Consider the following 115,343-nt stretch of genomic DNA (forward strand, 5'->3'; position numbering starts at 1 on the left):
AGTCAAATAATGGTCAAAGAAGTTAAAGATAAAGCTGAAATTGACGATCTAGCAAAAAATAAAAGCAACAATGGCAGCTGGTATATGTTAAACAAAGATGGAGAAACTAAATATTTCTACATAACTGATAATGGAGAAGTTGAAATACACGATAAAGATCCTAATCAGGAAGCATCAGACAAGTATGGCAGTTTAGAAAAAGGGAATGTGAACATAAAAGTTGGTGGGCAAAAAGAATATCAAAGCCTATTAGTCAACTTAAAAACCAAAACAGGTGAACATTTACCGATTGATCTCAATGAATCTGAAATAAAAGCTGTCATACCAGTAGGCGAGTATGAAATTGATAGTGTAAGCATCGTAGATAAAAACGGTTACATGAAAGACACTAAATATGATGTTGATAAGCAATATTTCACAGTAGAAAAAAACAAGGACTATAATCTAGACTTAAAAATAAATGAAGTTATTGATGTAAGTGATAAGTCAATAGATGATTTAGTGGGAGAAGAAAAAGAAGATAAGGAGATGACAGCTGATAAGAATAATACAAGCGATAACGAAGAATCAACAAATATCGTAGAAGATAAAAAAATCGATAAATCTAATAACTCAATTTTAAAATATATTACAACAGGAGTCGCTGCTTTAATATTAGCTTTTATTAGCTTTTTAATCCTAAGAAAAAAAGAAATTAAAGGTGACTATGATGATTAAAGAGTATTTAGAAAGATTTTTATATCACATCGAACAACCTTGCGATATTCCTATCTTAAATAAGAGGATAAAATTTAAAAATCTTTATTTAATTATTCTGCTAATATTTATGTTTGTCTTTATAGGTTTTAGTATAAAACGTAGTTTAGATACAAGCAGGCAGGAGAAAATTGAAAAAGAATTTGCCATTGCAGAGGAATTGAGCAAAGAAGAAGAACGTAAAGATAACGAAATTGAAGAAGTTGAAGAAACTAACCTCGATGATTATGAAAATAGGGATAAGATTGAGGAAGATAACACAAATACAGTAGATCTAAGTCTTCTCACAGAGGAAGAGAGGAAGAAAAGATCAGAAGATATTGAAGATGTTGATTTAATTAAAAATAAAAACAACGAAATTAAAGATGAAGAAATAAAAAGTAATCAAAATCAGTATCAGGAAGAATTGAAAAAAAGATACGCTGAACAATCCAGGACAATTGAAGCTAACAACAATTATGATAGCAATAGAATAATACCAAATGGATATGTTTATTCAAATAATAATGATGCTGAATACAAAGAAAACATTGAATTTAAAAATAGGCTTGATACTCTTGAGAAAGAAGTCAACAGTCTAGGTGTTAATTCTGATATAGGTACAATTCAAACAAAACAAAAAGAGCTTGAAAATCTAACAGAAGAAATAAAAAAACAAAAAGAAATAATTGAAAAGCTAGGACAAGCGATAGAAGGTTCTAGATCTAACGAGCAAAACTATAAAATGCTTGTGCTAAACAACAAAAAAATAATGCTTTTAAATGATAAAGAAAGCTACCTAGTTACAAAAACTGATGACGATATGGATTTAATGACATATATAAAGTTATTATCAGATTTTCTAGATGATAAAGTTAAAGAACAGACTAAGTTTTCAATCGAAAAGATTGATGAATCTGACTTTAACAACATTATTAATAAACTTGAAAAGGCAGGTGTTGAGCTATGGTAAATGATAACTCTAAAATATCTGCCAAAGAACTTGAAAGTTTAGAAGCTAAGGAAGAAAAAGCATTAAAGAATTTAGATAAAAAGCGTGAAGATCTAACCAAAAAAGAAACTGCTCTTGAAAAAGCCAAAGAGAGTTTAAAAAAAGCTGAAATAGACTACAAAATAGCTTGTGCTAACAAAATGTTAGGACTAATGAGTGTTTTTACAGACGAGGAAAGACTTGATATAGTCGAGTCTGCAAAGATGCAAATAAGCAGCAATGAAGGAGTTGATACTAATGATCAAGTTAAAGAAACTCCTTAAAGTAAGTTTAGTATTTACAGTATCGGCTCTATTATTAACAGGCTGCAAAACTAGCAAGCAAAAAGAAATAAGAGAATTATCTAACTATGTAGACCTATCTTATGAGGGAGCTAATGGAAGTGCAAGCACTTTAGTTAGCTTTAATAAGGATAAGGCGTACAAAAGCATTAATTCTATTCTCAAGTTAAAGAATGATGACGAAGCTGAAATATCTAAATTAAATAAATTGCTTGATGGATTTAAAATCGATGTATTAAACGATAACAAAAAACTTAAAAATGGAGATGTTCTTAAAATATCAATGGAAGCTGATGATAACCTTCTAAAATACTTTAGGCTTGATTTAAATAAAAAACAAAGCGTAACAGTTGCTGGTTTAAAAGAGCCTGTAGAATATGATGTATTTGAGGGTATCGATGTTGATTATAAAGGATATAGTCCAAATCTTAAAGTTGAAATAAAGAAAAAAGACAGCCAGAATAAGTTTGCTGATAGTATAAATTATAATGTATTAAACCCACCACCATATTACAAGGGTCAAACATTAAAAGTAAAAGCTAGATATGACAAAGAGCTAGCAAGAAAAGCTGGTTATGTTATAAAAGATACAGTTAAAAACATCGATGTACCAAAAGAGTTAGGATATTATGTTGAAAATCTATCGGAAATAAGCAGCTCTTTTATATACGACAAATACTATGAAGGATATGACTTAATCAATAAAGAAAGAGAAAATATTAAAAACTTCATAGTGAATAATCTTGGTAAAAATTCAAAATTAAAAGATGAGCTTTCTGATCCTAAGATTTATATAGATTCTGATATTAAAATCAATCCCGAAGACGCTTTCTTTTCTGTATCAAAAGGCAACCTAAAAACTAAGGAACTAGAAAAAGTAGGAAATAAATTAACCTTTATTTACAGAGTAGAGGTAACAAATAAAAATTATAATTTCCCAATATTTTATGTAACTTATGAGGTTGAATCAATCACTAAGGAAAAAGATGGCACTTTTACAAAGGTAACGGGGAAGTTATCTTCTTATGATAAGTATTATGACAACATACTTATAGGTCTTGCAAACTCAATTGATCGCTCATATCAAACATACAGGATTGAGAGTCTGGAAGATGTACTAAAAATAGAAGAAGGCAACAATATAGAAAATAGGGGAAACACGAATGATGACTGAACACTTAAGGGAAAAAGGAGAAGCTTATGATAAAAAAATTAGAGCTAGGCTAAGAATTAAAGTAAAAGAAAGCGGTGTACCAATCCAAAGCATAGCTGAAAGTATTGGAAAATCACCACCATCTGTTTATAGATACCTTTCTTTGAAAAATAAATCCCGACTACCTATAGAAATTATAGTGAAAATATTAGCTGCAATTGAAGTTAATGAAGCTGAATTTTTTAAGGAGGTAGATGAGATGGATTAATTTTTTTGCAAAAAATATTTCATAATATGATAAAATTAGGGCTAAATATAAAAATATAGTTATAAAACGATAATAATAAAACAATAATACAAAATACAAGGAGTAAAAATGAAAAAAAATAACACAGTAAAAAAGGTGCTTATATCAGCACTAGTAGTAGGAGCGGTTCTAGGAACAGGGAAAACATCAGAAGCTTCAACCTGGAGAGCAAACTCAATAGCAAGTATTCAACAAGCACTAGGTCAAGATAAAGCAAAATATGGAGAAAATGTTTATGATATTAGATGGGGCGATTATTTATATGGAATAAGCCAAGCAACAGGAGTAAATATTGATACTCTTGCAAGCATAAACAAAATAGCAAATAAAAACTTAATATATACTGGAAATAAGTTATATTATGGTGCTGACACCCTTGTAACAAAAGACAACAAAGGAAATGTTACAGCTTATAGGCAAGGCGAAAATGGCAGCGTTCAAGCAGTAAATCCAAATCAATTAACAAATAGAGAACAAAGGGATATTGCTAAAAACCACCCATCACTTCAAGGTCAATCAGGTATTAAAAACCTAGCTGATGCAAACAAAGGACTAATTGCTGAAAATAACCAAAAACTTAAAGAGCTAGAAGGTAAAGTTGCTGAATACAAAAAGCAAAAAGAAGCAACTCAAAAAACTGGTGAAGGCTTAAAAGAAAGCCTACAAAAATATAGAAATGACCTTGATAAAATCAAAGATCCTGTAAAAAGAGCAGAAATTGAGAACAAGATCAAAGAACTTGAAGCCTTAATCAATGCTGAAACTCAAAAAGGCACAGACCTTGATAAGAAAGTTCAAGATCAAAACAAAGAAATCGAAAGACTAACTAAAGAAAACGAAGAATTAAGAAAAGAAATCAAAGAAAATAAAGATAAAAAAACTTCTAAGAATACAGGCGAAACTACAGATAAATCGACAGAATACACTTTTGATCATTCTTTCTGGTCAAGGTATCTAGGCGGAAATTCATCAAATAAAACAAGCAACAATGATTCAAAAATTAAAGAACTTGAAGATGCTGCAAAAGATAAGCAAGCAGAACAAGACAAATTAAAAAAAGAAATTGAAGATTTAGAGAAGAAAATAAAGAATAACTCTGATAGAATCGCAGAACTAGAAAAGCACAAAAATGGATCTGGTAAAGAGTCAGATAAGGAAATAGCTGAAAATAAAAATAAGCTTGAAGGACTCAAACAAGAACAAGAAAAAAATAAAGCTAGCCTTGATGAAATAAATAAAAATCTAGAAAATTCAAAGAATCAACTAAAAGAAATTGATGAAAAAATAAAAGCTTTAGAAGAAAATAAGGCTGATAAAGCTGAATTAGACAACCTTAAGGCTGAAAAAGAACAATTAACAAACAAAATTGCAGAACTAGAAAAATCGCTAGCAGCAGCTGATCAAAGCAATAAAGATGAAACTGATAAAATCAAGAAAGAACTTGATGAAGCTAGAGGTAATCTTGGTAAAGTCGATGAAAAGATTAAAGGACTTGAAGACGACTCTAATAGAAAAGCAGAAATTGAAGCTTTAAAAGCACAAAAAGATGAACTAGCTAAAAAGATTACTGAATTAGAGGAATCAAAATCAAACCTTGAAAACAAAGACAAAGAAATTGAAAACAAGATCAAAGAGCTTGAAAATCTAATTAATTCTGAAACTCAAAAAGGCACAGACCTCGATAAGAAGCTTGAAGATCAAAACAAAGAAATTGAAAGACTAACTAAAGAAAACGAAGAATTAAGAAAAGAAATAGATAAGATCAACGAAGAACTCGGAAAGCTCAAAAAACAAGCTGATGATGCTAAAGATGAAGCCTTAAAGAAAGCCAAAGAAGAAGCAATCAAAGAACTTGCAGCAGCAGGTATCACTGATGAAGAATCCAAAGGCAAAATCAATGCTGCAACCACAGTAGAAGAAGTAGAAAGAATTAAAAACGAACTACTAGATGCTAAGAAGCAAGCAGACAAAGATGAAGCCTTAAAGAAAGCCAAAGAAGAAGCAATCAAAGAACTTGCAGCAGCAGGTATCACTGATGAAGAATCCAAAGGCAAAATCAATGCTGCAACCACAGTAGAAGAAGTAGAAAGAATTAAAAACGAACTACTAGATGCTAAGAAGCAAGCAGACAAAGATGAAGCCTTAAAGAAAGCCAAAGAAGAAGCAATCAAAGAACTTGCAGCAGCAGGTATCACTGATGAAGAATCCAAAGGCAAAATCAATGCTGCAACCACAGTAGAAGAAGTAGAAAGAATTAAAAACGAACTACTAGATGCTAAGAAGCAAGCAGACAAAGATGAAGCCTTAAAGAAAGCCAAAGAAGAAGCAATCAAAGAACTTGCAGCAGCAGGTATCACTGATGAAGAATCCAAAGGCAAAATCAATGCTGCAACCACAGTAGAAGAAGTAGAAAGAATTAAAAACGAACTACTAGATGCTAAGAAGCAAGCAGACAAAGATGAAGCCTTAAAGAAAGCCAAAGAAGAAGCAATCAAAGAACTTGCAGCAGCAGGTATCACTGATGAAGAATCCAAAGGCAAAATCAATGCTGCAACCACAGTAGAAGAAGTAGAAAGAATTAAAAACGAACTACTAGATGCTAAGAAGCAAATAGTCTATAAATGGTCTAAATATGATATAAATAAAGTCTATGAATACGGAGTCGTATTCAAACCAACTCATGATACTAGGGGTAGATTTCCAGATAAACTTTATAAGTCATACTCTGTTGATGAGACTTGGAAAGTTAGAATTAATGTTTCAGACGAAGTTAAAACAAGAGATATGGCAGTAGGAGAAGTTGGATATGATAAGCTTCATAGTGAATATCAAGATCTCCTTTATAAATGTGTTAAAGATGATGCTGGATTTATATACACTGATATAGGAGAAGTTAAAATAGTTGGTTCTTCTCAAAGTAAAGGTGCGTACAATTCTTCAGTTGAATCAACTGACGAATTTGCATATCCAAAAAGTGGAATTTTAGATGGTTATTGGTACGAATATATTGGATCAAGTAAATAAATAAAATTAGTGAGCAATTAAATGAAACTAATAATCGCAGAAAAACCTTCAGTCGCAAAGTCTATAGCAGGCGTATTAGGCTGTAATTCACTACAAAAAGGATATATAGAAGGTCAATCTTGCATAGTGACATGGACAGGGGGTCATCTAGTAACTCTAGATGACCCTAATTCATATAATCAGTCATATAAGCAATGGAATAAAAGCGACCTACCAATCCTACCAAGACCTTTTAAAACAAAGGTAATATCATCTAAATATTATCAATACAAAGTGGTTAAGAACTTAATCAACGACAATAGGGTAGATGAGATAGTTTGTGCTACAGATGCAGGTAGAGAAGGAGAGCTTATATTCAGGCTAGTGTATGACAAAATAGGAACTAAAAAACCATTTACTAGAATGTGGATTCAGTCAATGGAAGATCCCGCTCTCCTAGATGAGTTTAATAAAGCAAAAGACGGTCACAGCTATGACGATTTAAGCGAAAGCGCTAAAGCAAGACAAGAAGCTGATTGGTTAGTAGGCATAAATCTAACCAGGCTAGTATCTATCGAAAATAACAAGAAGTTTACTATTGGAAGGGTACAAACTCCTACACTAAACCTAATAAATGCAAGATGTGAAGAAAAAGAAAATTTTAAACCTGAAAAATATAACACAATTCAAGCGGATATAAACCAAGATGGCAAGGTTATAACATTTGAAACTGAAAGAATAGAAACACAAGAATCAAGTTATAAAATGTCCTCGATGTCAAGCGAGCTTGAAATTGAAGAAGTTATTTGTGAAGAAAAAACCACTAAAGCTCCTAAATTGTATGATTTAACTAATTTACAAAGAGCTGCTAATAAGAAATATGGTTTAAGTGCTAAGCAAACACTCGATATAGCACAAAGCCTTTATGAAGCTAAATATATATCATATCCGAGAACAGATAGCGAATATATAACATATGATATGGTTGAATCAGTTAGAAAGCTTATAGGTAGTCACGCTGATAGCGATATGTTTGACAATGTAGAAAAAATAGCTAACGACAAAAAAGTTAGTGACCATACAGCTTTATTGCCAACAATATATTCGATAGATAAAAAAGACGAGATCAACAAGCTCGACAAGGATCACATAAATATATACACACTTATTTATATGCAGCTTTTAAAATCGGTTTCTAAAAACTACAGGTATATGCAAACAAAAGTAACAGCCATTAGCGGTGATATTAAACTATATACTGTTGGGAAAGTGGAAATAGATCAAGGATTTAAAAAGCTAGAAAGCGAAGACGATGCTGCAAAATCAGAAAAAGATTTAAGTGGGTTAGAAGAAGGTATGTCATATCCAATAACAGAAACCAGGCTGATGGATAAAACCACAAAGCCACCAGCCTACTATAATGATGATAGTTTACTAAAAGCTATGAAAACAGCAGGATCAGGCTTATATGAAAAAGGATTAGAAATTGAAAGAACAGGTCTAGGAACAACAGCGACTAGAGCCGATATAATCGAAGGACTAATAAAGAACGGTTATATAGCAAGATCTAAAAAATATATTGTTATAACCGAACTAGGCAAACAGTTATTAAGCGTAGCTCCTGATAAACTAAAAGAAATTGAACTTACTGTCAATTGGGAAAATGAATTAGCAAAAATTGCCGAAGGCGAAAAAGATAAAAATAGTTTTATCCAGGAAATAGAAAATTATTTGAAGGATATTGTTAAATCCTATGAAGGTGATGAAAGCCTAAAAGTAAAAGAAAGCATAATCGGAACTTGCCCTTATTGTCAAGGTAATGTTTATATCAATGATAGATCCATAAATTGTGAAAACTCAAAATATGGGAAGAATAAAGGGACTTGCAGGCTAAGCACACTTAGGACTATATCAGGTCATAAGCTTAATGAAGATGAAGCCAAGTCACTCATAGAAGATGGAAGAACACCACTAATATCTGACTTCATATCTAAAAAAGGAAATAACTTTCCAGCCTATGTAGTTCTTAGCAATAGTGGTGCATACCCTACAACCCTTGAATTTCCAGACAAAAAATCATAAGGCGGTGATTAGATGACTGATAGAGTAGCAAGCCAAACAAGTGCTATGACTCAAAAATTAGCAGAGGTTCTATTTAGAGCATTTCAAGATGAAAGCTTGAAAATGATTAGGGCATCAAAACAAAAAACAGCTGACTTAATTAAAGAATCAAAACTTAAAAAATTTGGTGAGTATGATTTGGAAAAATTAAATAGATTATCAGGATCATATGGTTTAGGTAATATAAACCTAGATAAGTCATATTATGGAGTGTTTGAAGAATTTGCAATAAAAAACAAGATGCCATTTTCAAAATCAGTTGATGAAAAGGGCAACTATAACATATATTTTTCAAACAAAAACAAGAAAGAAATGACTTATTTCCCAAAGTTTGTTTTAAACAAGAATGAGCTAAATAAGAACGATATCATCAACCATGCAAAAATGGGAAAATCAAAGCAAATACTTGTAATAAACAATCTTACAGAGGACGAGATGAAAATCATCGATCTTCTAAAAGAAAGCAATGATCTTAAATATGCTAAAGTTGAAAATAGACTAGTTATTTCAAAAGATGATTATGAAAAATTCTTAAATGAATATAGGGAAGTCAAGGCAATAATTAAAGGAAAAGATGGAAAAGATCTTGTGGAATCACTTAATAATAAAAAGCTATTAAATGAAGTGATTAAATGCAAGGATAAAAAAGACATTGAGCAAAATAGGCACTACATAATTGTAGATGCTGCAAACCCTAATAAAACGATTGACCTGTATAAAGAAAAACAAAAATATTTAACAAATAAAGATAATCTTACAGAAGACGAGATAAGTAAAATATTAAAGCAGAGCTGGTATATGACAACACCTGTTATCATGACTGATATGGAATACACAAACTTGTTGAGAATGAAACCAGGCGAACAAATCCACGAGCTAAACTCTAAAGCGAAATATATTTTCATAGAAGAAATACGAAACGAGCTGAGCCATGAAGAAATATCAGAAATTGATATAAATGTAAACATAAAAGAGGAGCAACTTAACAATTCAAAAACTTTTTCAGCAAAAGACTTTGATATTATCTTAAACTCTAAAGATGATAATAAGGATAAAAATAATGAAATAACCAAGGAAAGAAGCAGATGATTAAAAGAAAAGATTATGATGGAGTTCCTGTATATAGGGAAACATCTGGCGATAGAAAAAGGACTATTAAATACTTTTTTATACCCACTTTAATCATTTATCTTTTCTTTCTGCTTCACTTATCTTACGTTGTAAATTATGTAAATACACCTAAAGGGTTAAATGCCATTAATGAAGCATTTGAAAATATAAGGATTTCTCCATTTAATATTTACTTTGATCCTGGGATTGTATTTAAAGGATTAATAGTATATATCCTAGGTTTTGCCTTTGCAGCTATGTACTTTCTATCAAAGCCATATAAATATAGGGCAAAAATAGGAGATGAACAAGGATCGGCTAAGTGGAATGACAATATCAAAAAATACAATAAGCAGTATTCTTTTCCTAAAGGTGAAACCTATTCAGAAATAACATATAAACTAGACGACAAAGAAGAAGTTGCTAAAAATTGGAAAATTAAACCAATCGAGGAAAAATACGAGGATAGTAAAAATAAAAATCTACAGCAAGAAGGCTATGTTATAAGTCCTAACATGATATTATCAAAAAATGTTTATTTATCAATGAGGGGCAAAGAAACATTCAGAAACAATAACATTATAGTAATAGGTGGTTCTGGTACTGGAAAATCAAGATATTTTGCTAAACCCAACCTACTAAACGCTAATGCCAGTTATATCGTAACTGATCCATCAGGAGAGTTGTTACAATCGCATGGAAAGTATTTACAAAATATGGGATATGACATAAAGGTTTTTAACCTTGTAGACATGGATTTATCACACACATATAACCCATTTTCATACATTCGTGATGAGAATGGAGTTTATCAAATGATAAACACCTTTATTTTAAATACAACCCCAAGCGGGCAATCTTCATCAGACCCATTTTGGGAAAATGCTGAAAAAATGTTGCTTACAGCAATATGCTTTTTGCTATATGAGTCATATGTAGACGATGAAGGAAATAAAATAGATGGCACTTTTGCAGAAGTGACCAGGCTTATTGGATATGCAATACCTGAAAAGGAAGGGAAAGAAACAAAGCTTGATTTAATATTCAAAGAAGTAGAAAAAGCTAATCCTGAATCTATAGCACTTTTTAACTATAGGAACTTTAAACAAGCTGCTGGAGATACTGCGAAATCTATTGTAATATCGGCACAAGCAAGACTTTTCCCTTTTTCACTACCTAAGATTAAAAATCTAACATCATCAAATGACATTAATTTACAAACAATAGGAGAAAGAAAAACAGCCTTGTTTGCAATTTTACCATCAGCTGACACAACATTTAACTGGATTGTATCACTTATGTACTCACAGCTCTTTGAAACCTTATATTATCAAGCAGAGCATAGGAAAAGCAAATCTTTAGCTATACCAGTTAGGTTTATACTAGATGAGTTTGCTAACATAGGTAAAATTCCTGATTATACCAACAAACTAGCAACAATGAGAAAATATGATATTTCATGTTCTGTAATTTTACAAAATCAGAATCAGCTAGAGAAAATGTATGAAAAAGATTATAAATCTTTGATTGGAAACTGTGATACAACAGTTTTTCTAGGATCTGGAGAAAAAGATACAATGGAATATTTCTCAAAGGTACTAGGATCAACAACAATATACAAAAAATCTACTGGAGAATCGTTAGGAAGAAATAAGTCATATTCTAGAAATGAAGATGTTATAAAAAGAGAATTGATGACACCTGATGAAATTGGAGTAATGGATAATGAATTGTCGATTATTACCATAAGAGGAGAACGACCATTTAAAGATGAGAAGTTCCCATACGAAAAGCACCCAATGTATAAGTATTGTGGTGACGGTGGTGGAGAGGAGCTTTTCTTAAACCCAGAAGTTATAAAAGATATGGCTAAAGCCTATGAAGTAAAGAAAAAATCATCATCTAACAATGAAGAAGAAATAAAGAAAATAGATGAACAATTGTCTGACTATAAAACAATTAAAGATTGGTCAAATGAAGACATTAATATTGTTGACTATATACTGTTTTCATAAATTTAAAGGAGTAAAAATGAAAAATAAATTAATACAATTACAAGATAAAATCGAAAATAACAAAATATCACTAAAAATAAAAAGAAGAATAGTGGCTTTTCTAAGTCCGATGCTTGTTATCTTATCCCCTTATATTGCTTACGCTGATATATCAGGTGTAAATATGGACGTTGATGAAAATACAGCCTTTGCTGGAATGATAAACGTTGTTATAAAGATAGCTAAGTACGTTGGAATTGCACTACTAATTGTTGGTGTAATAACCTTCCTAGAAGCACAATCAAGTGAAAATCCTGAAAGAAAAACCACATCTATTAAATTGTTTGCTACAGGTGTTGGATTAGTAGGAATAGAATTTCTTCTAAAAGCTACAGGATTGGTTCATTAAGAAAGGCTAAAAAATGACAGCAAGTTTTTTATATAAACTTTGGCGACTTTGTTTTTTAGACGTTACAGATATTGCAAGAACCCTTCTAGGGATAAATCCTCTAGAAGGGGGATTTGAGCTTAAATATGGAGCTGCATCTAATGGTGAAGTTGTAGGGACTGATATAGCAAGTCTTTATAACAATTATTTTGTACCTATGGCTTTGTCCTTTTTGATAACTGTAGTGGTTATAATTCTACTGCAAAAGCTTGCATTTGAAGGAATAACAAAAGAAGCAGGTATAAAGGTAATGATAGGCTTTTTAATAAGCTTTATGGTGATTACTAATGGATTAAAGATAGGTAGAAATGTTATAAAATTAGGAAACGCAGCAGCACTTAAAATATATGATAGCTCTGCAATCTTAACAGGTGAAGCAGTTAACTCTGATAAAACTGATGAAGCAACTGGAACAGAAGGTGATCAAAGTCTTAATAACTTGAACAACTTCTTAAAAACCATAGATCCTGAACTAGAAATTGCAAAAGATGGTGAAGGCTATAAATATAAATCTAACGGTGGCGGTTTCGGCGGATACCTATTTTCAATGGCTTATAAATTAGTACCTAGTATGTTTGCTGGTTTATTAATACTATTTTTTGTATTGGGGAACTTTGTCTGTATTGGAGTCATGGGATCAGTTTTAATAACAAGAATGCTGGAGCTAGTACTTAAGGTGTTAGGAATACCAATAGCTGCCTTAGAGTTTGCACTAAATGGCTATAATTCATCTTCTATGAGATATTTAAAATCTTTAATAGCGGTATCAATACAAGGTGTTTTTATAGTATTGATCCTATGGTTAAAAGCAAGAATGTCTTTAATACTTATAAAAATCATAGGAGAAACAACACGAGGTGCTTATGGTGGAATGATTTTCATCGTTCTAACATTAGCAGTAACAGCAGCCTTTACAGGCATGCTTATTAAGTCGCAACAATATGCTAGAGAAGTGGTAGGTGTTTAGATGAAAGATATAAAAATACCTAAAGAAGTAAGTGCATATGAAGCTAAGCTGATTGGTTCATTAACAGCCAGACAAGCTGCTTCATTATCTGTTGGTACTGTAGTTATGTTTTTAACTTATGTCTTCCTAAGGGATTATTTTTACGCTCCAATAATTATAATAGTATGCAGCATAATATTAACCCCTTTTATAGGTTTTGCTTGGTTAAAACCATATGGAGTAAAACTTGAAAAAATTGCAAAACTAATTGTTACATCTAGGCTAAGAACTAGTAAAAGAGGATATAAGATCAGCAACTCTACACTAAGAACAATTAAAAATATGTTTGTTGCTAATTCTAAAAAACAAAAATCAAAAAAGACAAAAGTAGATAAATACGATGAAAATAAAGCGAATATTTTAACTAAAAAGGTTGAAAACAACCTTAATAAGTTGAAGAAGGAACAAGAAAAACAATTTAGCAAAGAATATAAAGGTGTAAGAAAGTAGGTTAAATGAGCAAAAAAAGTATATTTCTGACTTCCAAGTCAAGTAGAAAAAATCTTAAACCCTTTATCCTAATAGATAATGGAATATCAGTAGATAAAAAGGTGATTAAGTTTTTTGATATAAATGAAATAAAGAATGATAAACTAATCGACTTAATTAAAAGTTCTGAAAAAGCAAGTCTTACATTTTCTACTAATAAAATAGATGGAAAATATTTTAATCAGAATATATTTAGAATTGAAGGCGATTGTGACCTGGATTTATTGCCATATGAAGATGCTGATATAATGGCATTCATATCAAGCATTTATAATAATGAAGACAGGTTAAACCAATTATATGATAATAAGATGACAAATGTATATGATGAGATCGATGTAATTGCTCCTGATAAAATGATTGAAAATGATTCGTATATTGAAATTGACGATCATTATATAAGAGCATATACAATTATCAATCCAATTATTAATTTAGATGATATTAAGCAATTTATGGACTCTAATATTAAAAAAACATATACAATATTTTTTGAAAAAGTAAAAACTGATGATTTAAAAGCTAATCTTAAAAAGTATTATAGCATGGAAATTAATAAGCTAGAAAAATACGGTGCTAGAAGCGAGATTTTAAATCAGATAGAACAAATTGAAAATAAGCGTGATAAATTTCTCAAAGAGCTTGATAAAAATAAGGGAGCTATATATACAAAAAGTGCTATATTAACCATAAAATCTGATAGTATTACAGGTCTTGAAAAAGATGAAGATATAGTCAGAAAATATTTGCTAAATGAGGGGTCTATTATAAGACCCCTTTATACTAACAATTTATTAGCACTCAACTCTCAAGCTTTAGGAGTGAGCTATATAAACAACAAGGCAGTATTTTCTTTTGACAATGATATTGATTTTAATCTAAGAAAATTCTTGTCGATGAGCGAGTTTAAAAAAAGCTTTTACAAAACAAATAATAGACTTAGCACTCAAGATACCCTGTTTTTAGATGATTTCATTAAAGATGGAATCCTACATTTAGGAAATGGTAAATACTCAAAATCTTTTAGGATAAAATCTATAAATTTTGAAACTCTAGATGAAGAAGATCAAGAAAAAATAATTTTAAGATACCAGGAATTTTTAAATTCATTTACTAAAGAAGTAGAAGTATATGTAACTATAAATAACAAAAAAATATATATCGATGAATTTACTAAGGAGATTTTACTAAAAGATAAAAACGATAATAAGGATTATATGAGAAAAGAATATAATGATATGCTTTTAGACAAAATAAGTAAAGGTATCAACTCAATCCAGAGAGAAAGATATGTAACACTTAGTTTAGAAGCCGACTCATATAAAGAAGCTATTGAAAAATTCAATATCTATACTGACTTAATGAAAAGATCGATTAAAACTATAGGATCAGGAGATAAAAACAATTCTGACCTAGAAGTGTTGAGTGAAGAAGATAGAATAGAAGTTTTATTTAACTTACTAAATCCTGAAAAAGGCAAATATCTAAAATACTATAATATTGAAAAAATGAGAAAAGAAGGACTTACTATATCAGATATTATTGCTCCTGATTTTATGAATATAACTTCTAATTATATTAAAATAAATGATTATTATGTATCATTTTATTTTATATCAGAGCTGCCTAACTTGCTAAATCCAAGCTTTTTTGCTGGGATTAATGAGGAATTTAATGAGCAAATACTAACTACAGTAATATATAATCCTTACGAGCAAAAAGAAGCTGTAAAGTTAATATCATCACAATATCTTAACTACAATGCAGAACTAGAGTCATTAAACAAAAGATCAAAATTAAACAATTCATTGTTTATAATCCCACCAAAGCTTGAAGTAGCGTTAGAAGAAACAAAGGCTCTATTAGATGATGTAACCGAAAGGGATCAGAAGCTTTTTAAAACTAATGTTGTAGTAGGTGTATATGGTAAAACTAAAGTTGAAATGGATAAAAACGCAAGTCTTTTGAAAGATTATTGTGACAGAAAAATGGTAAGTCTAACAATAGCAAAGAATATGCAAGAATATGCCTTAAATTCTTGCTTGCCGATAGGACAAGATATGCTGCCTATGAAAAGATCGCTTACAAGCGAAGCTGGAGCTGTTTATATGCCATTTAAAACCCAAAACATATTAGATCCATCAGGAATGTACTATGGTGTAAATCCTGCTAATAAAGATTTAATTCTTGTTAATAGGAAGAAATTTAAAAATGGCAATGGCTTTATTTTAGGGAAACCGGGTGGCGGTAAATCATTTGCTGCAAAAAATGAAATTTTAAATACAATTTTAACAACTGATGACGATGTAATAATTGTCGACCCTGAAAACGAGTATAGGGATTTATGTTTATCACTAGATGGAGAATATATACCTATCGAGCAATCATCACCATACCATATGAATCTGTTTGATATAGAAGAAAACGATAAAGAAGACGGTGGACTTGAAGGCTCTATTAAGGAAAAAGTTAGCTTTATAACAGGCTGTGTTGGTCTGATGATGGAAAGAGTGTTAACTATAGAGGAAAGTGCAATACTTGATGATTGCATTACTCAAATATATAAATCCTGGTTTAAATATGTGAGTGAACAAGAACGTAATAAACAAGAAGTCAATTATGAATACTTCCCAACACTTACAACCTTAAGGGATAAACTAGGATCACTTCAAGGTAGGGAGAAAAATGAAGCATATTCACTAATAACTGCTCTTAGAATGTACACAACAGGTTCATTAAATATGTTTGATCAGCAATCAAACATAAACCCTAGAAATAGGCTGGCTGTATTTTCAATAAGAGGACTAAACAATGAAGGTGTACTAAAAAAGCTTGCTATGAATATCATTATGGATCAACTATGGCAAAGACTGCTTAGAAATGGTAAAAATGGTAGACCTACCTGGATATACATTGATGAAATATATTTATTATTTGATAACGTAAACTCTATGAATTTCTTAAGGAACTTATGGAAAAGAGCTAGGAAGTATAATGGTTTCCCTACAGGAATTACTCAAAACGTCGACGACTTGCTTGCTATTCATGATGCCAGGACTATGCTATCCAACGCTGATTTTGTTATGATGTTAACACAATCATCTATAGATAAGTCAGGATTAGCAACTCTATACAATTTAGGAGAAACATTACAAACATATATTACCGACTCTGAACCAGGACACGGATTAATCCATACCGAGTTTGGAACTATACCATTTGAAAATAAATTTCCTAAAAATACACATATGTACGAGGTAATGACAACTAACCCAGCTGAAAAAGCTGAGATCCAAAGGAGAAAACAAAATGAAATTGAGAGAGCTAATAAAATCAAAGAAGCAAGCAAATGAAGCGTTAAGAAAAGAAGTATTACAAGAATCTGATAAGTGGAAAAAAATAAGGGAGCAAAAAGAAGATGTTGAATAATGATAAATCTACCATAATTGGCAGCGATTTAAGAGCTTTAATACCTTTTTTAGCTTGTAATTCGGATTATTCATTTGCTGTTATTAATTCAATTTATCATGAATATAAATATGATAGAGGACACAAAACTAGTCCTCTATACATATTTACTGAAAAAGAATTTAAAAATTATATAGCAACAAAAAATGGAAAACCAAGCAATGAGAAGCCTTATCTGACACCTATTTATGATATAAGCAGCAACCAAATTGTTTGGTTTAATTTATATACAGATAAAAACTTTGATGCTTATAAACCCAACAATCCAAGTCAAATGAGAGAAGAAATTGATCTGATTTTTAACTCTCTAATTGAGTTTTTTAATAGGCAGATGATAGTTATAAAATTCGATGATCATGAGATATACAAAGAATCATATAAGCATTACGACCTGGAAGACAGAGAGTTGGTATTTTATGATTATAAAAATCTAGTGGAAAAAATATACGTTTTGCTTGAAGTTTTTTTAAGAAATGTTTTTATGACAGACAACAAAATATTAATTAATTTAGTATTTTATGAAGTATTAAATAGAAAAGTCAGTTTAAGCATCATTGATAACAACTATTCTGATATATCGGTTAATAAATTACAAAACATATATGAATATAGCAGAATCATTCTAGAATTTATAAATATGTTGCTTACTGATCCAGGATATATAGATCTTGCTAATTCAGATGAAAATTCAATAAATGATCAACGAGTAAACATAAACAATATCATATTTTCAGATATGGAAACACTTGAAGTATTTGATGAAATTCAGGATAATAAAATGAATCTATTATTAAATAACCTAGATGAGATTAATATATTACAGTCGTATAAGTATTGGAACTTAGGGGATAAAAATAAGTATATAACAAGTTTAAATGATATTGATAGCATGAAAGACCTATCAAATAAATTAAATTCCTATTCGGAAGAAAAAGTAAAAGCAATTTTACTAAACAATCAATATAATTTGCAGATAATAAGGAGTAATAAGAAAAATGTCTAACAAGCCTAACTACCTAAATGAAACAGTAGAAGTAGGTAGCGATATAAACCCAAATATGTACAAAAATCAAAATGAAATTACAAAAAAAGATGTAATAATCGCAGCTTCTGGATTGACGGATAGTGGTGAATTAAAATCAACTGTAGAGCTATATTGGGACTTAGATGAGCAAGGGATTAAGTCTGACTATAAGGAGCTTGAAGTGACGGAAGCGATGCTAAAAATAACAAACATAAGCGGCTTTGTCCAGGTTGCCTTTGTATTCGATAAAGAGGATTTTCAATTAAATATTTTACATGAATTTTTAAGTGAATATTTTTCTCCAAATGCAAGTATAAATAGAATGCTAGAGGTTAGGATAATACCTAAAAGCATGGAAGGCGAAGTTATGATGATTGCTGACAATCCTATTATGATGTCGGTATCTAGCTTTAAGTTGAATGATCTAGATACAATTCAAATACTTTTTGAGGAGTCAAATGTTGAAGTTGGATATCTAGGAAGCAAAGATATTAAGTGGAAAGTTGAAACATTGCCAATCAATTTTGAAAAATCAATTATTTAAGGAGAGGGTATGAATTTAGTAATATTAAAAGGTAAGTTAATCCAAGATCCTGAAATACACGAACTTAGTAATTGTGATTTGTGTGTATTAAAAATTGGAGTCATAAAAGATATAAGTAAAGAAAAAATTCAAGAATTGATCGATAACGGAGAATATATTTATGATATATACACGATATTAGTATTTAATAAATATGGTAAAGTAATAAAAGAAGCTTTAAAAAAAGGATCAAATGTTCTCGTAGAAGGCAGACTGTCAAAAAATAAAGTAGAAAAAGATGGGAACACCTACTATAATACAAGTATAGTGGGTAAAAGAATAACATTTTTAGATAAAAATAGCAGCTCAACCGATGTCGCAGAAAACAAAGAAGAATTCTTTGAAGATGATTTTCAAGAAGTAGACCCAGGTGAATTTGGAGTTATCTATAATGAAACTATGCCATATTAAGGGTATAAATACCTTCTTTAAAAAATAAAAAGCCTTAAAACGCAAAATATGACGTTTGGAGAGGAAATATATGACACATTATGACGAAATAAAACAATTAAATGACTTTGTAAAAGAAAATATAGATAAATTACCAAAAGAAACTTATCAAAGCATAGTTGACGACTTTGATTTAAGGTTTACTCATGAGTCGACTAAGATCGAGGGCAACACTTTAAGTATAGCCGAGGTTAAAACTTTGCTTGTCGATAAGGTATCGATAGGGGGCAAAGATCTTAGAGAGCTATACGAGGTTACCAACAATGAAAAAGCTTTTAGGCTTATAAAAAGTCGACTAGAAGAAGGTGCAGCACTCGATGAGGAGCTGATAAAAGATATTCACCAGGTAGTTATGGAAAATATCCTTGAAGGCGGCTTGTATAGAAACTACAACGTCCGAATCACAGGAGCTGGCTTCACACCGCCAGATTGGACGGAAGTAAGGAATGCTATGAAGTGGTTTATGGCAGATTTTGAATCTAAAAAATCTGATCTAAATGCTATCGAGCTTGCTTCATACGTCCACGCTGAGTTTGTCAGAATCCACCCTTTTCAAGACGGAAATGGCAGAACTGCAAGATTGTTGCTAAACTTTATGCTTATGAAAGCAGGCTACCAGCCTGTAATCATAGAAGCTAAAGATCGACCAATTTACTATGAGAGCCTAAATGATTATGCAGCTGCAGGAAACTTAGAAAACTTTTATAGTTTTATCCTGAATAAAGAAAAATTTATCCTGGAAGATTTAAAATCAGAAATTTATAAAGTGAAAAATAGAGGGAAAAGCCGATAAAATAGAGGTATAAACACCTTAGGATAAAAATAAAATGCCTTAAAATGCAAAATACGAAGACTATAATTAGCTTGAAATCAATATTTGCTAAGTATTTTACCCGCATAGGCGGGGGTGATCCTAGACTAGAGGAAGGTGTAGCACTCGACGAGGAATTTTACCCGCATAGGCGGGGGTGATCCTAGACTAGAGGAAGGTGTAGCACTCGACGAGGAATTTTACCCGCATAGGCGGGGGTGATCCTGGTCACAGTCCCGTTGCCATAATTACAGTGGAATTTTACCCGCATAGGCGGGGGTGATCCCTATCTACTCCTACCCCTCGACTGAGGTTTTCTATTTTACCCGCATAGGCGGGGTTGATCCTGTTTTTATAAGTGCAACTTTTGTTTTTATAAGGTTTTACCCGCATGAGCGGGGTTGTAGATAATATTGGATTTTTTGTTGTCATTGTTTTGATTTACTTATAAGGAATAATAAAGGAGAAAAAATTGGCTAGTAATGAAAGTTTAAACTCTGCTGCAAGAGATAAAAATGATGAGTTTTACACTCAGCTAACTGATGTAGAAAACGAATTAAGATATTATCGAAAACACTTTAAAGGAAAAACTGTTTTTTGTAATTGTGACGATCCATTTGAGTCAAATTTTTTTAAATATTTTGTTCTTAATTTTAATCGCCTAGGACTTAAAAAACTTATAGCTACTTGCTATGCAACTTCTCCTATAGCAAATCAGCAACTAAGCCTATTTGAAGTTGTAGGGGGTGATGAGTCAAGCGAGGGAAGACCTTATAAAGCTGTTGTCACTAAAATTTACGATGCAACAGGTGATGGTGGTATCGATATGCTCGATGTTGCCGAACTTTTTAAAATGGGCGAAAACGAGCTGACAGAGCTTAAAGGTGACGGAGATTTTAGATCTGAGGAGTGCCTGGAACTTTTAAAAGAAGCTGATATTGTGGTTACAAATCCACCTTTTTCTTTATTTAGAGAGTATGTAGAAGTTTTAATGGACTACAAGAAAGAATTTCTAATTATTGGCAATCAAAATGCAATTACTTATAAAGAAATTTTCCCATTGTTAAAAGAAAACAAGATGTGGTTAGGCAATAAAGCTGGTGATATGTCTTTTACTGTTCCAGATTATTATGAGCCAAGGGAAACCAGGTATTGGGAAGACGAAAATGGGCAAAAATGGAGATCTTTAGGTAATATTTGTTGGTTTACCAATCTTGATATTAAGAAACGCCATGAAGACTTGATTCTTATTAGAAAATATAATCCTAAAGATTATCCAAAGTATGATAATTATAATGCTATAGAGGTATCTAAGGTTAAAGATATTCCATATGATTACGAGGGGATTATGGGAGTACCAATCACATTTATGGATAAATATAATCCCGATCAGTTTGAAATATTAGGGAGTAGACGTTGGTCTAAGTCTGAAGAATTATTAGATTCTCACATTTCTAAGAATAGGGAGATAGCCATTAACGATAAAAAAACATTGATAAATTCCAAAGAAACATATGATAGAATTTTCATTCGTAACAAGCACCCAGAACCAAGAAACGAGGATTGAAGTGACTGAAAGTAATAATAGTCAATTGGCAAATGCTAAAAAAGTCAAAAACGATGAATTTTACACAAGGCTTACGGATATTGAACAAGAATTAAGATATTACAGAAAACATTTTAAAGGAAAAACGGTTTTTTGTAATTGTGATGATCCGTTTGAAAGCAACTTTTTCAAATATTTTGTTCTTAATTTTAATCGACTAGGACTTAAAAAATTAATAGCTACTTGCTATGCGACTTCTCCTATAGCACACCAACAGTTGTCTTTATTTGATGTTTTAGGTGGTGATGAGTCTAACATAGGAAAGCCTTACAAGGCTGTCGTCACTAAAATTTACGATGCAACAGGTGATGGTGGTATCGATATGCTCGATGTCGCTGAACTTTTCAAAATGGGTGAAAATGAGCTGACAGAACTTAAAGGTGATGGAGATTTTAGATCTGATGAATGCCTGCAGCTTTTAGAGGAAGCTGACATTGTAGTTACAAATCCACCATTTTCTTTATTTAGAGAGTATGTGGCAATTCTTATGAAGTATGAAAAGCAATTCGTCATAATGGGAAATAAAAACGCCATTACTTACAAAGAGTTTTTCCCTCTATTAAAGAGTAATGAGGTTTGGGTTGGAGCAACTTCACTTAATGGTGGAAGATGGATGATTATGCCAGGTAATGTTGAAATTCAGAGTAAGAAGACAAAGATAGATACAAATGGTGATATTATTTTAAATGTAGCTGGTGTTTGTTGGTTTACCAATCTTGATATTAAAAAACGTCATGAGGACTTGATTCTTATTAGAAAATATAATCCTGAAGATTATCCAAAGTATGATAATTATGATGCTATAAATGTTGATAAAGTGACAGAAATACCTTATGATTACGAAGGATATATGGGAGTACCAATCACATTTATGGATAAATATAATCCCGATCAGTTTGATATAATAGGTCTATTACAATCTAGTACCGATGAACAAGCAGGAATACCAAATTTAAGATACTACAATGATTTTAGGGAAATGAGGCAAGATATGTCTTATACAAATGCATCAGGAGGAAAAGCTAACGGTAATCCAGTATTAAAAGGAAAATCAAAAAATGGGAATTTTCTATATAACGAAAAAACAAAAGAATATGTTCATTCTGTTTATGCTAGAATTTTAATAAGAAATAAAAATCCAGAGCCAAGAAACGAGGACTAAAAATGATTATAGAAGAAAGAAAAGTAACCGTTGGTGAGGTTGCAGAAGGCTACTTTAACGATGCTGAAGAAGGTGTAACAGGATATGACGATAGACTTGATATTAGACCAAAGTATCAAAGAGAGTTTGTTTATCCCGAAAACGATAGAAATGAAGTTATCCGTTCCGTTTTAAAAGGATTGCCACTTAATGTAATTTATTGGGCAAGAACTGGAGAGGATTCCTATGAAGTTTTAGATGGTCAACAAAGAACAATATCACTTTGTGAATATATTGATGGTAACTTTTCCGTAGATGACAAGTTTTTCCATAACTTGCCTAAAGATATTCAGGATCAAATATTGAAATATGAATTATTTGTTTATGTTTGTGATGGAACTGATAGTGAAAAGCTTGAATGGTTTAAAATAATTAATATTGCTGGCAAGAAGTTGACAGATCAGGAATTAAGAAATGCAGTTTATGCAGGATCACGGACAACTGATGCAAAAAGATATTTTTCAAAAACAGGAAGTGCTGCTGATGGTTTAGCAGGCGACTATTTAAAAGGAACTTCAATCAGGCAAGAGTACCTTGAAACAGCTCTGTCTTGGGCATCTTCTCGTGATGGAATTTCTATCGAGGAGTATATGGCTAGGCATATGCACGATCCAACAGCACAGGAGCTATGGTCTTACTTTAGGTCTGTTATAGAGTGGGTACAAGCTATTTTCCCTAAATACAGAAAAGAAATGAAAGGACTTCCTTGGGGTCTATATTACAATGAACATAAGGATAGGAAAGACCTTGATCCTGTGAAGCTTGAAAAAGAAGTTCAACGATTAATGGGCGATGAAGATGTTAGTAAAAAATCAGGCATTTATGAGTATCTTCTAACAGGAAAAGAAAAACTCCTAAACATAAGGAGTTTTGATAGACGAGATAAATTAGTAGCTTATGAAAGACAAGGTCATAAGTGTGCTGGTTGCGGCAAAGAGTTCGAATTTGACGAATTACAAGGCGATCACATAGTCCCATGGAGCAAAGGCGGCAAGACTATAGCTGAAAATTGCCAAATGCTATGTGGTGACTGCAACATAAAAAAATCTAATAACTAATATAAAACTCCAGGTTTTAATCCTGGAGTTTTTGTTTGCTCGCTGCATTTTATGATTTTATAAATACAGCATACATTAATTAACTAGTTACTTTAATATACACAAGTCGTTTTAAAGAATTTAAGTATCGTATTATGATAATAATTGCACGTATTATTGTTATAATTATCGTATTATGATATAATTATAATAGATATAAGCTGATATATAATATATTTATTAAAAAATAAAAGAAAGGGTGAAATAATGGAAGAAAGTAAATTAGAAAAATATCAGGAAGAGTATGAAATTAGAGGAATGAACACTTACAGATCCGATTTTCTAGAGGATCGTGGAGAAGAAATATGTGATGAGCTAAAATATGAGCTTGAGAACAGGTCGGAAGAAGATTACTACATTTGTGATGTAATAACGGATTTAGCATCAGGTTATGTAGATATAATGAACGAAGATCTTATTAATAGCATTGGTGACCTCTATTGGGACGGATTTTATGAAGAAACCATGTCGCAAATTGGTTCTCAAGGGGACTTGATAAGGGATGTTCAAATGTGCCAGGACGATGCCTATAGTTATTGTTTATATACTAATCTTGATAATATTGTTAAGAACCTAGTTTATGATAAACTTTATGATTTGGGAATAGATGTAAACGAAATGATAGAATATGCCCCAATTACTGAAGGTGTCGATGAAAGAATAGATGATATTGATAACAATCTCACTATCAAAGAATTACACGAAGAAATCGATGATGTAATTTCAGACTTATGTAAAGAATTAGAGTTAGAAGTTGATAAAGAAAGAAGTAGATAATTTTTTTTACAACTAAATTATTAAAATATGATAAAAATATTATTTTATTAACTAAAATTATCACAATATAAAAGGAGAAAACTATGAGTTATTATGAAGTAAGAGCAAATGTATATCAATTAATCAGTGAAAATTATGAAGATTATATTAAATCGCTTATATCTATTGAAAAAAATATAAATAATGAGGATTGTTTAAATTCAATTTATAACGAGTTTATGAATGATAATAATGCAGTTTCAATATTTGATGCTGACATCGATGGCTATATTGAAAAGCTAGGTATTGATCTTGAAGATGAAAAAGTCATTCATGGCGAGCCTATAAGCTATGAAGAAGAACAGGAGAGGGAAATCGACAGAGAGAAATTTTATAAAGACGATTACGAAAGTTTAAAAGCTGATTTAGACGATGTATCTTATTCATTGTATGAAAATTTATTGTCTGAAAATTCTGGTTGTTTGACCGATAAAATAAGCGAAATTGCAGATTATGCTGTCGATGTTTACTCATCAGACTTATATAGATCGCTTCCAAAATTGGCAAATAGCGGATATTATGACAGGGTGGCTGAGGAATTCGGTTTATCAGGTGACCTCGATAGGGATATAATGTCAGCTCAATATCTGAGAAATACAGACGACTTATATGAAAACTTAGATGATATTGTAAGAAACGTTGCTATTAGTATAGCTAAAGATTATGAATTACCACTAACTGAGGGTATTGAGGAAGCTTTAAACAATATAGGTGATTGCAGCAGTTATGACAGCATCGAGCCTATTCTTGATGAGTTAAAAGATACAATAGGCTATGAAGCTCAAGAAATAGCAAAAGATAAGCTAATAAGCGAAGGTATTGATTTAGATGACTTTATAGAAGAATACTTAGAAGAAATAAACGTGTATGAGTTAGATAGTAATCAAAACATGATGGATTTAATAAATGATAAAGTTGATGAAATTAAAGAGAGCTTAGGAATAAATAAAGATATAAACAGGTAGGTTTAATTATGATAGATTATAATGAGTCTTTAAAACTAGATAAATTAAATGAGAGTGACTTGTTAGGAAAATATAATCATTTAGTCTGGGTTACACCTGGCAGCCTTGTAGATATATTAAGGCAGCTAGAACCATCTTACAGGAATGAGGGAAAGTCAAATGATTTAAGATACCTGGTATATGATCTAGGTGATGGTTATGCACTTATAGAAGGTAGTGTTGGAGATTATAGGAAGCAAATATCACCTCTACCTCTTGATATTCAAAGTATTTTAGATAAAAGCCTTGAACAAGAAATTAATAAAGTGTTTAAAAATAAAAACAGTGATCCGAAAACGAACGAATTAAGCATTAAATTTCATGCCAATCTTCTAGTAAATGAACTTAAAAAAGTTATGAGTAAAGAATTTAAATTAAAAGAAGAATTTAAAGATAACAAAGAATATTTTGATTATTTAGACTCAGAGTATAGCAAAATAGCACAAGAAATTAATGAAAATGTAAATGAAAAAAAGGAAAAGGTTCAGGGAATAGTAGAATTTTTTAAAGCAGAATATGGAAATACAGAAGAAGAAAGCTTAAAAAGCATCTTAAATGATTATCTAGAAACTAAAGAAATAGGAGTTGCCTACTACGAATCCGACGACGGTGTACCTACACAAAGTAAGTATTCTTTAGATACAAATGAGTTTGTTCAATATATAAATGAAGTTGAGGTAGAAAGAGAATCTGGCGGAGTGTCTTTCTTAGGTTATACTCCTACTTATGATGATTTAGTATATGTAGATGTTACAGACGAAAAGCTAAAAGAACTTGGGCTAGCTTACAATTCTTTCCACGAACTAACTTTCATCGAGGAAAACAAAGTTTTAATAGATTCTATAATAGAAGAATTTGAAGATCAAGTTATGTTAGAAGCTGATGGAAAGCCAAATGGCGGAAAAAGTTTTGACAGCGAAACATACAAAGATTTCTACGAGGAACTTGAAAATTATTTTGATATGGACGTGATGACAGTTCAGGAGTTTGACAAAGAGCTAAATAAGTGTGGATTAAAGCTTCCACAAAACATATACGAAAAATATACGGAAAATCAAGAGGACATAGAGATGACAAAAGATGTAAAAGATTTAGCTATTAAGTTTTCCAACAAAGATGTTCATGAATATAAAACAAAAGATGTTTTTGATAACAATAAGGAAATAGTTAAATTCAGAATAAGATTTCCAGAGGAAAGTGAATATAAAGATTTCTCATTAGATACAAAAATCGCACCAAGAGTAAATGACGATGGTTTAACTTCATATATGTATATAAGTCCAGAGTTTGAATATAAAGCTATAGCACCTGGTGTATCAAATGACGGAGAGCTTGATTGGAAAAATAAAAAAGAAATAAAAATATCAGGCACTGATCTTCAAAGAGAATTTAATAAAGGAAAAGAAAGGTTAGAAAAACTTTCTGATGAAGTCACAAAGAACGATGTTTATATAAAGTTTTTAAATACGAGCGTGAATGAATATAAGGTAAATGACTTATATTATGATCAAGGAGAACATAGTAAATTTAGAATAAGATTTCCAGAGGAAAGTCAATATAAAGATTTTTCAATCGATACAAAAATCAAACCTATAAAAAACAAAGACAATCAAACCTCTTATATCTATATCGATAAGGATTACGATTACAAAATAGTAGCACCAGGTATAGATGAAAATAAAAAACTTAACTGGGAAGATAAATCAGTTCTAAAGGTTAAAGGATCTGAATTAAAATTTGAATTTGATAAGGGACTTGAAAGAGTAAATGAAATTTGCTCTCAAAAAGTTCCTGATGAAAAAATTGAAAGCAACAAAAAAGAAATTGACAAAGGTGAACGAAAAAGATAAAAGATAGCTCCCAATTGGGAGCTAATTTTTAAGGAGTTATTATGACTAGGGTTAATGCTAGTGTAGATAAAGAAATATTTGAAAAAATGATAGGCGGCATTAAGCGTGAAAATGCTGAACTAAAAATAAGTGGAGAAGAAAACAATAAAAGAATCAAAGAGCTAGAAAAACTTATAGATGAAGTTAAAGATAAATGTGAGTACCTAGAAAAATTAAATAATGTATATAAGGCAAAAATTGATGAATTTAATAACAATGCTGCAAGCAACGATTCAATCGATCTATTAGAGAAAATAAAAAACAATACAGAATTTGCTTATATTATCGATAATCAAATTAGTAATAGCAATAAGTTTGAAGAAAAATTTAGAAACTTAGTATCTAAAGATAATATCACAATGAGCGACTTAAGGCATTTCATTACAGAACAGGAAAAATATAAAAACTATATTTATAACTTTAATGAAGATCAGATAGTAAAGATATTTAAGAAGAAAGCAGAGCCTGCTGATACTGTTTTGGGAATGATGAGTATAGATGCAAGAGAGAGTGTTGAACTTGCTGAATTAATATCATTACAAAATGTGAATCAGGGTTTGAAATATTTTGATGAGTCTGTAAAACAAAATCTTAAAATATGTAAAAGCTTTGTTGAAAGTGATGTAAGCAATTTTAAATATGTCAATTTAGATACCGAGAGTTACTACGATCTTTTCTTTAATGAGTTTGAAAAAAATCCTAAAATTCTGATTTACCTTAATGAGGAAATAAAAAATAATCCAGAAAAGTTTGTTTATAACGAGGAAGATGAAAGTAAAAAAATATCATATGAAAGAAAAATAAACTTAAAGATATTTCCTTATTTTTTATTATGTTTGGGAGATAGAGTGGTGGAAAAATATTCTTTAGCAGAAAAAGTGCTTATGGATCATGGCGAGATAATAAAATATTTGCCAGAGTCCTTAAGGAATGATGAAAGATATATTTTAGCTGCATTGAAATCTAATCCTGAATATATCTTAAATGTAAAAGAAGACTTAAGATCAGACAGAAGATTTTTGTTGGAAGCACTAAAACAAAATCCAAATATAAAAAATATTATCCAGGTAGATATTACAGAAGACGAATTACAAAAAGAAAATAATTTTAAGATGTCGAAATCTTTTTTAGAGAAAATCTTTAAATGAGTTATTTGTTTGTCTTCTAATAATTAGTCAAGAACGAAGTTTTTATGATAGAAAAAATAGTGGGTTCGGGAGATTTTCTCCTGATTAATCAGCATTTATGCTGCAAGTGCAAACCTTCAAAAATACAAAAAAGATGCTTTTTTGTCCCCAGTTTGCGTATCTTGTCAAGGACAGATTAACAAGATGTCCTTGTTTCAAAAAAATAGAAAATTTTAAAAAAGAATTAACAAGTCTGATCATTTATGATTAGTCTTGGATTTCAAAAATTAGAATTTAAAAAATATTATTCGTAGCTGTTTTGCAAAACGATTTATATTTTTGGGGGAAAAAATTTAGAAAATAGAAAATTAATAAATAAAAATATATAAGTCTAATCATTTATGATTTGTCTTATAGTTACAAAAGTTTAAAAATAAAAACACATATCATATCTAATTATTAAATGATTTGTGTTGGAAGAAGGAATAGATTTGTATAAAAGAAAAACATTTATGTTAGATCAAAACCTATCTAATAAAATTAGAAATGCAACAAAGAAAATAAAAAATTATACTGAATCGGATTTGATTAACGATGCAATCAAACACTACTTTGAAAACGAAGAAGAAAATTTAGTTGCAGAAAAATTAGATCTAATAATTTATCACCTAGACAATCTTGCTGATACAGATAAAGAAATAAAAAATATACTTCAAGATTGTTATAAAAAAATAGGAGAAGTTATAGATATTCTTGAAGAAAGGAAAAACTTTAATTGCCAATAGTAAAATTAGTAAGCGTGGTACACGATGGCTCTAAAAGAATTGCAGAAAAAGCAACATCGAATTTAATCGAATATAATTACGACGTACAAAAAAGACCACCTTCTGGTGTGGTAAATCTTTTAGACTATGCTGATAACAAAAATAAAAATTTTGATAATGAAGAATTTATATCTACAATAAATGGATTATCTAAAAATAAAAATGTTGCAAAAAAACAATTGATGATGACAAGAGCAAATAGGCTCTGGGAAAAAAACAGGCATGATCCTAAACCTAAAAAGAATTCTCGTTTTTTGTATCATTTTGTTGTGTCTTTTAATAAATATGATACAGAAAAATTTAGTTGGGAGCAGCTTCATAAATTTTCTGAGCAGGTCGCAAAAGAAATTTGCGGATCAGAATATCAATCATATCTTTCATCACATTTACCATCGAGCGATGAAAGCAATGATTATTTTCATACTCATATAGTAATCAATGCCTATTCAAAAAAATATAAAGGCAACAAGCTACATATACCAGAAGGTTATGTAGAAAAATTAATTTCAAAGACAAACAAGCTAGCTAATGTTTTTGGTTATTCAGAAGTATCTGAACCCGAAATGATTAGCAGCATGAAAAAAGATAAAAGCTGGTATGAACATAAGAAATATAAAAACAACGATTCTTGGAAAGAAGAATTAAAAAAAGATTTATACTATGTTAGGAATAACTCAAAAGATTTTTATGATTATATAGATAAGGTTGAAAAATTAGGATATAAAGTCAGATACAAAAATCCAAATACTGGAAAAGAATATAAGACCATTTCATATAGTCCAAGAAAGGATCAGGCGGAAGCAAAAGCAGTGAGAGGAAAGACATTAGGTTATGAATTTACTAAATTAGGATTGCAAGAATACTTTTCTTTAAGTTTTGAAGAAAGAAAAGAATACGAGAAGAAAAAAATAAAAGATGAATTATCTAAAATTAAAAATGAAGAAGAAAAGATGAGAACCTTAAATAATAAAATATTTAATAAGATAATGTATGCTGGTGAGCTAAGGAAAATAAAAAAATATGATAAAAATAAAAATGAAAAAACAAAGTTAGAAATAGACCTGGAGCTAGAAGCAAATTATTTAAGAGAAAAAGAAATCGAGAGCAGCGATTATATTAAAGACCTATACCATACTTTAAATTTTGTTTCGATGTTAAAAATAAAAAGTTATGAGGAATTAAATGAAAAGATAAAAGAAAAAGACGAATTGTTTAAAAAACTTTTTAATGAAAGAAATGAATTGAATAAAACTCTTGATGAATACAATCTGTATCTAGAATATTTTGATTTTGCAAAACAAGAAGGGAAATTAAAGTATGCCGAGTCAAGATCTACTATTACTTTGGAAGAACTTAAAACTGAAAAAGAACTTTTAGAAAAACAAATAATCACTTTAAATAAAAAAATTGACAATTTAAAAGTATATTCAAAAGATTTATTAAAGTCGAAAAAATTTTATGATAGTAAAGAAACATTACATGAGCATAAGGCAGCTCAAAAGAGCTGGATTGAAAGAGAGGAAAAGAAAGTTGCTAAAACTAATGTTAAGAAAGAAATATTAGATAAAGAACTAATGAATAGAGGATAGATAATGATAAAGGTTAATAAAAGATATGTAAGTAGCAACAGGGTTAATAAAGAAAAAATAAATAATGATAAAAAACTCAATGATAACAATAAATTTAAAACTACTGGAAAAAATAAAAAAGAATCTATTAAAAAAGCTAAACAAAAAAATGAAGAAAAAAGTTTTAAGAAAGTAGAAAGTAGATATATAAATAAAAACTTAAGTAAAAAAGATAAAAAATCTACTACTGTGGAAGCAACAGCCTTTAAAGTTGATGAAGTTGAAAGAAAAAATTATTTTGATAAAGGGTATTACGTTGGAAAGTATGTCGACAAGAAAATTAAAGGATCTGCAAAGGGAGCAGTTAAGTTTGTTAATAGAGAATTGATGAACGAATCAAGATCTGAAGAAAATTTAAAAATCGTTCAGGATTATGCCTATTATGGAAGAATGTATGGTGGATTAGCTAAAAACGTTGGACTTGAAGCAGCTTCTGCTGGAATGAATAAAATAAAGACCACTCCCTTGATTACACCAAAAGGTTTTTTAAAAGGAGATATAAGACTCGATACCAGGACGATAAATCAAAGATTTAATGACTTAGGTAATAAGGGACTTAACAAAATAACTGGTTTAGAAAATGCTAATATTGAATTTTTTAAAAATAACAAATACAAAAATTTAAAAAATATTATTAGTACGGATTCTCCTGGAAAAAAGTTTACTAATAAAAAAATATGGAATGAATACTTGAAAGAAAAAGGTCTTGATAAATCAAGCCTTAGAAAATATATGCTTGTATCTAGGTCAAAATATAATTTAGGTTATGCAAAACTGTTGTATGCCGATAAAGAATTTCTTTTAAATAACATTGAAAGGAAAAATTATGCTAAAACTATCAAAAAGTTTAATAAAATCAAAACTAGAAGAATTAAAATTAAAAATGCAAGCAAGCAGGGTGTAAAAGATTATGGCAGAAAAATAATAAGGGACTTAAAACAAGATAGCAATAATCTAGCTTTAAGCGGTTTAGGTGAATCCGTTGATATTCATAGAAACTATTATAGGGCAGGGAAGGCATTCATCTATAAACCAGGAAAAAATATAACTATAAAAACTAGTAAGCAGGTTATAAAGGGTGTTAAAAATAGAGATAAAATTAAAAGTGGTTTTAAATTAATTAAAACTAAGCCTGTTAAAGGTTACAAGAGCCTTGCAAAAACGTATGGTAGGTATAGAAGTCTATATAAATCTAATGGTTTGGGAGCGGTAATAAAAGACATAAGCAAAAATACCATCGTACGTGCTTTTAATCTAATAAAAAAACTGATGATAGGTATATGGCAAGCTATGAAAGCAATTTTAGCAATGATGTTAGGAGCTGGATTTTTTGCGATGATAACTATGGGTCTAATTATGGCTGTTACAATTGTCCTGGGTAATAATAGGTCGATGCCATTGACAGATATTCAAATTGAATCTGATGTACACCAGGGAGAGGGTGTTGATCCTACAAAAAAGAATTTTGGCGAAGATATAAAAGAGCATTTTGATTATATTAGAGAATTAACTAGAAAATTAGATGAGAAGTATAGGAGTGAAGCAGATATTGTAAATTATCTACAAAATCCTGATAATGCCAAAGCTATTTTATCTTTAATTTCCGTAGAAAATGATAATGACTTATCAAGTAAAAATAAAAATAAAATTTATAAAGCAATAGATCAATACCACAAAGACAGTCACAGAATTAAAAGAGTCTATTACATTACACATAAGGTAGGAGATACTACAGTGGTTCTAAAGTGCTATGATATAGAAACTGATGAACAACCTAGCGATATAGTTAAAGTCACTAATCCTTATACTAGGCTAGATAAAGAGGGAGTAATAGGTGGTATATCTTCAAGTTCTAGCGGCAGCACACATAATAATCTTAATAATCCTGGAACAACTGGAAATGTAAAAAACGACTTTGAATCTGTTGTAAAAGAATTAAAGATTAGTGATGTAGAGAAAAAACATTGGGAGTATATTATAAGTAAAGAATCAGGCTGGAATCCAAGTGCAAGAAATCCATCATCAGGAGCTTATGGATTAGGTCAAGCTTATCCGCCTGAAAAAATGAAAAGTTATGGTGAAGATTGGCAAACAAATCCTAAAACTCAATTACTATGGATGCACGATTATATGATAAATAGATATGGCTCTATAACAAACGCTTATAACTATTGGATCAAGAATAATTGGTATTAATTTTTTTTACAAACATTTTGTCATATTATGATAAAATAATAAATCAAAATGAGAAAAATATTAATAAATGATAAAAGGAGAGAGAATGAAAAAAAGTAAAATATTTATGATTGCTGGATTTATAGCAATAACTAGTATTTTTAATGTTACAGAAATAAAGGCAGACGAGCAATGGAAATTTGAAGGTTGGAATGGAGATACAGTATCTAATGCAGAAGATATGTTTGATAATGAGTGGAAATTTCAATATCCCATTTTAGAAGGAGTTGAAGAACAAGAACCTATACCAAATCAAGCAGATTCAAGCATACCAGGATCAGACTTTTCAGGAATTGGAATGCAGGATATTGCAAATATTGTAGGCGGATCAGGAGGAATGGGATATGTTAATTTTAATGGTAAAACATACGCTTATTGGAATCAAGGCGATTTTGGAGGAAATATACAAAGAGTAGGTTGTGGACCAACTTCATTAGCTATCCTCTTGTCAAACTTAACAGGTAAAAGTGTAAATCCAAGAAAAGTATGGAATGAAGCAGTACGACTAGGAGTTACTGGTACTAGTTATGGAAGCGATGGTAATGGATTAGCAAGAATGCTAGAGTCTTACTTGGGTAGTCAAGGATATACAGTTAGAAGGACTTTAGATTATAATGAAGCTAGAAGACATCTAAGCAATGGCGGAATGGCTTTAGGCAATGTAGGCGGCAGGGATTATTATTCTAATCCACCAAGGCGAATTGGAAGCTGGTTTAACTTTAATGCAGGACACTTTGTAGCTTATGCTGGGGCAGATAAGAATGGTAATATCTTTACTCTTGATCCTGGGTGGAGAGAGAGGACAGGATTGGTAGACAAAGGTATGGTTCAAAGTGCAACAAAGGCATATTTCTTGATAGAAAAAAAGAAATGAATGTAAATATATGTAAACAAAAATAAAAAGCTTTAAAACGCAAAATATTGATTTTGAATTTAGCTTGAAATCATAGTTTACTAAGTATTTTACCCGCATAAGCGGGGGTGATCCCTCCCCTATGCTGATAATCATAAACTTGACCAGATTTTACCCGCATAAGCGGGGGTGATCCTAATCATACTTAAATTTACTTGACAAGTCAAAAATTTTACCCGCATAAGCGGGGGTGATCCTATTGATCTGACAAGCTCAATGCAAAAGCTTTAATTTTACCCGCATAAGCGGGGTGATGATTATAGAAAACTAAAAGCCAGGATCTGGTACTCCTGGCTTTTGTGTGCCTAAATGTAGACTAATATCTTTTCTAATCAATATTAATTTACTTCAAAACCATTAAAATCAAAAAATGATAAAGTGTTTTAATATTTTTTATTTTAATTATTATAGTGATTTATTAATCTGCAATAACTTTCCTATTAACTTAAGATTATTGTTCTGAAGATCGATTACTTTATTATTGCCATCTATAAATAAAAAATTTCCTTCATCAAGCAATCTAGCTTTTATTAATTGAATTTTATCATCAATTTCATCAAGAAAAATGTAGTTTTTCTTATCCTCAAATTCATTAACTTTACAAATGTAAATTATATCATGCTCATCAAAACAATTAGGAAATTTAGCGGAATCTTTTATTTTGTATGCAGCGATATTTTTGTATGGTATTTCAGAAGGATTATCAAAAGGAACATAATATTCAGTATCTTTATTGTCTGTTACTAAAATATCGTCTTCGCTAAGTAGGGGAACTCTAATCATTGATGGAAAAACCTTTGTGTTAGTTCTTACATAGTTATCAACATCACTTAAGATTTCATCTGGTGTTGTTTTTAGGATCTCACATATTTCCAAGAAAACGTCTAAACTTAAAACATCTGGATTGTCAGATCTTTCATATCTATACATTGTTGGTATTGATTTTCCAATTCTATTTGCGAGGTATTCTAAAGAGTAATTCAGTTCTTCTCTACGATATTTTATTGCTTGTCCTATTTTCATATTTCCCTCGTATTATAATTATTTTCATTTAATCGTGTTACGAAAAAATGTTACGAAAATCGTAAAAATGTTACGATTTTTAAAACTATATGGAACTATATAGAAACATATAGAAAAAAGATGAAATCTAATAAATGTTATAAAATCAATATACAGAACCATATAGAACCGTCTAGGTTTAACTAGAAAAGTTTATTAGTTTAAAGTGGTGGAGATGAAGGGACTCGAACCCTTGTCCGTGAAAGCGTCACCAAAGGCATATACAAGCTTATTAAGTTTTAAAGTTTCGCATAGAAAATAAAAAACTTACAAAAAGTTTTTATGCTAGCTTCATAATACTCGATATAGCTCAAAGCTTTGATATATCGGTTGTCGCGTAATTATAAAACGAATATTAAGTCTGCGACGGACCTAATATTCATTGCTGGACCTATTACTAGGCAGCTAGTGCGAAGTTTGCTTCGCTATTTTCGTTTGCGTTTATATTTAATTATCAATTTACGTTTTGATATACGGCCTGCAGCCAAAGCCTCTTCAATCACGTCGAAACCATGGCATCCCCATATAGGGTAATTATACTTATATAATAATGCTTGTCAAAAGAGTTAAATATATGATAAAATATAAAAAAGAAAAGGTTTTCTAGAATATAATTTCCATATTTGGGTATATATATGAAGACAAATATAATTCATAAAACAGGAGGGCTTATGAGAAACGCAAATAACACTGCAGCAATGCTTTTAGCAGGTGGACAAGGTTCAAGACTTAAAGCATTGACAAGAGAGATGGCAAAACCGGTAGTTCCTTTTGGGGGGAAATATCGTATTATAGATTTCGCCCTTAGTAACTCTACAAATAGTGAAATTAAAGATATAGGTGTCTTGACTCAATATAAACCACAACTATTAAATGAACACCTTGGCATAGGCACTGCCTGGGATTATGACAGAAATTTTGGTGGCTTAAGAATTCTTACACCATACTATACTGAAGAAGGTGGTAGGTGGTTTGAAGGTACTGCTTCTGCTATATATGAAAATATCAATTATTTAGACGAGGTTAATCCAGAGTACGTTTTAATTTTATCAGGCGATCATATTTATAAGATGGATTACAGAGAACTTCTAGATGTACATAAGCAAAAAGGTGCTGACTGTACAATCGCTGTTATGGAAGTAGATTGGGAAGAGGCTAGTCGTTTTGGAATCATGAATACTGATGAAGATGGTAAAATTGTTGAATTTGAAGAAAAACCAGAAAATCCAAAATCAAACCTTGCATCAATGGGTATTTATATTTTCAATTGGAAAGTTTTAAGAAAAGAATTAATTGAAGATTATGAAAATAAAGAATCTACAAATGACTTTGGCCATGATATTATACCAAAAATGCTAAACCAAGGATCACCACTTTATGTTTATAAATTTGACGGTTATTGGAAGGATGTAGGAACAGTTAGAAGTTTCTGGCAGGCAAACCTTGATCTTATTGATCCTGATAATGAACTTCGAATTTATGATGATAACTGGAGAATATATACTAAATCTCTTAACCTACCTCCACATAGACTAGGCAAGAAGGCTGAGCTTACTGATACTCTTGTAAATGAAGCTTGTGTTATAAATGGCAAGGTTAATCATTCTGTTCTATTTTCTGAAGTCGAGATAGAAGAAGGAGCTGAAGTTTATAATTCAGTTTTATTAAATGGAGTAAAAGTAAAATCTGGGGTTAAGATCTATAATGCTGTAGTAGCTGAAAACATGGAATTAACCGAAGATATAGGCAAAGAAAATGACGAAAAAGTTTATCTTGTCAGCAATGAAGGGATAGAGGAGGAATAGGATGGAAAGAATTGTTGCTTTAGTTTATAGTCCTGACTTTAATGAATCAAATTATGGTCCTTTATGTAAATTTAGACCAGATTATATGTTGCCATTTGGTGGTAGATATAGAATTATAGATTTCGCCTTATCAAATCTTGCAAATTATGATATAAATAGGGTTATCTTGTATGCAGGTAGCAAATTGCGTTCTACTCTTGACCACGTTGGTAACGGAAAAAGCTGGGAATTAAATAGGAGAAATGGCGGCCTTATGATAAACCCAGTAGGCCTAGCTAGTAAAGGACCTAGAAGCGAAGTTGAAACATATTATGATACTATAGTGTATTTCCAAGAGCACGATTTTGAGTATGTTTACATCAAAAACCCAATGTACATTATAAAGGAAGACATTGGTGATGCAATGGAAAAAATGAAAGAAGAAGACATTGATTGTTTAATCTTATCAAATAAGACTGTAGATAAGGATGGAGAATATCTAAACCAATCCATTATTAATTCTGATGATTCAGGAAAACCAACAGGTGTTGGCATTAACCTTGGAATTACAGATACAGTTGACTTATTCCTAGGCTCCTTACTAATGAAAAAAGAAGCTTTCCTAAATGTTTTAAGACATGCCATGCAGGCTAATGTATCTAATACTATGCTATCAGCACTTTTTGCTTATCCTGGAAAGTTAAATATTGATTTTTATAGACAAGAGAAAGAATTCGAAATTATTAAGGATGTAAATTCTTTCTATGAAGTTAATATGAGACTTCTTGACGAGGAGATTTTTGATGACCTATTCTATAAAGATGGTTTAGTATATACAAAATCAAAAGATGAACCATCAACTTCTTATACCAAAAATGCCAATGTTAAAAATTCGCTCATAGCTAACGGTGGAATTATTGAAGGAGAAGTTGAAAATTCTATTATATTTAGGGGCGCAAAAATTGGAAAGGGAGCTATAATAAGAAACTCTATCATTTTCCAAGATTCTGTGATAGGTGACGGCGCTATTCTTAACTTTGTTATCACTGATAAGGGTACAGAAATAGGCCACGATGTAAGATTATTTGGTAATAGGGCAAATCCATTCGTTACAGGAAAAAATGAATCGTTAGATCAAAGGAGCTATTAATGAATATACTTTTTCTAACAAGTGAATCAGTACCATTCATAAAAACTGGGGGGCTTGCAGATGTTGCTGGAGCTCTTCCAAAGGAACTTAAGAAAAAAGGTGTTGATATTAGGGTTGTATTACCCCTACATAAGGGAATAGATGGCTCTTTCCGTGAAAAAATGGAAAAGGTCACAGAATTTTACGTAGATCTTGATTGGAAACACCAATACGCTGGAGTTTATCAGTTAGAATGGGATGGAGTAACTTATTATTTTATAGATAACCTTGAATATTTTGACAGAGATGGTCTCTATGGTTACGATGATGATGCAGAAAGATATATCTATTATTCTAAGGCATGCACTCTTCTACCAAAAGAAATTAATTTTAAACCGGATATAATCCATTCAAATGACTGGCATACAGCTATGGTCAATGTTTTTGTAAATGATTTTAGTCAGGGTGATAGTTTTTATGAAGACATAAGAACCCTATTTACTATTCACAACCTAAAATACCAGGGAGTTTTCAACTCTGATTATATGGCTCTAGCCGGACTTGATGGAAGATATTTCAATGAAAACGACTTAAAGTATTTTGATGCAATAAACTTTATGAAGGGTGGAATTATTCACGCAACTCATGTAAATACAGTATCAGAAAATTATGCCAGAGAAATTCAATATCCATTCTATGGCGAGGGTCTTGACGGAGTAATTCGAGAATATAATTTCAAGCTAGATGGAATTGTAAATGGAATTGACTATGATGTTTGGAATCCAAAAACTGATAAAAATTTAGCTAAAAATTACGACTTAGACTCCATTGATGATAAGTATGTAAATAAAAAAGAATTACAAAAACTTTATAACCTTCCAGAAAGAGATGATGTTCCTGTATTTGGTATAGTTTCAAGGCTTAATGAAATGAAGGGTATGGATCTTGTTAGATATATCCTAGAAGAACTTTTACAAGAGGATATTCAATTAGTTGTTCTAGGCACAGGCGACTATACCTATGAAGAAATGTTTAAATACTTTGAATGGAAGTATCCAGAAAAGGTAGCTGCAAGGATATATTATAATGATAAAGAATCACATGACATCTATGCAGGATCTGATTTTTATCTCATGCCTTCTATTTCAGAACCATGCGGTATAAGCCAACTTATAGCCATGCGCTATGGATCTCTGCCAATTGTAAGGGAAGCTGGAGGTCTAAAAGATACTGTAATTCCTTATAATGAATATACCGGAGAGGGTACGGGCTATTCATTTGCAAATATAAATGCACACGAACTTTTATTTGCAGCTAAAAATGCCGTTGAAGTATATAAGAATAAAAAAGACGTCCATAGACATTTGATAGAAAATGCTATGAAGCAAAAGAATGACTGGGAAATGTCATCTGAAAAATATTTAGAATTGTACGAAAGAATTAAAGCTTAGAAAATATGAAAAATGATAAAGATTTTATCGTAAAAAGAATACAAAGTTTTTTGTATTCTTTTTATGCTAAAAATATAGAAAACGCAAGAATAAATGAAGTTTACGACTGCCTGTGTAGGTATATGATGGAAATTATTGGTAAAACTTGGGTGAAATCTAAGTCCCTTGGTGGTGACAAAGACTATTATATTTTATCCTTCGAATACCTACCTGGAAAGTTTATTGAAAGAAATATTCATAGACTCAAGATAAAGGATGAAATAATAGGAGCTCTTGATGAAATGGGCTTTGACATCGCTGATATTTTAGCCTGTGAAAAGGAAGCTGACTTAGGCGTTGGAGATATTGGAGTTGGATCATCAGCCTTAATAAATGCTCTTGCTAATGAAAATAAGCGTGCAGTTGCCTATGCCTTAAGGTATGAAAATGGCAACCTAAAGCAAAAAATTATTGATGGTAGACAGGTCGAATATTCGGATTTTTGGCTGGAACAAGGATCAAACTGGGAACATAAAAAGGCCTTTTCCTACCTACTTGAAATTGATGGTAGAAAAAATAAATCAATTGCCTATGATATGCCTATATTAAGTGATGATGCTGGTTTTGTAAATACCTTAAGACTATTTAAATCTGAACCACTTAATGCAATAAATATTGATGATTTTTCTAGAGGAGATTTTTTAAAAGCTTACGATGACTATATAAATGTCAGTTCTATTAATAAGTTCTTGTATATAGATGATTCTACCTATGAAGGTAAGATTTTTAGGTTAAAACAAGAATATTTTTATTCGGTATCTGCAGTTAGGGATATATTTAGAAGGCATAATAAAAGACATGGTAAGATTGAAGGAATTGAAAACAATATAAAAATATACACTCATGATATTCATCCAAGCCTTTCAATAATCGAATTCATAAGGATTTTAACTCAAGAATATGACTATGATATGACTAAAGCTGTTGAAATGGCAAGAAATGTTTTTGAACATGTTGCTTTTTCAATAACAGATGATAGTGTCGAAGTTTACGATATAGACATGATAAGAAGGATAAATCCTGGGATAATGGATGCAATCATTGAGATTCAAAAAAATCTTCAAATAAGCTCTAAAGATATTAGCCTTGTAAAGAATGGCAAGGTGTCTTTTAGGAATATAAATAAATATCTGTCAGGAGAATATCACTACTTATCAAAAATCATTTCAGATTCTCGAGAAAATGATATTAACCATTCATATTATAATTATGGTACTGACAGGATTCTTTATGCTGAGGCTGCAAATATAGGACTTACAAATCTTTTTAAAGACTACGGCATAAGTTCTTATCATAATGAAAAAATTGGAAAAATCAAAAAACTAAAAAATAATAAAAATTTTATTCTTGATTTAGACAAAGTAAAGTACAATAATAAAAGTGCGTTCGCAAATATTGTCAAAAATAGGACAGGTGACATCATAAATCCTTACTCTATTTTTGATATACAATTAACTATAATGCATGAAAGTAAAAGACAAATTCTTAATTGTCTTGCTATTGCTTATGAGTATTACATGCTAAAATATAATAGTAACCTTATGCTAACGCCAACCACCTATATATTTTCAGGTAAAGCCAATGAAGGATATTTCATGGCAAAAGAGACCATTAAATTTATCATAGCTCTTAAGAAAATGATTGATAAGGATAAATTTATTAGGGAAAAAATTAAAATTGTTTTTATAGAGGATTTAAATGTTGAGAAAATGAAAGTGATATTACCATCAGTTGATGTTTATTCAAATCTTACACTACCAACCCTTGATAATCAGAATTTCAATATTTTAAATGCTATTTTTAACATGTCCAATATTCTATCCTCAAAGGGTGGAATTGTAGATAATCTTACTAGGGAAAATTCATTCTATACTTTTGGTGCCGACTTTAAACAAGTACAAAAATTATATGAGGATAATACATATAATGCCAATGAGTTTTATTATGATAAGCAGGTTGTTAAATTCACTATAGACAATTTATTAAATGAATCCTTTGAAGATTTTCCTTATAATTTCAAGACTATTTACGATCAGTTGTTGATGTATAATGACTCCTTTAAGTGTTTTTATGATTTAGAAGATTTAATTGATACACGTAAAATTATCAAGAAGGACTTTTTGGATGTTTATAAATGGACTAATAGACAAATTGAAAATATATTGTGGGCAAATAATTTTAGATTGGATGAAGTAATTAGTAAAGAGAATGAACTTAGTTAACAATATTAGCTATAAAGAAATAAAAAAAATTAAATTAGGAGCAACTTATTCTAAAAATGAAACTACATTTAAGGTATTTGCTCCAAATCGAGATAAGATTGACCTAGTAATAACGGATGATTATAAAAAAGTTAGAAGAGATATCTATCCAATGGTAAAGGATGAGATGGGGATATTTACTGTTAGTTTAAAGGGAAACTACGACGAATATTTTTATAATTATATTGTTGAAGATAAGTATGAAGTAACAGATCCTTATGCAGTTTCAGCATCGATAAACTCTATGTATTCGGCTGTTATTGATTTGGGGGATACAAATCCAGAAGGATTTAAGGAAAGCAAACATCCTGACATTAAGGAAAATGAAGCTATCATTTATGAGTTAAGTGTAAAAAATTATACTGCTGACCAGTCAAGTGGGGTTTATAATAGGGGTAAGTTTTTAGGGCTTGCAGAAGCTGGTACCAGATACAAGGATGTAAAGACAGGACTTGATAATATAAAAGAGCTTGGTGTGACCCATGTACAAGTTTTACCTATTTATGACTTTATTTCTGTAGATGAAGATCATTCGAGATTTTTCCATGATGATAATTATAATTGGGGTTATGATCCTGAATTATATTTTGCCCCAGAAGGTTCCTACTCAACTAATCCTTTAAATCCAAAATCTAGGGTTAGGGAAGCTAAGGAGATGGTGAAGGCCTTTCACGATAGGGGAATAGGTGTGATTATGGATGTAGTTTTCAACCACACTTTTAAAACTATAGATTCAAACCTAAATACCCTGGCTCCTAAATATTATCACAGGACAAATCCTGATGAGAGTTTTTCAAATGGTTCAGGCTGTGGGAATGAGCTTGCAAGCGAGAAACCATTTGTTAGAAAACTTATTATAGATTCTTTAGTTTATTGGGCAAAGGAATATAAAATTGATGGTTTCAGGTTTGACTTAATGGCTCTTATTGACCTTGAAACTATAAAGATTGCAATAAAAGAGCTAAAGAAAATCAACCCAAATATAATTATATATGGTGAGCCATGGATGGCCTTATCTTCACCTCTAGCTTACGACCAGCAAATATGGAAGGGTAGACAGAGATCAAATGGATTTGGTGTTTTTAATGATGATTTCAGGGATGCTATCAAAGGTGATGTAAATTCATATGGAAAGGGTTATATTCAAGGCATATTCAACAACAAACATGCTATTGAAACTGGAATAAGGGGTTCGATAGATATCGGTAATGGCGATGGTTTTGCAGACGATGCTAGTGAGACAATAAATTATTTTAATTGCCACGATAACTTGATTCTATATGATAAGCTTGCTATTTCACTTGATGACACCAGTGATATCAATTCATATGTTAAACTGGCCTTAGGGATCATTATGTTATCTTTCGGTAAGCCATTTATTTACGAAGGAAATGAGTTTAATCACAGCAAAAAAAATGATGCAAATTCATATAGGTCACCGCTTTATATAAATGCTATAAATTGGGAAGATAAGGAAAATAATAAAGAAATTTTCACCTACACCAAAGACTTAATTGCCCTTAGGAAATCTATAGAAGCTTTTAAATATACATCATATGATGAAATAGAAAATAGACTTGATTTTATTGAAGGTCTTGATAATAGCTTAATAGGATACACACTCAATAAGGAATATTTAGTTTTAATAAATGTAAATTGTCATGAAATCTTCATTGACCACGATAAATTAGTAAATTATCTTGGTTCTGAAGGGTATAATAAAATTGAAAAGATTTTTGACAAAGAGGGTATGAATAATATAAGCATAGATATAAGTCATGGTATTAACTTAGAATCTTTGTCAGTAAATGTATATAAGATAGGAGAGGCTTATGGATTATAAGAAAATTTTTGATACTTGGTACGAAGATGACAGGTTTGATGAAGAAACCAGGAAAGAGTTAGAGGCCATTAAAGACAACGATGAAGAAATCAAGGATAGGTTTTATCAATCATTAAAATTCGGTACAGCAGGCCTTAGGGGTAAACTTGGTGCTGGCACAAATAGGATGAACAAGTATATGGTTGCTCAAGCTACTCAAGGTTTTGCAGATACCATAGCTGAAGGCGGAGAAGAAGCTAAGAAACGTGGCGTTGCCATTGCCTATGACGTAAGACATAAATCTCTAGAGTTTTCTAAGATTGCTGCTGAAGTTTTTGCTGCAAATGGAATTAAGGTTTATATCCATAAGGACATAGAACCAACACCAGTATGTTCGTTTACAATTCGTGAACTTGGTTGTGTGGCAGGTGTAATGGTAACAGCATCACACAACCCAAGAGAATACAATGGTTATAAGGCTTATAATGAAGAAGGCAGCCAAATTATGGATGAGACTGCCAACAAGATCTTATCCTATATTGGTGACCACCCAGACTTTTTTGAAATCCCAAGAATGGACTTTGAAGAGGGTCTAAAAGATGGAATTATTGAATATGTTCCAGATGAAGTTATCGATAAATATATTTCTCTAATCCTAGATTGCACAATTAATGATGAGGGAATTGACAAGGATATTTGCGTAGTTTACTCTCCACTTAATGGTACAGGAAATAAACTAGTTAGAAGAATTCTCGACGAGAGAGGATTTACAAATATACATGTTGTTAAAGAACAAGAAAATCCAGATCCAGATTTTACAACTGTTGGATATCCAAACCCTGAAGATCCAAAGGCTTTCAAATATTCAGAAGAATTAGGAAAGAAAGTCGGAGCAGACCTTCTTCTAGCAACAGACCCTGACGCTGATAGGTGTGCTGTAGAAGTTAAGGATAAAAATGGGGAGTATCAGTTTCTAACAGGCAACTTAATAGGTACCCTATTAACCCAATATATTTTATCAGGTCTAAAAGATAAGGGAGAGCTTCCAGATAAGGCTGCAGTTGTTAAGTCAATTGTAACTACAGATTTAATCGCTCCAATTGCTGCTAAGTATGATGTTCAAAAATTCGATGTTCTAACAGGATTTAAGAATATCTATGATAAGGCAAATGAGCTTGAAAGAGAAAATTCAGGCAAGTTTGTGTTTGGTTTTGAAGAATCAATTGGATATAATTACAAAGATTTTGTAAGAGATAAAGATTCTGTAAATGCTGCTATGATGATTACAGAAATGGCTGCATATTACAAAGCTAAGGGCAAGAGCTTAATAGATGTAATAGGAGAAATCTATGATGAGCATGGATATTATTCTAACGAAGTTATATCAATAGTTCTCGAAGGTGTAGATGGCCAAGAAAGAATTGGAAGGATTATGACTGAAGTAAGAACAAATCCTATCAAAGAATTTAATGGCGATAAGGTAGTTAAAGTTATTGACTATCAAAATGATGATACTGGACTTCCAAAATCAAATGTATTGAAATATTACTTTGGAGATGATTCTTGGGTAACATTAAGACCTTCAGGTACAGAGCCAAAGATTAAGATTTATGTAAATGCCATTGCTGATTCTATGGATAAAGCAAAAGATAAGAAAGATTCAATAGTTAAGCACATGGAAGCTGTAATTGACTCTATAAAATAAAATAATTCTAGGCCTCAGGGGAAACTCTGAGGTTTTTTTCTTAAAAACTTGAATTTAGGCTTAAAATATCATAATATATAGCCAAGGAGTATTAAATATATGGAAAAATTTTTTAATCTTATTGATAAAGTATTTTCAATAAATGTTTTTGGAAGTTTAACTTTATATCAATTATTATCAACAATATTAAAGTATATATTTGTTTTTGTAGTTTTTTATTTTATTTACTCTATTATTAGAATAATATATTACGATGTTAGAACTACACTTAAAAAAGAACAAGATTCTGATACTTATTTAAAATTAATAAATTTGAACGATGGTTTTTCCTTTATGGTTCAAGAATATTACTTTTTGGGAGAAGATAACACTATTGGTAGAGATGCAAGAAATACTATAAGTATTAATGATAAGTATTTATCAAAATTCCATGCTAGAATTCTTCAAGACGAAAGTATGTATTTTCTCGAAGACCTAAAATCAGCAAATGGTACTTATTTAAACGATGAAAAAATCATTGATGCTATAGAACTAAAATCTGGAGATATTATTAGAATAGGATCTCTTAAGTTTTTATTTGTCCAAGGTGATCGAGATGAATAAATCGATAGATATATTAGAAAAGTCAATGAGAAAAACTAGGGCCAAGGCAAATATGCTTTTATTTTTCTTTGAGTTTTTGTCTTTGTCTTTGGCGATGATTTTCAATATAGAAAATCTAACAAATATGGATTTTTATACCTATCTAGCAATTTTGGCAGTAACTCTTCTTACTTCATTTTTGGTAGATAGGTTTACAAAGTCTGATAATATTTTGCTACTAATAGTAAATATGTTATTTTCAATTGGTGTTGCCATTATATATAGACTGGATCCAAAGTTAGGTAGGAGACAACTGCAATTTTACTTAGTTGGAGTAATTTTATTTTTTATTACCTATTTTATATTAAAAATTGGTAATAAATGGGATAAATTAATATTATTCTACGCCGGGATATCAATAGCTTTATTTATTATAACACTTGTATTTGGTACTTATCTATGGGGTGCTAAGAACTGGATTATAATTGGTAATAAATTTAGTATCCAACCTTCAGAGTTTATAAAAGTGCCCCTAGCATTTTTTATAGCAAGTTTTTATACTAACTTCAACCAAATAAGTCTTAAGCCCTTTGGCAGGTATTTTATGAACTTCATGATTTATGTATTCATAGGATTCTTGTTTCTTCAAAAAGACTTGGGAACTGCTTTGATATTTTTTGGTGTTTTAATTTTAAGCCAATTTGTTTATGAAAAGGACAGAAAACTTATATTTGTAAATATGTTTTTTATGATAATGGGTTCTATAGCTGCATATTTCTTGTTTGGTCACGTTAGAATAAGGGTTGCAACTTGGCTAGATCCATGGTCAGACATTGACGTTACTGGATACCAAATAACTCAAGCACTATTTGCAACAGCAAGTGGGGGACTTTTTGGAACAGGAATTGGCCTTGGAAGACCAGATTATATACCAGTGGCGGAATCAGATTTCATTTTCTCTGCTATTTGCGAAGAAATGGGTGTTTTCATGGGCATAGGAGTAGTCCTATTATTTATGATTCTCGTTTATAGGGCGATAAAAATATCTCTTATTCAACAAAATAAATTCTATTCTGTCTTAGCTTTTTGTATAGGGGTTTTATTTGCGCTTCAAACTTTTATAATTTTAGGAGGGGTATTAAAATTAATTCCACTAACAGGTGTAACCCTACCATTTATTAGCCAGGGTGGATCATCCATGCTTGCAGGTTTTATCCTTCTTGGCTGTCTCCAATATTGTGGAGAAGAAATAAAGGAAGTAGGCGAAAATGACAGATAATAAAACAAACAAAAAAAGAACTGATAATAAAACTCTTTTAGATAAAATCAAGGAGCTTGAAGAAAAACAGAGATATAAGGAAAATAGCCAACTTAAGGTTCTGACAAAATCAACATTAAATAAAAGACTTGTTTTTGTAATGGTATTTTTTGTGTTTTTGTTTATGTTTGTAGCTTTATACTTAGTTTATTTCCAATTATTTAAGGCAAAATCTTTGGCAGATAATTCTCATAATAGGAGACTCTGGTTAAATGAGGATTTAGTTAAAAGGGGAAGTATATACGATAGAAACGAAAATGTTCTAGCCTATAGCGAGAAAGATGAGTCAGGAAAACAAGTAAGGATTTATAATTATCCTGAAGCCTCAGCTCCAGTTACAGGATATTCTTCCAATACTTACGGGAAAACAGGAATTGAAAAATCTTATAATAAAGAACTCCTTGCAATAAGTGGAGAAAATTTTAGTAATTTTAGAAAAATGGTTGTCAAAAACGATACAGGAAATGATCTCCATTTAAGTTTGGATCAAAATATTCAAAATATAGTCTATAATTACTTAAGTGCCTACAAGGGTTCTTGTGTTATTATGAATCCAAGTACTGGTCAAATTCTAGCAATGGTTTCAACACCAAGTTTTAACCCGAATACTTTAGACAATGATTGGAATAATCTAATCCAAACAACAGATGGTAGGCTAGTCAATAGGGCAACACTTGGTATGTATAGACCGGGTTCAACCTTTAAAATAATAACTTCTGCATCAATTTTAGATAATAAGATAGATACATTTTATAATGATAAAGGAAGTGAAGTTATTCAAGGTTATGAAATAAAAAACTATGATGATCAAATTTTTGGTAATCTTGACCTAAGATCGGCATTTGTAAACTCTGCAAATACTTATTTTGCAAACAAAGCTGTTAATTTAGGCAAAGATAAGCTTGCTAGGACAAGTGAAAAATTTGTTTTCAATAAAGACTATAAATTTGACTTAGATAAAAATAGCTCAGTTATTCCTTTCAAGGACTTAAATGAAGCGGATCTAGCGATGACGGGATTTGGTTATGGTAAGACACAGATGACACCACTTCATATGGCGATGATTACATCCGCCATTGCCAATAATGGTGTTATGATGAAGCCTAGACTTGTAGATAAGATTACAAACAAAGAAAAAGATGTTGTTTATGAGGCAGAAAACGAAATTTTATCAAAGGCAACAAGTGAAGATACTGCAAATACAATTAGAGATATGATGGTTGAAGTAGTTAATTCAGGAACCGGAACTAATGCTTATCTAAATTGGGTACAACTAGCCGGAAAAACAGGAACAGCCGATAAGGCTGATGGAAATGTTGATGCTTGGTTTGTTGGATTTGCTCCAGCTTATGAGCCAAAGATAGCCTTTGCTATGGTAATAGAAGATAGCCAAGGCACAGGTGGTGAAGTGGCTGCGCCTTTAGCAAGAAATATAGTTAGGGATATTTTTAATACAATATCATTTAACTAATCACATAAGCTTATTTTTGATATTAGTCCAGTAATGGTTTTTATTAAGAATAAGCTTATTTATTTTATTTGGGGAAACACCTATGCTAATTTTGAAATCTTTAGTATAGAATTCTCTGCCATCAAAAATAAAAATTGTATGGTAGTTATCTCTCTTTGAAACAGATATTTCAACTGTCGCATCATTTGGAAGTACAACAGGACACTTTAGTGACTTGTTTAAATTTGAATATACAGGAGCAATTGGAGTTAGCTGAAAACCATTGAGTGATTGGTGCAAAATAGCTCCATTTGCTGATAAATTGTAAGCAGTAGATCCGTGTGGAGTAGAAATTATCAGACCGTCTCCAGAATAAGCCTCAATAAAATTGCCGTCTATAAAAACTTTTAGTCTAATAATTTGGTTTTTCTTAGATTTAACAACTACTTCATTGATTGCATTTATACTCTTGTTGTTAATTTTTGATTGAAGAACTGTTAGTTCTTCAACTTTGTATTGATGTTTTTTTAGAGCATCTACAAATTCTTCTAGCATGTCTACCTCAATTTCTTGGTAGAATCCGAGGTGACCAGTGTTTATTCCTATGAAGGGGATAGAAGAAAAATTTGAAAGATGAACTGCATTTAAGAAGGTACCGTCACCTCCTATTACAAGATTTAAAAAAGCGTTGGGGTTAAAATCTGCGCTAATTTGATAACCGTTGGACTCTAATATTTTTTTTGTTCTCTGAAAGATTGTGTTTGTATACCTAGATTTGTTTTTAAAAATATTAATTATATTTGTCATATCATATCCTCTCGCTTATATTATATCATAGGAGTAAGTATGAAATATATAAAATTTAAAAATTCTAAGAAAATATCTTTAAAAAAGTTCCTAAAAGAAAAATCAATATCTATGAGAGCTTATCAAGAACTCATTAAGGGAGGAATATTTGTCAATGACGAACCAACATTCAAAAATATTTCTCTTAAAGAAGGAGATACTATAAAAATATTTATAGAAGATGAAAACTTAGACTACAAACCTATTGAAGGTGATTTAAAGATTGTTTATGAGGACGATAATCTGCTTGTAGTTAATAAGCCTAGTGGACTTACTGTAAACTCTAATAATCAAGTAAGTCTAGCAAATTATTTGGCGTATTATTTCAAAGAAAATAATATAAAAGCAAAAATTAGGTTGATTTCAAGACTTGATATGAATACTTCGGGTCTTATGATGGTTGCAAAGAATAAGTACGCTCAGGCTTATTATCAAAAACAACTAGAAGAAAATAAGATAACAAAAAAATATCTTGCATATATTAAAGGTGAATTAAATATAGATAAGCTCTATAAAATTAGGCTTGCCTATGATGAGTCAAGCAAGTCCTATAGAGAAAATAATGATGGTAAGGAAGCCATTACATATTTTAAGTCCATAGAAGTAGGGGGAAAATATTCTATAATTGAATGTGATATAAAGACAGGAAAAACCCACCAAATCAGAGCTAGTCTTTCAAATTTGAAATATCCAATAATAGGTGACCTTCTATATGGTTCAGAATATCAATTTGAAAGATTTCTCCTACATTCATATTATTTGCAATTTATAGAATTTTTAAGTCAGGAAAGTATTATCCTTGAGGATTTCCATGATTTTAAGCCCTTTTTAATTAAATTGTGAAAAGATTTATCTTGCAAAATTTATAGAAATATATTATAATTAAATTATCCTAAGGTAAGGTCCAATTTAAACCTACAAACTTTATAAGGGATTGCGGAGTTCTAACTTTGATGACAAGCCTCCTTAGAGTGGAAGTCAGAGATTTTAGACAGCTTGCCCACCTTCACATACGGGAAGGTCTTAAGTTAAGGACCCCTTAGGATAATATTAAGTTTTAAAATATTATTTTTGGGTAATAATTAGTAAGACTAAAATAAAGGAGAATAATTTATGTCATTACAAGATTATATTGAAAGCAAAGCAAAAGCTAAACAAAGAGAAATTAAATACGAAATATGGAAAGCTAAAAATCATGACTCAAGAATGAGAGGCCAAGGTCTTTTAGTAGGTGCACTTGTAGGTGCAGCTGCAGGCATTTTATTTGCCCCAAAATCTGGCAAACAAACTAGAGAAGATTTAAAAGAAGCTTTTAATGATACAGTAGATACTGTTAGAGATACAACTTACGACGTAATCGATCAAGCAAAAGATGGTTATGAAGATTTAAAATATAGAGCTTATACAGATCTTCAACCAATTAAAGATGGTATTGAATATGGCGCAGAAGTTGCAAAAGATACAGGTAGACAAATAAAAGAAGCCTCTAAAGAGGTAAAAGATTCTCTTGCTGATGGAGCAAAAGACGTAAAAGAAATAGTTAAAGAAAGTGCTGGAGAAATTTCTAAGGTTGCTGATGAGAAGAAAGAAGAAATCTCAAAAGAAGTAAAAGATACCAAAGAAGATGTAGAAGAAGGCGCAAAAGAAATAAAAGATGAAGCTAAAGAAACAAAAGAAAAGGTAAAAGAGAACGATTTAAAAGTAAAACATAAAAATATTTAGTCAAGGAGATATAAATGAGTATAACTATAGATTTTAATCTTCTAGGCAATATAATTATGAGCGTCTTAGCTATACTAGCTCTAATATTTTTAGTACTAGTTTTAGTTAAGGTGAATAAATTGTTGGGAAGCGTTCAAGAGGTTCTTAATAAGAATTCAAGTAATATTGATAACGTGATTACTAAATTACCACATCTAACAAATGAGGCGACAAACCTTGTTGAAAATGTTAATAGTGTAGTTACAGATCCTAACTTAAAGATGGCAATAGCAAAAGTAAATGATACTATGACAAGTGTTAATTCTATAGCTGATGATGTTAAAGATACAGTTAATTATGTTGGAATAACAGCTGTTGATAGTGTAGATACTTTTGGAGCTGGAGTTGCATCAATTACTGACTATTCATCTTTAATTATAGATGTAATAGATATCGTAAAAAACGTAATTGCAGGTTAAACTAAGACCATCTAAATGATGGTCTTTTCTATAATGGAGGAAATATGGGACAGCCAACAATCAAAGACGTAGCTAAGCTTGCAGGCGTATCTATATCTACGGTTTCTAGGGTTATGAACAATTCAAAACCTGTTAGTCCAGAAGCAAGAAGAAAAGTAGTAGATGCAATTAATAAGCTTGACTTTAAACCAAATGAATTAGCTAGATCCTTAGTAATGAGAAAATCAAACCTTGTAGGTGTAATTGTTAAGGATATTGGAATTGAATACATGGCTCAACTAATAAGGGGCATAGAAGAAATAGGTAGGGTATACAAATATGATATCTTGCTTACAAGCTCTTATGGCGAAGATAAACAAGTCGAAAACTCTATAGACTTTTTAGCAACCAAACAAGTTGAGGGCTTAGTAATTATTACTGAAGATATATCTACAGAAATACTTGTAAAACTTAGAGAAACAAGAATACCTTTTGTAATCTTAGATAAGTATCATAACTATAAAAACATAAAAACTGTTAAAGTTGATTATGAGACTGAGGAATATAAACTTATATCTAGTCTAACAGAAGCAGGTCATAAAAACATATTATTGCTTGCAGGTAAAGATCAAAACGTAATCAATGAGTCTATGATAAATGGTTATGAAAAGGCTGTAGGTAAGGATAATTCTTATATCTTAAGAATAGATGGAATGTCAAGCGACGATGGATATTCAAATGCAGGTGAAGCTGTAAAAATTATTAAGGAAAAAAATATTAGCGCAGTTGCCTGTGTGAATGATGAGATGGCAATTGGTTTTATGAACTATTGTGTTGACCACGGAATTAAAGTCCCTGATGACCTATCTGTTGTAGGATTTGGTGATAACAAAGTTGCCAGCATATACAGACCAAAATTAACCACAGTTTCTATTCCATATTATGATATAGGTGCAATTTCTATAAGAGCATTAATTAAAAGAATCAAGAAGGAATCAGATATTTTAGAAGATGATTGGATCATTGATGCTCAAATAAACAAAAGGGAATCAACCAAAGTTATTAGTTAAAGTATTGTTAATTTTTTTAAAAATAGTAAAATATAACTATAAATAAAAATCAATTTAGGAGGATTTTATGGCAGAAAGAACAGTAGTTGTTACAAATGAGACAGGTTTACACGCTAGACCAGCAGCATCATTAGTACAATTCGTAAAAAACTATCCAGGTGAAGTTACAATTATAAAAGATGAGAAAGAAGCTAATGCAAAGAGCATCTTCAATGTTATGAGCCTTGGAATAGCTAAAGGAACTGAAATTAAACTAATCGTAGAAGGCGATGATGAAGAAAAATTTGCTGACGAATTAGTAGAATTTGTTGAGAATTTAGCTGAATAAAATCAAGTCTATAAAGGATACTTTTAAAGTATCCTTTTTTTAAAATATAAATATAAGGAGAATAGGTTATATGACTGAAAGATACGAAGGAATTAAAGCTAGTACTGGTTATGCTATTGGTAACATTTATTTATTTACAAGAGAAAAAATTGATGTCAACCAAGCAAAAATCTCGCAAGAACAAGCTGATGGAGAATATCAGAAAGTAAAAGAAGCTATCAACGCTTATTTTGAAGATTTAAGCAATCTCGATAACCCAACAGAAGCCCAACAAAATATAGCAAATGCCCATAAAGAATTACTCCAAGACCCATATTTTTCTGACACAATTGAAGGGAAGATAAAAAACGAAAATAAAAATAGTGAACTTGCTTTAGATGAGACCGTTAGAGAAATGGTTGAAATCATGAGTGCCCTTGATGATGAATATCTAAAAGAACGTGCAAGTGACTATCAAGATATTGGCTTCCAAGTTATGTATAAATTAAAGGGAATTAAACCAAAAGATTTATCTAATCTTGATAAGGGGAGCATAATCATTTCTAAAGAACTAACACCATCTGATACAGCAAATATGGATAAAGAAGCAGTTGTTGGCTTTGCAACAGATTTAGGTGGTAAGACAAGTCATACTTCTATAATTGCCCAAACTTTAGATATGCCTGCCCTAGTTGGTATGGCAAATGTTTCTACTAAGCTAAAAGGCGGAGAAAAAGCAATTATTGATGGGTACGAAGGAGTTCTAATCATTAATCCTAGCCAAGAAGAAATTGAAAAATACGAAAAATTGATTCTTGAACAAAAAGAGAAGAAAGAAAGACTTAAAAATGTCAAGGATATGGAAGCTATAACTACCGATGGCAAAAAAATCGAAGTTTCAGCAAATATCGGAAATATTGAAGATCTTAAATTAGCTATAGAAAACGGATGTGATGGTGTAGGCCTATTTAGAACTGAATTTTTATACATGGAAAGTTCAGAATTCCCAAGCGAAGAAGTTCAGTTTGAAGTCTACAAAGAGGCAACTGAGATGCTTGGAGAAAAACCTCTTATCATAAGAACTCTTGATATTGGAGGGGATAAGGGACTTGATTATTTCAAATTCCCTGTAGAAGAAAATCCATTCCTAGGTTACAGAGCGATTCGTTTATGCTTAGATAAGGAAGATATATTTAGAACCCAATTAAGAGCCTTAGTAAGAGCATCAGCTTTTGGTAATCTAAAGATAATGATTCCTTTCGTAGTAAATATTGATGAGTTAAAGAAATCAATCGAATTAATTGAAGACATCAAAAAAGATCTTGATAAGGAAGGAATAGAATATAACAAAGACCTTGATGTAGGAATAATGGTTGAAACCTCTGCTTCAATAATAATGGCAGATAAATTTATTAAATACGCTGACTTTTTCTCAATAGGAACTAATGACTTAACCCAATATACCCTTGCGGTAGATAGAGGAAATGAGAATATAGCTCATATGTACTCAAACTATAACCCAGCGGTTCTTAGAGCTATTAAACATGTAATTGATGTATCTCACCAGGCTGGTAAATGGACAGGTATGTGTGGAGCCTTTGCAGCTGATACAGAAGCAACAAAACTTTTACTTGGTTTAGGATTGGATGAATTTTCAGGCTCATCTGCAAAAATAGCAGAAATTAAAGACACAATTTTAAAATCAAGCCAAGCAGAAGAAAAAATCTTTGCAGATAAAGCCATAGATTTAGAACTTGCTTCCGAAGTAGAAGAATTAGTTAAAGAACATAATAAATAAGGGATAAAAATGACTAGTGATATTAGAAATATCCTAGGACATACTAATATTTTTAATAATCTTGGTGATTTTGATAGAATTGAGAAAATTGGATCAAGCAAATATAGGGTAGACAAAGATGGAATATCTTATGTCTTTGCCCTTTATGACCTTGACCAATTTGACAATATAGAAAATGAATCTTTCGTCAACGAGGTTTTGGAGCACGCAGGCCTAGATCCTCTTAAGATCTATGAAAAAGGTTTGATGCCTGATATAGAAAAATCTTTTAAAGTTTATGAATACAGAAACGAGATATCATTAAAAGATTTTCTAGACAAAGCAAGTTTAGATGAGGAAGAAAAAATTGGAAAAGAATTTGGCATTGCACTTAGAAAGCTTCATGGAATAAAGCCTACCGATAAGATAGATTGGCACAAAGCCTTTCTTCTAAAGTCAAATCAAATATTTTATAGACATGGTTTAAGTGAGATAGGTGATGATGATTATATGTTGGTAGATTTTATTAATTCTAATAGGCATTTGACCGAAAATACTGCAATAAACCTTTTATATAAAGATATTAGTGATAAAAACATTAGGATATTTAAGGAAAAATATTTAGATTTAAGAGGTATAAAAAAACTTGAATATGGTGATGGAATAGTTGATTTTGTTGAAATAAATAGAATTGCAATAACCCACCCAAATTTTGCAAAAGCTGCTTTATATTCTTATCATGAAGGAAATAAACCAGCTCGAAAGTTTTATCGACTCTTAAGTTTATATCAAGCAACAACTATCCTTGATAGCATAATAGATCAAAGAGATAAATCACCATCATACTTGAGTAAAGATGAGTTAGAATCATTACTTGATATGTATGATAATTTCAATGAATTAATACCAAAATGGGCAGAATAAAAAAGGTGGCGTTATAATGGCAATTCCCCTTAAAATAGATGACAAAGATAAATAATAGTTTTAGTTAGATTTTGGGGATTTGTAATTATATTAGCCGCTTTTTAAAGCTCAATTTATTGAATAAATCTCCATTTTATGATAACATTTTATTATAATATAAGGAGGTTGTATGAAAAAATACCTTTGGATTTTGTTTGGATCCTTTCTTATAGCAGGAGGATTGTATTTTTTTCTACTTAGCCAAGATATAGCAGCTGGAGGAATATCAGGTTTTGCGCTCGTAGTATCTAAGGGATTACCATTTATAAATTTGGGTATGGTCAACCTCTTATTAAACGTGATAGTCTTAATCGCTGGTATGGTTTTTATAGGTTTTGATTTTGCAAAAAAATCTCTCATATCATCCCTAGCAGTGTCAGCATATATACTTGTGTTTGAAAAAATTGTTCCAAATGTTAGTCTAGGCAATGACAAGATAATAAATATAATATTTGGATCGACTATAGTTTCTTTGGGTCTTGCAATAGTATTTAACCATGAAGCTTCTTCAGGTGGGACAGACCTAATCGCAGCAATATTTAATAAGTACTTTAATGTACCCCTTCACGTCTGTTTGTTTTTTGCAGACTTCGTGGTTGTTGTTTCATCAGCTTTCATAATAGGTATTGATCTTGCCATGTATGCCACCCTTGCGATTATGATTCAATCTATAGGATTTGATTATTTCATGCAAGGATTTGGTAGAAAAATATCTATCATGGTTATTTCTGATAAGTACAGGGAAATTAATGAGATGCTAGTTAATAAGCATGAAAAGGGCGTTACCCTTATTGAAGCTGAGGGTGGATATTCTCATAATGAGAAAAAAGTTGTAATGACTATAACAAGTGTTAGGACATTTCCTGCAATCAAAGATGATATTTTACAAATAGATGATAGAGCCTTTGTATTTACATATACAATCTCAGAAGTATTGGGTGAGGGCTTTACCTACAACCAATTGGATTAGGAGAATTATTATAAAAGAATTTATTATAAAAAGATTTACAAAAAACAAAGCATATTTAAAAACAAAACTTGGTGATGCTGTGATGGATAAGGACCAGGTTAAGGATTACAGGCAAAATGATAAAGTAGAAGCTTATCTATATAAGGAATTAAATGAAGTTTTAAGGGCGAGTCGAGTTCTTCCTTATAAACCCGGTAAGATTTATGATTTAAAGGCCGTTGAGGTTACTAAAAAAGGTGTTTACTTTGAAATAAAAGGGGGACACGCATTCCTACCATTTGAAGAAAGAACTTACAAAATCTTAAAAGATATGGTTTATCCTCTTTCCTTTAAGGAAGAAGACGGATATTTATACCTAACTAGCAAGATAAGAGAACTTTTAACCAATGATCATAATTTTAAGGAAAATGACATTGTTAAAGGTAGGATTTATTCAATAAATAAATCAATTGGAGCCTTCGTAGTTATTGACAATAAATACGATTCATTAATTAGAATTAAGGAACTAAAAGGTGTATATATCGAAGGTGAAGAAATTACAGCTAGGGTCAAAGAAGTAAAAAGTGACGGTAAGATTGAACTTTCTCTTAGACAAAGAGCTTATTTAGAAATAAATAACGATAGCGATAAAATTTTAGACTACCTCTATCAAAATGGAGGAGTTTGCGATGTTTCTGATAATTCATCGCCAGAAAAAATTTATTCATATTTTTCTATGAGCAAATCTTCATTTAAAAGAGCTATTGGTCGCTTGTATAAAAATAAAGATATAAAAATATTTAATAACAGAATTGAACTAAACGAAAGGTAAGTATGGAGAATAATAATAAACTTTTAGCAGAAGTTAATGGCAAGAAAATATATAGAAATGATGTTATCGCTTTTATGCAAAATATTGAAGGCGGTGCAAGGTTTCAAAATGAAGAAGGTATCAAGGTCCTAACTGATGAGATGGTAAATCAAGAAATAATTCTTACCGATGCCTACAAAAACAAACTAGATACAGATGATGAGTTTCAAAACGAACTAAAACTTGTCAAGGATAATATGCTTAAAAATTATGCAATGCATAAGATTTTTGAAAGTGTTAATCCAACAGAAGATGACCTTAGAACTTATTATGATGAAAATAAGGAAGTGATAAGCCCAAATAAGACTTATACAGCTAGTCATATCTTAATAGATGATTTAGATAAGGCAAATGAAGTATATAAAGAAATTGAAAATGGGCTGGACTTTAAGGAAGCGGCAAAGAAATATTCAAAAGATCCATCTGCAGCTAGCGGTGGCTCTCTAGGAACCTTCCCAAAAGGAGTTATGGTAAAAGAATTTCAAGATGGTCTTGATAGCTTAAAGATTGGAGAAATATCAAAACCTGTTAAATCACAATTTGGATACCATTTAATTTATCTTGAAGATGTAAAAAATGAAGAAGCAAAAGCTTTTGATGAAGTAAAAGATCAGGTTTATCAAACATATCTTATGGTAAAGAGACAAGAAAAATACTTAGAGAAACTAAACGAAATCTCAAAGGATGCAGAAGTTAAAAAATATTATTAGGCAGGCCTTATGGCAAGTGAAAGCACAAAATCAAATTTCAAAAAATTTATAGAATGTTTTAATACGAAGGTAATAGAAGAGGATTCTTTTCCGACAATAGTAGGGACAATTCTAAAAACAGCCAGTGAAAATGGATACAAGATAATAGATTTAGAAGAATCCTTTTATATACAAAAAGGAGAGAATCCATTAGCCTTACTACATTTAAACATTGATAGTCCGTCGGATATACCTTTCGATTTTTCAACATCAAATGACGGAAAATCCATTTTTAGCAAAGCTAATATTAACTTAATTTCATCTGCCATAGTTATAAATTATCTATTAACTAATTCCGCGCTCTCTTTTGATGTGCTATTATCCTATAGTAATATTCAAACAAAAATTGAAGATTATAGGGAAATAGTCGATGTATTAAGAACTAAGAATATAATAAATTTAAATTTAAGACAGGCTAATGCAGTAGCTGATGAATTTTCAAGTCTACTTTTATCTTTAATTACAGTTCCAGTTGATAGGTTTAAACCAGAATTTTCTTATAAAACCTATAGACTAGCTTTAAGTGATCTCATGGGTGGTCATGCTGGTGATAATATAAATAAAGTTAGAAAAAATTCTATAAAGATGATTATAGGGTTTTTTAGGAGACTAAAGTCAAAAGTGGATTTAGAAATGGTCTCCTTAACAGGAGGAGATAGGTATGATAATATACCATCTTCAGCAAATTTAGATTTTGTGATTAGTTCTGAATATGAAAATGATTTATCAAATGCTTTTGAAATCTATAAAAACGAAGAAATTGAGAAAAATCTACGCTATGAACCTGATATGAAATTCACTTGCCAAGAGATTGAAAATAAAGATATTAATCCAATAACTTCTGAATCATTTAACCACCTGGCTTCTTTCGTTGAATTATGTCCATCAGGTAGCTTCGCGGTTAATAGTTTAGACAATCAGATTATATCATCTTCTAATCTTGCCACAACTAGGACTATGAAAAATTCAATCAACATGATTTTGGTCTTAAGATCTCTAACTGAAGAGGGTATCAGGCAGATGCTTGAGAAAAGTAATCTTGCAGCTAGCATAGCAAAGTCAGAACTTGATGAAAAGATATATATTCCAAGTTTTAAGAATTCTGATAAAAGCTTTACAAAAATTTTTGAAGAATCTTATAATAATCTTTTTAATAGGCCAATAGAAGTTATTAAGACCCAATATTCACTAGATTCTAGAATAGTTTTCAAAAATCAAAATGTGAAGATGGTTTCATTAGGGGTAAAATATAAGCAAGACGAAGAATATTTCTATACTCAATTAGATGATATCTTAACGGTAATAATTTTAATTGAAAATGTATTCGACAAACTAAAAGAAATTAAGGAGCAACTATGACAGAAAGATTTGATATTCACGGTCATGATGTAGTTTTTAATAAAAACGAAGGCAAGGCTGTAATAGCTATTCAACTAGGTGAGACAGAAGAAGAATGTCTTTTAATAGACATCTTCAGTGTAGATGATAAGGAATACATCGCTCTACTTTCTGGAGAATCTTCAGAAATTTACCTATTTAGGTACACAGACATATATGGTGAAGAAAACATAGAATTAACTATGATTGATGATGAAGATGAAATTGATGACGTCTTCCATATCTTTAGCCATTACTGGACAGATGAAAAGATTGATGATCTAATCGATGAATACGACGCAGAGGCAAATTCAGAAGAATAATAATGACCCAAGTATATTATAAGGTCAGTGATTATTATAAGGAAACCTACAAGGAAAAAGTCTATAAATTGCCAATAAAGCTCCCGCTTACATGTCCTAATAGAGATGGGGCATGTGGTTATGGAGGTTGTATATATTGTTCAGAAACTGGTGGTTCATTTGAAAATTTAGATTCAAGTTTGACAGTAACCAATCAGTTATCAAAAAATAAAGAATATATAGCAAAAAAATATAAGGCAAATAAATTTATAGCATATTTTCAAAATTTCTCTAATACCTATATGAATTTAGAAGATTTCAAAAAAATAATTAGAGAATGTGAGAAGGACTATATAGTTGGAATATCTATTGCAACGAGAAGTGACTGTATTACCGAAGATAAGCTGATATTTTTATATAAATGGCATGAAGAAACAGGCATTGATATAACAATAGAGCTTGGGCTTCAGACAGCAAATTACAAGACTTTAAAAATCCTTAATAGAGGTGAGAGCCTTTCAGATTTCATTCTAGCCTGTAATCTTATAAATAAATACGGGTTCAGGATATCGACCCATGTAATTTTAGCTTTACCTTGGGATGATATTAGTGATACAATAGAGACAGCAAGGATATTAAATGCCTTAAATGTAAAAGAAGTAAAAATTCATTCTTTGTTTATAGCTAAGAATAGTAAACTAGGCCAAATGTATGTTGATGGTCAGATACAATTAAAAAGCAAAGAAGAATATCAAAAAAATGTCATTGAATTTTTGAGGCATATAAATTCTGATTGCGCTATAGCAAGACTTGTAGGAAGAGCTCCACAAGAAGAAACAATTTTTTGTAACTGGGATAGGTCATGGTGGCTTATCAGGGATGAAATAGTATCTTTCATGGAGGAAAATTCTATAATACAAGGCGACAAAAGTAAGAAAATAATTTATGAAATAATAAAGGGGGATAAATTATGATTTATTTAGTAGTAGGAGAACAAGGAACTGGAAAAACAAAATATCTTGTAGAAGAAGCAAACCACGAAAAAGAAATTGGTAATTCAAATATTGTATTTGTAGATACTGATGATAGCCAAGTAAGAATTCTTGATCACAAGATTAGGTTAATCAATGCAAAAAGCTATAAGATTAGAACTGTGGAAGCTTTAATAGGATTCATTTCTGGAATTCTTGCTCGCGACTATGATATAGGAAAAATTTATATTGATGGAATATATGATATTGTTGATATAAATGAGGAAGATATTAAAGATCTAATTGAAAGATTGAATGCCCTATCAGAATATTCTAAATCAGATATTTACCTAGGATTAGATTGGAAAAAAGAAGACGTTCCTCAAACAGGTCAAGCAGAAATTATTGAACTTAAATTAGAGGATTAATTTAAACCGTCTCTTTGAGACGGTTTTTTATTATGATAGTAGAAAAGCAAAAATTAAATTTATTTGAAGAATGGAGAATTGAATCTATTGATTTATTAACTGATAAAAAGATAGACAAGGATGAGTTTTTAAAAAGGAATTATAACTTTATTATTAATTTGGGCTTAAAGCCTTTTTCTAATATTAGAGACCTCGATGAAGCTATATATAATTATCAGTATTATAATATAATGGCTAAGTTTGCTAATGCGAAGGCTTTCTTGTGCCAAAATTCACCGAAGAAGAAAAAAATTCACACAAGACTCATTAATGATAGGGAAAATTTTTATTATCTGAAAGATTTGGCAACTGAATCTTTAATTGATATGGTTGGACCTGAAGATATTGAATCTTATTTTATAAGCTTAAAATCAAAAAGACTTACCGGTGAGATATTTGAAATACAGGTAAAATCTTGCAATAAACTAATACTTCATTCTAAGAATAAAAAAATACTAAATAAATTAAGGCAAAAAAAAGTTTTTTGCGAAGAAGTCAGAGAATCTTTAATAGATTCTTATGTAAATAGAAGTTTTTAAAATGATAGAAATAATTGTAAGCAAAAATCAAAGTGACCAAAGGTTCGATAGGTTTTTAAGAAAATACTTTGAGAATGCACCACTTTCTGTAATTTCAAAAAATATCAGAAAAAAGAATTTTAAAATTAATGACAAAAGAGCTAAGAATAATGATTTCGTCTATGAAGGAGATGTAGTTAAGATGTATATCTCAGACGAAGATTACAACAAATGGCTAACAAAAATTGATTTTGTACCTGGAGATTTCTATTTGGATATAGTCTATGAAGATGATAATATTATCATCATGGATAAAGACTATGGCGAATTAACACACGCAGCAAGTAAGGCTGACTATGGAAATAACCTTGTTGATAAGATGCTATCTTACCTTTATAAGACCAGATCTTTTGATATGTCTGATAAGACCTTTAAGCCTGCTGTTGTAAATAGGCTCGATAGGAATACGGCTGGGCTGGTAATTGGTGCAAAAAATAGTAAGACACTAAGAAGCTTAAATAAGGCAATAAGAGAAAATAGAATTGATAAATACTATTTGACCATAGTATCTGGAAGGGTAGATCAAGATTTTAAAATTGATAGTGTCATTTCTAAAAATGAAAATAAGAACAAGGTTAAAAAAAGTAAAGATGGTAAGGAAATACTTACATATTTTAAGGCTTTAGAGACAAATGACAGGTATTCTTTCTTAGAATGTAAGTTAATTACCGGTAGGACCCATCAGATAAGATACTCACTAAAGGAAAACGGCACTCCTATACTTGGCGATAGGAAGTATGGCGATAGGACAGTTAATAAAGAAGTTAAGGATATATTTGGAATTAATAACCATATACTTCTAGCTTATAAACTAATTTTCCCAGAGATTGAGGGCCTAGAGTATCTAAAGGATAAAGAATTTCTATCAGATAAGTATGATGATATGATAGAATTTAAAGAAAAAATAATGAGTAAATGAGGAAAAAATGGCAAAAGTAATTGGAATTGATATAGGTGGAACAAAAATAAATGCATGCTTAGTAGATGAAGAAGGCAATATTATTGAAAGGCACATGATGGATACAGAAGCTAACAAGGGTAGGGATATAGTTCTTGAAAATATTAAGAAGGCTATCCATAGTCTTTCATATGAAAAAGCTAGTGCTATTGGAATAGGCACACCTGGCTTCATAGATTCTGAAAGAGGTATTGTCACATTTGCTGGAAATATCAATGGATGGACTGGTCTTAACCTTAAAGAAGCAATAGAGTCATATATGGAAATTCCAGTATTTGTTGAAAATGATGCTAATATAGCCCTAGTAGCGGAGAAGTGGATCGGAGCTTGCAAGGACTGCGAAAATGTAGTTATGATTACACTGGGTACAGGACTAGGTGGAGCTATAATAACAAAAGACGGTGGCCTACTTTCAGGAGCACATTTCCAAGGTGCTGAACTTGGCCATATGATGCTTCATCCAGGTGGAAACTATTGTACTTGTGGACAGTATGGATGTGCTGAAGCCTATTGCGCAGGTCCAGCCATAAGTGAAGATTATTTTAGATTAACAGGCAAAAGACTTACTGGAAAGGAAATATTCGGACTCGTTGATGAAGATGAAAAGGCTAAGGAAGTTTTAGAAAATTACCAATCAAACCTTGCATATTTTTTAACATCTCTTAGAAATATTTTTGACCCTGAAGCAATAGTTATTGGCGGGGGAATTATAAATTCAAAAGATATTTGGTGGGATGGAACTATTGAAAAATTCAAATCTTACTGTAATAAACCATACAATATTGATATTAGACCAGCAGAATTTTTAAATGATGCAGGTGTTATTGGTGCTGCAAAGATTGCCTTTGAGAGGATGGATAATGAATAATAAAATCTTGATTCTAGATGATGAAGATCCAATAAGACAATTTATGAAAATAAACCTTGACTATCAAGGTTATCAAACCGTTGAAGCATCAAGTGGTGAAGAAGCACTTAGAATTTTTGAAGAAGAAAAACCTGCAGTAGCTATTTTAGATATCATGCTTCCAGGCATAAGCGGTTATGAAGTTTGTGAGAAAATACGTGATAAATCTCCTATGACAGGAATCATTATGGTTTCAGCTAAAAGTCAGGATATTGATAAGATTTTGGGGCTTGAAAAGGGTGCTGATGATTATATTATAAAGCCTTTTAACCCTCAGGAGTTAATTTTAAGGGTGAAATCTTTGATGAGAAGAGTCAATTTAAATCCTGCTGGAGAAAGCAGCGATGAAGTAAAAAGTCTTACAGACGGCCCATTTACCTTAGATATTTATTCTAAAACATTTTTCAAAAATGACCAGGAAATAGATGTTACTCCAACAGAATTTACAATCCTAGAGTATTTTATAAAAAATAAAGGTAAAGCAATGACTAGGGATGAAATAATGAAAGAGACATGGGGCGATAATTACAGCAATGATACAAAAATTGTCGACGTAAACATAAGAAGGATAAGAGCTAAAATTGAAGAAAATCCTGCAAAACCAGAATATATAGAAACCGTTTGGGGAACCGGATATAGATGGAAATAGGAAAAAGCTTTAAAAAAACTACAGAAACAACTAAAAATTTAATTGGGTCAAAAAGCATTAAATATACTGTAATAAAGATAATAATGCTTTTTGTACTCACAATTGTAATTGGCTTTGAGATTTTTGCCTACAATTCAATTAAAAATTATTATGAATCATCCCTAATTTCGTCAATGAAAAACCAAGCGAGAATTAGTCAGCTTCAGTATTCTTCATATATGTCAAGGTATGATCTTCAGGAAGTAATAATAGGAGATAAAAATCTTTTTTATAGGCAAAACGATAGCCAAGTTCAAATCCTTGACAACTCAGGTGTTGTTTTGTTTGATTCAATCGCTTCTTCTGAAATTGGTTCTATACTGAATACAAAGGACATAATAGAAGCCAGGGAAGGTGGAACTGGCATAAATAAAGATACTAATATAGACTCTAAAGAACAGGTTTTATCAATATCCTACCCATTAAAGGCATCTGACCAACAAGTTGGTATTCTTAGGTTAACTAGTTCTATGGATAGGGTAAATAAACAAATTAATAAGGATGCATTTATATATCTTTTATTTGGAATTATTATAAGTATATTAGCCCTGCTAGTTTCATTTATAGCTGCAAAAAGTTTTATACAACCAATTAAAGAATTGATTGGTGTATCAGAAGTACTTGCCCAAGGAGATTATACAATTAAGGCTGATGACTCAAGGGAAGATGAGATTGCTGAATTAGCTTCAACCATCAACCTATTGAGTGAAAATGTAGTCAAGAGAGAAGATATGAAAAATGAATTTATATCTTCTGTTTCTCATGAATTAAGGACACCTTTAACATCAATTAAAGGATGGGCTATAACTCTACAATCAGAAACTATTCAAAAAGATCCAGATATGGTTAGCCAAGGCCTAAAGATTATAGAATCAGAAGGAGATAGGCTTTCTATGATGGTTGAAGACTTACTAGACTTCTCAAGGATATCTTCAAGTACTTTTAAATATGAAAAAGAAAAAATTGATATAGTGGATTTAGTTAAACAAGTGCACACTCAACTTTTACCAAGATGCCAATCAGATGGAATCAAATTTACTTTTACAACTTATTATAAATCTTTATTTATAAATGCGGATACAAATAGGATGAAAGAAGTATTTATAAATATTATTGATAATGCTATTAAGTTTACAGATTTAGGCGGAAATATAGATATTGTTATAGATTTAAATGATAATGATATCGAAATAAGCATTAAAGATGATGGAGAAGGGATAAAGGAAGATGAAATTGCTTTTGTAGCAAGTAAGTTTTATAAAGGGTCTTCATCAAAGTCTCAAACAGGTTTGGGGCTTTCTATTTGTGAAGAAATTGTAAAAGCCCATGACGGTAAACTTATCATAAAGTCCAAGTATGGTATGGGTACTGTCGTAAGCGTAGTATTACCGAGGTTAGAAGATGAAAAGACTATTTAAACTATTAATAATATTTACTCTTGCAATAATTTTTTCATCATGTGTAAATGCTTATAAAGATGATCTTAGTGATTTAATTCAAACGCCTAAGCAAAATAATCCGATAATTGAGGGAACTTGGGAAGTAGTAGAAGTTAAGGGAAATAACTCAGAGGATAAGTCTAATAATATAAAATTAGGCGATAAATTATATGTAAATAAAAATTTAGTTGCCATAAATGATTCCTATGCTTTTCCTCCAAGCTTTTCATCTAAGTATGTAAAATTATCAGATTATTTAAAAAATAGGGGAATAGATACCAAGGCTGATTTTAAAGATAGAAATGTCATAGTTATTAACGCTTCTCAGGGGCAATTATTTTCAAGGGATTTAATAATTACTGGTGATAAGTATTTATTTTTGATTAAAGACGAAAATATTATAAGTCTTAAAAAAATTTCTGATAAGGTTGACTCTAAAGTCCAAGATACTTACGCTAAACTCGCTTCTAAAGAGAGGATTACTACTGATGATGGGGAAGATATAGCCGAGGATTTATCTCTTCTCCTAGGCGTAAGAGAAAGGGTAGATCCTGAAAGCGATGATCCTATTTATAAGTATTACACATATTTAATAAGGGTAGAACCAGATGATACAATTAAGTATCAAAAAGCGGAGGATATCTTTATTAGAAACCAAGACGAATATTGGAGAGTATCTCTAGATATAAATAATTTTACTGATTTATATGATGAAATAAGGGCTTATCCTGTAAAGGTTAAAGAAAAAGAAAATGATGAGCTTCTTTTAAAAAATTACACTTTTAAGGATATAAATCTAAATATGAGACTTAACTTCATATCAAAGGATTTTATTTCAATAGATTATACCAATAATGATGATTCTAATCCTATTAGAAAATATGCCTTAATGGAAACAAATAATATAGCAGATAATAAGTTTATGTCAATTGAAGAATTTACTGGGGAAGACCAAAGTGACTTAATTTTTAAAGAGAAGGTTAAAGATGAAATAAACAAAAACTTCCCAAAAACCGATGTTAATGATATAAAAGTTGATAATACTAACTTCGGTATCGTAAGAAATCAAGGGATATGGACATTCCAATCTTCAATTTTTAAAGGGAATGGAGATGAGTTTGTTCAAAATTTCTTTAATGTTGATATAGCGATTGGAGATTCTATTTTAAATCCTGGTAATCAAATTATCAATAGAGATCAGGTCTTTAATATCAATACACAATTTAAGGATTATTTGGTTTTAGCCAACCAAAGATATATCCTAATTCAAACACCAGATGAAATATTAATCCATAGGATAAAGGATGGGATAATAGAAAAAACACCTGTCTATGCCATTGCAACAAGAGTGCCAGCTACAATTGTTAGTGTTGACCAATATTTAGGTTCTAATGCAACAGATGTAGAAAAGGCATTTGAAAAGTATAATTATATAATAGGAAAATAAGATTGACTTACTCATTCATTATTTGATATTATTTAATAGGAGATAGTATGGAACTAGTTTTTGCAAGTAACAATATAAATAAATTAGAACAAGTAAAATTACTTTTAGATAACGATAAAGTACTTATGCCAAAAGATATTGGTATTGAAGGCTTTGATGTTATTGAAGATGGACATACTCTTAAAGAAAATGCCTTTAAAAAAGCAAATGAACTATATAAATCATGCAAGAAAAGAGTTTTTTCTGATGATACAGGTCTTTTTGTAAAGGCGCTTGATAATAGGCCTGGCATATATGCTCATAGGTATGCAGGCGAAGATGCCACAGATAAGGATAATAGGGATAAGCTTTTAGATGAATTATCAGATAAGGCTAACCGAGATGCCTATTTTTTAACAGTAATTTGTTTTATTGATGAAGATGGCAAAGACTATTATTTCGAGGGAAGACTTGATGGTACAATCTCTGAGATTGAACTTGGAGATGGCGGATTTGGATATGATAAGATTTTTTATGTCAAAAAATACGAAAAAAGCCTAGGACAAATGGATATAAATTTTAAAAACCAAATAAGTCATAGAGGCCTTGCTATGAAGGAATTTAAAAAGTTTCTGGAAGATAAATATGAAAATCTTAATAACTAGTGATACCCATGGTTATTATGGAAGGATTTCTGATTTAATATTAAACCATGGTGACTTTGATCTTATGATTCATGCTGGTGATGGTGTAGAAGATTGTAAGAATATAAATTACGAAACTGGTATAGACTATTATGTTGTGAAGGGAAATAATGATTTTTTCTCAAATGAACCCTATAATAAGATTATAGAAATTGCTGGTTATAAAATTTTTTTAACCCATGGGCATAAGGAACATGTGGATTTTTCTATGGATGATCTTATTGAAAAATCAAAATCATTTGGGTGTGATATAGCTATATTTGGTCATATCCATAGGTATGTTAATATAAATAAGTCAGGGATACTGATTTTGAATCCAGGATCACCATTTCTACCAAGAGATGGAGCTCCTTCTGCAATGATTATGACTATAGATGATGACCTTAAAATAGATAAAGTCTTATTAGACTAAGGAGATAAGATGAGTGGATTAATTAATTTAATAAGTGAATATTCTTCAAGACTTGCGATATTACCAATCCTAGTCCTTATGAATGCGATTATCACAATCATAATTCATTTTATTAATAGAAAAAAGATACTTAAATTTTTGCCATCACTAATAATAGGCATTGCAGCCTTAGTTGTAGGAATTTATTCTATAACTATTTTTAATACACCGATGGGACTTAATACTGCTTGGATTGCTGTATTTTTAGGTTCTGCAGCCTTAGTTGGTGTTTGCGTAGGTTTTATTATTGATCTTATCATATCAATAAAGAGAAATATGGGATTTAATGAAGAAAAATCTGCAAATAATCATGTTAAAAAATATTTAAATGAAGATAAAGCGTTTAAGGCTAAAAGAAAAAGGAAAAAATGATGACTAAAGCAGCTTTTTTTGATATAGATGGAACACTTTTTAGGAATTCCTTGCTCATTGAGCATTTTTTAAAACTAGTAGATGCAGGAATTCTTGATAGAAAAATTTGGACTGATGAGATAGGTCCTCTATATAGTAAGTATGAAAATAGGTTTGGAGCTTATGAAGATTATTTAAACAAATCTGCTTTGGCCTATCAAAAAGCTATGATTGGTCTCGACAAAGAAATTGTTGATAAGTATGCCCAAATAGTACTTGCAGAGAATAAGGATAAGGTTTATAACGTAACCAGAAATGCTGTAAAAAAGCATATAGAAGAAGGATGCTTAATCTTTTTTATTTCTGGATCTCCAGACTTTTTGGTGGATGATTTTTCAAAGCTTTATAAGGCTACAGATTCTATATCAACCACCTATGTTTTTGATGAAAATAATAAATTTACTGGTAAAGTAATACCTATGTGGGATGGGGAAAGTAAATTAGGGGCTGTTGGTAAGCTTAAGGAAAAATATGATATTGACCTAAATAAATCCTATGCTTATGGGGATACAAATGGTGACATCACAATGTTTGACCTTGTTGGTAATCCTCATGCTATAAACCCATCTTTTGAATTAATCGAGAATTTATACAAGAATGAAGATTTAAGAAAAAAAGCCATTATAAATATAGAAAGAAAAGATGTTAATTATAATTTTGCTCTAAAAGATTTATCTGTAGAATTTTTCAAATTCTAAAAATATTTTTAATGAATTTTTTTAAAAAATAATCATTCTCAAAAGCTAAAACATCTAGGAGATATTCATTAATTAATTATTAATGAATATTTTTACCGCTAATTTAGCTTTTTTTATTTCTTATGGCAAATAAATCTAAATAAAAGACTTCGTTTTTATGTTAAAATAGTAGTCGAGGTAGAATAATGAAGGCAGAATTAAGGAATCCTATTCCAGTAATTGAAAAACTTGAATATAATTATTTAGTAGATGAAGATATATACTCATTAAATACCCTTATGTCTTTGTTATACGACAGAAATTTTATGAATTTCTCTAAGCACTCCTATTATGTTAAGGATTATTGCTTCAGGAATCTAAAAAAATATTTCTGGAACCTAGTAGATATTGACGAAATAATCAATAGTCTTAGTAGAAATATAGGTGGAGATATAGATAGGTATGAATATTTAATATCTATTAAGGCTCAATACAGAGCTTTTAGGTCGAAAAAAGCAGTTGATAAATTAGAATTTTTGTTAATTGAAGCTTTTGGGGTAGACTTTCTTCTTGATGGATCAAATATTTATTATAATAGGGAAGATAGGGATATTGTAAAAATAGGGAAAGCCATGAAAGATGTAATTTTCTCCAATAGAGAATTGGTTGCTTCTTTGAGACGTGACTTATATAATTTTGCTGATCTCTGCCTAAAGAAAAAGATCTATGCTATAGATATGTTGACACATAAACAGTTAACTTTTAACAAAGAAAGTATTTTTACAGAAGATATTACTACAAAACAAACTCAAAAAATATATGAAAAGACAATCAACTACCTTTATAGGTCCATAGTTGATACATATGCTGAGTATTATTATAGGGGTTTGATAAAAGAAGTATTTGAAAGGTATCAATAGGGCTAAATAAGCCCTTTTTTATTGGTTATGATAATTTTAGGAATAGATCCAGGTATAGCCATTATGGGCTATGGCGTGGTTGAATTTAAATCAAATAAGGTTAAAGTATTAGAAAATGGTGTGGTTACAACATCATCTAAGACCAGGACCCCTGAAAGACTTAAGATTTTATATGATCATTTGGATAAGATTATTAAGGAATACAAACCAGATGAATTTGCTATTGAGGAGTTGTTTTTCAATCAAAATGTTAAAACAGCTATTACAGTAGGTCATGCTAGGGGTGTTCAAGTTTTGTGCGCCCAAGATAACGGCTTAGATATATTCGAATACACACCTCTACAAATTAAGCAAGCTATAACTGGTTATGGGAGGGCGAGTAAACAGCAAATGCAATTAACAATTACTACTCTTCTTAACCTAAAGAAAATACCTAAGCCTGATGATGCTGCAGACGCCTTATCGGTTGCCCTTTGTCATGTGCTTAGCCAAAGATTTAAAGAACAGTATAGGATGAATTAATGATTTCATACATAAAAGGTGATGTTAAGGAAATTAGTGAAGAGGGATTTGTTATAGAAAATAACAATATAGGTTATTTTATAAATTCTACTCTCACAAGTCTTTCAAACATCCAAATAAACAACGAATACAAAATTTATACATCAATGCAGGTAAGGGAAGATGATATTTCTATCTATGGATTTTATTCCAAAGAAGAATTAGAAATGTTTCTGCTTTTAATTTCTGTATCAAGTATAGGCCCAAAGATTGCCCTAGGCATGCTCTCATCAATAAGTTCTGATGAGATTAAGTTAGCAATTGTTAATAATGATATAGATAAGCTTACAAAAGCTAAGGGAATTGGAAAGAAAACTGCATCAAGGATTATCCTTGAATTGGTTGATAAAGTTAAGAAAATGGCTCTTCCAGATGCAAATAAGATAGAACAAGTTAGTCCAGTTGAAAACGACAATTTAGGTGTTGCTCGAGATGCTCTTAAGAACTTAGGCTATATGGAAAATGATATAGCAAGGGTCTTAAGTGAATTAAGAGATGCTGACCTAAACCTTGAAGCTTTGATTAAAGAAAGTTTAAAAAGACTCATTTAGGTGGATAAATGTTTGACGAAAATACAAGAATAGTAGGTTCTAACGAGCAAATCGAAGACCTAAAACAAGAAAATTCCATAAGACCAAGGTGGCTAAAGGACTATATTGGTCAAGATAAAGCCAAAGAAAAGCTTGATATTTTTATAAAGTCTTCTCTTTCAAGAAAAGAACCCCTTGACCATGTCTTACTCCAAGGACCTCCAGGTTTAGGTAAGACAACACTTTCAACTATAATTGCCAATGAACTTGGGGTAAATTTACGTGTTACAAGTGGACCTGCCATAGAAAGGCCATCTGACCTTGCATCAATTCTTACAAATCTTGCTGAAGGCGATGTTTTATTTATCGATGAAATCCATAGGATTAATAGATCAGTAGAAGAAATATTGTATTCAGCTATGGAAGACTTTGTCCTTGATATTATTGTAGGAAAGGGCCCGAATGCCCAATCAATAAGAATTGACCTAGAAAAATTCACTCTTATAGGTGCAACTACAAGGGCAGGTATGCTTTCAGCCCCACTTAGAGATAGGTTTGGAGTTCTTTTATCCTTGAACTTATACGATAGCAAAGACCTAACAACTATTGTTAAGAGGTCTGCAAGTATTTTAGACATACCAATAGATGATAAAGGTGCGGTTGAGATTGCAAAAAGATCTAGGGGAACACCTAGGATTGCCAATAGGTTATTAAAAAGAGTTAGGGATTACGCCATAGTTAAGGCAGATGATAAGATTGATTATGAGACAAGCAAGAAGGGACTAGAACTTCTTGAAATTGACCCAATGGGTCTTGATACTATGGATAAGAAAATTATACTTACAATGTATGAAAACTTTGCAGGTGGTCCAGTTGGTGTGGATACAATAGCTGCATCTACCGGTATAGAAAATGTAACAATTGAGGATGTCTATGAGCCTTATTTACTTCAGATAGGCTTTATATCAAGGACACCAAGGGGTAGAATTTTGACTAGAAAAGCCTATGAGCACTATGGCTTAAAATATGAGGATTAGATGAGAACAAGCGAATTTGATTATTATTTACCAGAAGAATTAATAGCCCAACATCCAACCAGCAAAAGAGATGAAGCTAGGATGATGGTCTTAGATAAAATTACAGGGGAAAGGCAAGATAAGTATTTTTATAATATTATAGACTTCCTTAAACCAGGTGATGTACTTGTATTGAATGATACAAGGGTAATACCTGCTAGGCTTTTTGGCCATAGACCTGAAAAAGAAGAGAAAATTGAGGTATTTTTATTAAATAATACCGAAGGCTCAAAATGGGAAGTCCTTGTCAGACCAGGCAAGAAGATGAAAATCGGAACAGAAGTAATATTTTCCGATGAACTTTCTTGCAAAGTTATTGATATAAAAGAAGATGGCAATAGGATTGTAGAATTTTATTTTGAAGGAATTTTTGGTGAAATTCTTGATAGACTTGGGAATATGCCTCTTCCACCATATATAAAAGAAAAACTTAAAGATAATGAAGATTACCAAACAGTTTATTCAAAAAATCCTGGTTCTGTGGCAGCACCAACCGCTGGTCTTCATTTTACCAAAGAATTATTAGAAGAAATCGAAGCTAAGGGTGTTAAGCTTGCTTATTTAACTTTAGATGTAGGCCTAGGTACCTTTAGACCAGTAAATGAAGATGAAATTACTGACCATAAGATGCATTCTGAGTTTTATACCCTTAGCGAAGAGACAGCTGAAATTTTAAATGCTGCTAAAAATGAGGGGAGGAGAATAATTGCAGTAGGAACTACTTCAATTAGGACTTTGGAATCTGTATATAAGAAAAACAACAAGATTTGTGCTGATTCAGGATGGACAGATATATTTATCTATCCTGGATTTGAATTTAAAGTGGTTGATGCGATTATAACTAATTTCCACCTACCGAAATCAACTTTAATTATGCTAATCGCTGCCTTTACAAGTAAGGATATAATTTTAGATGCTTATAATGATGCTGTTAGCAAGAAATATAGATTTTTCTCCTTTGGAGACTGCATGTTCATTAAATAGGAGGATAAATGCCTTTAAAATACGAATTGATAAAAAAAGATAAATACACAAATGCTAGAGTTGGTGTCATTCACACTGCTAGTGGTGACATACCAACACCAATCTTTATGCCAGTAGGAACTGTTGGAACTGTTAAAACAATGACGGTCGATGATCTAAAGGAAATGGGAGCTAAGATTATCCTTGGTAATACCTACCACCTATATTTAAAACCAGGTATGGATATTATGAAAAAGGCTGGTGGTCTCCATAAATTCATGAACTGGGATAGACCCATCCTTACAGATTCTGGCGGATTCCAGGTTTTTTCTCTAGCAGACAATAGGAAGATAAGTGAAGATGGAGTTATGTTTAGGTCTCACATTGATGGGTCCAAACACTTTTTTACACCAGAAAAATCAATAGAAATTCAAAATGACATCCATTCAGATATAATGATGAGTTTTGATGAGTGTGTAGATGCCAATGCTAGCTATGATTATGTAAAAAATTCTATGGAAAGAACCCTTAGATGGGCAAAAAGAGGTCTTGACTATCATAAGGCAAATTCTCATCCTGATCAATCTCTTTTTGGAATCGTCCAAGGCGGGATGTTTAAAGACTTAAGAGAGATTTCTGCAAGAGAGACTGTAGCTATGGACTTTGATGGATATTCGATTGGCGGCCTTTCAGTTGGCGAAACAAAAGAAGAAATGATAGATATACTTAATTTCACAACTCCACTTCTTCCTGAAGATAAGCCAAGATACAACATGGGTGTAGGTACACCAGATTATCTTTTTGAGTCATTTGAGGCTGGAATTGATATGGCTGACTGCGTTCTTCCAACAAGAATAGCTAGAAATGGTACTGCTCTTACATCAGAGGGAAGGGTTGTTATCAAGAATGCAACCTACAAGGAAGATTTTTCCCCACTTGATCCTGAGTGTGATTGTTACACATGTTCTAATTATTCCAGGGCCTACCTAAGACATTTGGTAAATGCAAAAGAGATTTTGGGAGCAAGACTTCTTTCTTACCACAATTTATATTTCTTATTAAAGATGTGTGAAAATATCAGAGAAGCCATAATGAATGATTCATTCTTAGATTATAAAAAAGAATTTTACGAAAAATACGGTTATTAATGAAACTAGAATATATAATTTTAATTATCTTAGCAGTAGGGTTTTATTACACAAATATACTAGAATTTAGGAAAGAAAAGAATAGAGAAAATTTTATTAATGACAATCTAAAAATATCTTCAAAAGTTATTACAAGATCAGGGATCCTTGGCTATGTAACAAATATTAATAAAAATGAAGTTACTATAGTAACAGGTGAAGTTGAAAAACCGTCATATCTGATTATTGAAAAATCATATATAGAAAATATTTTGGAATAGAGGCCTAGGCCTCTTTTTCTTTATAAATCTTTATTAAAGAGTATAATTTACTTGAAAGGAAGATATGGCAAACTGGTTTATTTATAACAAAAAACAAAATTATATAAACAATCTTAAGCTGGGAAATATCTCTAAACTTGATGCCCTTGTTTTGGGAAATAGAGATATTATTGACCCAGCAAAGGTAGATATGTATTTAAATCCCGAATTATCAAAGCTCCATGATCCTTTTTTATTAAATGACATGGATATGGCTGTAGATTTGATTATTGAAACCATGAAAAAAGGTGGGGAGATAAGAATATTTGGAGATTATGACCAAGACGGCATAGCGTCAGTAATGACTCTGATGGATGGTCTTTTATTTTATTATGACAATATTTCTTATGACATTCCGCATAGGGTCGAAGAAGGCTATGGGATATCTTCAAAAATGAGCGATCAAGCCATCCAAGATAAAGTTTCATTAGTAATTACCTGTGATAATGGTATTACGGGATTTGATCAAATTGATAACCTAAAAGAAGCAGGAATTAATGTCATAGTTACTGACCACCATCAAATTCAAAAAGAAGAAAATGATGAATGGCTTGATCAAATACTCCCAAATGCTGATGCTGTTATCAATCCTAAAAGACTTGATTCTACTTATCCATTTGATGACTTATGTGGAGCAGGTGTTAGTTTTAAATTAATTCAAGGACTTTATCAAAGACTTGACGGTGATGAATATTATTTATATTCCCTATTAGAATATGTGGCTATGGGCACAGTTTGTGATATCGTTTCACTTACAGATGAAAATAGGATTTTTGTCATAGAAGGTCTTAAGAGATTAAATGAGACAGAAAAAATTGGTCTAAGGGCACTTCTCGATGAAACTGGTTGGGATAGGGAAATTGATGAATACACTCTTGGATTTATACTAGGACCTCTTATGAATTCTACTGGCAGATTAAAAAGTGCAAAACTTGCCATAGACCTACTTGTAGAAGAAGATATAGATAAAATATATGAAATGGCAAGGGACTTAGTTAAACTTAACAACGAGAGAAAATCCTTAACTGAAACTGCCTATAATACGGCTGTTGAAATTATAAATGAAAATTCCTATGATAAGGACGATGTAATCATAGTATATGCTCCAGATATAAATGAATCCATTTGTGGTATTGTAGCAGGTAGAATTAAGGAAAAATATTTTAGACCAACAATAATACTTACAAACGCTAAGGAAGAAGGTCTTGCTAAAGGGTCCGGTAGATCAATTCCTGCTTACAATATGTATGATAAAATAAGTCCTTATGCTGATAAACTTGAGTCATTTGGAGGTCATCCTATGGCTTGCGGCTTATCGATAAGTATCAAAAAAATAGATGAATTTAGGAAATTTTTAAACGAAAATTCAAAGTTATCAAAGGCTGATAAAGAAGATTATATAAATATTGACACTCAAATTCCTATTTCTAAGCTCTCTTTAGAATTTGCGGAAAGTCTAGACAGATTTAAACCTTTTGGGAAAGATAATTCTAGACCGGTTTTTGCAAATAAAGGTGTAGATATTGCAGCAATATCTTTGATTGGTAAAGATAAAAATACCTTAAGATTATCCTTGTTTCAGAATGGAACTTACTACAATGCTATTAAATTTCAGGCGGAAGATGATTATAATTACTTAAAAGAGAAATTTAATGGAGATATTCTAGGCAAAAAAATTGATATTGTTTACTATCCAGATGTGAATGAATTTAGGGGAAATAGAACCCTTCAACTAAAATTAATTGATATTAGGTGATTTTATGGCAACCAATTTTAATAAAGAATTTATAAAATTTAAAGAACTAATTTTAAAAAATAATCCACACGCTAACATAGATCTTATAAAAAAGGCCTATGATTTTGGCGTTCTCCACCATAATGGACAGAAGAGAAATTCTGGAGAAGATTATTTTATCCACCCGATTGCCGTTGCGTCTAATTTATCAGATATGAAACTAGATGATGAAACTATTTGTGCTGGTTTAATGCACGATGTCCTAGAAGACACTGATGTTACTAGAGATGAGATGAAAGCTGCGTTTGGTGAAGAAATTACTTTTTTAGTTGATGGAGTTACTAAGCTTAAAAATCTTAATTATACTTCAAAAGAAGAAAAACAAGCTGAAAATATTAGAAAAATGGTTATGGCTATGGCAAATGACGTAAGGGTAGTCCTTATAAAACTTGCTGATAGGCTTCATAATATGAGAACCCTAGAATATATGACTAGGTCCAAACAATTACAAAAGGCGAATGAAACTATTGAAATATATGTGCCTCTTGCCCACAGACTTGGAATCTATTCTTTGAAATGGGAATTAGAAGATCTTTGTTTTAGATACCAGGAACCAGAAAAATACTATGAACTTGCCGAAATGGTAAGTGTAAAAAGACGTGAGAGAGAAAATTACATCAACGAAATAATTGATACATTAACAAAATCTCTTGAGTCAACAAATATTAATTTTGAAATTTCTGGTAGACCAAAGTCTTTATATTCCATAAATAAAAAAATGGAAAGAAATAAGATTGCTTTTGAAGAAATTTACGATCTTACCGCTGTAAGGGTCCTTGTTGATACTATTGCTGAATGTTATGCGGTTTTGGGTAAGGTTCACTCATTGTGGAGACCAATACCAAATAGGATTAAAGACTACATTGGCCAACCTAAACCAAATGGTTACAGGTCACTTCACACTACAGTATTTGGTGATGACTCCAAACCTTTTGAAGTTCAAATTAGGACTCGAAAGATGCACAGAGAGTGTGAATTTGGCGTAGCTGCCCATTGGCGTTATAAAGAAAATAAAAAGACAAAGTCAGAGTTTGACGATGCAATGAGCTTTTTAAGGCAGATTGTAGAATGGCAGCAAGAAGGCGGTAAGGATGTTAATAATGAAGAGTTCATGGAGACTCTTAAGACAGATTTTTTCTCAAGAGAAATATATGTCTATTCACCAGCTGGTGAAGTTTATTCCTTACCAATTAATTCATGTGCAATTGATTTTGCCTACAAAATCCATACTGAAGTTGGAAATTCTTGTGTTGGTGCAAAAGTTAATGGAAGAATGGTTCCTATAACCCAACCATTAAAAACTGGGGATTTGGTAGAAATTATTACCAGTAAAAATTCTCAAGGACCAAGTAGAGACTGGCTTAATATTGTTAAAAGCAACCAAGCAAAGTCAAAAATTAAACAATTTTTCAAGCGATTTGATAAGGAAGAAAATATTGAAATTGGTAAATCTTCAGTAGCTCGTGACCTTAAAAAATATAGGCAAAACTACAGATATCTCCTTAAGGAAGAATGGCTTGCTGAAATAGCATCCGATTTGGGATTCCCATCTGAAGATGAGATGTATGCATCAGTTGGTTATGGCAAAACTACCGCCGAACAAGTAAGCCAGAAATTAATTAGGAAAGATAAGGAAGGGCTTAAAAAAGAAGAACTAAGCAAACCATTAGATATAAATCAAAAAGAAATTAATACCCAAGTTACTAACGAGATTAGGGTATCAGATCTCGAGGATGATGTTGAGGTTAAGTTCGCTAAATGCTGTACTCCTGTGCCAGGAGATCCAATTATAGGATTTATTACTAAGGGAAATGGAATATCAGTCCACGTTAAAACTTGCCCTAATATCATCAATTCAAAGTCTCCAGAAAGACTAATTGATGTATACTGGCAAAACCTATCTACAGATAAGTTTCCAGTTAAAATCCAAATTATTTCTGCAAATGGACCCTCAATTTTATATGAGGTTTCTAAGATGATGTCAACCTTTGACGTTAATATCTTAAGCATCAACGCAAGGACTGACAGTGATGCAGGTATTATGGACTTGGTTATAGAAGTTACAAGTACAGAACAATTAGACAATGTAATTAAGAAACTAAAGACAATTAAAACTGTCTCAGATGTATTTAGGGTGAAAAGTTAATGAGAGCAATTATACAAAAAGTTACAAAGGCAAATGTTGTAGTAGAAGGTGACTTAATTTCTGAAATAGGAAATGGATACATGATTCTAATAGCCGTCAAAGATACTGACAACAAAGATGACCTTGCCTATATAAAAAGAAAAATAGCAAATTTAAGAATTTTTGAAGATGAAGAAGGAAAAATGAACCTAAGCCTTAAGGACACAGGTGGTGAAATACTCCTTGTTAGTCAATTTACACTTTATGGTGATGCTAGAAAAGGCAATAGACCATCTTTTACCGAATCAGCCGGACTTGAAAAAGCAAATGATTATTATGAAAAACTTCGTGATGAGCTAGTAAATGAAGGTTTCATCGTAAAAACTGGTCAGTTTCAAGCCCATATGGAAGTAAGTCTTGTAAATGACGGACCTGTTACAATTATTCTTGATAGTGAAAGGATATTTTAATGGAAATTAATAAATTTACCCTAGGCCCTGTTATGACCAATACTTATATAGTCCATGAAAATGGGAGAGGATTTATAGTAGATTGTCCTTACCCATCAAGTGCGCTTGATAAGTTTATAGAAGACAATAAAATAAAAATAGAATTTATTATACTAACTCATACACATTTTGACCATGTAACTGGTTTGAAATATTATAAAGATAGGTTTGGTGTGGATGTTTATGCTTCAGAAGACTCTAAAGAGCTGGCTGAAGATCCTAATTTTAATTTAGGATATCATATAAATAAGCTTGAAGTACCAATTGATCATTACCTTAAGGATGGGGAAGTATTTAGTAAATATAATATTAAGGCTATAAAAACACCTGGCCATACAATAGACTCAATGTCCTTTGTTTTGGGAGATGCTATTTTTACAGGAGATACCTTATTTAGGCTTTCTGTAGGAAGAACAGATTTTCCAGGTGGGTCTTTTGAAGAGATTAAAGACTCTATCATAAATAAACTGGGCAAACTCGATAGGAGTGCAAAGATTTACCCGGGTCATAATGAAAACAGCACTCTAGGATTTGAATTAGACAATAATCCATTTTTACAATAATTGGAGGAAGTATGGAATTTAAAAGAACACATATGTGTGGCAGCTTAAGAATAGAGGACTTGGGCAAAGAAGTAGTTTTAATGGGCTGGGTTGCTAAAAAGCGTAACCTTGGATCTTTGGTTTTTATCGACCTCAGAGATAAAACAGGGATAAGCCAAATTGTTATTAGAGAAGACGATAAGGATAATTACGAAAAAGCACGTCAAATATCAGCTGAGTATGTCCTTGAAGTTAAGGGAAAAGTTTTTGAAAGAGAAAGCAAAAACCCCGATATACCAACAGGTGATATAGAAATTATTGCTGATAAGATCAATATTCTTGATAAGGCAAAAACACCACCAATCTATATCAAGGATGATGATGATGTTAGCGAAAATCTAAGGTTAAAATACAGGTATCTAGATATGAGAAAACCTTCAGTTCAAAGGAATCTCAAGCTTAGGTCTGATATTGTTAGAACTATGAGAGAATATTTCTATGAAAATGAATTTACTGAAGTAGAAACTCCATTTCTAACAAAACCTACTCCAGAAGGTGCAAGAGACTATTTGGTACCATCAAGAATCAATGCAGGTAAGTTTTATGCTCTCCCACAATCACCACAATTATTAAAACAAATTTTAATGATTGGATCCCTTGATAGATATTTTCAAGTTGTAAAATGCTTTAGGGATGAGGACTTAAGGGCAAATAGGCAACCAGAATTTACTCAATTAGACCTTGAAATGAGCTTTTCTAACCAAGATGATGTAATAGCTATGAATGAGGGACTACTTAAGGTTCTTTTTGATACTTACACAGATTATGATTTAAAACTACCTATCAATAGAATGGATTACAGTGAAGCTATGGAATATTACGGATCTGATAAACCAGACTTAAGATTCGGCTACAAAATTCAAGATGTAACAGAGCTTTTCGTAAATAGTGAATTTAAGGTATTTGCTGATAATACAAGCGATGGTAGGTCTGTAAGAGCAATTAACTTTGCAGGACTTGAAGATAAGTATTCTAGAAAGCAATTAGATAAATTAACTGACTTTGTAAAAGATTATGGTCTAAAGGGCTTATCTTACATTAAATTTAATGAAAGTATGCAATCATCAATTAAAAAATTCTTAACTGATGAAGTCATTGGTGGTTTAAAAGAAAAGTTAGATGCAAAAGATGGAGATCTAATCTTCCTTGCAGCTGACAAGGACAGGACAGTTCTTGAAGGACTAGGTGCATTAAGAGTAAAAATTGCTAAGGAAAATGACCTCTACGAGAGAGAATATGCCCTAACCTGGGTAGTAAATTTCCCAATGTTTGAATACAGCGAAGAAGAAGATAGGTATGTAGCTCAACACCATCCATTTACAATGCCAAATGAAGAAGATATTGATTTATTGTTAACTGAGCCAGAAAAAGTAAGAACTCAAGCCTATGATATTGTTATAAACGGAGATGAAATGGGTGGAGGATCTGTTAGAATTAACAATTCAGACCTACAAAAAAAGGTATTTGAAGCTTTAAAATTGACTGATGAAGATATACAAAATAAATTTGGATTCTTTATTGAAGCTCTTCAATACGGAACACCTCCACACGCAGGACTTGCCTATGGTCTTGATAGATTATTGATGCTATTTGCAAAAACAGATAATATCAAGGATATAATTGCTTTCCCAAAAACTCAATCTGCAACATGTCCATTAACTGAAGCGCCTGCTTTAGTGGACGATAAGGCACTTGAAGAACTAAATATAAAATTGAGGTGAATTAATTAATGGCAATGACTAAAGAAGGTTTAGTCCTTGAAAATAACAATGGCAATTTAAAAATAAAAGTGGACCGCAATAGTGCATGTGGATCATGTGCTGCGAGCGGTTCTTGCGCAGAAAGAAAAACAACAATAATAGAAATATTTTCTGCAGATAACATAAATAAAGGAGATAAGGTAATCTTAGAGAGTGATGCCGATGAAATTAGTAAAATTTCTGCTCTTGTTTATGTAGTTCCAGTTATTTTAGTAATGATAGGTGCTCTAGCGCCTTCATTTTTACTAAAAAACTCAGGATATGATACTAATCTGATAAGTTTAGGGTCAGTTATCTTAATGCTAGTTTTATCAGTTTTATATATAAAAAGACTTGATAAGGGAGCAAAAAAAGAAAATCTTATGAAGGTTAGAAAAATTTATTAAAGAATAACAATTAATAATTGAATTGGAGGGGAAAATGGCTTTACCAATAGTAACCCTAGTAGGCAGAACAAATGTAGGTAAATCTACCTTATTTAACCGCCTAGTTGGAAAAAGAAAATCAATAACAGAAGATGTATCAGGAGTAACAAGGGACAGGATAGTTGATAAGGCTGAATGGCAAAACAATGAGTTTTTGCTTGTTGATACTGGCGGAATTGATATATCAAGCAAGGACATGATGAATGTTGAAATAAGGGGTCAGGTAGAAAAAGCCCTCCTTGAAACTGACCTAATCTTATTTGTAGTTGACGGCAAGGAGGGTGTAAATCCTCATGATGTTGATATAGCAAATGAGATTAGAAAATACAATAAACCTGTAATTATAGTTGCAAATAAGGTTGATAATATGAAAACTCCAGATGATCTCTACGATTTTTATTCATTTGGATTTGACAACCTTATTATGATTTCAGCTGAACAAGCCAAGGGGCTTGGTGACCTCCTAGATGCGGTTATTTCATTTATAGATTTTTCCAAATATGAAAACTTAGAAGACGAAACTAGGATAGCAATCATAGGCAAACCTAATGCTGGTAAGTCTTCGTTAGTAAATCTCTTACTAAATGAAGATAGAATGATTGTAACTGATATAGCAGGAACAACTCGTGATGCAGTTGATTCTTACTGGACCTACAATGATCACAACTATGTTCTAATCGATACAGCAGGTCTCAGGAGAAAATCGAAAGTAAAGGAAAATATTGAATATTACGCCAACCAAAGAACATTTGACGCTGTAGACAGTGCAGAAATTTGTCTATTTTTGATTGATGCTACGGTTGGTGTTACCGAGCAAGATGCTAAGATAGCTGGTTATGCCCATAACAATAAAAAAGCGATAATAATTGCTGTAAATAAATGGGACCTAGTAGAAAAAGATACTAATACCATGGCTCAAATGGAAAAAGAAATAAGAAATACCTTATCTTTCGCCCTTTACGCTCCAATTGTATTTATATCAGTAAAAGATAATGCTAGGATAGATACCTTACTTGATATGATAGAGGTTGTTGACAATAATTATAGGATGAGGATTAAGACAGGAGTCTTAAATACAATCTTACAAGATGCTATGCTATTAAATCAGCCACCACAAGATAAGGGCAAGAGATTAAAAATTTACTATATGAGTCAAGTTGGAACATGCCCACCAAAATTTATGTTATCAATAAATGATAGGGAATTATTACACTTTTCATATACTAGGTACCTAGAAAATCAAATCAGACAAAACTACTCCCTTGTAGGAGTACCATTTAGCTTCGTATTTAAGGAGCGAGGGGATAAAAAATGATTTATTTTATTATTGCTCTTTTGTCTTATGGCTTAGGAAGCCTTCCTTTTGGATATTTTATCGGTAAGTATGTTTACAAAAAAGATATCAGATCCATGGGATCAGGCAATATAGGAACAACTAATGCCTTAAGAAATTTTGGTAAGACTGCAGGGCTACTAACATTCATTTTAGATGCCTTAAAGGGTGCTGTTGCTGCTTATATAGGCGGAAAAATAGCTGGTGAAAACGGAATGTATCTAGCTATGTTCTTCGTTGTTATAGGTCATATGTATAGTTTTCTACTTAATTTCAAGGCTGGAAAGGGCATAGCAACGGTTTTTGGTGCTTTAATTTACATCAAACCATTATTTGCACTTTGTATGTTTGCGGTGTTCTTTGTAGTAGTATTATTATCAAGAATGGTTTCTCTAGGATCTATAAGTGTTTGCCTAGTTGCAATATGCGCAAGCTTTTATAAGTATGGTTTTAATTATTTTAGTCTTAGTCTATCAATTATTGCGATGATTATAGTGGTAAAACACAAAGACAATATAAAAAGAATCATAGAAGGTAAAGAAAATAAATTATTTTAGGGGATATGATGACAATATCTATACTAGGAGCTGGATCTTGGTCGACAGCAATAGCTGACTTGTTGGCAGAGAGGGAAGATGTTCTCATTTATGCCAGAGATGAAAAAGTTGTTTCATCAATCAATAATGACCATATAAATACAAAATATTTTCCAGATAATGAATTAAGAAAAAATATCAGAGCAACGAACAATCTAAAAGAGATTTTTAAAAATAAATATATTGTTAACGGAATACCAACCCAACAAGTTAGAAATGTTTTAAAACAATGCGAAGGATTATTAAGTGATGATAAAATAATAATAAATCTGTCAAAGGGCTTGGAACTTTCTAGTCATAAAAGAATTTCTGAAATATTTAAAGATTTTAATCCAAAAATTTCTTTTGTAGCCCTAAGTGGACCATCTCACGCTGAAGAAGTTATAAAGAAGATGCCTACAACAATAGTATCTGCAAGTGAAGACATGAGTCTTTCTGAAGAAATACAAAAGCTATTTGTTAGAGATTATTTTAGAGTTTATTCTTCAAATGATCTAATTGGAGTGGAACTTGGCGGTGCTATCAAAAATATTTTGGCATTTGGGATTGGTATGGCCCAGGGTCTTGGTTATGGCGACAATGCTAAGGCTGCCCTCATCACAAGAGGAATACATGAGATGAGTAGGTTTGCATGTGAATTTGGTGCCGAATTTAAGACTATAAATGGTCTAGCTGGAGTCGGTGACTTAATTGTTACTGCAACAAGCATACATTCAAGAAATAATAGGGCAGGTATCCTAGTTGGCCAAGGCCTTAGTCTCGAAGACCTCAATGATAAAATAAAGATGGTTGTTGAGGGTATACCAACAACTAAGTCTGTTTATGAACTTGCCAAAGATAAAAATATAGATCTACCTATTACAAATGAAATTTACCAAGTGTTATTTAACAACAAGAATTGCAATGATTCAGTAAATGATCTAATGAATAGGGAGATAAAAAGTGAATTTTAAATTTTTACTTTATAATCGTTTTAGTATATAATGATAGTAGATAAAACTAGCAAAGGATGATAAAAATGTTTGAGAAATTTAAAGAATTCATTGGTATCGATGATAATTATGATGATTATGACGATGATCAAATGTATTATGATGATGAAGATGATAAGCTAGAAGATAATAGACCTAGAACAACTTACAGCGACTTATTAGATGATAGCAAAGATAACACCTATTCTGATGATTCATTTAAGTCAAGCAAATCAAGTTTTTCTGATGATTATTCATTTGGAAATTCATTTAAATCAGATAATACTGAAGATAAGGTAGTGAGCATTAATAGTAGTGGTAGTTTTACCAGGAGTAGCAATATGAGAATATCTATACAAGAACCTTTAGACTATGATAACGATGGACCAGTGGTTATAGAAGAAATCCTTAAAAATAGGGTCGTAGTATTAAATCTAGAAATGGTTGATAATGACCTAAGAATGAGAATATTCGACTTTGTAAGTGGTGCAGTTTATGCACTTAAAGGTAATATGAGGAAAGTTACAAAGGGAATCTTTGTGATAACACCAAATGGCGTTGAAATTGATTCTTATGTAGCAGATCAAATTTCAGAAGGAAATTATAACCAACTATAGATCGATTAAGTTCGATCTTTTGTTTTTATGGCATTAGAATATAATTTAGATCATATCACTGACAAACAGAAAAAAACAAATATTAGAAAGGCCTTATCTATTTTAGAGAAGGCTTTTTATAAGAAAATAGAAACTCAAAGTTTCTTTTTAGATCCTTTTGAACAAAAAACTTTGGCAGAAATTGCTAAAAAAAATTCAATTGATATTTGCTTTTTGGGTGGAAATCCTGACGCTGAAAGAAAAATTTTTGTTGCAAACTATTACTATGAACCACTATATGAGCCAAATTACATCAGTGTTTTGGAATTTGAAGCTTCTGATATTCATCACCCTGATGTTTTAGGAGCACTTTTAAGCCTAGGAATTGATAGGAATGATATTGGAGATATTTCTATACTAGATAATAAAGTTGAATTTGTCATAAGTACTGACCAGGCAAGTTTTATAGAATTCAATCTAATAAAGATTAAAAATGAAAGTGTAAATCTTAAATTTAAGGAGGATGCACAGCTTGACTTGATTGTACCTAGCTATGATTCATACAATGGTTTTGTTTCTAGTTTAAGGCTTGATAATTTACTTAGCTTATTTTTATCAACATCAAGAACCAAGGCTAAGGAAATTGTGAAAGCAAGACTGGTTAAAGTTAATTTTCAAATAATTGATGATCCATCCTACCAAGTCGATGAAGGATGCCTAATCTCTGTCAGAAGGTTTGGAAGATTTGTTTTTGATAGTATAGATGGTTATAGCAAAAAAGGTAATTATCACATAATATACAGGAAAGTAAAATGATATATATAATAATTATTATCTTAGGACTTATTTTAGACAGAGTTAGTAAGATATATGCAGTTAACAATTTTATAGAAAACCCAATAGAAAGCCCTTTCATTAACCTAACATACCTAGAAAATAGAGGAGCAGCTTTTGGAATATTGCAGGATAAAAGAATTTTCTTTTTAATTATAACTATAGCTATAGTATGTTATTTACTATATTATTTTTATAAGTCTTATAAGACAAATCCTACTATTTTAAATACAGCCCTTGCAATGATTATTTCTGGTGCTTTGGGAAACTTTTATGATAGATTTGTAAATGGTTTTGTTGTTGATTTTTTAGAATTTTCATTTTTTTCTTTTCCAGTCTTTAATGTTGCGGATATATTTGTAACTTTGGGATGTGGATTAATGATAGTATATATAATTTTTATTCATGAGGATAAATAACGATTGGGATCTTATACTAAAAGATGAATTTGAAAAAGAGTATTTCAAAAAAATAGAATCTTTTTTAGATAAGGCCTATTATGAAAAAAATATATATCCGCCAAGAGAAGAAATCTTTAAAGCCCTTGAGCTTTCCTCTTATAAGGACACAAAAGTTGTTATACTTGGTCAAGACCCATATTATAATTATGGTCAAGCTCAAGGTCTTTCCTTTTCTGTAAATGAAGGAGCAAAACTTCCTCCATCATTGAGAAATATTTACAAGGAAATGGAAACTGACTTGGGTATAAAACCGACATCAAATGGTTCTTTAATTTCTTGGGCAAAGCAGGGCGTACTATTACTAAATGCTAGCCTTACTGTCGAAGAAAAAAAACCAAATTCCCATAAATCTATAGGTTGGCAGATTTTTACTGATAAGATTATTAGTCTTCTTAATGAAAGAAAAGATCCCCTAGTATTTATACTTTGGGGAAATTTTGCTAGGAGTAAAAAGTCTTTAATTACAAATCAAAGACATTTAATAATAGAATCAGCTCATCCTTCACCCTTATCAGCTAGGCATGGATTTTTTGGGTCAAAACCTTTTTCAAAGACTAATGAATTTTTAAAGAAAAATAATATAAAAGAAATAGATTGGAAAATAGAGAATCAATAGTGATTCTCTATTATTTCTTTACATAGATTTAGAATGTTTTTATAGTTATAAGTTGAATTTTCTCTAATTACTAAAAGCTTATCATTAATTTCAATGCTTGAAAAATTTTTTAGATTAAAGTTATTAATGCTTACAAAACCAGTATTTTTATCATCAAAACGTCCATATAATACGTGAAGGTTAAGTTTGATGGTATTATCATATATAACAATCTGATAATTATTTTCAGCAACAAATAGGTCTTTTAAATCATTTTCTGATATAAACTCGAAGTTCCCAATATCTTTGTTTATATTTGCCTTTACAATCCAAAATTTACCTATTTTAGAATTTATAGATAGTTTATTAATGTAGAAATCTTCTATGTCAGATAGTGCTTCAGTAGCTATTAGATCATTTTCGTTATGTTTTAGTATAGGATAGGGTTTATTTCTAGTAATCATATCATCTGTAAGCTTACTAATTACCTTATATCGGCTAGGATCATCTCTTTCTATACCTATGAGCTTTTCCATATCCATTAGTTTCATAGAATCATAAGAAAAAAACTTTGAATTCCACTTTATAATTTTATATATATCTAAGCTATTTTCAGGAAATACAGGCATTAATTTATGGGCAAGAATCCTTGAATTTAAAAATGGAATATCAAAATTATCTCCATTAAAGGTTATAAGCCTTTTACTTCCTATTTCTTTAAGAAATATTTCTAAAAGCCTAATTTCCTCATCATCTGTTTCTGCAAAGTACTGGTAAATATATGTTTTTCTATTTTCTTTTTTAACGAGACCCAAAAGTACCAATTTATCTCTTTTAAAATCAAGTCCAGTAGTTTCGATATCTAAAACAAGGTCGTTTTTATTTATTTTCTCTCCGCTAATTTTAATTTTTTTGCTTATCATATAAGTATTATACTATTCAAATCTTCTTAATATCAGTAAAAGTCAGCTTATCTTGTAATCTTTGCAAGCTCTAATATAATAATATAATTAAGGAGTATATATGATATATTTAGACAATGCTGCTACAACAAAAATGTATGAAGAAGCGATTGAAGCTTATGTAGATGTTTGTAAAAATCATTTTGCTAATCCTAGCGCTCTTCATTCATATGGGATGGATGCAGAAAACTTAATTAAGGAAACAAAAAAATATATAGGCAAATTAATATCTGCGAGTGAATCAGAAATATTTTTTACAAAGTCAGCTACAGAGTCAAATAACATCGCTATAAAATCTTTTGATGGACTTGCTATTACTAGTAAGATTGAACACTCATCAGTTTATAATACATTTAAGAACTCACATTTTGATGAAGTTAGATACATTTCAAACGATAATTATGGTTTCATAGATGAAGACGATCTTAAAATAAAATTAGACAACAAAGTGACATTTGTTTCTTTTATATATGTGAATAATGAAATAGGAACAATTCAAGATATTAAAAATCTTTCTAAAATCATTAAGGGTTTTAATAAGGATATAGTAATCCATATTGATGCAACTCAAGCAATGGGAAAAGTCTCCTGTGATGTAGAAGACCTTGGCGTGGACATGATGAGTTTTTCTGCTCATAAATTTCACGGACCAAAACAGCTAGGTGGTTTATATATCAGAAAAAATATTCAAGGAAAAATAAAACCTATTCTAGACGGAGGCTACCAAGAAGTTTTTTCATCAGGCACAAACAATCCACCTGCAATTTACGCTTGTGGGATTGCTTTAAAAAAACAAATAGAATCTAATGAATACACCTACATAGAGGAATTAAATCATTACTTAAGAAAATTAATTAAAGAGAATATCAAGGATTCGTATATAATTTCACCAATTGAGAATTCTTCTCCTTACATATTAGATGTTGCCTTTGCTAATATAAAATCAGAAGTTCTACTTCATATGTTAGAAGAAGAAGAGATTTATGTATCAAGCGGCTCTGCCTGCTCGAAAGGTCAATATAGCAGGGTTTTATCTTCCTTAGGCATTGATAAAAAGTATATGGATGGAGCAATTAGGTTTTCTTTTTCAAACGAAATAACAAAAAAAGATTTGGATTTTACATTAAAAGTTTTAAAAGACAGTATAGAAATGATAAGGAGGGTAATTTAATGGAATGGATGTTAGCAGTTAGTTTTGGAGAAATATTTCTAAAGGGGAAAAATAGGCATATTTTCTACAAAACAGCTATTGATAATATAAAAAGAAATATAAGAGATATTCCGTATAAGGATATGTATTCAGAATCTTCTAAACTTTATATAAGGGCTGATGAAAAAGATTTTGAAAAAATCAAAGATAATATTTTAAAAGTTTTTGGGATTTCTTATGTTGCTTACGCTATAAAAACAGAAAAAAATATTGAAAGTATATATGATGCTTGCAAAGTTGACCTTGAAAAGTATTTTTCAGATAGACCTTATACTTTCAAAGTAGAGACAAAAAGAACGGATAAAGCTTTTGAATATAAGTCACCAGAACTATCTGCTAAGATTGGAGGATTTATTTTAAGAGATTTTCCAAACTTAAGGGTGGATGTTCACAATCCTGATTTCAAAGTTTTTATTGATGTAAAAGATAATGTTTATGTTTATTCAAAGAGATTTGAAGGTCTTGGTGGACTTCCAATTGGCTCTTCTGGTAGGGGACTTCTTTTATTATCAGGAGGAATTGATTCGCCAGTTGCTGGATTTATGGTGGCAAAAAGAGGAATGAAAATTGATTGTATTCACTTCCATTCTTATCCTTTCACCTCAAAGAGAGCCCTACAAAAAGCTATAGATCTAGCTGAAATCATGTCTGCCTATACTGGAAAAATGAGAATATATTCAGTAAATCTAGCAAATATTTACAAGGCAATAAATCAAAATTGTGATAGGCGAGAAACAACTATTTTATCAAGAAGGTTTATGATGAGAATTGCTAATAAGATTTCTGAAGTAAATGATTATCAAGCCCTAATTACAGGAGAATCTTTAGGACAAGTTGCAAGTCAAACTATTGAGTCGGTTGCAGTAATAAATGATTCATCAGAAAGACCAATCTTAAGGCCGTTAATAGCAATGGACAAGAAAGATATCATCGATATATCAATGAAAATTGGTTCGTATGATAAGTCAATAGAACCATATGATGATTGTTGTTCAATTTTTGCACCTGATAAACCGGTCACAAAACCAAAACTATCTTATATAAAATTATCAGAAGAAAATCTTGATATAGAGGACTTAGAAAATGAAGCAATAAACAATATGGAAATAATTGAAATTGCTTGACAAAGGGATAATAGAGAGTAATATATATGAGTAGACCGCTCAGCTAGGGCTCTGATCCCCGAATGCTGGCGAGAATATTAAAAATAGGAGGCTTTCCATGTACGCAATTATTAAGACAGGTGGAAAACAATACAAAGTATCAGAAGGTGACTTAGTAAGAGTTGAAAAACTTGCTTACGAAGTTGGTGAGACTGTAGATTTTGATCAAGTACTATTAGTATCTAACGATGGTGAACTTAAAGTGGGTTCTCCACTAGTAGAAGGTGCTAAGGTATCAGCAACAGTTGAAGATCAAAATAAAGATAAGAAAATTGTTGTTTATAAATATAAACCTAAAAAACAATATAGAAAAAAACACGGCCACAGACAACCTTATACTTTAGTAAAAATTAATAGCATAAGTCTTTAATGATTAATATTGATTTATTAATCAATAAAAAAGACGAAATAGTAGGTTTTGAGATAAAAGGTCATGCGGAATATGATGAGTACGGCAAAGACCTTGTATGTTCAGCTGTAACTATTCTTGCCTATAGCTGTGTAAATAGTCTTGATAAATATCTCGATGATGTCAATTTTTCTGATGATGAAATAACCATGTCAGTAGAAATTAAAAATCCAAATAGGGATACGGATGTCATTTTTGATTATTTTAAGATCGGGATTGAAACACTTTTAGGTAACTATAGCAGCTACGTAAAATTAAATTATAAGGAGAAATTATGATATTAAATATTAATTTACAAAGATTTTCAAGTAAAAAAGGAGTTTCTTCATCTAAAAACGGTAGAGACTCAAATGCAAAAAGACTTGGTGTCAAAAGAGCTGATGGCCAGTTTGTAAACGCTGGAACAATCATTGTTAGACAAAGAGGAACAAAAATCCACCCAGGTAACAATGTTAAGAGAGGTGCTGATGATACTCTTTATGCATCATGTGAAGGTGTTGTAAAATTTGAAAGAAAAGGCAAAAGCAGAAAACAAGTATCTGTTTATGCACAATAATTGATAAAAAATTAAGCTTGCCTTTGGCAAGCCTTTTTTTATGAAAGGAAAACTATGATTGATATAGCAAAAATAAGTATCAAAGCAGGGGATGGAGGTAATGGCGCTGTTGCCTGGAGAAGGGAAAAGTACGAACCTACAGGTGGCCCTGCTGGTGGTGACGGCGGTGATGGAGGCTCGATTATTATTAGAGCAACTAGAAACCTATCTACCCTTGATGAATTTAGATATAAGAAAAATTTTAAAGCAGATAATGGTGAACAAGGTGGTAAGAGCAAAAAGTTTGGAAAAAAAGGCGAAGATCTTTATATACCAGTTCCTGTTGGCACTATAATCAGAGAGGCAGAGTCTAATACCATCATTAAAGATATGAAAAAAGATGGTGAGGAATTTTTAATAGCCAAGGGTGGTAGAGGAGGACGTGGAAATGTTCACTTCAAAAACTCAATTAGACAAGCACCAAGATTTGCTGAGTCAGGAAAAAAAGGCCAAGAAATCGAAGTTATTTTTGAGCTTAAAGTTCTCGCAGATGTAGGACTAGTAGGACTTCCTAATGTGGGCAAATCTACACTTCTTTCAGTAATAACAAAAGCAAAACCAAAGATAGCAAATTATCATTTTACAACAATTGATCCAAACCTTGGGGTTGTTAATGTTGACCATGAAAGAAGCTTTATTGTAGCCGATATAGCAGGTCTAATAGAGGGTGCAAGTGAAGGCACAGGACTTGGTCATGACTTTTTAAGGCACATTGAAAGATGCAGAATTTTAATTCATCTTGTAGATATTTCAGGACTTGAGGGTAGAAATCCTATAGAAGACTTTGAACTAATAAATAAGGAATTAAAGCTCTACAATGAAAAATTATCTGAAAAAACTATGATAGTAGCTTTAAATAAGTCGGAACTGGATTATAACGATAATGCTTCTAAATTTATTGAAGCGTATGGAAAAGATTACATGATATTTAAGATTTCTGCCGCTACAACAACAGGTATTAAGGAAATGATCGACTATGTTACAGAAGAACTTGAAAAATCTAATCAAGAGGAATTTGCTTTATATGAAGAAGTTGATGAAAATTTCCTAGAAGATTTCTATAATAAAGAAATTGACTTTGACTTAAATATCAAAAAAGAAAATGAAATCTACCTTGTTTATGGAAAAAGAGTGGACAATCTCTTAAAGAAAGTCAATATTGATGACTATGATTCTATGATTTATTTTGAATCAACCTTAAGAGAGATGGAAGTATTTGATAAATTAAAAGAAATGGGAATAGAAGACGGAGATAGTGTTGCTGTAGGTGATATTGTCTTTGAATATTACGAATAGGAGGATATATGTTAACAGGTAAACAAAGAGCAAGATTAAAACAAGAAGCTCATGATTTTAAACCAATAATTAATATCGGAAAACTATCATTATCAGACCAATTACTTGAGGCAATTGATGAAGCACTTGAAGCCAGAGAATTGATAAAAGTAAAAATATTAAATAATAATCTGGACGACGCAGATTATATTATTGACACTATAGTTGAAAAACTAAACTGTGAATTTATTTCACATATAGGTTCGATTTTTACAATCTATAGGAAAAGTGATAACAACCTTTATAATTTGTAATGAGAATAGGTTTATATGGTGGGACTTTTGATCCAATCCATCTTGGTCATCTAATTGTAATTGAAAATGCAATTAATGAAATGAAATTAGACAGGGTGATTATTCTGCCAAGCTCAAATCCACCCCACAAAAAACACAAAGATAAGACTAAGGCAGATATCAGGGTAGAGATGGTTGCTGAAGCTATAAAGGATAATCCAAAAATAATTTTATCTACTTTTGAATCTTCAAATAATATAGTTAGGTATACCCATGATACCTTGGAATATTTCACAAAAAATTTAGAAGCTCATGAAATATTTTATATCATGGGAGAAGATTCTTTTATGACTATAGATTCTTGGAGAAATTACAAAAAAATACTTGGTTTTAATATCATAGTATTCGCCAGAGAAGGTATAGAAAAGGACAGTCCACTTGTTAAGAAAGTTGAAAAAGTCCGCAAAGATAATCCTAATATTTACCTCATAGATATCTTAAATATAAATATTTCTTCAACTTTGATTAGGTCTTTAGCTAAAGAAGATAAGAGTTTAAAGTACCTGGTTAAAGACGAAGTTGAGTATATTATAAAAAATAGGAATTTGTATGAATAAGATGAAAGATATTCAAAATAAGTTGATAAATGATATAGGTGAAAAAAGATTCAAGCATAGCTTAAGGGTTGCGGAGACTGCAGTTAAACTTGCAGATAATTATGGACTAGATCCAAAGAAAGCCTACCTAGCTGGTCTTATTCATGACTGCGCAAAATATAACGAAGAAGCCTATATAAAAAAATACAATATTGATTTTTCTATCTATCCGGTATGTTCGATTAAAGATCCTGTACTGCATTCATTTTTAGGAGCAGAAGTCGCAAAAAAAGTGTATAATATATGTGATAGGGATGTTTTAAAAGCTATCGAATATCATACAACTGGTCGACCTGATATGAGTGATTTAGAAAAAATTATTTTCATCGCTGATGCAATTGAGCCAGCTAGAGATTTTGAAGGCATCGATAAGATTAGAAAATTAGCATTTGAAAACCTAAATAAAGCTATGCTAAATCTTTTGGATAGCAACATAATATTTTTGATAGGCAAGAAGGCTTTGATAAATCCCTTAAGCTTTGAAGCAAGAAATTACTTGATTGAGGAGAAAAATGGAAAAATTAGACATAATAGTTAAAACATTAGAAGATAAATTAGCTGAAGATGTAAATGTCATAAAATTAGAAGACTCATCTGTTGCAGACTACTTTGTCATAGCTACAGGTAATTCTATAAACCAAACTAGGGCCTTAGCTGATTATATAGAAGAAAATCTTCATAAAGAAGGTTATGAACTTTTATCTAATGAAGGACTTCGTGAGGGAGAATGGATTCTAATAGATGCTGGGGACATAATAGTACACATCTTCACCCAAAAGCAAAGAAAGTTTTATGATTTAGATAATTTGTGGGAGAATTAATCTCTCCCACCTTTTATAGGAGTTTATATGCCTAAGGATAGGAAAGATAAAATCATTTTTGCAGGTGTAATTTTCCTTGCTTTTCTTGTCGCAAATGTTTTTTCTAATGCTGGGTTTAAAGATATTTTTAATAAAAACGAAGACGAAATCGTAATGTCTAAGCCTGATAATGAAAATTTAGATGATATGAAAAACAAAGAAACCTCTTCAAATGATTTGTCTACCGAGGATAAGAAAGTATATATTTCTGGAGAAGTTAAAAACTCTGGTGTATATGATATAAAAGATGGAGATAGATTAGATGATCTTGTCAAAAGAGCTGGAGGTTTTACCGAAAAAGCAGATATAAATGCAATAAATCTAGCTTTAAGGTTGGAAGATCAGATGAAAATATACATACCTAATATTGATGAGAATCAAAACATAAATGCTGATAATACCAATCTAGCCATGGGAGAAGTTACATCTACTAATCCAAAGTCTTCAGGCCAAAAGATAAATATAAACTTGGCTAGTAAGGAAGAGTTGATGACCTTACCTAATATTGGTGAGAAAAGAGCTCAAGCCATCCTAGACTATAGGCAAGAAAATAAATTTACAAAAATCGAAGATATAAAAAATGTAAGTGGCATAGGTGATAAGTATTTTGAAGCTATGAAAGATTTGATTACAGTATAGGGGTATATATGAAATTATCTACTAGAGGTAGGTATGGATTAAGAGCAATTTGTTATATAGCTGAAAACCAAGACAAGGGTTTTATACCTGTCTCTGAAATAAGTGAAAATTTAAATTTATCTGAAAATTATTTAGAACAACTAGTTAGGATGTTAAAAAAAGATGGCTTGATTAAGTCAAGCAGAGGACCAAAGGGTGGATATAAAATTAATAGTGATTTAGAAAACATAACAATAGGTCAAGTTTTAAGAAGTTTAGAGGGTGACATGACAACAAGTGATTGTGTAAGCGGCAAAGTAATTTGTGACGATAAATGTGACGCCTATGACCTATTTACCAAACTAGATTACTTAATTAACCAAGCTATAGATTCCATTACTTTGGATAATATTGTTAAACATGAAATTTAAGGAGAACTAATGAAGAACTTAGGAATGAATGAGCTTAGAAAAAGCTATTTAGAATTTTTTGGAAATGAGAAAAATCACACATTATTAAAATCATTTCCTCTAACACCAATTGATGACGATACACTTTTATTAATTAACGCTGGTATGGCACCTCTTAAAAAGTACTTTACTGGTGAACTTAAGATGAAAAACAACAGAGCTACTTCTTCACAAAGATGTGTAAGAACTGGTGATATCGAAAGAGTTGGTAAAACTGAACGTCATGGTACATTTTTTGAAATGCTTGGAAACTTCTCATTTGGGGATTATTTTAAAAGAGAAGCAATTAGCTGGGCTTATGAATTTCTAACCAAAAAACTTGAAATAAATAAGAATGATCTTTGGGTTACAGTATTCCACGATGACGATGAAGCCTACAATATTTGGCATGATGAAATAGGAATGCCAGCTGAGAGAATTTTAAGACAAGGAAAAGAGGATAACTTCTGGGAACTTGAGGTAGGTCCATGCGGACCATGCTCAGAAATTTATGTTGATAGAGGTGCCGAAAGAGCTGTTGATGAAAATGATAACCAACCAGGAAATGATGATTCTGATAGGTTCATGGAAGTATGGAACTTGGTTTTCACTCAATTTAACAAGGATAATCAAGGCAACTATACTAATTTAAGCCATCCAAATATAGATACAGGTATGGGACTTGAAAGAATTGCCATGATTCTTCAAGGAAAAGATAACATTTTCGAAATAGACGTAATGAAAGAAATTATTTCCGAAATCGAAAAACTATCTGGAAAAACTTATAAGACCAATAAGGCTGATGACGTATCAATAAGAGTAATAGCTGACCACGCTAAGGCTATGACATTTTTAGTATCTGATGGCGTAATACCATCAAATGAAAAACGTGGCTATGTCTTAAGAAGACTCATCAGGAGAGCTTACAGACACGGAAAACTTCTTGGCATCGAAGGACCTTTCCTAAATAAAATCGTAGATAAGGTAATAGAAACCTATAAAGTTGAATATGATGAATTAATTACAAATATGGATAATATCCACCAAGTTATTAGCGATGAAGAAGATAGATTCCAAAGGACTATTAACCAAGGTCTTGAAAAACTAGACGATTTAATTTCTGACATGGAAAAGAACAATCAAAAAGTTTTAGATGGTAGTGAGGCTTTCAAACTTTATGATACTTATGGATTCCCATTAGACTTAACTAAGGAAATCTTAGAAGAGAAAAACTTTGAAGTTGATGAAGTAAAATTTGAAGAAGAAATGGAAAATCAGAGAAATCTTGCAAGAAATGCTAGAAAAACTGATAATAACCATAGACACGACAACATAATAACAGACCATCTAGAGAAAACAGAATTCGTTGGATATGATAACTTTGATATAAAAGCAAATATTATAGCTATATTTGAAGATGGAGAAGAGAAATCTTCGATAAAAGCATCTGGTAAAGGTATAATAATAAGTAATAAGACTTCATTTTATCCAGAAGGCGGTGGAGAAGTTGCTGATACAGGGTATATCAAAACTTCAGAAGCCTTTGCTAAAGTTGTTGATGTTCAAAAGAAAAATGATATTATATTCCACTATGTAGAAGTGATTGAAGGAGAACTCAGAACTGGATTAGATGCAGAATTTTCTATCGACCTTGAAAGAAGATTAGATATTCAAAGAAATCACTCAGCAACACACTTACTTGATAAAGCTCTCAAGAACGTTTTAAAACAAGACATCAAGCAAGCAGGATCTTTGGTAGATGAAGACAAATTAAGGTTTGACTTTACCTACAACAAAGCTCTTAGCTATGAAGAATTAAGAGCTCTTGAAGATGAAATTAACGCCAAAATAAGAGAACAACTTCCTGTTAAAAAAGAATATATGGATTATAAAAAATCTGAAGAGTTAGGAGCTGTGGCTCTATTTGAGGATAAATACAAAGATGTTGTTAGAGTCGTATCTATGGGTGATTACTCAATAGAACTTTGTGGCGGTTGTCATGTAAATAACACAGCAGAAGTGTTAATATTTAAAATTAAATCAGAAACATCTGCAGCTGCAGGCGTCAGAAGAATTGAAGCTATAACTGGTAGAGCAGTTTATGAAGACTTAATCAAAAAAGAAAACACAATTAAAAATATTGCCCAAAGCCTTGACGCAAAAGTAAACAATATTTCATCAAGAATAAATTCACTAAAATCTGAAATTGAATCTAAAGATACTGAAATAAAAAGACTTAAGTCTCAATCAAATAAAGACATATATAGTGAACTTAAGGGCAAGATTAAAAATATCAACGGAGTTAACTTACTAATTGCTAAGTTTGATAATATTAGCATTGACGAATTACGTGATTTAGAAAATAGGTTAAAGACTGAATACGATAATTTAATTATTATCTTTGCTGCAGTAACCGATAAAGTTGTATTTACAGTGTCTGTAGATGATAATTTAACAGATAAGTATAACGCTGGCAAAATTGTTAGAGAAATTGCTCAAATTACTGGTGGTAATGGCGGTGGTAGAAAGAATTTCGCCCAAGCAGGTGGAAGTGATTTATCTGCCTTAGCCAAAGCACTTGAAAGGGCTTACGAAATTATAAAGGAGTAAGGAATGACTGACAATAATAAGCTTAATGAAACTATGCTTTTCAAAAGAGAAGATATAGAAAAGAATAACATTAGAGAGATTCTTACAACAGTTTACAAGGCTTTAGAAGATAAAGGTTATAAACCAAATTCTCAAATAGTAGGATATTTACTATCTGGAGATCCAACTTATATAACCGCTCATAATAATGCCAGAAAGCTTATTAGGGCAGTTGATAGAGATAAAATTTTAGAAGAATTACTAAATAATTACATCAATGACTAGGATAATGGGACTAGATGTTGGGGATAAAACAGTAGGTGTCGCTTTGAGCGACCCTATGCTTTTAACCGCTCAACCTTTTGAAACAATAAAAAGAACTAAGGCAAAATTTGATATAGACAGGATTGAAGAAATTGTTAATGAAAAAGATATCACATTAATAGTAGTTGGTCTTCCTAAAAATATGAATAATTCTATTGGCCCTCAATCAATGAAGGTCATGAGTTTTGTTGACCTAATTAAGAAAAGAATAGACACAGAAATTGTCTATGAAGATGAAAGATTAACTACAGTTCAATCAGAATCTGTTCTCATCGATATGGACGTTAGACGTGAAAATAGGAAAACCCATATTGATAAAATTGCTGCAAGTTTTATATTGCAAAGTTATTTAGACAGGAGTAATAATGGATAGTATCTTTTTACTGGATGAAAATAATAATGAAGTTGAATTTAATATATTAGATACATTCGGAATAGATGATAAGAATTATGCCGCCCTTGAACAAGTAGGGGATGACATGATTATGATCGCTGAGGTTTACAATACAAGTGATGTAATAAGCTTTAAAACGATTGAAGATCAGAAAGAACTAGATGAAATTATAGAATTTTATGAAGAGATGAAAAGAGAGAATGATGAACATTGAAGAAGTAAGAAAGATTTTTGAAAAAAACAACCAAAAATTCACTAAGCAAAGAGAATTGATATTTAATGTTTTAAAAAACTCTTCAGAAAAACACCTAACACCAGAACAGCTATTTTCTATAGTCCATGAGGACCATAAGCAAGTAGGTATTGCGACTATTTACAGAACTTTAAATATTTTTGAAGAGCTAGGTATAGTTAATAAACAAGAGTTTACCGATCAGGCCTACACTTATGAGATAATAGATCCAAAAAGTGATCACCACGATCATATTATCTGTACTTCTTGTGGGAAAATTCTAGAAGATGAGTTTTTATCTTTTGAAGATGTTAAAAATTCTCTTAAGAAAAATTTCGATTTTGATTTATCTTATTATTCTTTAAGGATTTATGGAATCTGTTCCGATTGTCAGAATAATAAGGAGAAATAATGACAAATGAAAAAAAATTAAGAATAATCCCAATAGGTGGATTACATGAAGTAGGTAAAAACTGTACACTGGTTGAATATGGCAACGACATGATAATGATAGACTGCGGTCTAACATTTCCAGATGAAGAAATGCTTGGAGTTGACATAGTTATCCCAGATTTTACCTATGTTGAAGAAAACAAAAATAAATTAAGAGGCATATTTGTAACCCACGGACACGAAGACCACGTAGGTGCAATTCCATATTTTTTGAAAAATGTGGATACAAATGTGTATTGCTCAAAACTTACTAAGGGTCTTCTTGAAAATAAATTTAAAGAACATGGTCTTAATCCAAACAAGATTAAGATGGTTAATGTTAATAATACTGTTAAAGCTGGAAGTCTAAGCGCTGAATTTATTAGAGTCAGCCACTCAATTCCAGATGCTTGTGCTATAGCTGTAAAATCTCCGATTGGCACTGTAATATTTACAGGTGACTTTAAGATGGACTTTACACCAATAGACAATGATCCAACAGACATCCAAAGGCTAGCAGAACTTGGAAAAAAAGGAGTTCTTGCTCTATTTGCAGATTCTACAAATGTTGAAAGAGAAGGATTTTCCTTAAGTGAAAAAGTGGTTGGTGAGACTTTTGTTAAGATTTTTGGACAAGCTAAATCAAGGATAATTGTTGCAACATTTGCATCAAACCTTCACAGAGTCCAACAAATAATTACCGCTGCAGAAAAATACAATAGAAAAGTTGCCCTATCTGGTAGGTCAATGCTAAATAATGTTAGGATTGCAAACGAGTTAGGTTATCTAAAAATAAAGAAAAATACCTTAATCGACATGAAAGCTATCAAAAAATATGCTGATGACGAGCTAGTAATTCTATCAACAGGTACTCAAGGGGAGCCTCTAAGCGCACTTACAAGAATGGCAAATAAAGAGCATAGACAAATTACCTTGAATGAAACAGATATGGTTATCCTATCATCATCAGCCATTCCAGGCAATGAAATGGCTATAAATACTACAATCAACAACTTGACAAAGATTGGTTGTAAGATTATTTATTCTTCACTTGCTAAAGTTCACGCTTCAGGTCACGCTTGCCAGGAAGAAATTAAATTAATGTACCAATTAATTACACCAACATACTTAATTCCTGCCCATGGTGAGATTAGACAATTACAAAAACATTCTGATATAGCCCAAGATATGGGTCAGCCAAAAGAAAATATCTTTATATGTGAAAATGGAGATATCATTGAATTTACAAAGAAATCTGCAGTAGTAAAAGGAAAAGTTCAAGCAGGAAATGTTTTAGTTGATGGATCTGGTATTGGTGATGTTGGTAATATCGTCCTTAAAGATAGAAAACACCTATCAGAAGATGGACTAATGGTTGTTTCAATTACTTTTGATAGACATACACAAGAACTTTTAGCTGGACCTGAAATTGTATCACGTGGTTTTGTTTATGTTAAAGAAAACCAAGATATAATAGAGAATGCTAAAGATGTTGTATTAAGATCAATAAATAAGTGCAAAAAACAAGATATTAAGGCTCTAAGTCAAATTAAATATCAAATTAGAGAAGATTTAAAATCTTATATTTATAACGAACTGGGTAGAGACCCAATGATTCTACCTGTAATATCAGAGATAGAAGATGGGAAATATTAATTACGAATATACTTCCCTTTTTATAGAAGATTTGCTTAACGATACTGATTTTGTAGATTTAAGAAAATATGCTATAGAAAATGATGTTCCGATTATGAATAGCCAAACCAAGGAGCTTATTATAAGCATCCTTCAAATAGCTAAGCCTAAAAAAATCTTAGAAATAGGAACTGCTATAGGTTATTCTTCACTTTGCTTTAAAAAGTACACTGGGGCAGATATAACAACTATAGAATTAGATACGGCTACAGCAGAAATCGCTAGAAATAATTTTAAAAAATATAATGTTAACGTCAATCTTATTAATGATGACGCAATGAAAGCCTTGAGAACTATTGATCAAGGCTTTGATTTTGTTTTTATAGATGCTAATAAATCAAGATATTTAGATTATTTTAAGATTACTAGCAAACTTCTTAATAAAGGTGGAATAATAATTGCAGATAATGTCTTATTTAGAGGCGAAGTTTGTAATGATGATATAATGGAAAAAAGAAAGAATACTTTAGTTAAAAGACTTAGGAATTTCCTAGCCTACATAACGGATTTAGAGGAATTTACAACATCTGTGATTCCCATAGGCGACGGGCTTACCTTAAGTGTTAGGAGAGATAATGACAGATAAAAAAGTGGAACTACTTGCCCCCGCTGGGGATTTTGAAAAATTAAAAACTGCTATTAAGTTTGGCGCAGATGCAGTTTATCTAGCAGGAGATAATTTTGGCTTAAGAGCCAATGCAAAAAACTTTAATAATGATGAATTAAAAAAAGCCGTAGCCTATGCTCATGAAAGAGGTGTTAGGGTCCATGTAACCATGAATATCATGCCTCATGATGGTGATATGGACGGTATAGTGGAATATTTAGAAAACCTTAATACAATTGGTATTGATGCCCTAATAATATCAGATCCAGGTATTTTTTCTCTTGCAAAAAAACATACAGATATTGACCTACACATTTCAACTCAGGCATCTGTTACAAACTCTGCAACTGTTAATTTCTGGTATGAAATGGGGGCTAAAAGAATAATCCTTGCCCGTGAACTTTCATTAAAGGAAATTACAGAAATAAGAAAAAATACCCCAGAGGACATGGAGATAGAGTGCTTTATACATGGTGCCATGTGTATTTCATATTCTGGTAGGTGTCTATTGTCTTCTTATATGACAGGTCGTGACGCTAATAGGGGAGATTGCGCCCAACCATGCAGGTGGAAATATTCTCTACAAGAAGAAACTAGGCCTGGAGAATATTTTCCAATAGAAGAGGATGGCAAGGGTGGTACTTTTATAATGAACTCTAAGGACCTTTGTTTGATTGACGAAGTAGATAAGCTAATTGAAGCAGGTATAGACAGCTTTAAGATAGAAGGTAGAATGAAAACACCTTTTTATGTGGCAACTGTTATCAGGTCCTACAGACAAGTTATAGATAGCTATTATGAAGGAAACTTCAGCAAGGAAGTTAGTAAGAAGTACTTTGAAGAAATTAATAAGGCTAGCCACAGACATTTTACCAAGGGATTTTTCTATAATAAACCTGATGAGAATGATCAAATTTATGGCTCATCTTCATATATCAGAAATTATGACTTTATAGGCGTAGTTATTGATTATGATAAAGAATCAAAGATTGCAACAATTGAGCAAAGAAATAGGTTCTTTAAGGGAGATGAAATAGAAATTTTTGGTAATAGTAAGGACTTTTATACCCTAAATATCGATTATATGGAAGATGAAAAGGGAGAAGAGATAGAAGTAGCTAATCAACCAAAGCAAATTTTAAAAATAAAAATTAATCTTCCATTAGAAAAGGGAGATATTCTTAGAAAGAAAATAGAGGACTAAAAAAGCTAGCCATTTGGCTAGCTTTTTATATTTTATTAGTCTTCAGATGGATTTTCAGAAAAATCAGCTCTAGTTCTTCTAGCTTCTGCGCCAACGTTAGAGTTTTCATCAGCTTCATCAGAGATTGATCTAAGGTTTTCTTGGTCTGGACCTAGTTTTTTATCTAGAGATTCACCGCCGGTTTCCTTATTTTCTTCTCTAATTTTTCTGTCAAGTTCTTCATTTCCTCTGTATTGATTATCGTTTGAAATTTTTTGGTTTGCCATAATATCTCCTTTTTATTAATGCGTTATGTATTTCCTATACAAATATAATAACACATTTCAGGAAAATTTACAATCCTTTTCTTAGTTAGACTCCTCTATAAGTCTAATGATTTCAATAATTACTCGGCTAGCTTTTTCCATATGTTCAATAGGTATTAGCTCATATATGCCGTGGAAATTCATACCTCCAGTGAAAATGTTTGGACAAGGAAGACCCATAAATGATAGTTTTGAGCCATCTGTTCCACCTCTGATTGGGCTTATGAGAGGTTTTATATCAAGATTTTCCATAGCATTTTTCGCATAATTAACTATATCCATATGTTCTTTTATGATATCACCCATATTATAATAGCTATCAGAGATTTTAATATCAATAATATTACCGTATCTTTTATTTAAAAACTCAGCGTTGTTTTTAATTTCTTCTTTCATTTTTTCAAAGATTTCTCTATCATGATCACGGATAATATATTCCATCTTAGTAGTTTCTATGTCACCGTTAATGCTTAATAAGTGAAAAAAGCCCTCATAGCCTTCTGTATGCTCAGGACGTCTAACAGAACCTAATAGGTTGTCAAATTCATTTGCGACTGATATAGAGTTAATCATAATGTTTTTAGCAGAACCAGGGTGGATAGACTTGCCATGAATAGTTACTTTAGCGTCAGCGGCGTTAAATGATTCATATTCAAGTTCACCGAGGATACCACCATCAATAGTATAGGCGAAATCTGCATCGAATTTCTTTACATCAAAGCTATCACAACCAGTACCTATTTCTTCATCTGGTGTAAAGGCAATCCTAATTTCTCCGTGTTTGAAATCAGGGCTATTGACAATATATTCTATTGCGGTCATAATAGCTGCTATTCCAGCTTTATCGTCGGCTCCAAGAAGAGATTTCCCCCTTGTAGTAATTAGTGTTGTTCCTTTTAATTTTTCTAGATAAGGAAAGTCTTCTACCTTTATAGATTTTGTATCATTTAATTTTATATCCCCACCTTCATACTTAATTATTTGTGGATTATTAATTTTACCATACATCTCTGGTGATGTGTCCATGTGAGAAATAAAACCAATTTTTGGTAAATTTTTGTCGGAATTTGCTGGTATTTTTGCAAATACAAAGCCTTCCTCGTTAATTTCTGCATTTAGTCCTAATTCTTCTAATTCTTTTTTTAATTCTTTTGCAAGTACTAGTTGACCATCTGTTGATGGTTTTTGTACTTCACCTTTTTCTGGATCACTTTTAGTGTCAAATGAAATATACTTTAAAAAACGTTTTGTTAAATTTTCCATATTTACTCCTTTCTAATACTATACTTTCAATTGTAAAGTGTGGCTAAAATTGGTATATTAATTTAGGAAGGTGAGTTAAATGAAAGAAAACATTTTAAAAATAAAAACTGAAGGTCAAATCCCAGCTTACGCAACAAAACATTCAGCAGGAATAGATTTATATTGCAAAAGCGACGAGGATATTATAATAAAAGCTAAAGAAACAGTCAAAATACATACAGGAGTCTATGTAGAAATTCCAGAAGGATATTTTGGGGCGGTTTACCCAAGGTCTTCAACTGGTGTTAAAAAACATCTAATACTTGCAAATACTGTGGGTATCATTGATTCGGACTACAGGGGAGAACTGATGATTTTCTTCTATAATTACGGTGAAGAAAAACAAATTATAGAAAATGGAGACAGACTAGCCCAACTAGTTATTCAACCATATATGCAATGCGAAATACAAAAAGTCGATGATCTTGCCGATAGCGAAAGAGGCGAAGGCGGCTTTGGATCTACTGGTAAATAATCTTTATGAATAAATTTTTAAGAAAAAATAAGTATAATTTATTTTTATTTGCTGCCTTTATCTTAGTACTAATAATTCTTGGTATTTTTCTAAAGGGAAGGCTAGATGATATGAATATGGCTAAATACGATAATGATATTGTGATTCTTAAGGGAAATGGTGATGAAATAAAGTCGTATTCTATAAGAGAACTTAAGAAAAAAGCTGGAAGTAAAAAAGAAGTTTATGTAAATAACGGTCTAGAAAAAGTAAAAATCGAAGGCGTTTCACTAGAGAAATTAATAGGAAGCCTTGACTATAACTTAAGAGAGAGGCCTACTATTTCAATAGAGGACACAGATGGAAATTCAAATAGATTTCCTATGTCTCTTGCCTTAGAAGTAGATAGGGTCTATTTGGTTTATAAAATAGATGGCGAGCCAATTGTGGAATACAACCCTTCTTACGGAACACTCGTTATAATTGATACAACAACTAAGAGCGCTAATAGCTGGATTACAAACGTAAAAACTCTTAATATTCAATAAATAGGCTGTTACACAAACTGTGACAGTTTATTTTATTAAGAAATGAAAAGGTGAAATATGACTAGTAAATTTAAGTATGAAAAATTAACACCGATGTTAAGGCATTATGTAGATGTTAAAAACGATTTTAAAGATGCCCTCCTTTTATATAGGGTAGGGGATTTTTATGAAACATTTTTTGATGATGCTATAATTACCGCAAAGGTTTTGTCTTTAACACTTACAGGCAAGGAATGTGGCCATGTTGATAGGGCTCCAATGTGTGGAGTTCCTCACCATGTTATAGATACCTACGTTAATAGACTTGTAAAGAAAGGCTATAAGGTTGCCCTTTGTGATCAAATCGAAGATCCCAAGGAAGCTAAGGGCCTTGTAAAAAGAGCCATTACTAGGGTCATCACTCCTGGTACCTTAACTGATATAGAATCTTTAGATAATAAAGAAAATAACTACCTCTTATCAATTTTTGAAAATGAATATGGTCTTGCTATGGTCTATTGTGATATTTCTACAGGAAAACTTGTAGGTCTTGAAATAAAGACATTAAGCCAAAATATTGGCAAAAAAGCTATAGACCAGATTGAAAAGATTAATCCTTCGGAAATAGTTTTAGCTAGTAATTTTAAAAATGATGATATAAAAAAATACCTTAATTTAAATAATCAAATTTTTATAAACTATATTGATTTTACAACAGACTATGAAAATAGAGTACGTACTATAAATGATTATCTTGGCAAAGATAACCTTGAAAAAATAAAGGATAAGAGACTCATAATTGTTGCACTAGCAAATCTTCTAGACTATATCTATAAATATTACGAGGAGAAACTCGACCATATAAATGACATTGAAGTTATAAAAATCAATGAATTTATGGAAGTTGAGGCAAATACAAGAAAAAACCTTGAACTTACAAGAAATTTATCAACAAATAATAAAGAAAACACCCTAATAAGTATATTAGATAAGGCCGATACAGTTATGGGTTCAAGGATGATACATGACTGGCTAGAAAGACCTTTGATTGATAAAGGCAAAATCAACAGAAGGCTTGACCTGGTTGAAGGTTTTTATAAGGATAATATCCTTTCTAGAAATGTATCAAACCTCTTAGATAATGTCTACGACCTTGAAAGAATCCTTGCAAAAATCTCTTATAAAAGAGCAAATGCTAGGGATATAATCTCTCTTAAGAATTCTCTTAGAGATATTCCAAAACTTAAGAAAATCATTACTGACTCATCTAATACCTTAATAAAAAATCTAGGCTATAACCTACCTGATATTGATGATGTCTATAAACTTATTGATGAGTCAATAGTCGATGAACCACCGATAAATATAACTGAGGGCGGACTTATAAAAGTTAACTATGATGAGGGACTAGACAAATTAAAAGAAATGGCAGATTCTGCTGAAGATAGGTTAATTGATTATGAAAATGAGCAGAGGGACCTTACTGGCATTAAAAATCTTAAAGTAATTTATAACAAGAACAACGGATACTCTATTGAAGTTACCAAGACTAATACTGATAAGGTTGATTCATCATATATTCGAAAGCAAACGCTTAAAAATCAAGAGAGATATACTACAGAGGAACTTGAAAATATTTCTTCTATGATATTAAATGGGAAGGAAAAAATCAACCAACTAGAATATGAAATTTTCAACAAAATAATAGAAGAAATTTTAAACTCAACACTTAGACTTCAAAGTCTTTCTAAGATGATTGCAAATATAGATAGTTTAAATGCTTTTTCAAAAATAGCCCACAAGTATTCATACTGCAGGCCAGAAATTACCGAAGAAAATGAAATAATTATTAAGGACGGAAGACACCCTGTAATTGAGATAAATCTTGATGAGAATGAGTTTATAGCAAATGATACTAACATTGGTCAAGATAACAATCTCATCCAGATTATAACTGGGCCAAATATGGCTGGTAAATCGACTTATATGAGACAGATGGCACTTATAATAATAATGGCACAAATTGGATCTTTTGTTCCAGCTAGCCATGCTAAAATCGGTATTTGCGATAAAATTTTTTCAAGGATCGGAGCAAGTGATAATATTTCAAAGGGTGAATCTACCTTCATGCTTGAAATGAATGAAGTTTCAAATATCATTAAAAATTCAACTGAAAAATCTTTTGTAATCCTAGACGAAGTTGGTAGGGGAACAAGTTCTGATGATGGCCTAAGTATTGCTATGGCCCTTGTTGAATACTTATCCAAGCATAAAAAAGTAAAAACAGTATTTGCGACACATTTTCATGAGCTTACAATACTTGAAAATGAACTTAATAACGTTAGAAATCTAAAGATTGAAATACTTGAAGAAAACAATAATTTGGTGTTTCTTAGAAAAATAAAAAAAGGAAAGTCTGATAGGTCTTATGGTATTGAAGTAGCAAAACTAAGTGGACTTCCAGAAGAAATACTTAATAACGCAAAAAATATCATGGAAAAACTTTCAAATGAAGATTTCTTTGATGTAAACAAAAGCGAAGAAATTAAAAATTCACTAGAAGATATTAAAGATAAGAAAATTACAGAACTTAAAAATTTAACGGACAATATTAATATTAACGAATTAACACCACTAGAAGCTATGAACCAACTTAATATACTAATTGAAAGAATTGGGGAGATATAATGTCAATTATAAAACTTGATAAAGACACAGTAGAAAAAATTGCTGCTGGTGAAGTAATAGAATCTCCGCTATCAATCATAAAAGAATTAGTTGAAAATTCAATAGATGCAGGCAGTAGAAATATTACTGTGGAAATTAAAAATGGTGGTAAATCTTATATAAGAGTTACTGACGATGGTGTAGGGATTGCTAGGGAAGATATTGACTTAGCCTTTCAAAAACACGCCACAAGTAAGATTAGTAAGTTTGATGATCTCTACACAATTGCTTCCCTTGGCTTTAGAGGTGAGGCTCTCCCAAGTATCGCCTCTGTGAGTAAAGTTGTTGCTATTTCTAAGACAGAAGATTCTGAAATTGGGACAAAACTTGACCTTACTACAAAAAAAAATAAAAAATCTTCAATCGCTACAAATAAGGGTACAAACATTATTGTAGAGGATTTATTCTATAATATGCCAGCTAGGAGAAAATTCTTAAAATCTGATATGGCAGAAGCTAATAAAATTAGTAAGCTGATGTATGCCTTTGCAATTGGTTATAAAAATATTTCTTTTAAATACATCAAGGATGATAGAATTCAGTTTCAATCAAATCCGAATTTAAATTTAAAGTTAAAAATATCTGACCTCTTAGATAATCTCTTAGAGGAAAATCTCATTGAATTACACGCTAAAAATTCATCTTATAAGATAACAGGAGAGATAGGTCTTCCTAATTATTACAGGGGCAATAGGTCTATGCAATATATTTTTGTGAATGATAGACTAGTTGAAGATGAGGAAATAACAAAAATTATAGAAGACCAATATCAAGGACTTATTCCTCAAGGCAGATTTCCTGCTTTCTTTATCTTTATTTACACCGATCCCAAAAATATTGATGTAAATATCCATCCTAATAAGAAATTAGTTAAGTATTCATATGAAGATGAGCTTCTAGAATTGATTATTGATAATGTTAAAAATTTACTTAAAGCAAAGCAAGAGATTCAATCAATTAATATCAAGGAAAATAAAAAGGATGAATTTTTAGACTTTACTGATTATAAAGCTATCTTAGATAAGTATTCTCCAACAAATACGCTTGTCAGGGAAGACGAAGAGGCCTATGATAATGAAATAGAAGCAAAAAATTCAAATTTTTTTGACAGTAATAAAGAATTTGATTTTGAGTTTTTAAAAGAAGATGAAAAAGTAAATGAAGACTCTTTTGTAGAAGATATAGAAATACCAACATATAAGACATCTATTTTCAGAAGATATTCTATATTTGAAGATCAGGACAGGGTATTTATACTAGATCATAGAAAAGCTCAAGAAAAAATCAAAATGAGTGAATTCCTCAAAGATTTTAAAGCTAATAAAGTTGCGAGTCAATTATTATTAGAGCCTATTAGGATGCATTTAAATAAGATAGATGTTGAAAGATTTGAAACTAAACACAGTCTTTTTCAAAGATTAGGTTTTGATGTAGAGTTAATCTCTGAAAATTCTATACTTATAAGAGAAATCCCAATGATTTTCAATCAACCAGAAAACGATAAATTTTTCTACGAAATTTTAGACTTGGACAATAATATTAGTGATGAACTAATTACTAGTAGATTAAGAAAATTAGTCAAAAGTCTTTCCTTTAGAAAGGGTTATACTATCAACAAAAACGAAGCAATCGAGCTTTATAAAAATCTAATGAAAGAAGAAAATCCTTACAACACCTATGATGGTAATGCCACCATTATCTCATTAGAAGATAAAGATTTGGAGAAATATTTTGAAAGATAAAATAATTATAATTACCGGGCCCACAGCAAGTGGGAAAAGTGATATAGCTATAAGTATCGCTAAAAAAATCAATGGCCAAATTTTATCCGCTGATAGCCAACAAGTTTATAGAGGGATGGATATTGGTACCAACAAGGTAAGTGACCCATTTGTAGTTGACCATCATCTCTTAAATTTAGTTGATCCTGACGATGAATTTACTGTTGAAAATTTTAGAAAAGATGCATCGGATATTATTTCTAAATTAAATTCAAGACATATTATGCCAATCATTACTGGTGGGACTGGCTTTTATATAGATTCACTACTTTTTGAAATGAACTATGGCCAAGTAAAAAAAGATTCTAGGATAAGAAATAAGTTGGAGTCACTAGCTGAAATTAACGGAAATGACTACTTATATAATAAGCTTATGGAAATTGATCCAAATACAGCCGAAAAATATCATCCAAATGAATTAAATAGAATTATAAGGGCTCTTGAAATATATGAAATTACAGGCGAAAAACCATCAGAAAAACGTACAGGTGAGAGAGTCTTAAATAAAAATATTGATCCTATATTATTTTTTCTAAACTACAATGATCGACAAATATTATATGATAGGATAAATGATAGGGTAATTGAAATGATAAACCAAGGCCTAGTAGAAGAATTTAAGTATATAGTAGAGAATTTTAATCTAGATGAAAATTCTCAATCTATGGCCGCTATTGGTTATAAAGAAATTTTCCCTTATATAAGAGGTGAAATCAGTCTTGATGAAATGATTAATCTTATCCAAAGAAACACTAGAAGGTATGCTAAAAGACAAATCACTTGGATGAAAAAATACCTAAATTATCCATTTACACGAGAAATAATAATGGATGACCTAAGTAAAGATGATGCAACAATGATAATAGAAGATTTAATAAAGGATATATATGAATTTTAATGAAGTTTACAATAATTATAATATCGATGATAGGTATGATGACCTTATAAGAGAGTCTGAAAAAGAATTGTCTGAATTATTCAGACTCCATGAAGAAATTTCAGAATTTAATCAATTAAAGGTTATGAAAGCCTTTAACGAGAATTCTCTCCGATCATCGGACTTTTTTACCGCCACTGGTTATGGCTATGCAGATACAGGTAGAGATACATTAGAGGCAATATTTTCTTCAATATTTAAAGCGGAAGATAGCCTTGTAAGGCCTTCTATTGTATCAGGGACTCATGCCTTATCAATCGTTCTATTTTCCTTATTAAACTATGGAGATAAACTCTTATCAATAACTGATGATCCATATGATACAATGCAGCAAGTTATAGGTATAGCTGGGGATAAAAAAGGAACCTTGATAGAAAAAGGCGTCCTTTATGACAAGTTGGATCTTGATTCTGATAATAAAATCCAATACGATAAAATTAAAGAAAAAATTGATGAGAATACCAAAGTCATTCTAATTCAAAGATCAACAGGTTACACACAAAGAAGAGCCTTTACTATAGATGAAATCGAAAAAGCTGTAAAAGAAATTAGAAAGGTTTCAAAAGATGTAATTATTTTTATAGATAACTGCTACGGTGAATTTACCGAGACAAAGGAACCTATAGAGATAGGAGCCGATATCGTAGCGGGATCTCTAATTAAAAATCTTGGCGGTGGCCTTGCTGTTACAGGTGGATATATTAGTGGTAGAAAAGACCTTATAGAATATTGCGCTAATACCCTAACAGCTCCAGGAATTGGAAAAGATGAGGGATTAAGTTTTGGTACAAATAGATTGGTAGTTGAAGGACTTTACTTTGCTCCACACGTAGTTAAAGAGGCTTTAAAAGTAGCCCTATTATTCGCAAGTGTCTTTAACAAACTAGGATATGAAGTAACACCAAAACTTGATGATCCAAGGTCTGATGTCATTCTTGCCATAAAATTAAAAGATCCAGAAAAATTAAAAACTTTCTGTAAGGCAATACAAGAAGCGTGCTCTGTTGATTCAACCTTCGTACCTGAAGCTTATCCAATGCCAGGATATGAAGATCCTGTAATTATGGCGGCAGGGGGCTTTGTAGAAGGGGCAACTTCAGAATTATCCGCCGATGGACCATTAAGAGAACCATATATGGCTTACCTCCAAGGTGGTCTTAACTATTACCATGGAAAACTTGCTTTAAAGATAGTTTTAAATAGATTTTCTAAAAACAACTTCTTATAAAATAAAAAATCGTTCTAATTATATAGTTAGAACGATTTTTAAATTAAAATTCTAATCCTGATAAAGGACTTTTATTTACAGCCTTTTTAAGATCCTCATCATCTAAGTGGGTATAAATTTGAGTTGTTGAGACTGAAGCATGGCCTAAAATATCTTTTAAGGCTCTTATATCAACATCGCCATACTTATACATTAGTGTGGCAGCAGTATGTCTGAGTTTGTGAGTAGAGTAGATACTAGTATCAAAACCTGCTTTTGCCAAATATTTGTCTATAGTTGATTGTACAGCTCTGTTTGAAATTCTTTTCTTTCTAGTGGATATAAATAGGGCATCAACACTCGAATTCCTAAGGTATTCAGACCTAATTACTATATAATTATTAATAAGGTCTTGGCAGTTTTTTGTGAGATAAACAGTTCTTTCTTTATTTCCTTTGCCTATAATATTGAATCTATCTTTATTTACATCGGATAAATCTATCGAAACAAGTTCAGAAAGCCTCATTCCGGTAGTCAAGAATGTAAAGACTATTGCAAGGTCTCGAACCCTTAGAAAAGTGTTTTTTTCTTGATTTATTGTTTCTAGTAATTTTTCCGTCTCACTTAAGGTAAGGTAAACTGGTTGTCTTTGGCTAATTTTAGGATTTCTTAGCTTATCTGCAACGTTAGTATTAATTATCTCAATTTCACTATACATATATTTATAAAAAGATTTTAGGGCTGAAATTTTCCTAGACCTTGTAGTAGCAGAATCATTCTTGTCATTGTCTAAATAAGAAAGAAATGCATAGAAGTCTTGTATTGTAAGCTTTTCAAAGAACTCGCTATCTATAAAGAAATTAACCTTATTATAATCAAAATCTTTTTTATAGATTTCTTCATTATTATTGTAAATCTTTCTAATTATTTGATATTCTATAAACATATCAAGATCATAAGCGTATTCTTTAATTGTAGATTCAGAAAGGCCCTTAATTGATTTTAAATAGTTTAAGTAATCATTTAATAATAGAGGCCTTATAAATTCTTCCATAAGTCTCTCCGTACACAATAGCATAAATCAATCCGTAAAATTTAATCGATTCTTAATTTCCTATATCTATAATAGAATTATACCTATTCTAATTCAAAAAACAAATTATTGCACAAAATTATTATTTTGTGCAATAATTTTAATGTTGTTATATGCCTTCTTTTATCTTATTTTATAATTCTGCAACTCAAATAATTTGATTGAACATTAATAATTCAAAAAAATATATGGCATCTATGTATTAATAATTTTGTTAATAAGAAACAAAAATTTATCATTTAAAAGCTCTTAGTCGATCTTCTATACGTTTTTTAAGCGTCAAACCTTATATTATAAAATTTTAATATTTTAGCCGATAATACGACGCTCTATTTTGCGTTTTAAGCGTTTTTATTTTTTATATAGTGTATTTATACCTTGTAAATTAAGCGAATTAAAAACTGCCATCATTATAATGGCAGCTTGATTAATTTTTACTTGGCATAGTCTATCGCTTTGGACTCTCTTAATAAGTTCACTTTAATTTCACCTGGGTACTCTAATTCATTTTCAATTTTCTTTGCAATCTCTCTAGCAATTACAACCATTTCATCATCAGAGATTTTTTCAGGTTTTACTAAGATTCTTAATTCTCTACCTGCTTGTAGAGCAAAAGATTTTTCTACTCCTTCGAAAGAATTTGCAATTCTTTCAAGGTTTTCAAGTCTTTTAATGTAATTTTCAAGACTTTCACGCCTTGCGCCTGGTCTTGCAGCACTTATAGCATCCGCTGTTTGTACCAATATAGATTCAACACAATTTGGCTCAACATCACCATGGTGGGATTCTATAGCATTTATAACGTATTTGTTTTCGCCATATTTAGTTGCAGCTTCAACACCTAAAGCTACATGTGTTCCTTCTTGTTCTTGATCTATAGCCTTGCCTAAATCATGAAGTAATCCACCACGTTTTGCTAATTGGCTATCAGCGCCAATTTCATCCGCAAGCATTCCTGC

The 115,343-nt window shown here is 31.2% G+C and carries 114 protein-coding genes, 2 other RNA genes and 1 CRISPR repeat array (2 of these 117 only partly in view); of the genes, 108 read left to right on the forward strand and 8 right to left on the reverse strand.

The genetic code is table 11. The features are described from left to right. The 28 genes from K8P03_RS08490 to K8P03_RS08625 form a co-directional block, all read left to right on the forward strand. Nucleotides 1–717 carry the 3' portion of a hypothetical protein gene (locus K8P03_RS08490; protein ID WP_223420256.1) on the forward strand. 24 nt of this gene lie to the left of the window's left edge, so only the last 717 of its 741 coding nucleotides appear in the window; its start codon lies beyond the left edge, outside the window; its stop codon occupies nucleotides 715–717. Beyond that, nucleotides 710–1,708, forward strand: coding sequence for a coiled-coil domain-containing protein (locus K8P03_RS08495; RefSeq protein WP_223420257.1), 999 nt, complete (start codon nucleotides 710–712; stop codon nucleotides 1,706–1,708). Before K8P03_RS08490 ends, K8P03_RS08495 begins: the two co-directional genes overlap by 8 nt. Then, complete coding sequence (locus K8P03_RS08500; protein ID WP_223420258.1) at nucleotides 1,702–2,010, forward strand: hypothetical protein; 309 nt, start codon at nucleotides 1,702–1,704, stop codon at nucleotides 2,008–2,010. The genes K8P03_RS08495 and K8P03_RS08500 overlap by 7 nt, the downstream gene beginning before the upstream one ends. Then, nucleotides 1,985–3,202 carry a hypothetical protein gene (locus K8P03_RS08505; RefSeq protein ID WP_223420259.1) on the forward strand — a complete coding sequence of 406 codons (1,218 nt, stop codon included), beginning with the start codon at nucleotides 1,985–1,987 and terminating at the stop codon, nucleotides 3,200–3,202. Before K8P03_RS08500 ends, K8P03_RS08505 begins: the two co-directional genes overlap by 26 nt. Further along, nucleotides 3,192–3,449, forward strand: coding sequence for a helix-turn-helix domain-containing protein (locus tag K8P03_RS08510; protein WP_223420260.1), 258 nt, complete (start codon nucleotides 3,192–3,194; stop codon nucleotides 3,447–3,449). The genes K8P03_RS08505 and K8P03_RS08510 overlap by 11 nt, the downstream gene beginning before the upstream one ends. Before the next feature lie 108 nt (nucleotides 3,450–3,557). Further along, nucleotides 3,558–6,512, forward strand: coding sequence for an albumin-binding GA domain-containing protein (locus K8P03_RS08515; protein WP_223420261.1), 2,955 nt, complete (start codon nucleotides 3,558–3,560; stop codon nucleotides 6,510–6,512). 21 nt (nucleotides 6,513–6,533) lie between these two features. Then, nucleotides 6,534–8,573, forward strand: coding sequence for a type IA DNA topoisomerase (locus tag K8P03_RS08520; protein ID WP_223420262.1), 2,040 nt, complete (start codon nucleotides 6,534–6,536; stop codon nucleotides 8,571–8,573). A gap of 12 nt (nucleotides 8,574–8,585) precedes the next feature. Further along, nucleotides 8,586–9,701 (forward strand): hypothetical protein, encoded by a 1,116-nt coding sequence (locus K8P03_RS08525; protein WP_223420263.1) that lies wholly within the window; start codon nucleotides 8,586–8,588, stop codon nucleotides 9,699–9,701. Next, nucleotides 9,698–11,737, forward strand: coding sequence for a VirD4-like conjugal transfer protein, CD1115 family (locus K8P03_RS08530; RefSeq protein ID WP_223420264.1), 2,040 nt, complete (start codon nucleotides 9,698–9,700; stop codon nucleotides 11,735–11,737). The genes K8P03_RS08525 and K8P03_RS08530 overlap by 4 nt, the downstream gene beginning before the upstream one ends. A 16-nt stretch (nucleotides 11,738–11,753) precedes the next feature. After that, a complete protein-coding gene (locus tag K8P03_RS08535) occupies nucleotides 11,754–12,125 on the forward strand; it encodes a DUF6750 family protein (protein WP_223420265.1) in 372 nt (123 codons plus the stop codon). Nucleotides 12,126–12,138: 13 nt separating this feature from the next. After that, nucleotides 12,139–13,131, forward strand: a complete 993-nt coding sequence (locus K8P03_RS08540) for a hypothetical protein (RefSeq protein ID WP_223420266.1) — start codon at nucleotides 12,139–12,141, stop codon at nucleotides 13,129–13,131. After that, a complete protein-coding gene (locus K8P03_RS08545; RefSeq protein WP_223420267.1) occupies nucleotides 13,132–13,620 on the forward strand; it encodes a PrgI family protein in 489 nt (162 codons plus the stop codon). It begins immediately after the preceding gene. 5 nt (nucleotides 13,621–13,625) lie between these two features. Beyond that, nucleotides 13,626–17,012: a VirB4-like conjugal transfer ATPase, CD1110 family gene (locus K8P03_RS08550; RefSeq protein ID WP_223420268.1), complete on the forward strand. Its 3,387-nt coding sequence runs from the start codon at nucleotides 13,626–13,628 to the stop codon at nucleotides 17,010–17,012. 65 nt (nucleotides 17,013–17,077) lie between these two features. After that, nucleotides 17,078–18,130: a hypothetical protein gene (locus K8P03_RS08555; protein ID WP_223420269.1), complete on the forward strand. Its 1,053-nt coding sequence runs from the start codon at nucleotides 17,078–17,080 to the stop codon at nucleotides 18,128–18,130. After that, nucleotides 18,123–18,695, forward strand: a complete 573-nt coding sequence (locus K8P03_RS08560; RefSeq protein ID WP_223420270.1) for a hypothetical protein — start codon at nucleotides 18,123–18,125, stop codon at nucleotides 18,693–18,695. Before K8P03_RS08555 ends, K8P03_RS08560 begins: the two co-directional genes overlap by 8 nt. 9 nt (nucleotides 18,696–18,704) lie before the next feature. After that, nucleotides 18,705–19,145 carry a single-stranded DNA-binding protein gene (locus K8P03_RS08565; protein WP_223420271.1) on the forward strand — a complete coding sequence of 147 codons (441 nt, stop codon included), beginning with the start codon at nucleotides 18,705–18,707 and terminating at the stop codon, nucleotides 19,143–19,145. 70 nt (nucleotides 19,146–19,215) lie between these two features. Beyond that, complete coding sequence (locus K8P03_RS08570; RefSeq protein ID WP_223420272.1) at nucleotides 19,216–19,977, forward strand: Fic family protein; 762 nt, start codon at nucleotides 19,216–19,218, stop codon at nucleotides 19,975–19,977. 90 nt (nucleotides 19,978–20,067) lie between these two features. Further along, a CRISPR array of direct repeats spans nucleotides 20,068–20,342; the repeat unit is 31 nt; unit sequence GGAATTTTACCCGCATAGGCGGGGGTGATCC. Nucleotides 20,343–20,467: 125 nt separating this feature from the next. Further along, entirely contained in the window at nucleotides 20,468–21,562 is a 1,095-nt protein-coding gene (locus tag K8P03_RS08575) for an adenine-specific methyltransferase EcoRI family protein (RefSeq protein WP_223420273.1), read from the forward strand. Nucleotide 21,563: 1 nt separating this feature from the next. Then, on the forward strand, nucleotides 21,564–22,763 hold the full coding sequence (locus K8P03_RS08580) for an adenine-specific methyltransferase EcoRI family protein (protein WP_317847352.1): 1,200 nt from the start codon (nucleotides 21,564–21,566) through the stop codon (nucleotides 22,761–22,763). Between the two features lie 2 nt (nucleotides 22,764–22,765). Then, nucleotides 22,766–23,860: an HNH endonuclease family protein gene (locus K8P03_RS08585; protein WP_223420275.1), complete on the forward strand. Its 1,095-nt coding sequence runs from the start codon at nucleotides 22,766–22,768 to the stop codon at nucleotides 23,858–23,860. 246 nt (nucleotides 23,861–24,106) lie between these two features. Then, a complete protein-coding gene (locus K8P03_RS08590; protein WP_223420276.1) occupies nucleotides 24,107–24,676 on the forward strand; it encodes a hypothetical protein in 570 nt (189 codons plus the stop codon). A gap of 83 nt (nucleotides 24,677–24,759) precedes the next feature. Then, entirely contained in the window at nucleotides 24,760–25,680 is a 921-nt protein-coding gene (locus tag K8P03_RS08595; RefSeq protein WP_223420277.1) for a hypothetical protein, read from the forward strand. 8 nt (nucleotides 25,681–25,688) lie between these two features. Continuing rightward, nucleotides 25,689–27,569 (forward strand): hypothetical protein, encoded by a 1,881-nt coding sequence (locus K8P03_RS08600; RefSeq protein WP_223420278.1) that lies wholly within the window; start codon nucleotides 25,689–25,691, stop codon nucleotides 27,567–27,569. Nucleotides 27,570–27,610: 41 nt separating this feature from the next. Beyond that, on the forward strand, nucleotides 27,611–28,756 hold the full coding sequence (locus K8P03_RS08605; RefSeq protein WP_223420279.1) for a DUF4116 domain-containing protein: 1,146 nt from the start codon (nucleotides 27,611–27,613) through the stop codon (nucleotides 28,754–28,756). A gap of 470 nt (nucleotides 28,757–29,226) precedes the next feature. Continuing rightward, nucleotides 29,227–29,520, forward strand: a complete 294-nt coding sequence (locus K8P03_RS08610) for a hypothetical protein (RefSeq protein WP_223420280.1) — start codon at nucleotides 29,227–29,229, stop codon at nucleotides 29,518–29,520. Then, nucleotides 29,511–31,148 carry a relaxase family protein gene (locus K8P03_RS08615; protein ID WP_223420281.1) on the forward strand — a complete coding sequence of 546 codons (1,638 nt, stop codon included), beginning with the start codon at nucleotides 29,511–29,513 and terminating at the stop codon, nucleotides 31,146–31,148. The genes K8P03_RS08610 and K8P03_RS08615 overlap by 10 nt, the downstream gene beginning before the upstream one ends. A gap of 3 nt (nucleotides 31,149–31,151) precedes the next feature. Then, on the forward strand, nucleotides 31,152–33,383 hold the full coding sequence (locus K8P03_RS08620; protein WP_223420282.1) for an aggregation-promoting factor C-terminal-like domain-containing protein: 2,232 nt from the start codon (nucleotides 31,152–31,154) through the stop codon (nucleotides 33,381–33,383). Between the two features lie 85 nt (nucleotides 33,384–33,468). Continuing rightward, nucleotides 33,469–34,296 (forward strand): C39 family peptidase, encoded by an 828-nt coding sequence (locus K8P03_RS08625; RefSeq protein ID WP_223420283.1) that lies wholly within the window; start codon nucleotides 33,469–33,471, stop codon nucleotides 34,294–34,296. Nucleotides 34,297–34,740: 444 nt separating this feature from the next. Here K8P03_RS08625 and K8P03_RS08630 read toward each other — a convergent pair whose 3' ends face one another. Both K8P03_RS08630 and ssrA read right to left on the reverse strand, forming a co-directional pair. Continuing rightward, a complete protein-coding gene (locus K8P03_RS08630) occupies nucleotides 34,741–35,358 on the reverse strand; it encodes a helix-turn-helix domain-containing protein (protein WP_223420284.1) in 618 nt (205 codons plus the stop codon). Between the two features lie 206 nt (nucleotides 35,359–35,564). After that, nucleotides 35,565–35,920: a transfer-messenger RNA gene (gene ssrA, locus K8P03_RS08635) on the reverse strand. A 148-nt stretch (nucleotides 35,921–36,068) separates the two neighbouring features. Here ssrA and K8P03_RS08640 point away from each other — a divergent pair. From K8P03_RS08640 to K8P03_RS08680, 9 genes are all read left to right on the forward strand, one after another. After that, nucleotides 36,069–37,202 carry a glucose-1-phosphate adenylyltransferase gene (locus K8P03_RS08640; protein WP_223420285.1) on the forward strand — a complete coding sequence of 378 codons (1,134 nt, stop codon included), beginning with the start codon at nucleotides 36,069–36,071 and terminating at the stop codon, nucleotides 37,200–37,202. Nucleotide 37,203: 1 nt separating this feature from the next. After that, complete coding sequence (glgD, locus tag K8P03_RS08645) at nucleotides 37,204–38,331, forward strand: glucose-1-phosphate adenylyltransferase subunit GlgD (protein ID WP_223420286.1); 1,128 nt, start codon at nucleotides 37,204–37,206, stop codon at nucleotides 38,329–38,331. Next, nucleotides 38,331–39,761: a glycogen synthase GlgA gene (gene glgA, locus K8P03_RS08650; protein WP_223420287.1), complete on the forward strand. Its 1,431-nt coding sequence runs from the start codon at nucleotides 38,331–38,333 to the stop codon at nucleotides 39,759–39,761. Before glgD ends, glgA begins: the two co-directional genes overlap by 1 nt. A 5-nt stretch (nucleotides 39,762–39,766) precedes the next feature. Next, complete coding sequence (locus K8P03_RS08655) at nucleotides 39,767–42,022, forward strand: glycogen/starch/alpha-glucan phosphorylase (protein ID WP_223420288.1); 2,256 nt, start codon at nucleotides 39,767–39,769, stop codon at nucleotides 42,020–42,022. Next, nucleotides 42,009–43,904 carry a type I pullulanase gene (pulA, locus tag K8P03_RS08660; protein WP_223420289.1) on the forward strand — a complete coding sequence of 632 codons (1,896 nt, stop codon included), beginning with the start codon at nucleotides 42,009–42,011 and terminating at the stop codon, nucleotides 43,902–43,904. The genes K8P03_RS08655 and pulA overlap by 14 nt, the downstream gene beginning before the upstream one ends. Continuing rightward, complete coding sequence (locus K8P03_RS08665) at nucleotides 43,894–45,588, forward strand: phospho-sugar mutase (protein ID WP_223420290.1); 1,695 nt, start codon at nucleotides 43,894–43,896, stop codon at nucleotides 45,586–45,588. Before pulA ends, K8P03_RS08665 begins: the two co-directional genes overlap by 11 nt. 99 nt (nucleotides 45,589–45,687) lie before the next feature. Further along, nucleotides 45,688–46,191 carry an FHA domain-containing protein gene (locus K8P03_RS08670; protein ID WP_223420291.1) on the forward strand — a complete coding sequence of 168 codons (504 nt, stop codon included), beginning with the start codon at nucleotides 45,688–45,690 and terminating at the stop codon, nucleotides 46,189–46,191. Then, nucleotides 46,184–47,449 carry an FtsW/RodA/SpoVE family cell cycle protein gene (locus K8P03_RS08675; RefSeq protein WP_223420292.1) on the forward strand — a complete coding sequence of 422 codons (1,266 nt, stop codon included), beginning with the start codon at nucleotides 46,184–46,186 and terminating at the stop codon, nucleotides 47,447–47,449. Before K8P03_RS08670 ends, K8P03_RS08675 begins: the two co-directional genes overlap by 8 nt. After that, nucleotides 47,439–48,959, forward strand: coding sequence for a peptidoglycan D,D-transpeptidase FtsI family protein (locus tag K8P03_RS08680; RefSeq protein WP_223420293.1), 1,521 nt, complete (start codon nucleotides 47,439–47,441; stop codon nucleotides 48,957–48,959). Before K8P03_RS08675 ends, K8P03_RS08680 begins: the two co-directional genes overlap by 11 nt. On the opposite strand, the gene K8P03_RS08685 is transcribed toward K8P03_RS08680, so the two are convergent. Next, a complete protein-coding gene (locus K8P03_RS08685) occupies nucleotides 48,960–49,745 on the reverse strand; it encodes an NAD(+)/NADH kinase (protein WP_223420294.1) in 786 nt (261 codons plus the stop codon). A 39-nt stretch (nucleotides 49,746–49,784) separates the two neighbouring features. Between K8P03_RS08685 and K8P03_RS08690 the strand changes: the two genes are divergently transcribed. The 45 genes from K8P03_RS08690 to K8P03_RS08905 all read left to right on the forward strand — a co-directional run bounded on the left by K8P03_RS08690 (nucleotide 49,785) and on the right by K8P03_RS08905 (nucleotide 88,105). Continuing rightward, on the forward strand, nucleotides 49,785–50,627 hold the full coding sequence (locus K8P03_RS08690; protein ID WP_223420295.1) for an RluA family pseudouridine synthase: 843 nt from the start codon (nucleotides 49,785–49,787) through the stop codon (nucleotides 50,625–50,627). A gap of 43 nt (nucleotides 50,628–50,670) precedes the next feature. Next, nucleotides 50,671–50,834: non-coding RNA, 6S RNA (gene ssrS, locus K8P03_RS11330), on the forward strand. Nucleotides 50,835–50,897: 63 nt separating this feature from the next. Next, nucleotides 50,898–51,506, forward strand: coding sequence for a YtxH domain-containing protein (locus K8P03_RS08695; RefSeq protein WP_223420296.1), 609 nt, complete (start codon nucleotides 50,898–50,900; stop codon nucleotides 51,504–51,506). 14 nt (nucleotides 51,507–51,520) lie between these two features. After that, nucleotides 51,521–51,964, forward strand: coding sequence for a hypothetical protein (locus K8P03_RS08700; protein WP_223420297.1), 444 nt, complete (start codon nucleotides 51,521–51,523; stop codon nucleotides 51,962–51,964). Between the two features lie 44 nt (nucleotides 51,965–52,008). Beyond that, nucleotides 52,009–53,013, forward strand: coding sequence for a LacI family DNA-binding transcriptional regulator (locus K8P03_RS08705; RefSeq protein ID WP_223420298.1), 1,005 nt, complete (start codon nucleotides 52,009–52,011; stop codon nucleotides 53,011–53,013). A 67-nt stretch (nucleotides 53,014–53,080) separates the two neighbouring features. Further along, nucleotides 53,081–53,341: an HPr family phosphocarrier protein gene (locus K8P03_RS08710; protein ID WP_209771828.1), complete on the forward strand. Its 261-nt coding sequence runs from the start codon at nucleotides 53,081–53,083 to the stop codon at nucleotides 53,339–53,341. A 70-nt stretch (nucleotides 53,342–53,411) separates the two neighbouring features. Continuing rightward, a complete protein-coding gene (gene ptsP, locus K8P03_RS08715; protein WP_223420299.1) occupies nucleotides 53,412–55,118 on the forward strand; it encodes a phosphoenolpyruvate--protein phosphotransferase in 1,707 nt (568 codons plus the stop codon). A 9-nt stretch (nucleotides 55,119–55,127) separates the two neighbouring features. Next, on the forward strand, nucleotides 55,128–56,021 hold the full coding sequence (locus K8P03_RS08720; RefSeq protein WP_223420300.1) for a kanamycin kinase: 894 nt from the start codon (nucleotides 55,128–55,130) through the stop codon (nucleotides 56,019–56,021). A 169-nt stretch (nucleotides 56,022–56,190) separates the two neighbouring features. Beyond that, entirely contained in the window at nucleotides 56,191–57,030 is an 840-nt protein-coding gene (locus K8P03_RS08725; RefSeq protein ID WP_223420301.1) for a YitT family protein, read from the forward strand. Continuing rightward, a complete protein-coding gene (locus K8P03_RS08730; RefSeq protein ID WP_223420302.1) occupies nucleotides 56,999–57,841 on the forward strand; it encodes a S1 RNA-binding domain-containing protein in 843 nt (280 codons plus the stop codon). Before K8P03_RS08725 ends, K8P03_RS08730 begins: the two co-directional genes overlap by 32 nt. A 2-nt stretch (nucleotides 57,842–57,843) precedes the next feature. Next, the gene (locus tag K8P03_RS08735) at nucleotides 57,844–58,590 is read left to right on the forward strand and encodes a peptidylprolyl isomerase (RefSeq protein WP_223420303.1); all 747 of its coding nucleotides are present in this window, start codon (nucleotides 57,844–57,846) and stop codon (nucleotides 58,588–58,590) included. 9 nt (nucleotides 58,591–58,599) lie between these two features. Continuing rightward, nucleotides 58,600–59,988 (forward strand): zinc-binding metallopeptidase family protein, encoded by a 1,389-nt coding sequence (locus tag K8P03_RS08740; RefSeq protein ID WP_223420304.1) that lies wholly within the window; start codon nucleotides 58,600–58,602, stop codon nucleotides 59,986–59,988. Then, the gene (locus K8P03_RS08745; protein WP_223420305.1) at nucleotides 59,985–60,329 is read left to right on the forward strand and encodes a DUF1292 domain-containing protein; all 345 of its coding nucleotides are present in this window, start codon (nucleotides 59,985–59,987) and stop codon (nucleotides 60,327–60,329) included. The genes K8P03_RS08740 and K8P03_RS08745 overlap by 4 nt, the downstream gene beginning before the upstream one ends. A gap of 2 nt (nucleotides 60,330–60,331) precedes the next feature. Further along, nucleotides 60,332–61,282, forward strand: coding sequence for a TIGR01212 family radical SAM protein (locus K8P03_RS08750; protein ID WP_223420306.1), 951 nt, complete (start codon nucleotides 60,332–60,334; stop codon nucleotides 61,280–61,282). Further along, nucleotides 61,279–61,707 (forward strand): ATP-binding protein, encoded by a 429-nt coding sequence (locus tag K8P03_RS08755; protein WP_223420307.1) that lies wholly within the window; start codon nucleotides 61,279–61,281, stop codon nucleotides 61,705–61,707. The genes K8P03_RS08750 and K8P03_RS08755 overlap by 4 nt, the downstream gene beginning before the upstream one ends. 32 nt (nucleotides 61,708–61,739) lie before the next feature. Further along, a complete protein-coding gene (locus tag K8P03_RS08760) occupies nucleotides 61,740–62,285 on the forward strand; it encodes a DUF6648 family protein (protein ID WP_223420308.1) in 546 nt (181 codons plus the stop codon). A gap of 1 nt (nucleotide 62,286) precedes the next feature. Continuing rightward, nucleotides 62,287–63,243 (forward strand): RluA family pseudouridine synthase, encoded by a 957-nt coding sequence (locus K8P03_RS08765; RefSeq protein WP_223420309.1) that lies wholly within the window; start codon nucleotides 62,287–62,289, stop codon nucleotides 63,241–63,243. A 7-nt stretch (nucleotides 63,244–63,250) separates the two neighbouring features. Next, nucleotides 63,251–64,150, forward strand: coding sequence for an ROK family protein (locus K8P03_RS08770; RefSeq protein ID WP_223420310.1), 900 nt, complete (start codon nucleotides 63,251–63,253; stop codon nucleotides 64,148–64,150). Next, entirely contained in the window at nucleotides 64,143–64,838 is a 696-nt protein-coding gene (locus K8P03_RS08775) for a response regulator transcription factor (RefSeq protein WP_223420311.1), read from the forward strand. Before K8P03_RS08770 ends, K8P03_RS08775 begins: the two co-directional genes overlap by 8 nt. Next, complete coding sequence (locus K8P03_RS08780) at nucleotides 64,829–66,295, forward strand: sensor histidine kinase (RefSeq protein WP_223420312.1); 1,467 nt, start codon at nucleotides 64,829–64,831, stop codon at nucleotides 66,293–66,295. Before K8P03_RS08775 ends, K8P03_RS08780 begins: the two co-directional genes overlap by 10 nt. Further along, a complete protein-coding gene (locus K8P03_RS08785) occupies nucleotides 66,279–67,763 on the forward strand; it encodes a hypothetical protein (protein WP_223420313.1) in 1,485 nt (494 codons plus the stop codon). Before K8P03_RS08780 ends, K8P03_RS08785 begins: the two co-directional genes overlap by 17 nt. 47 nt (nucleotides 67,764–67,810) lie before the next feature. Next, on the forward strand, nucleotides 67,811–68,407 hold the full coding sequence (rdgB, locus tag K8P03_RS08790) for an RdgB/HAM1 family non-canonical purine NTP pyrophosphatase (RefSeq protein ID WP_223420314.1): 597 nt from the start codon (nucleotides 67,811–67,813) through the stop codon (nucleotides 68,405–68,407). Further along, complete coding sequence (locus tag K8P03_RS08795) at nucleotides 68,388–68,858, forward strand: YfcE family phosphodiesterase (protein ID WP_223420315.1); 471 nt, start codon at nucleotides 68,388–68,390, stop codon at nucleotides 68,856–68,858. Before rdgB ends, K8P03_RS08795 begins: the two co-directional genes overlap by 20 nt. 9 nt (nucleotides 68,859–68,867) lie before the next feature. Continuing rightward, complete coding sequence (locus K8P03_RS08800; RefSeq protein ID WP_223420316.1) at nucleotides 68,868–69,269, forward strand: hypothetical protein; 402 nt, start codon at nucleotides 68,868–68,870, stop codon at nucleotides 69,267–69,269. Next, nucleotides 69,269–70,006: an HAD family hydrolase gene (locus K8P03_RS08805; RefSeq protein WP_223420317.1), complete on the forward strand. Its 738-nt coding sequence runs from the start codon at nucleotides 69,269–69,271 to the stop codon at nucleotides 70,004–70,006. Before K8P03_RS08800 ends, K8P03_RS08805 begins: the two co-directional genes overlap by 1 nt. Before the next feature lie 185 nt (nucleotides 70,007–70,191). Further along, on the forward strand, nucleotides 70,192–70,905 hold the full coding sequence (locus K8P03_RS08810) for a hypothetical protein (RefSeq protein WP_223420318.1): 714 nt from the start codon (nucleotides 70,192–70,194) through the stop codon (nucleotides 70,903–70,905). Nucleotides 70,906–70,932: 27 nt separating this feature from the next. Further along, a complete protein-coding gene (gene ruvC / locus K8P03_RS08815) occupies nucleotides 70,933–71,427 on the forward strand; it encodes a crossover junction endodeoxyribonuclease RuvC (RefSeq protein WP_223420319.1) in 495 nt (164 codons plus the stop codon). Beyond that, complete coding sequence (gene ruvA, locus K8P03_RS08820; RefSeq protein ID WP_223420320.1) at nucleotides 71,427–72,017, forward strand: Holliday junction branch migration protein RuvA; 591 nt, start codon at nucleotides 71,427–71,429, stop codon at nucleotides 72,015–72,017. The genes ruvC and ruvA overlap by 1 nt, the downstream gene beginning before the upstream one ends. A gap of 8 nt (nucleotides 72,018–72,025) precedes the next feature. Next, nucleotides 72,026–73,033 carry a Holliday junction branch migration DNA helicase RuvB gene (gene ruvB, locus K8P03_RS08825; RefSeq protein ID WP_223420321.1) on the forward strand — a complete coding sequence of 336 codons (1,008 nt, stop codon included), beginning with the start codon at nucleotides 72,026–72,028 and terminating at the stop codon, nucleotides 73,031–73,033. Further along, nucleotides 73,034–74,056: a tRNA preQ1(34) S-adenosylmethionine ribosyltransferase-isomerase QueA gene (queA, locus tag K8P03_RS08830; protein WP_223420322.1), complete on the forward strand. Its 1,023-nt coding sequence runs from the start codon at nucleotides 73,034–73,036 to the stop codon at nucleotides 74,054–74,056. An 8-nt stretch (nucleotides 74,057–74,064) separates the two neighbouring features. Next, nucleotides 74,065–75,183 (forward strand): tRNA guanosine(34) transglycosylase Tgt, encoded by a 1,119-nt coding sequence (gene tgt / locus K8P03_RS08835; protein WP_223420323.1) that lies wholly within the window; start codon nucleotides 74,065–74,067, stop codon nucleotides 75,181–75,183. Next, nucleotides 75,183–75,443 (forward strand): preprotein translocase subunit YajC, encoded by a 261-nt coding sequence (locus tag K8P03_RS08840; protein WP_223420324.1) that lies wholly within the window; start codon nucleotides 75,183–75,185, stop codon nucleotides 75,441–75,443. The genes tgt and K8P03_RS08840 overlap by 1 nt, the downstream gene beginning before the upstream one ends. 64 nt (nucleotides 75,444–75,507) lie before the next feature. After that, nucleotides 75,508–77,238 (forward strand): single-stranded-DNA-specific exonuclease RecJ, encoded by a 1,731-nt coding sequence (recJ, locus tag K8P03_RS08845; RefSeq protein WP_223420325.1) that lies wholly within the window; start codon nucleotides 75,508–75,510, stop codon nucleotides 77,236–77,238. A gap of 4 nt (nucleotides 77,239–77,242) precedes the next feature. Further along, the gene (locus K8P03_RS08850; protein ID WP_223420326.1) at nucleotides 77,243–79,423 is read left to right on the forward strand and encodes a RelA/SpoT family protein; all 2,181 of its coding nucleotides are present in this window, start codon (nucleotides 77,243–77,245) and stop codon (nucleotides 79,421–79,423) included. Beyond that, the gene (dtd, locus tag K8P03_RS08855; protein WP_223420327.1) at nucleotides 79,423–79,872 is read left to right on the forward strand and encodes a D-aminoacyl-tRNA deacylase; all 450 of its coding nucleotides are present in this window, start codon (nucleotides 79,423–79,425) and stop codon (nucleotides 79,870–79,872) included. The genes K8P03_RS08850 and dtd overlap by 1 nt, the downstream gene beginning before the upstream one ends. Further along, a complete protein-coding gene (locus K8P03_RS08860; RefSeq protein ID WP_223420328.1) occupies nucleotides 79,872–80,474 on the forward strand; it encodes an MBL fold metallo-hydrolase in 603 nt (200 codons plus the stop codon). Before dtd ends, K8P03_RS08860 begins: the two co-directional genes overlap by 1 nt. An 11-nt stretch (nucleotides 80,475–80,485) precedes the next feature. Beyond that, nucleotides 80,486–82,234, forward strand: coding sequence for an aspartate--tRNA ligase (gene aspS / locus K8P03_RS08865; protein WP_223420329.1), 1,749 nt, complete (start codon nucleotides 80,486–80,488; stop codon nucleotides 82,232–82,234). Between the two features lie 8 nt (nucleotides 82,235–82,242). After that, entirely contained in the window at nucleotides 82,243–82,659 is a 417-nt protein-coding gene (locus tag K8P03_RS08870) for a SoxR reducing system RseC family protein (RefSeq protein WP_223420330.1), read from the forward strand. Nucleotides 82,660–82,693: 34 nt separating this feature from the next. Next, nucleotides 82,694–84,013, forward strand: coding sequence for a ribosome biogenesis GTPase Der (gene der / locus K8P03_RS08875; protein ID WP_223420331.1), 1,320 nt, complete (start codon nucleotides 82,694–82,696; stop codon nucleotides 84,011–84,013). Next, nucleotides 84,010–84,588, forward strand: coding sequence for a glycerol-3-phosphate 1-O-acyltransferase PlsY (gene plsY / locus K8P03_RS08880; protein ID WP_223420332.1), 579 nt, complete (start codon nucleotides 84,010–84,012; stop codon nucleotides 84,586–84,588). Before der ends, plsY begins: the two co-directional genes overlap by 4 nt. An 8-nt stretch (nucleotides 84,589–84,596) precedes the next feature. Continuing rightward, on the forward strand, nucleotides 84,597–85,580 hold the full coding sequence (locus tag K8P03_RS08885) for an NAD(P)H-dependent glycerol-3-phosphate dehydrogenase (protein ID WP_223420333.1): 984 nt from the start codon (nucleotides 84,597–84,599) through the stop codon (nucleotides 85,578–85,580). A gap of 65 nt (nucleotides 85,581–85,645) precedes the next feature. Further along, nucleotides 85,646–86,215, forward strand: a complete 570-nt coding sequence (locus K8P03_RS08890) for a cell division protein SepF (protein WP_223420334.1) — start codon at nucleotides 85,646–85,648, stop codon at nucleotides 86,213–86,215. 27 nt (nucleotides 86,216–86,242) lie between these two features. Next, on the forward strand, nucleotides 86,243–87,010 hold the full coding sequence (locus K8P03_RS08895; protein WP_223420335.1) for a YlmH/Sll1252 family protein: 768 nt from the start codon (nucleotides 86,243–86,245) through the stop codon (nucleotides 87,008–87,010). Beyond that, nucleotides 87,007–87,447: a signal peptidase II gene (gene lspA, locus K8P03_RS08900; protein WP_223420336.1), complete on the forward strand. Its 441-nt coding sequence runs from the start codon at nucleotides 87,007–87,009 to the stop codon at nucleotides 87,445–87,447. The genes K8P03_RS08895 and lspA overlap by 4 nt, the downstream gene beginning before the upstream one ends. Beyond that, a complete protein-coding gene (locus K8P03_RS08905) occupies nucleotides 87,434–88,105 on the forward strand; it encodes a uracil-DNA glycosylase (protein ID WP_223420337.1) in 672 nt (223 codons plus the stop codon). Before lspA ends, K8P03_RS08905 begins: the two co-directional genes overlap by 14 nt. Here K8P03_RS08905 and K8P03_RS08910 read toward each other — a convergent pair. Beyond that, the gene (locus K8P03_RS08910; RefSeq protein ID WP_223420338.1) at nucleotides 88,099–89,007 is read right to left on the reverse strand and encodes a ribonuclease H-like domain-containing protein; all 909 of its coding nucleotides are present in this window, start codon (nucleotides 89,005–89,007) and stop codon (nucleotides 88,099–88,101) included. The two genes, K8P03_RS08905 and K8P03_RS08910, sit on opposite strands and share 7 nt — an antisense overlap. A 100-nt stretch (nucleotides 89,008–89,107) precedes the next feature. On the opposite strand from K8P03_RS08910, the gene K8P03_RS08915 reads away from it, so the two are divergent. The 20 genes from K8P03_RS08915 to K8P03_RS09010 all read left to right on the forward strand — a co-directional run bounded on the left by K8P03_RS08915 (nucleotide 89,108) and on the right by K8P03_RS09010 (nucleotide 104,051). Beyond that, nucleotides 89,108–90,217 carry a cysteine desulfurase family protein gene (locus K8P03_RS08915; RefSeq protein ID WP_223420339.1) on the forward strand — a complete coding sequence of 370 codons (1,110 nt, stop codon included), beginning with the start codon at nucleotides 89,108–89,110 and terminating at the stop codon, nucleotides 90,215–90,217. After that, a complete protein-coding gene (thiI, locus tag K8P03_RS08920) occupies nucleotides 90,217–91,380 on the forward strand; it encodes a tRNA uracil 4-sulfurtransferase ThiI (protein ID WP_223420340.1) in 1,164 nt (387 codons plus the stop codon). The genes K8P03_RS08915 and thiI overlap by 1 nt, the downstream gene beginning before the upstream one ends. A gap of 97 nt (nucleotides 91,381–91,477) precedes the next feature. Then, nucleotides 91,478–91,789 (forward strand): 50S ribosomal protein L21, encoded by a 312-nt coding sequence (rplU, locus tag K8P03_RS08925; protein WP_223420341.1) that lies wholly within the window; start codon nucleotides 91,478–91,480, stop codon nucleotides 91,787–91,789. Then, the gene (locus K8P03_RS08930) at nucleotides 91,789–92,106 is read left to right on the forward strand and encodes a ribosomal-processing cysteine protease Prp (RefSeq protein ID WP_223420342.1); all 318 of its coding nucleotides are present in this window, start codon (nucleotides 91,789–91,791) and stop codon (nucleotides 92,104–92,106) included. The genes rplU and K8P03_RS08930 overlap by 1 nt, the downstream gene beginning before the upstream one ends. After that, complete coding sequence (rpmA, locus tag K8P03_RS08935) at nucleotides 92,103–92,384, forward strand: 50S ribosomal protein L27 (RefSeq protein WP_263285032.1); 282 nt, start codon at nucleotides 92,103–92,105, stop codon at nucleotides 92,382–92,384. Before K8P03_RS08930 ends, rpmA begins: the two co-directional genes overlap by 4 nt. 54 nt (nucleotides 92,385–92,438) lie before the next feature. Beyond that, complete coding sequence (obgE, locus tag K8P03_RS08940) at nucleotides 92,439–93,719, forward strand: GTPase ObgE (protein ID WP_223420343.1); 1,281 nt, start codon at nucleotides 92,439–92,441, stop codon at nucleotides 93,717–93,719. A gap of 8 nt (nucleotides 93,720–93,727) precedes the next feature. Further along, nucleotides 93,728–94,012, forward strand: coding sequence for a YhbY family RNA-binding protein (locus tag K8P03_RS08945; RefSeq protein WP_223420344.1), 285 nt, complete (start codon nucleotides 93,728–93,730; stop codon nucleotides 94,010–94,012). Then, a complete protein-coding gene (gene nadD, locus K8P03_RS08950) occupies nucleotides 94,012–94,608 on the forward strand; it encodes a nicotinate (nicotinamide) nucleotide adenylyltransferase (protein ID WP_223420345.1) in 597 nt (198 codons plus the stop codon). Before K8P03_RS08945 ends, nadD begins: the two co-directional genes overlap by 1 nt. Next, nucleotides 94,601–95,185 carry a bis(5'-nucleosyl)-tetraphosphatase (symmetrical) YqeK gene (gene yqeK, locus K8P03_RS08955; protein ID WP_223420346.1) on the forward strand — a complete coding sequence of 195 codons (585 nt, stop codon included), beginning with the start codon at nucleotides 94,601–94,603 and terminating at the stop codon, nucleotides 95,183–95,185. The genes nadD and yqeK overlap by 8 nt, the downstream gene beginning before the upstream one ends. Further along, nucleotides 95,160–95,468 (forward strand): ribosome silencing factor, encoded by a 309-nt coding sequence (gene rsfS, locus K8P03_RS08960; protein WP_209771927.1) that lies wholly within the window; start codon nucleotides 95,160–95,162, stop codon nucleotides 95,466–95,468. Before yqeK ends, rsfS begins: the two co-directional genes overlap by 26 nt. Nucleotides 95,469–95,495: 27 nt before the next feature. Then, a complete protein-coding gene (locus K8P03_RS08965; protein ID WP_223420347.1) occupies nucleotides 95,496–96,146 on the forward strand; it encodes a helix-hairpin-helix domain-containing protein in 651 nt (216 codons plus the stop codon). Between the two features lie 8 nt (nucleotides 96,147–96,154). Next, complete coding sequence (locus K8P03_RS08970) at nucleotides 96,155–96,556, forward strand: RrF2 family transcriptional regulator (protein WP_223420348.1); 402 nt, start codon at nucleotides 96,155–96,157, stop codon at nucleotides 96,554–96,556. Nucleotides 96,557–96,565: 9 nt separating this feature from the next. Then, entirely contained in the window at nucleotides 96,566–99,184 is a 2,619-nt protein-coding gene (gene alaS / locus K8P03_RS08975) for an alanine--tRNA ligase (RefSeq protein WP_223420349.1), read from the forward strand. A gap of 3 nt (nucleotides 99,185–99,187) precedes the next feature. Beyond that, the gene (locus K8P03_RS08980) at nucleotides 99,188–99,448 is read left to right on the forward strand and encodes an IreB family regulatory phosphoprotein (RefSeq protein ID WP_223420350.1); all 261 of its coding nucleotides are present in this window, start codon (nucleotides 99,188–99,190) and stop codon (nucleotides 99,446–99,448) included. Next, nucleotides 99,441–99,860 carry a Holliday junction resolvase RuvX gene (gene ruvX / locus K8P03_RS08985; RefSeq protein WP_223420351.1) on the forward strand — a complete coding sequence of 140 codons (420 nt, stop codon included), beginning with the start codon at nucleotides 99,441–99,443 and terminating at the stop codon, nucleotides 99,858–99,860. Before K8P03_RS08980 ends, ruvX begins: the two co-directional genes overlap by 8 nt. Then, on the forward strand, nucleotides 99,853–100,095 hold the full coding sequence (locus K8P03_RS08990; RefSeq protein ID WP_223420352.1) for a DUF1292 domain-containing protein: 243 nt from the start codon (nucleotides 99,853–99,855) through the stop codon (nucleotides 100,093–100,095). Before ruvX ends, K8P03_RS08990 begins: the two co-directional genes overlap by 8 nt. Continuing rightward, on the forward strand, nucleotides 100,085–100,525 hold the full coding sequence (locus K8P03_RS08995) for a Fur family transcriptional regulator (protein WP_223420353.1): 441 nt from the start codon (nucleotides 100,085–100,087) through the stop codon (nucleotides 100,523–100,525). Before K8P03_RS08990 ends, K8P03_RS08995 begins: the two co-directional genes overlap by 11 nt. Then, nucleotides 100,525–102,201, forward strand: coding sequence for a ribonuclease J (locus tag K8P03_RS09000; RefSeq protein ID WP_223420354.1), 1,677 nt, complete (start codon nucleotides 100,525–100,527; stop codon nucleotides 102,199–102,201). The genes K8P03_RS08995 and K8P03_RS09000 overlap by 1 nt, the downstream gene beginning before the upstream one ends. Then, a complete protein-coding gene (locus tag K8P03_RS09005) occupies nucleotides 102,188–102,826 on the forward strand; it encodes an O-methyltransferase (RefSeq protein ID WP_223420355.1) in 639 nt (212 codons plus the stop codon). Before K8P03_RS09000 ends, K8P03_RS09005 begins: the two co-directional genes overlap by 14 nt. Next, on the forward strand, nucleotides 102,816–104,051 hold the full coding sequence (locus tag K8P03_RS09010) for a peptidase U32 family protein (protein WP_223420356.1): 1,236 nt from the start codon (nucleotides 102,816–102,818) through the stop codon (nucleotides 104,049–104,051). The genes K8P03_RS09005 and K8P03_RS09010 overlap by 11 nt, the downstream gene beginning before the upstream one ends. A 35-nt stretch (nucleotides 104,052–104,086) precedes the next feature. On the opposite strand, the gene K8P03_RS09015 is transcribed toward K8P03_RS09010, so the two are convergent. Together K8P03_RS09015 and pepT are read right to left on the reverse strand one after the other, a co-directional pair. After that, nucleotides 104,087–104,317 (reverse strand): elastin-binding protein EbpS, encoded by a 231-nt coding sequence (locus K8P03_RS09015; RefSeq protein ID WP_223420357.1) that lies wholly within the window; start codon nucleotides 104,315–104,317, stop codon nucleotides 104,087–104,089. Nucleotides 104,318–104,398: 81 nt separating this feature from the next. Continuing rightward, nucleotides 104,399–105,619 (reverse strand): peptidase T, encoded by a 1,221-nt coding sequence (pepT, locus tag K8P03_RS09020; protein ID WP_223420358.1) that lies wholly within the window; start codon nucleotides 105,617–105,619, stop codon nucleotides 104,399–104,401. Nucleotides 105,620–105,698: 79 nt separating this feature from the next. Here pepT and dut point away from each other — a divergent pair, with 79 nt between their 5' ends. The 6 genes from dut to K8P03_RS09050 are packed head-to-tail and all read left to right on the forward strand — an operon-like array spanning nucleotide 105,699 to nucleotide 113,312. Continuing rightward, nucleotides 105,699–106,133, forward strand: coding sequence for a dUTP diphosphatase (gene dut, locus K8P03_RS09025; protein WP_223420359.1), 435 nt, complete (start codon nucleotides 105,699–105,701; stop codon nucleotides 106,131–106,133). A 5-nt stretch (nucleotides 106,134–106,138) separates the two neighbouring features. Further along, nucleotides 106,139–106,660 carry a hypothetical protein gene (locus tag K8P03_RS09030; protein ID WP_223420360.1) on the forward strand — a complete coding sequence of 174 codons (522 nt, stop codon included), beginning with the start codon at nucleotides 106,139–106,141 and terminating at the stop codon, nucleotides 106,658–106,660. Nucleotides 106,661–106,717: 57 nt separating this feature from the next. Next, on the forward strand, nucleotides 106,718–109,327 hold the full coding sequence (gene mutS / locus K8P03_RS09035; RefSeq protein ID WP_223420361.1) for a DNA mismatch repair protein MutS: 2,610 nt from the start codon (nucleotides 106,718–106,720) through the stop codon (nucleotides 109,325–109,327). Then, nucleotides 109,327–111,108, forward strand: coding sequence for a DNA mismatch repair endonuclease MutL (gene mutL, locus K8P03_RS09040; protein WP_223420362.1), 1,782 nt, complete (start codon nucleotides 109,327–109,329; stop codon nucleotides 111,106–111,108). Before mutS ends, mutL begins: the two co-directional genes overlap by 1 nt. After that, nucleotides 111,098–112,045: a tRNA (adenosine(37)-N6)-dimethylallyltransferase MiaA gene (miaA, locus tag K8P03_RS09045; protein WP_223420363.1), complete on the forward strand. Its 948-nt coding sequence runs from the start codon at nucleotides 111,098–111,100 to the stop codon at nucleotides 112,043–112,045. The genes mutL and miaA overlap by 11 nt, the downstream gene beginning before the upstream one ends. Then, the gene (locus K8P03_RS09050; protein ID WP_223420364.1) at nucleotides 112,035–113,312 is read left to right on the forward strand and encodes a methionine gamma-lyase family protein; all 1,278 of its coding nucleotides are present in this window, start codon (nucleotides 112,035–112,037) and stop codon (nucleotides 113,310–113,312) included. Before miaA ends, K8P03_RS09050 begins: the two co-directional genes overlap by 11 nt. A gap of 43 nt (nucleotides 113,313–113,355) precedes the next feature. Here K8P03_RS09050 and K8P03_RS09055 read toward each other — a convergent pair whose 3' ends face one another. Then, the gene (locus K8P03_RS09055) at nucleotides 113,356–114,345 is read right to left on the reverse strand and encodes a tyrosine recombinase XerC (RefSeq protein ID WP_223420365.1); all 990 of its coding nucleotides are present in this window, start codon (nucleotides 114,343–114,345) and stop codon (nucleotides 113,356–113,358) included. Between the two features lie 473 nt (nucleotides 114,346–114,818). Continuing rightward, nucleotides 114,819–115,343 carry the final stretch of a ribonuclease Y gene (gene rny, locus K8P03_RS09060; protein ID WP_223420700.1) on the reverse strand. It continues 1,017 nt past the right edge of the window, so 525 of the gene's 1,542 nt are visible here — the last part of the coding sequence; the start codon falls outside the window, past its right edge; it ends in the stop codon at nucleotides 114,819–114,821.

This window comes from Anaerococcus murdochii, from assembly GCF_019957155.1.
Taxonomy (GTDB): domain Bacteria; phylum Bacillota; class Clostridia; order Tissierellales; family Peptoniphilaceae; genus Anaerococcus; species Anaerococcus murdochii.

What these genes read in the sequence shown, in the direction of transcription:
- ptsP (WP_223420299.1), top strand. Translation starts at nt 53,412, where the DNA reads ATGACTGAAAGATACGAAGGAATTAAAGCTAGTACTGGTTATGCTATT.
- K8P03_RS08945 (WP_223420344.1), top strand. Translation starts at nt 93,728, where the DNA reads ATGTTAACAGGTAAACAAAGAGCAAGATTAAAACAAGAAGCTCATGAT.
- pepT (WP_223420358.1), bottom strand. Translation starts at nt 105,619, where the DNA reads ATGGAAAATTTAACAAAACGTTTTTTAAAGTATATTTCATTTGACACT.
- K8P03_RS08495 (WP_223420257.1), top strand. Translation starts at nt 710, where the DNA reads ATGATTAAAGAGTATTTAGAAAGATTTTTATATCACATCGAACAACCT.
- K8P03_RS08665 (WP_223420290.1), top strand. Translation starts at nt 43,894, where the DNA reads ATGGATTATAAGAAAATTTTTGATACTTGGTACGAAGATGACAGGTTT.
- K8P03_RS08560 (WP_223420270.1), top strand. Translation starts at nt 18,123, where the DNA reads ATGTCTAACAAGCCTAACTACCTAAATGAAACAGTAGAAGTAGGTAGC.
- K8P03_RS08980 (WP_223420350.1), top strand. Translation starts at nt 99,188, where the DNA reads ATGACTGACAATAATAAGCTTAATGAAACTATGCTTTTCAAAAGAGAA.
- yqeK (WP_223420346.1), top strand. Translation starts at nt 94,601, where the DNA reads ATGAATAAGATGAAAGATATTCAAAATAAGTTGATAAATGATATAGGT.
- K8P03_RS08785 (WP_223420313.1), top strand. Translation starts at nt 66,279, where the DNA reads ATGAAAAGACTATTTAAACTATTAATAATATTTACTCTTGCAATAATT.
- rplU (WP_223420341.1), top strand. Translation starts at nt 91,478, where the DNA reads ATGTACGCAATTATTAAGACAGGTGGAAAACAATACAAAGTATCAGAA.
- K8P03_RS09050 (WP_223420364.1), top strand. Translation starts at nt 112,035, where the DNA reads ATGAATTTTAATGAAGTTTACAATAATTATAATATCGATGATAGGTAT.
- K8P03_RS08745 (WP_223420305.1), top strand. Translation starts at nt 59,985, where the DNA reads ATGACAGAAAGATTTGATATTCACGGTCATGATGTAGTTTTTAATAAA.
- K8P03_RS08915 (WP_223420339.1), top strand. Translation starts at nt 89,108, where the DNA reads ATGATATATTTAGACAATGCTGCTACAACAAAAATGTATGAAGAAGCG.
- K8P03_RS08555 (WP_223420269.1), top strand. Translation starts at nt 17,078, where the DNA reads ATGTTGAATAATGATAAATCTACCATAATTGGCAGCGATTTAAGAGCT.
- K8P03_RS08965 (WP_223420347.1), top strand. Translation starts at nt 95,496, where the DNA reads ATGCCTAAGGATAGGAAAGATAAAATCATTTTTGCAGGTGTAATTTTC.
- K8P03_RS08910 (WP_223420338.1), bottom strand. Translation starts at nt 89,007, where the DNA reads ATGATAAGCAAAAAAATTAAAATTAGCGGAGAGAAAATAAATAAAAAC.
- K8P03_RS08620 (WP_223420282.1), top strand. Translation starts at nt 31,152, where the DNA reads ATGATAAAGGTTAATAAAAGATATGTAAGTAGCAACAGGGTTAATAAA.
- K8P03_RS08565 (WP_223420271.1), top strand. Translation starts at nt 18,705, where the DNA reads ATGAATTTAGTAATATTAAAAGGTAAGTTAATCCAAGATCCTGAAATA.
- K8P03_RS09010 (WP_223420356.1), top strand. Translation starts at nt 102,816, where the DNA reads ATGACAGATAAAAAAGTGGAACTACTTGCCCCCGCTGGGGATTTTGAA.
- K8P03_RS08995 (WP_223420353.1), top strand. Translation starts at nt 100,085, where the DNA reads ATGAACATTGAAGAAGTAAGAAAGATTTTTGAAAAAAACAACCAAAAA.
- K8P03_RS08530 (WP_223420264.1), top strand. Translation starts at nt 9,698, where the DNA reads ATGATTAAAAGAAAAGATTATGATGGAGTTCCTGTATATAGGGAAACA.
- K8P03_RS08770 (WP_223420310.1), top strand. Translation starts at nt 63,251, where the DNA reads ATGGCAAAAGTAATTGGAATTGATATAGGTGGAACAAAAATAAATGCA.
- K8P03_RS08860 (WP_223420328.1), top strand. Translation starts at nt 79,872, where the DNA reads ATGGAAATTAATAAATTTACCCTAGGCCCTGTTATGACCAATACTTAT.
- K8P03_RS09030 (WP_223420360.1), top strand. Translation starts at nt 106,139, where the DNA reads ATGAATAAATTTTTAAGAAAAAATAAGTATAATTTATTTTTATTTGCT.
- aspS (WP_223420329.1), top strand. Translation starts at nt 80,486, where the DNA reads ATGGAATTTAAAAGAACACATATGTGTGGCAGCTTAAGAATAGAGGAC.
- K8P03_RS08630 (WP_223420284.1), bottom strand. Translation starts at nt 35,358, where the DNA reads ATGAAAATAGGACAAGCAATAAAATATCGTAGAGAAGAACTGAATTAC.
- K8P03_RS08720 (WP_223420300.1), top strand. Translation starts at nt 55,128, where the DNA reads ATGACTAGTGATATTAGAAATATCCTAGGACATACTAATATTTTTAAT.
- K8P03_RS08585 (WP_223420275.1), top strand. Translation starts at nt 22,766, where the DNA reads ATGATTATAGAAGAAAGAAAAGTAACCGTTGGTGAGGTTGCAGAAGGC.
- mutS (WP_223420361.1), top strand. Translation starts at nt 106,718, where the DNA reads ATGACTAGTAAATTTAAGTATGAAAAATTAACACCGATGTTAAGGCAT.
- alaS (WP_223420349.1), top strand. Translation starts at nt 96,566, where the DNA reads ATGAAGAACTTAGGAATGAATGAGCTTAGAAAAAGCTATTTAGAATTT.
- K8P03_RS08700 (WP_223420297.1), top strand. Translation starts at nt 51,521, where the DNA reads ATGAGTATAACTATAGATTTTAATCTTCTAGGCAATATAATTATGAGC.
- K8P03_RS08970 (WP_223420348.1), top strand. Translation starts at nt 96,155, where the DNA reads ATGAAATTATCTACTAGAGGTAGGTATGGATTAAGAGCAATTTGTTAT.
- K8P03_RS08675 (WP_223420292.1), top strand. Translation starts at nt 46,184, where the DNA reads ATGAATAAATCGATAGATATATTAGAAAAGTCAATGAGAAAAACTAGG.
- rdgB (WP_223420314.1), top strand. Translation starts at nt 67,811, where the DNA reads ATGGAACTAGTTTTTGCAAGTAACAATATAAATAAATTAGAACAAGTA.
- K8P03_RS08810 (WP_223420318.1), top strand. Translation starts at nt 70,192, where the DNA reads ATGAAGGCAGAATTAAGGAATCCTATTCCAGTAATTGAAAAACTTGAA.
- mutL (WP_223420362.1), top strand. Translation starts at nt 109,327, where the DNA reads ATGTCAATTATAAAACTTGATAAAGACACAGTAGAAAAAATTGCTGCT.
- K8P03_RS08895 (WP_223420335.1), top strand. Translation starts at nt 86,243, where the DNA reads ATGGCATTAGAATATAATTTAGATCATATCACTGACAAACAGAAAAAA.
- K8P03_RS08840 (WP_223420324.1), top strand. Translation starts at nt 75,183, where the DNA reads ATGAAACTAGAATATATAATTTTAATTATCTTAGCAGTAGGGTTTTAT.
- K8P03_RS08695 (WP_223420296.1), top strand. Translation starts at nt 50,898, where the DNA reads ATGTCATTACAAGATTATATTGAAAGCAAAGCAAAAGCTAAACAAAGA.
- K8P03_RS08535 (WP_223420265.1), top strand. Translation starts at nt 11,754, where the DNA reads ATGAAAAATAAATTAATACAATTACAAGATAAAATCGAAAATAACAAA.
- K8P03_RS08930 (WP_223420342.1), top strand. Translation starts at nt 91,789, where the DNA reads ATGATTAATATTGATTTATTAATCAATAAAAAAGACGAAATAGTAGGT.
- K8P03_RS08990 (WP_223420352.1), top strand. Translation starts at nt 99,853, where the DNA reads ATGGATAGTATCTTTTTACTGGATGAAAATAATAATGAAGTTGAATTT.
- K8P03_RS09055 (WP_223420365.1), bottom strand. Translation starts at nt 114,345, where the DNA reads ATGGAAGAATTTATAAGGCCTCTATTATTAAATGATTACTTAAACTAT.
- der (WP_223420331.1), top strand. Translation starts at nt 82,694, where the DNA reads ATGGCTTTACCAATAGTAACCCTAGTAGGCAGAACAAATGTAGGTAAA.
- K8P03_RS09000 (WP_223420354.1), top strand. Translation starts at nt 100,525, where the DNA reads ATGACAAATGAAAAAAAATTAAGAATAATCCCAATAGGTGGATTACAT.
- recJ (WP_223420325.1), top strand. Translation starts at nt 75,508, where the DNA reads ATGGCAAACTGGTTTATTTATAACAAAAAACAAAATTATATAAACAAT.
- K8P03_RS09015 (WP_223420357.1), bottom strand. Translation starts at nt 104,317, where the DNA reads ATGGCAAACCAAAAAATTTCAAACGATAATCAATACAGAGGAAATGAA.
- plsY (WP_223420332.1), top strand. Translation starts at nt 84,010, where the DNA reads ATGATTTATTTTATTATTGCTCTTTTGTCTTATGGCTTAGGAAGCCTT.
- ruvB (WP_223420321.1), top strand. Translation starts at nt 72,026, where the DNA reads ATGTTTGACGAAAATACAAGAATAGTAGGTTCTAACGAGCAAATCGAA.
- dut (WP_223420359.1), top strand. Translation starts at nt 105,699, where the DNA reads ATGAAAGAAAACATTTTAAAAATAAAAACTGAAGGTCAAATCCCAGCT.
- K8P03_RS08500 (WP_223420258.1), top strand. Translation starts at nt 1,702, where the DNA reads ATGGTAAATGATAACTCTAAAATATCTGCCAAAGAACTTGAAAGTTTA.
- lspA (WP_223420336.1), top strand. Translation starts at nt 87,007, where the DNA reads ATGATATATATAATAATTATTATCTTAGGACTTATTTTAGACAGAGTT.
- K8P03_RS08690 (WP_223420295.1), top strand. Translation starts at nt 49,785, where the DNA reads ATGAAATATATAAAATTTAAAAATTCTAAGAAAATATCTTTAAAAAAG.
- K8P03_RS08570 (WP_223420272.1), top strand. Translation starts at nt 19,216, where the DNA reads ATGACACATTATGACGAAATAAAACAATTAAATGACTTTGTAAAAGAA.
- K8P03_RS08605 (WP_223420279.1), top strand. Translation starts at nt 27,611, where the DNA reads ATGACTAGGGTTAATGCTAGTGTAGATAAAGAAATATTTGAAAAAATG.
- K8P03_RS08550 (WP_223420268.1), top strand. Translation starts at nt 13,626, where the DNA reads ATGAGCAAAAAAAGTATATTTCTGACTTCCAAGTCAAGTAGAAAAAAT.
- K8P03_RS08710 (WP_209771828.1), top strand. Translation starts at nt 53,081, where the DNA reads ATGGCAGAAAGAACAGTAGTTGTTACAAATGAGACAGGTTTACACGCT.
- K8P03_RS08890 (WP_223420334.1), top strand. Translation starts at nt 85,646, where the DNA reads ATGTTTGAGAAATTTAAAGAATTCATTGGTATCGATGATAATTATGAT.
- K8P03_RS08795 (WP_223420315.1), top strand. Translation starts at nt 68,388, where the DNA reads ATGAAAATCTTAATAACTAGTGATACCCATGGTTATTATGGAAGGATT.
- K8P03_RS08870 (WP_223420330.1), top strand. Translation starts at nt 82,243, where the DNA reads ATGGCAATGACTAAAGAAGGTTTAGTCCTTGAAAATAACAATGGCAAT.
- K8P03_RS08625 (WP_223420283.1), top strand. Translation starts at nt 33,469, where the DNA reads ATGAAAAAAAGTAAAATATTTATGATTGCTGGATTTATAGCAATAACT.
- ruvX (WP_223420351.1), top strand. Translation starts at nt 99,441, where the DNA reads ATGACTAGGATAATGGGACTAGATGTTGGGGATAAAACAGTAGGTGTC.
- dtd (WP_223420327.1), top strand. Translation starts at nt 79,423, where the DNA reads ATGAGAGCAATTATACAAAAAGTTACAAAGGCAAATGTTGTAGTAGAA.
- rsfS (WP_209771927.1), top strand. Translation starts at nt 95,160, where the DNA reads ATGGAAAAATTAGACATAATAGTTAAAACATTAGAAGATAAATTAGCT.
- thiI (WP_223420340.1), top strand. Translation starts at nt 90,217, where the DNA reads ATGGAATGGATGTTAGCAGTTAGTTTTGGAGAAATATTTCTAAAGGGG.
- nadD (WP_223420345.1), top strand. Translation starts at nt 94,012, where the DNA reads ATGAGAATAGGTTTATATGGTGGGACTTTTGATCCAATCCATCTTGGT.
- K8P03_RS08775 (WP_223420311.1), top strand. Translation starts at nt 64,143, where the DNA reads ATGAATAATAAAATCTTGATTCTAGATGATGAAGATCCAATAAGACAA.
- K8P03_RS08800 (WP_223420316.1), top strand. Translation starts at nt 68,868, where the DNA reads ATGAGTGGATTAATTAATTTAATAAGTGAATATTCTTCAAGACTTGCG.
- K8P03_RS08515 (WP_223420261.1), top strand. Translation starts at nt 3,558, where the DNA reads ATGAAAAAAAATAACACAGTAAAAAAGGTGCTTATATCAGCACTAGTA.
- K8P03_RS08805 (WP_223420317.1), top strand. Translation starts at nt 69,269, where the DNA reads ATGACTAAAGCAGCTTTTTTTGATATAGATGGAACACTTTTTAGGAAT.
- K8P03_RS08640 (WP_223420285.1), top strand. Translation starts at nt 36,069, where the DNA reads ATGAGAAACGCAAATAACACTGCAGCAATGCTTTTAGCAGGTGGACAA.
- queA (WP_223420322.1), top strand. Translation starts at nt 73,034, where the DNA reads ATGAGAACAAGCGAATTTGATTATTATTTACCAGAAGAATTAATAGCC.
- K8P03_RS08505 (WP_223420259.1), top strand. Translation starts at nt 1,985, where the DNA reads ATGATCAAGTTAAAGAAACTCCTTAAAGTAAGTTTAGTATTTACAGTA.
- K8P03_RS08765 (WP_223420309.1), top strand. Translation starts at nt 62,287, where the DNA reads ATGATAGAAATAATTGTAAGCAAAAATCAAAGTGACCAAAGGTTCGAT.
- rpmA (WP_263285032.1), top strand. Translation starts at nt 92,103, where the DNA reads ATGATATTAAATATTAATTTACAAAGATTTTCAAGTAAAAAAGGAGTT.
- K8P03_RS08670 (WP_223420291.1), top strand. Translation starts at nt 45,688, where the DNA reads ATGGAAAAATTTTTTAATCTTATTGATAAAGTATTTTCAATAAATGTT.
- ruvC (WP_223420319.1), top strand. Translation starts at nt 70,933, where the DNA reads ATGATAATTTTAGGAATAGATCCAGGTATAGCCATTATGGGCTATGGC.
- ruvA (WP_223420320.1), top strand. Translation starts at nt 71,427, where the DNA reads ATGATTTCATACATAAAAGGTGATGTTAAGGAAATTAGTGAAGAGGGA.
- K8P03_RS08600 (WP_223420278.1), top strand. Translation starts at nt 25,689, where the DNA reads ATGATAGATTATAATGAGTCTTTAAAACTAGATAAATTAAATGAGAGT.
- K8P03_RS08755 (WP_223420307.1), top strand. Translation starts at nt 61,279, where the DNA reads ATGATTTATTTAGTAGTAGGAGAACAAGGAACTGGAAAAACAAAATAT.
- K8P03_RS08780 (WP_223420312.1), top strand. Translation starts at nt 64,829, where the DNA reads ATGGAAATAGGAAAAAGCTTTAAAAAAACTACAGAAACAACTAAAAAT.
- K8P03_RS08735 (WP_223420303.1), top strand. Translation starts at nt 57,844, where the DNA reads ATGGAGAATAATAATAAACTTTTAGCAGAAGTTAATGGCAAGAAAATA.
- K8P03_RS09005 (WP_223420355.1), top strand. Translation starts at nt 102,188, where the DNA reads ATGGGAAATATTAATTACGAATATACTTCCCTTTTTATAGAAGATTTG.
- K8P03_RS08510 (WP_223420260.1), top strand. Translation starts at nt 3,192, where the DNA reads ATGATGACTGAACACTTAAGGGAAAAAGGAGAAGCTTATGATAAAAAA.
- K8P03_RS08595 (WP_223420277.1), top strand. Translation starts at nt 24,760, where the DNA reads ATGAGTTATTATGAAGTAAGAGCAAATGTATATCAATTAATCAGTGAA.
- K8P03_RS08590 (WP_223420276.1), top strand. Translation starts at nt 24,107, where the DNA reads ATGGAAGAAAGTAAATTAGAAAAATATCAGGAAGAGTATGAAATTAGA.
- K8P03_RS08905 (WP_223420337.1), top strand. Translation starts at nt 87,434, where the DNA reads ATGAGGATAAATAACGATTGGGATCTTATACTAAAAGATGAATTTGAA.
- K8P03_RS08885 (WP_223420333.1), top strand. Translation starts at nt 84,597, where the DNA reads ATGACAATATCTATACTAGGAGCTGGATCTTGGTCGACAGCAATAGCT.
- K8P03_RS08680 (WP_223420293.1), top strand. Translation starts at nt 47,439, where the DNA reads ATGACAGATAATAAAACAAACAAAAAAAGAACTGATAATAAAACTCTT.
- K8P03_RS08850 (WP_223420326.1), top strand. Translation starts at nt 77,243, where the DNA reads ATGGCAACCAATTTTAATAAAGAATTTATAAAATTTAAAGAACTAATT.
- K8P03_RS08520 (WP_223420262.1), top strand. Translation starts at nt 6,534, where the DNA reads ATGAAACTAATAATCGCAGAAAAACCTTCAGTCGCAAAGTCTATAGCA.
- pulA (WP_223420289.1), top strand. Translation starts at nt 42,009, where the DNA reads ATGAACTTAGTTAACAATATTAGCTATAAAGAAATAAAAAAAATTAAA.
- K8P03_RS08655 (WP_223420288.1), top strand. Translation starts at nt 39,767, where the DNA reads ATGAAAAATGATAAAGATTTTATCGTAAAAAGAATACAAAGTTTTTTG.
- glgD (WP_223420286.1), top strand. Translation starts at nt 37,204, where the DNA reads ATGGAAAGAATTGTTGCTTTAGTTTATAGTCCTGACTTTAATGAATCA.
- K8P03_RS08545 (WP_223420267.1), top strand. Translation starts at nt 13,132, where the DNA reads ATGAAAGATATAAAAATACCTAAAGAAGTAAGTGCATATGAAGCTAAG.
- K8P03_RS08725 (WP_223420301.1), top strand. Translation starts at nt 56,191, where the DNA reads ATGAAAAAATACCTTTGGATTTTGTTTGGATCCTTTCTTATAGCAGGA.
- K8P03_RS08740 (WP_223420304.1), top strand. Translation starts at nt 58,600, where the DNA reads ATGGCAAGTGAAAGCACAAAATCAAATTTCAAAAAATTTATAGAATGT.
- tgt (WP_223420323.1), top strand. Translation starts at nt 74,065, where the DNA reads ATGCCTTTAAAATACGAATTGATAAAAAAAGATAAATACACAAATGCT.
- K8P03_RS08685 (WP_223420294.1), bottom strand. Translation starts at nt 49,745, where the DNA reads ATGACAAATATAATTAATATTTTTAAAAACAAATCTAGGTATACAAAC.
- K8P03_RS08525 (WP_223420263.1), top strand. Translation starts at nt 8,586, where the DNA reads ATGACTGATAGAGTAGCAAGCCAAACAAGTGCTATGACTCAAAAATTA.
- K8P03_RS08750 (WP_223420306.1), top strand. Translation starts at nt 60,332, where the DNA reads ATGACCCAAGTATATTATAAGGTCAGTGATTATTATAAGGAAACCTAC.
- K8P03_RS08705 (WP_223420298.1), top strand. Translation starts at nt 52,009, where the DNA reads ATGGGACAGCCAACAATCAAAGACGTAGCTAAGCTTGCAGGCGTATCT.
- glgA (WP_223420287.1), top strand. Translation starts at nt 38,331, where the DNA reads ATGAATATACTTTTTCTAACAAGTGAATCAGTACCATTCATAAAAACT.
- obgE (WP_223420343.1), top strand. Translation starts at nt 92,439, where the DNA reads ATGATTGATATAGCAAAAATAAGTATCAAAGCAGGGGATGGAGGTAAT.
- K8P03_RS08760 (WP_223420308.1), top strand. Translation starts at nt 61,740, where the DNA reads ATGATAGTAGAAAAGCAAAAATTAAATTTATTTGAAGAATGGAGAATT.
- K8P03_RS08540 (WP_223420266.1), top strand. Translation starts at nt 12,139, where the DNA reads ATGACAGCAAGTTTTTTATATAAACTTTGGCGACTTTGTTTTTTAGAC.